The following is a 115,343-nucleotide window of genomic DNA, read 5'->3' on the forward strand; positions in this document are numbered from 1 at the left end:
AAAAGAGCCTCTACCCTACCCAAATCCCAACATCGGTCATCCGTCATCGGTCAAAAACACCAGTATTTACTCTGATTCAAACTTCCTTCCTTCCTACTTCAAACTTCCAACCTCCCCTCACTTCCCCCTCGAATGCACCTGTTTTCTCAACAAGTCCATTTCCTTTGAAAAATCAAAATCCCGGCTGTATCGTTCCAATTTCTTCTGAAGATTGTCTAAAAATTTGATATGGGCCGGGCTGTCCGGATTGAATGGACGGTGGGCAAGGTCTCTTTTGATCCCTTCAAATTCCAAAATCAAAGGGAAAGTCTTTGGATCAACCCAAGCGGTTTTGAATCTTTCCCAAATATATTCTTCAGCCTGCGCATTGGGATGGATCATGTCTTCCTTATAAAAACGATAGTCCCGCAAATCATCCATCATGATCTCATAGGCAGGAAAATACTGCACAAAATCATAGGTTTCGGTGAGGTCATGGGCTGCTAATCGCAGGATGGATTTACTCAACCTGTCTTCAGGAATGCCGTCTTTGATATGTCTGACAGGACTGACGGTCAACAATACCTGTACATCGGGATTGATTTGCCTCAGAATATTGAAAAAACCACTAAACGCTTTTTGGATTTCATCAGGGTGAAGCAATCTCTTTTCAAATAGATCTGCAGGCTGCTTGTGACAGTTGGCCACAATCTGACCATCATTTCCATATTCATAAATCCAGGCGGTACCAAAAGTGATCAGGATATGAGATGCATTTTCCAAAACCTGTTTGGTGTGCTGTTGCTTTTTATGGATCAACCTTTCTAAAGAATCCTGACTGTAAGCCACAACATCAGAATGCATCCCAAAATGCAGGTACAATCCATCCCTGACCAAAATCATGTCCGTATTGATCGGCATTTCCAATGCGGCATCTTCCATTACTTGAGCGATGGAGAAGGGGTTGAAAAGCGTTCCGAAGGGATTATTGAGAATGGGAAACTTTCTTTCGGCCAATTTCTCCCCGATCATGGTCGAAAAACAAGAACCGATAGAAAAGATTGGTTTGTGGTGATTAATCTTACTTTCCCCCTCAGGGATATCAAAAGAAGTAGTCCAAAGCATGGGATAAAATTAGAAAGAAAGCCCACAAATCCTTAGGGAAAAGGCGCAAAAATTTTTTGAGTTTCCCGCAAAGGCACAAAGGCGCAAAGAAAAAGTAATTCACAAATTAGTTGCTAAAATCTATATCCCGCAAAGGCGCAAAAACGCAAAGGAAAAAACAACTACTCCTCGAGTCCATTCACTTTTCTGTAAATCCCATCTTTAATCAGGTTTACATTGAAATTGATCAGTAACCCAAGTTTGATATTCTTTAACCTCATATAGGTCAGAATGACTTTATGAAAAACACTTTCAATTTTTTCGCAGGATTTCAATTCGATCAAAAGTTTGTCTTCTAATATTAAATCCGCCCTAAAACCCTTGTCCAAAACAATTTCTTTGTAGTAAATTTTTACTTTCTCCTGTCTGGTAAAAAGAATTCCTCTTTTTGTCAATTCATAAGCAAAAGCTTCCTCGTAAACACTTTCCAAAAGTCCCGGTCCCAAATGTGTATGAATTTGGTAAGCAATGTCGACAGCTTCTTTTGCAAGTTCATTCTCTGACATATTCAAAGTGGTTTAAAATACCACCTAAAATATAAAAAAGACATGCCAAAACTAAATAGGCATGTCTTCTTTACTTTTTCTTGGCGTTTTAGTGCCTTCGCAAAAATCTGGTTGTTTATATAATTCTTACTTTTCCTTTGCGTTTTTGCGCCTTTGCGGGACACTTAATGTTTTCCCACCCATTGATAAGCATTCACAAAAGCCTCTATCCATGGACTGACTTCGTCGCTTGATTTGTCGGAAGGATAATATGGCCAATTCCAGGGTTTCAGTGATCTTTCGATGTGCGGCATAATCGCCAAGTGCCTGCCGTCTTCGGATACAATTCCCGCTACTGCGTGATCCGAACCGTTTGGATTGCCTGGATAGCCTTCATAGCTGTACGTCATGCCGATTTGGTAAGCGTCTTTGGGTTTTGGCAATTGGAATTTTCCTTCTCCATGTGCTACCCAAACACCCAATCTTTTACCGGAAAGGGATTTGAACATCACAGATTCATTCTCAGGAACATTCACATTGACAAAGATCGATTCAAACTTATGGCTTGCATTGTGCAGCATCTTTGGCTTGACATCATGGTCAGGCGTAACGAGCCCAAGCACCACCATCAGTTGACAACCGTTGCAAACACCCAAACTCAGGGTATCTTTTCTTGCATAGAAATTGTCCAAGGCTTGTTTCGCTTTTTCATTATACAGGAATGCGCCGGCCCAACCTTTGGCAGAACCCAATACATCGGAATTAGAAAATCCACCCACAAAAACAATCATCTGTATATCTTCAAGGTTTTCACGTCCTGCAATCAGGTCTGTCATGTGAACATCCTTCACGTCAAAACCTGCCAACCACAGTGAATAAGCCATCTCCCGGTCACCGTTGACCCCCTTTTCACGGATGATGGCGGCACGCTTTCCTGAGGCTTCTTTTCTATATGGGTTTAAACCAAAGGCATCTAAGGTTCCTTTCCAGTTCTCTCCAAAGTTGTATGCCAATGGTTGTTTTTTATAGTTGGTAAACCGCTCCAAAGCGAGTTTATCTCCGCTTTGCTTTTTGTCAAGCAAGTAAGATGACTTAAACCATGTATCTCTCATGCCGGCAACTTCCAATGTCAGATCAATTCCTGACAACTCCACTTTTCCGTCCAAGGTCACTTCCGCCAATGAAATAAATTCCACACCATGGTTTTCCAAAACGGCCCGTGTTCTTTCCGGATTTGCCACTTGAATCAGCACACCCGGATTTTCGGAAAACAAAGCTTTGACAATGTCCTTTTCAGCCAATCTTTCGGTTTTCACTTTCAGACCAACTTGAGTCGATGGGAAGCACATTTCCAACAAAGCAGTAATCATCCCTCCTGAGGAAATATCATGACCGGCAAGAATTTCGCCCTTTTCGATCAGCTTTTGGATCACCGTAAATGCTTTCGCAAAATATTGGTTGTCCTTCACATCCGGTGTATCGTTTCCGATGGTATTCAACACCTGTGAAAAACTGGAACCACCCAATTTGGCAGTGTCTTTTGAAAAATCAATGTAATAAACCTTGCTTCCTGCAATAGGCTTCAAATCCGGAGAAACAGTCATTTTCGGAACTGAACATTCCCCTACTGTGGAGATAATAACTGTTCCAGGCGAATAAACCGTCTTGCCTCCGGGATACTTCTGTGTCATGGAAAGGGAGTCTTTTCCTGTCGGCACATTGATTCCCAAAGCTATGGAAAAGTCTGAAATAGCTTCAACAGCTCGGTAAAGCCTGTCATTCTCTCCGGGATTCTTGGCAGGCCACATCCAGTTTGCACTGAGTGAAACCCCAGCCAAACCGTCTGTAATCGGTGCCCAAACCAAGTTGGTCAAAGATTCGGCGATCGCCAACCTAGATCCTGCTTCAGGATTTGCCAAGGCCGCAACCGGTGCATGACCGATGGAAGTTGCAATTCCTTTTTCTCCTGTAAAGTCCAAAGCCATCACGGCCACATTATTCAAGGGCAATTGGATTTCTCCCGTGGTCTGCTGCTTGGCCACTCGTCCTGTGACAGAACGGTCAACTTTATTGGTCAACCAATCCTTGCAAGCCACAGCTTCCAATTGCAAAACCTGCTCAATATATGTTTTCAGCTCCTTGGCTGAGTATTTTGGTTCTTCGTAATCTGTCGTTGCCGGAGTATCCTCCAAAATGGTTTTTGGTGAACTTCCAAACATATAGGCCAAATCCCAATCGACAGGCTTCTCACCTGTTTCAAAATTTTCGAATTTGAAATGCATGTCTCCTGTCGTTTCTCCAACGACATAAAAAGGGGCTCTTTCTCTCTCTGCAATCCGCTGAAGTGTAGCCACATCCTTTTCATGCACCACCAATCCCATTCGTTCCTGAGATTCGTTTCCGATGATTTCTTTCGCAGAAAGTGTGGGGTCGCCAACCGGCAATTTGTCCAAATGGATCGTTCCTCCGGTGCTTTCCACCAATTCCGAAAGGCAGTTCAAATGGCCACCGGCTCCGTGGTCATGGATGGAAATGATCGGATTCTCATGAGACTCAGCCATCGCGCGGATCACATTGGAAACCCGCTTTTGCATCTCCGGATTGGAACGTTGGATGGCGTTCAACTCTATGGCATTGCTGAATTCCCCTGTATTCACGGAAGAAACCGCTCCTCCTCCCATCCCGATGCGGTAGTTGTCACCGCCCATGACGATGATTTTGTCGCCCTTGCTAGGTTCGTTTTTCTTGGCGTATTCTTTCCTTGTAAATCCCACTCCACCTGCCAGCATGATGACTTTGTCAAACCCGTGCGATTTACCATCTTCCTCATGCTCAAAGGTCAAAACCGATCCACAGATCAAGGGCTGACCAAATTTATTTCCAAAATCTGACGCTCCGTTGGAAGCCTTGATCAGGATATCCATCGGAGTCTGGTAAAGCCATTTCCTTTCGGTTAAGTCTTTTTCCCAACTTCTTCCGGCCTCCGACCTTGGATAAGAAGTCATGTAAACAGCCGTTCCCGCCAAAGGAATGGAGGCTGTTCCACCTGCCAACCTGTCCCTGATTTCTCCCCCGGCGCCGGTAGCTGCACCGTTAAAAGGCTCGACTGTAGTCGGAAAATTATGGGTTTCTGCCTTGAGGGAGATGACAGTTTGGATGGTTTCAGTCTCAAAAAAATCCGCTTTATCCTGTGTTTTTGGCGCAAATTGCTGTGCCTTGGGTCCGTCCACAAAGGCAACATTGTCATTGTAAGCGGATACTATTTTATTGGGATGTCTTTTGGAAGTTTCTTTGATCAATTGAAAAAGCGTCTTGTCTTTTTCAACCCCATCAATCACAAAAGTGCCGTTGAAAATCTTGTGGCGACAATGCTCTGAATTGACCTGACTGAATCCGAATACCTCAGAATCCGTCAGAGGCCTGCCCAATGATTTGCTTACTCCTTCCAGGTAATCCACCTCTTCCTGACTGAGAGCCAACCCTTCTTTTTGGTTGTAGGCTTTGATGTCTGTGACCGGAATGATTTTTTCAGGTTGCAAATGGATATCAAAAATATCCTGATCCAATCCCTCATATACTTTTTGAAGCATCGGGTCGATGCTGTCATTTTCAGTAATCAGGAAGTATTCTTCCATTCTTTGGATTCCCAAAATCCCCATATTGACCGTGATTTCTACCGCATTGGTAGACCAAGGCGTGATCATTTCCTTTCTCGGTCCTGCAAACTTCCCGGAGACTTTGTCAGCCTGGATTTGATTGGCTTCACCAAAGAGCCAATTCAGTTTGTCAATATCTTGTTGAGGGAGAGGGTTTTTGGCCTGAACAGCATAAATCAGGGCTTTGGGAGATTGGAAAAAGAGGATCATGAGCGTTTTTTGGAGCCTTTTTTAAGAAGCCACAAAGGTAAACAATTGGGTCAAAAGATTAAAGGAATGTTTTAAAGGATGAGGGATGAAAGATAAGGGGGTGGAAAGTAAATGGTAGAAGGTGAGAGGTAAAAGGGAAAAGGAAAAGGGCGGAAGGATAAGGGTATAATGAGATTTTACAGGGTATGCTTTTCGTTGTTAGGTCCAATGCTAGGGCTTTGTTACTGCTTTTACTTTAAATGTTTTCTGTCCCCTTTCAATCATAGCAGAGTAAATTTGGCTGGCAAAAAAGTCTTTAATATAATCCCAATCACTTGCATTCATTCCGCCATTTCCATTTTTGTCGAGATTGTCAACAATTTTCAAATTTCCAATATAATCAATGTTGTCTCTAAATTTCATAAAGTCCTTTCTCCAAATGACAAGTCCATATGAACCTAAAAAGTATGGCTTGTTCTCGGGATGGAAAGTCCACATTTGATTAAGCTCATTGTCAGAATATTTAAAATATTCATTTTTTGTATTTGCAATCCCCCAAAACTCACAATTTAAAATATTTTCAATAGTTGGTTTTTCAGTATCGTCATAAGTCAAAGCGGCAAAAGTAAAATTTTTAGGACTTTTTTCCTTATATGTACTCGTGCAAAGCAAAACTTTATAATTCTTATCTGCAGTCCTAAATGTCAACAAGTCCCCTTGATTTACATCGTCAATTTTTTTCATTGAGTTGTCTGTTTTAGCATTGCTGGTAACGATTTCCTCTACTAATTTCTTGCTCCTGCACGCCCTAAGGGATACAAAATGCAACAGTTGCGGATATTTTTCAATTATTTAAACCTAATCTCTTTTAGTTAGATATCCAATCCCTGTAAATATCCTTTGATATTTATTTGGAAAAAGACTTCGAATTCGATCAATTTTTAAAAAAGACTTTTCTCTTTGCGGATTGGCGGGAAACAAGAAAAATCCTGCTTCTGGAGAAGCAGGATAACAGGAAAACTTTTCTTAGTGGCTTCTTGTCTTTGTGGGCTATATTCTTTCTTGTTTTGCGACTTGGCGACTTTGCGTGTGCCGAATAATCCAGCTTCTGGAGAAGCAGGATAACAGGAAAACTTTTCTTAGTGGCTTCGTGTCTTTGTAGGCTATACTCTATCTTGTCTTGCGACTTGGCGACTTTGCGTGAGCTGAATAATCCAGCTTCTGGAGGAGCAGGACAATGTAAAACAGAAATTCTTGCCGATATCGGCAAAAAATGATCTATTTTACAAAAATAAAATATTTCTTTGCCGATAATTGTTTAGATCAACACTTACATGCGATACATTTCAGTCAACGAATTTGCCAAAAAATGGAATATTCCTGAGAGGACTGTCAGGCATTATTGTACTTCAGGTAAAATTAAAGGAGCTTTTCTTACAGGTAAAACATGGAATATCCCTGAAGATGCGGTGTTTTCTAAAAAAATAAATTTCAAAACAATTACCGGAAACCCATTGCTTGATCGCTTAAAGGCTGAAAAATCAATGAAATTAAAGGGTGGGATTTACCATCGAACTCAAATTGACTTGACGTACAATTCCAATAGAATTGAAGGCAGCAAACTATCGCATGATCAGACACGATTTATTTTTGATACGAATACAATAGGAGTTTCTGATCAAAACATCAATGTTGATGACATCATAGAGACTACTAACCATTTTCGAAGCATTGATTTCATCATCGAAAAGGCAAAGTCCAAACTCACTGAATCAATGATTAAGGAATTGCATTTTTTGATAAAATCGGGAACTTCCGACAGTGGTAAAGATTGGTTTAATGTTGGCAAATACAAACTCCTACCTAATGAGGTTGGGGGCAATGAGACCTGCCACCCAAAAGAGGTAGGAAATGAAATGAAGAAATTACTCCATGACTACCATCAATTAGAAAGAAAATCCCTAGAAGACATCTTAAATTTTCACCATAGGTTTGAGGTGATTCATCCCTTTCAGGATGGAAATGGACGGGTAGGAAGATTAATCATGTTTAAAGAATGTCTAGCCAATGGCATTGTACCTTTTATCATATCCGACGAATTGAAACTTTTTTATTACAGAGGTTTACAGGAATGGAATCAGGTAAGGGAATATTTGTTGGACACCTGTCTCACAGCCCAAGATCAGTATAAAAACCTTCTGAAATACTTTGAGATAGATTTTGAATAAATGGCTCAAACCAATAACTCCTGCTTGACCTCCACGACCCCAAAAGTCCTTTCGGGTGCTTTGGTATCCAATTCATAAAACCCGGTTGGGGTCAGATTGGTAAAGTACTTGTAATCCTTAGCCAAATGCTGGTAATCGTAGTACCCACAGGCCAAAGCAATACTCAGCCAATCCAAATGTGGATTGGCGTTTTTCATAAAAAATGCTTTTTCAAAACGGACAACCTTATCGAAAAGCTTTGGGCCGATCCCGGTTCTTTCGGTAAATCTCCGCTGAAACTGCCTGTTGCTCAGAAAGGAATCGGCAGCAAGTTTGTCCATAGAAAGCGACCGGTTTTGGTTCAAAATCACAGCACTCACCTTATCTATTCCCTGCAAACTGTATTTTGGCCGTCTGATAAGTCTTTCCAAAAACAATTCAGCAATTCGGATTACTTCTTCCACACCATCAGTGTTGCACATCTGTTCATGCACCATCCTGATTTCTTTTCCCCAAACATCCTCGGCATCTATAAAAGTATTGGTAAGCTCTTGGGCCGGAATCCCTGTCAGCAAATATAGCGCACTCGGTTGCAGTACGATCTGCAAAACCCAAAAGTCACTTCCTGTAAATCGGTTGGTGACTACTGTGTGCAAACCGCTGATTGTGCACCTGTAGTGGATCGAATAATCCATGCAACCAGGATATTTGACTTGTTGGGTATTTCTAAGGGAAAATATCAAGCAGATTTCAGGGCGGGGACAATATACCTTTGCGGGAATTATCGCCCCTGCCCCGAATTCAAACCTGATGACCTGATGCTTCCTGACATAATCTCTCAAAGAAGGACCGGGCAAAAAATCCCTGAGTATCATTTGTATCTATTTTAACGTTAGTGGCGGCCCTACATTTTTGATTCCATGTGTGAGCGAAATCTTCTGCGCTTCCTCCTCTGTTGGAGGTCGCCCAAGATCCGTCATGGTTTGGAAAAATTCCTCCATTTTGAAAGCAGGCTGCAGGATATAGAACAACTTGCCCTTATCCGAAGTCTGAATCCATGTATGTGGAATATTCCTTGGCAGAAAAATGGTGTCTCCTGCTTTGAGTTGATGCTGACTGTCTCCCAACTGGAAGAGGTATTCTCCTTCTACTACATAAAAAACCTCATCCTGCTCTAAGTGAACATGAAGCGAGGGTCCGGTTTTTTCCACTCCAATATACTCAAATGCTGACATTTGTCCACCTGTGTCTTTGGAGGAAATTTTGAGGTCGTTGGGATTGACACCCCTGAAAGGTGTATGCTTCCCGAATCTCGCCTCACCGGATTTGACCAAAAATCCGTTTTTTACTTCATTTTTTGAAAAAGGGAATGCCATCAGATCGGACCCGAAGGCAGCAAGCGCAGCAGTAGTGACAATAAATTTTCTCCGTTCCATAATTATTGTGGTTAAAGGTTATGGACAAAAATACCCTGAACCAAGATCATGGTGCTGGTAAAAATCGGACGTTTTTACTTTAGAAAAACATCCACCAAAATGTCTTCCAATCTTTTGAATCAATCAAAACCAGAAAGAACACATAAATGAAAATATACGCAGGCAAGTCTTTGCGGTAAGGAATTATTTTTCATTTTTCTCAATAAGTTTTAATGCACTTTCTTTCACTGCATCAATTTTGTTTAAATATTCGTCAGCACTTTGTGTAACATAAATATCAGGTAGAATTCCTGTTTCGTCAGGAAGTGAGGTTGCCATTGATTCGTATGTATCTTCAGCAACTGTGTATACCAACTTGGTATATGAAAGCCTAAGCGTTTTTCCACCTCCTGTACAAAATTGGTTAGATCCCAATTCTTCGCCTATTATAGTTCCAAGTTTAAGCACCTTCACTATCGACATGAAATGTCCGGTTGTAGAATTGCCAACACCATCAATTAAAAAATAGAGGTTTCCGTCAAAACGATTTTCATACGGATCAACAGATTCCTCACCTTCAACTACTTCATTTTTTCCTTTAATTTGAACATCAGAAGAATATGTGAAAGGCTTATCAACCAAATACCTTAACAAATGAATGCTTGCAGATGATGAGCCGCCTCCATTATGTCGAACATCAATTATAAGGTTTTTAGATTTTTTCGAATTGATTTCCAGAAAGCAGCTGTCAATAAAATCTTTAAAATACTGATAACTATTTCTGAATTTATAATAATCGAAAGATCCAATAGTTAACAAGGCGGTTTTGTCATTGTGCAAGAATTCCAAACATAAGTCCTTTTTACAGTTCTGAATTGATTGGTCAGTATGGAGTATTCTTTTTTCCTCTGCTTTGTTCAGAACTATTGGCTTTTCACTTCCTTTTAGAATAATCTTGTAAGAATCAGGAAAATTCATTGCATAAGGAATTAAGCAAGTTGACCACACATTGAATAAATGTCTTTTTGTTGTTTCGATATTTCCTTGTGATGGTAAATGCTTATAAATTTCTTTTACTAAATCACTCACCGGTAATCCATTTATGCTAGTGATTTCCTCTTTAATTTTCACTTGACTTCCATTGTTCATGGGATCTATGACAAATAATTGGTCGTTGATCCAACGAGTCTGCATTGGAAAACTCAATTCTACAGGTAACATTTCCAGTTCCTCATAGAATCCACTTATCGATGTATGCGAACAATTAACGCTGGCGATAATTTCATCACAATGCCATATGAATTCAGCGAAAGTTGTTGTAGGTGTGATTAGACTTTTCTTTTCGTCAATAAGTTTTCTAAAGTCTTTTTCAGAAATAAATTTAAACACATTTGGATGCGTCGTGATTATTTTATGGCCTAGTTCATCTAAGTCCTTCTGATATTCTCCCACTTCATACACCCTTAAAAACTTATCTGCAGGATTTTCTGGTGTTTTGGACGGATCAAGTATTAATGCAATTTGATCTTGGGCATTGAAGTTATCGGGGTTTAGTTCGAGTGATTTTTTATAATTGATCAAAGCCTGATTTTTATCTCCCATTTTAAGATGAATTTCGCCATAACTATCATAAACATTTGATGAATTAGGGAATTCCGAAACCAACATTTTAAAGATCAAAAAGGCATCTTTATCTTCATTATTCCAAAGCAATTGATAGCCATAAAAATTTAATGCCTCTTCATTTTCAAAGTCATAAGCAGTCGGGGTTTCTTTTTTAAGTTTATAGAACAGTTCAATTCTTTCGTTCATTGGCAGGTCTTCATTTTCTTTAAATACTTGAACAATGGACAACTTTTCATTTTGATTAATATTGGTGTCCGAGAGCTCAGTATTCACAGCGCCATTTGTATTCATACCACAGGCAGATATCGCGATGAAAATTGAAATGATGATCGTTGACCGGACGTTAAATTTCATGTTGTATAAAAACTTTTCTTAGTGGCTTCGTGTCTTTGTGGGCTATATTCTTTCTTGCTTTGCGCCTTGGCGCCTTTGCGGGAAATAAAAATCCACTTTTGGGAGAAACCGGATAGACTATAAATCTCTAACAATTATCTCTTGTAGCCACAAGTCTAGAGAAATATTCCTGACTTGACATGGCATTAAAACTATTGACGGTCTTTCCATCAAATCTCTTGACCCCATCCAATGTTCCAAACCAAATACTGCCATCGTTGGCCTCAAGAATTCCAAAAACCATCCCTTCATTTGCTTTAATTATTTCAGGTACAACAGCAATTTTATTTGTCAGAGATTTTTCATTGTATCGGGAAAGCGCCCAACCTTCGGAAGTTTCTGAACTTGTCAGGATGTTTCCTTTTTTATCTTCGTAGATAAACCCAACAAACCCCTTTGCAATATTGGTGAATACATTCCCATCATATCGCCACAAACCATCATTGCCACCCAGCCAAATATTGCCTTTTTGATCTTCGATGACTGAACGGACATTTGTAAATGGTTTGCCTAAATGTGATACTGAGGTAAAGGCCTTTCCGTCAAAAACAAAGGTATTTCCCCTTGTTGCAAACCAAAGTCTGCCTGTTTTGTCCTCAATAATGGAATTGACTTCAAATTCGGGTCTTTCCGAAAATGTTTTGCCCTTTAGGTCTTCGTCCATCTCATTTTCATGGATGATAAAATTCCGAAAAGATTTTCCATCATACCTACTAGCCCCTCCAAAGACACCAAACCAGATATTTCCCGCTTTATCTTCATAAATACTAACAACATTATTATCCAGAAGTCCCTCCTCGGTAGTAAAGTTTCTAAATCTTTTTCCATCATAGTGAAAAACTCCCGAACCGATAGAACCGAACCACATATTCCCCTTGCTATCTTCCAAAACAGAGAAAAAGCGGGCAGAGCTAACTTTATTGGTGAAGTTTGTAAATGACTTTCCATCAGTTCGAAAAATTCCCTCCCAAGAAGCGATCCAAATGCTGCCATTTCTATCCTGCTCAATATTTCGGACGATACTGGAAGGCGAATCCGAATTAATAAAATATTTGGATTCGGTCTTGTCGTTTGTTGCTAACTCGGTCCTATTTTGTGGGTTACAGGAAGTGCAACATACAACCATAATGAACCCTACGAATAATCTGAAGTGTTTTTTCATTTTTATTGGTTTAGAATGCCCAAACATATGGCTATCCAAAGTGGAGACAGTAAATGGTTTGTAAAAAGAATGTAAATCAGGGTAAAATTGATTTTTGGCTCACATTAAACCTTAAATTTGAACAATGAAAAAACTGCTCCAACCTGCGGGAATCGGAATCCTTTCCATGATTTTGATGATGGTCATACTTTGGCCATGGCAGACAGATGAATTTGCCGAAAACCGGGAAATCCGGCTAAGGAATGTCGGGCATCAAATCCTGCTTGCTTCAGGGGATACCACTTCCCGGGTTTTTCCTATCGATAAAATCAGTGCCAGTGAATTCATTATCTTATTTGAAAGTCCCTTCCAATTTGAGCCCGACACTTTGGTCAAGGTGATTCATGCAGGTTTGAGGGAAGGATTGGTCACCAAAAATCCTGAAGACAGCTATCAGGTGAATGTGCTGCAATGCATAGGCAATCAGATTGTATATGGCTACCAAATGTCCGGTCAAAAAGACGAAACCCTTGTTCCGTGCCGGGGACGCATCCAACCGAAAGATTGCTATAGAATCAAAATCAAGTTTGATTCAAACCAAGTAACAGCTTCAAACTTTTCGGTTCCGATCATCATAGGGATTTTGGCCTTTGGGTTTTTGTTCCTTTTCAAAAAGAATCCACCAAAACGACAAACACAAAAGGAAGTTGACGAAAGCCAATCTATGGTTATCGGAAAATTTGAATTCAATTACGGCAGCTACCTTTTGAGAATCGGAAAAGAAGAAATCGAACTTTCCCAAAAAGAAAACAAGCTACTCAAACTTTTTGCTTCCCACCAAAACGAAATCCTGGAGCGGGACCGCTTACTCAAGGAAATATGGGAAGATGAGGGTGTATTTGTCGGCAGAAGTCTAGACATGTTTGTCTCCAAACTCAGGAAGAAACTGCTCCTCGATCCGAATATCCAACTCAAAAACATCCGGGGAAGAGGGTATATTTTGCAGGTGGGTTGAGGGAAGGGGAAGGGAAGATTTACGGTTTTATAAGCAGTTGTCGGTCTTTGAAGTGCTTCACTGTCCCACAACAACAAACGAAATTAAAAAAATTAAAATTTATAACTTCACTTCACCTGCAGCAGGCATAAACTTTTTGGTGGCAGCAGTATTAAAACAAACTCTTCATAAGTTGCATTGATTTTGGAAGTTTAAAGAAGTCGTCTGCTAGTTTTTCTTCCTTTACTTCAGTTGCGGTCATTACCACATAGTGCTTAGCGGGCCCTCCTTTAATAATATATTTCAGAGGTATTGCTTCTGTTTCCCGCAAATATTTTTCCCAGAAATTATCTTCCTTAATTCTTTTCACGTCTACCTTAAATCTTGTACTATAATAAAGTGTCATCTGACTATTACTTGATTCTATTAAAACTGCGCTACAAGGTATTCCCATTATGTCCTCTTTTAAATCTAATTTCATTATTGTAACAATGTTATTTCCTTCGCTCCAAAATGCCATATCTGCACCGTCAGTATAGACATACATTCTATTTGTCACCGGGTCATAAATTTGAATTGACCTAACTTCTTGTCCTTCTGTCACTGATTTGTACTTATTATCTTTGTAGTAATATACTTGTTTCAATTCAAGTCCCCCAGCGTACATCATATTGAAAACACTGTCCGGAAGATTCGGGTCGGTATTTTTTATTTCGGTTTTGTAACTCACTTTACCTTCAAATGTCTGAGCGAGTGCATTAAATGAAAGTATAAGTAGAATAAATGTCGCAAGTCCTTTATTTCGGAGCATGGTTTTGATGTTTAATATTGCTGCTAACAATTGTATATCAACAATACTTGTTGATATTTTTCCATAAACCTAAACATAGGGTCTTTTAGTTAATTATCCAATCGCCTCTAAGAACTTTTGTTACGGACAAGTATTCCATTGAAATACCCTCTTCGCTGAATTAAAAATCAGAAAAATAGAAATTTGGATTTCTTTGCGCCTTGGCTTCCTTGCGGGAAACTATTAAACCCTGCTTTTGGAGAAGCATGATAATCGAAAAACATAAGGACAGATATTTTATCAACTTTGGTTCACCTCCAATTTATTTTAGCAGGAAATTCAATATTTTCTTTAAGTTTTCTCCGTTTAGCATGAAGCTATTTATTTGAAAAAGTCTAACAGATGGAAGCCATCTGGCTTGCGTAACTTGGCGTCTTCTCGAGAAACAAGTAAATGCAGCTTTTGGAGAAGCAGGTTAACTTAAAAAGTCTAACGGCTTGAAGCCTTCTGACTTTGTTGGCGTCTTCGCGTCTTTGCGTGAGTTAAGGTCATAGTGCTTTCCTCCCAAAAAAAGCCTACCTTTGTCCCACTTTGTAAAAAAGCACGGCAAGTTGTAAGCCGCTTTTAATAAATCTCCCCGCTGATACAGAACATACAACATCTCCATCGGCCCAATTACACTCAGCCAACATGGCATTCAAAAATTTAGGAATTATTGATCCTATCCTCAAGGCGCTCGCCAATGAAGGATACACTACCCCCACTCCCATTCAGCAACAAGCGATTCCATTGGTTCTCCAGGGAAGAGATCTGCTCGGATGTGCCCAAACAGGAACAGGCAAGACAGCAGCTTTTGCCATTCCAATTATCCAACACATTGCTGAGAAAAAGCAGATCCGCTCAGGAATCAAGACTTTGATCCTGACGCCAACACGTGAACTCGCCATTCAGATTGACGAGAGTTTTGCCGCTTACGGCAAATTCACCAATATCAAACATACCGTCATCTTTGGAGGTGTATCACAACTCCATCAGGTCAATGCCCTCAAAAGAGGCGTGGACGTGCTAGTCGCAACTCCGGGAAGGTTACTCGACCTAATCAATCAGCGCTTTGTTGATCTGAGACAATTGGAAGTTTTTGTCCTTGATGAAGCGGACAGGATGCTTGACATGGGTTTTATTCATGATGTCAAAAAACTCATATCGATCATTCCGGCCAAAAGACAGACTTTGTTTTTCTCGGCTACCATGCCTCCCGAAATCCAAAAATTGGCAGATTCACTCCTGACCAAACCGGCTTTTGTGGAAGTGACTCCACCTTCATCTACTGTTGACAAGATCGACCAACACTTGTACTATGTCAACAAAGGCAACAAACCTGAGCTTTTACTTCACCTGTTGCAAAAGAAGAAAATCGGTTCTGCTTTGGTATTTACCAAAACCAAACATGGCGCGGATAAAGTGGTAAAACAACTCCAAAAGGAAAATGTAAAAACTGCAGCCATCCACGGAAACAAAAGCCAAAATGCACGTCAGAATGCATTGAGTGATTTTAAAAACGGCAAAATCCAAGTCTTGATCGCAACAGATATCGCAGCGCGTGGTATCGATATCGATGAGCTTGCAAATGTTTTCAATTATGACATGCCCAATATCCCTGAAACTTATGTTCACCGGATCGGTAGAACAGGCAGGGCAGGAAATTCGGGGATTGCGATCTCATTTTGTGATGAAGAAACTGTCAAGGAACTCAAGGACATCGAAAAACTAATCGGTAAAAAAATCCCGGTCGTAGAAGACCATCCATATCCCTTCAAAGGTATCCTATCCGAAAAAGCAGGGGAATTGGCTAAGAAAAAACCGAAGCAAGGGCAGAGGAGAAGGTATTAAAAATTGATATTAATGGATATTAGTTGATATTTTTGGATACTTGAATTACTCAGATAAGATTGAAATATTGTAGAAATACGATAGAAATAAATTGAAATAGTTTAGGGTCATGCTGAACTGGAGCTTGCGGAGGTGAAGCATCTCATATTTTAAATTTGTAAGACCCTTCGCTTCACTCAGGGTGACGATATCGACAATTACGTCATTCTGAACCGGAGCTTGCGGAGGTGAAGAATCTCTAAAAATTATAAGACTCTTCACTACGTTCAGAGTGAGGACAATTCAATCCAAGCTAATTTGAAATCGAAAGAATTATAACTGACATATCACCAAAATCAAAAAGGCAACGGATCGCACCGTTGCCTTTGTTTGTTTTCGGTTACAAGAGACCATTGACTATGGTCTATGGACTTTTTAAAAAACTACCTAAACTCATAATCCACACCATGTACTTGTGTGAGCAATGTGGCAGGTGCGTCCAAAGCTTTGGCTGCTCCGCTTGGAGTCGGGGTTACCGGAGAGTGGGCAGCCAGGTAATTGAGCATCACCTGATGAAGGGTAATATCCAGATCCTTAGTGTTTTTGACATTCCTGATCCTACAGACCATATCCAATGGATCGCCATCTCTTTCACAAGCGCTGACGCTATAGGTTTTTGCTAGGTCAAGAGGCTGACCTTTTACAGTAAAGGACTGAATTCGTTTCCCTTCTTCCCCAAATGCATTGAAGGTCAATTCCATACCTTTGAACTTGGTCACCCAACCTCCAAACCTCTTGGATGCATCTTCCGCAAACACGTTGTTCAACTCCCTTTCCATCCAGGTGTAAAGTTGCTGCCCCGTCACCTGACCTGTTCTTACCTTGCTGTCCACCGGCAACATATCAGAAATAAAGCCTCTTGTGATCGGAATATTCCCGGTATGGTCTCTTGTTGCCCTTGGGGGACAAAATCTGAAGCCGTTGGAAAGTTTGATGTCAATTTCCGGCAATTGGTAATCCAAAGCATCCAAGACCATTTTGTCTATGGGATTCTCGATCACAAAATACCTGTAAAGCGGTATGGTGCTATAGCCTACGATTTTTTCTATTTCGGATTTGAATGGGGCTTCCACCTCGGTTACCAGATTGGCCATTTTGGATTGGCTTTTGGATTTCTGAGGACTGACCTCCAGCAATTCATAATCATCTGCCACCACTTTCCCGTTTTCAATACTCAGTTCCAGTTTACCGACAAATGACCCAAATGCCCCGGGTTCAACGACTTTTGCATATTTACCTTGGATCGGAACCCTTACCCTTTCGTGGGTGTCGGCTCCAAAAATGTAATCCACTCCCTCACATTCGGGAAGGTTTGCAAGATGGATTTCTTGCGAGAGGCCGATATGGGAAAGTATAATCACAAAAGCGCATTTCTCTTGGTTTTTCAATACATCGACATAATGCTTCAGGTTATCTTCAGGCTTGGAAAAATAGATTCCCTTGCTGTAATTGGGCGATTGGCGCATCGGGATCATGGGATCATTGTAACCAAGAAAGCCGATTTTTACCCCATCAATATTCCAGATATAATACGGAGGAAAAATCAATTCACCCTTTTTGCCATCACCAAGATCATGGTACATATTGGCGCAGACTTTGGGTGCATAGAGGGAACCAAGCAGGTTTTGCATCTGAGCTTTGCCATAAATCACCTCCCAATTACCCGGAAGGTATAAGTCGTATTCCAGTTCATTGAGCAATGGAATCATGGCTTGGCCTGTAGTATTGATTGAAAGCATAGATCCCTGGAACATGTCCCCTGTATCGACCAAAAATGAATGTTCACATTTTGCTCTTTGCTTCTTGATAAAGGTATCCAAGTTGGCATAACCCCCGGTTTTTCTAAAAACGGTTTGTCCATTTTCCCAAAAAAGTTCGTCATGTTCATGGATCTGACAGTGTACGTCAGTAGTTTGAAAAATAGTTACTTTGAAATTTTCTTTGGCTTTATGTGATTTTTGCTCGTTTGAAAGTTCTCCCGCCAAAAGTGGGTTGACAGACAATAAACCTGTTCCTGCGCTCATGGCTCCTAGTTTTTTGAGAAAGTCTCTTTTTGATTGCTTCATTTCGGGTTTTGGTTAAGGAAGATCTTCGGTAAACAAATGACGCGAATTTTGGATCCGTTGAAGTCTATTTGGATTTATTGGGAAAGGGATAGATTTTCCCAAGCTAGATTTGATACTCCAAATATGATTTTTTTTAAAAAGTAAATCTGTGACTTTTATTACAACCAATCGACTGCAACTATCCCTCCAAATCTGCATCGCTGTATTTTTGGGATAATTCCTTTAATTTAGAATCTATTTTCGATTAAAAATTAACCTAAGACCACATTAAGAATACTATGCTAAAAATCAGCCTCAAAAATGTTTTGACCACCTTGATGTTGGTCATGTTTGTATTTCAGGCATTTGCCGGTGAAAAAGAAGAAAAATCCCTCCTTTGGAAAATCAGCGGAAACGGACTGAAAGAAAATTCTTACCTCTTTGGTACCATCCACATGATCTGCAAGGATCAATTCTATATGGACGAAAGAATCGAAAACGCACTAGCTTCTTCAAAAGTCTTAGCAATGGAACTGAATATGGCTGACCCAAACCTGATGGCAGAAATGCAGAAGCTATCTGTCAATCCGGGTTTTGCTAATATCAAAGGAGAGTTTTCTGCCGAGCAGGCAAGTGCATTAGACAAATTTTTGACAACATCTTATGGTGCCGGACTTGATCAATTGGGCATTTTGAAGCCATTTGTACTTTCCTCCATGGTTCTCGTCAAAATGCTCCCCTGTACCGAGCAAAGCAGCTATGAGCTTTTTCTCACAGAAAAAGCCAAAGAGAAATCCAAAACTGTAAAAGGCTTGGAAACGGTTGCTTTTCAGATGGGGGTTTTTGACCAGATTCCTCAAAAACTCCAGATTGATGAACTTGGTAAAATGGTGACGAATCCTGAAGGGATGGAGGAATTCGACAAACTTGTCGGAGCTTACCTCGACCAGGACCTTGACAGGCTTTATGACCTCATCACTGAAAATGACATGTTTCGGGAGTATGGAAATTTGCTTTTGGAAGACAGAAACAAAAACTGGATTCCAAAAATCGAAGAAATGGTAAAAGAACAAACGACTTTTATCGCGGTCGGTTCAGGTCATCTAGGATCGGAGACGGGAGTCATCGCGCTCCTAAGGAAAGCCGGTTATACAGTTGAAGCCATCAAATAACCGATCAGGTAAATGTCCGATTTCTGAACAGAATCGGACATTTGATTTTATATCAACTCATCAAAAGTCCCCAAAACCCATTAAATTGGTTTTGGCATCATTCTCGGATACAAAAATAAAGTAATCCCAATCTCACGTCCCAATAAAATCTCCCATCCCCCTTTTATGATACTTACCATTACGAACCTCAACAAACAATACGCCAACGGTGTGCATGCGCTGAAGGATGTCAGTTTCTCTATCGAAAGAGGCATGTTTGGCCTCCTTGGCCCGAATGGCGCCGGCAAATCATCTCTGATGAGAACCCTCGCTACCCTGCAGGAAGCGGACAGCGGTTCTGTTTCATTGGGTGACATCGATGTGTTGGCAGAAAAGGACAAAGTCAGAAAAGTACTCGGTTACCTGCCACAGGAATTCGGAGTTTACCCAAGGACTTCTGCCACAGACTTATTGCACCACCTTGCGATTTTGAAGGGTTTTGACAATAAAAAAGAAAGAACCGAAATGGTGGACTATCTCCTCCAAAAAGTCAATCTATTCGAGCACCGCAAAAAAGCCGTCAGCAGCTACTCAGGCGGTATGCGGCAGCGGTTTGGCATCGCCCAATGCCTGATCGGAAGTCCAAAACTGGTAATCGTCGATGAACCGACAGCGGGTTTGGATCCCGGAGAAAGAAACAGATTCTATAATATCCTGAGTGAAATCGGTGAGCAGACCATTGTCATTCTTTCCACGCACATCGTGCAAGATGTACGCGAACTCTGCACCAATATGGCCATCATGGACAAAGGCATGCTGCTTTACAGTGGAACCACAGACGATGCACTCGCCCAAATCAAAGATAAAGTCTATGAAAAAAGGGTAGATAAAGCCGAACTTCAGGAGTATCAGAATGCCTACAAAATCATCAGCAACAAGCTTGTCGGTGGAAAACCCCAAATCCATGTCTTCTCCGAAACAGCTTTGAACTCCGGTTTTGAAAAGGCAGAAGAAACCTTGGAAGATGTATTTTTTGCCAAATTGAATTCCTTGATCTAAACCTATAACATTCTCATTATGTGGAAATTTATCAAACATGAATGGCAGTATTGGTTTAGGTCTCCGATGCTTTGGATTTTCTTACTAATCGTGTCCTTGATGGTATTTGGGGCGGTGTCCTCAGACCAGATTCAAATCGGAGGTGGAGTAGGAAGTGTCTATAAAAATGCGCCTTCCGTCATTCAGACTTATTATGGGGTGATGTCGCTGATATGTCTGCTGATGACGACAGCATTTATGAACGCCTCTGCCAACCGGGACTTCAGTACAGGCATGTACCAGTTTGTGTTCAGTTCACCCATCAGGAAAAGTGACTATTTCTTCGGAAAGTTTATCGGAGCTTTGCTGATCTCTATTATCCCACTTTTTGGGGTTTCTATCGGGGCTTTGATCGGACCACTGATGCCGTGGGCACAGCCCGAGCGCTATGGCCCCATAATTTGGAGTGGGCATATCCAGGGGATTTTGGCATTTGCCATCCCAAATACCATCATTGCAGGAGCGCTACTCTATAGCCTTGCTGTTGTTTTCAGAAACAACATCATCTCTTTTGTCGGCGCCATGTTGATCTTGGTTTTTTATGTGGTTTCACAAGGATTTACAGCAGATCTTGAAAAAGAATGGTTGGCCAATATCCTCGATCCATTCGGATTTCAGCCTTTGAGCACCCTTTCCAAATACAAAACCATTGAGGAAAAGAACCTCTTCCCTACCCCATTGGAAGGTCAGTTTTTGGTTAACAGGATAATTTGGATCGGATTGAGTCTGGTGCTCTTGATGTTTATGTATTCCAAGTTTTCTTTCAATACCAAAAAAGAAAAGGTCAAAAAATCCAAAGCCAAAATAGAAGTAGAACCTACACTCTTTGATCTTTCCGAAATCAAAACCTTTGAAATTCCTCAAAACAAAGGATTTTCATGGCAGGCCTTTTGGCATATGATTGTGTTTGAAACGAAAGCTATAACAAAAAACCAAACCTTTATCATCATTGTCATTATCGGCTTGATCAACCTGATCGCTAGTCTCACAAGCTTTACCGGTGGGTACGGGACAGACCGCTATCCTGTGACTTATGATGTCATCGATACGATCAGAGGTGCTTTTTATCTCTTTCTAATCGGTATCATCACTTTCTATTCCGGTGTTTTGGTATGGAAAGAGCGGGATGCCAAAATATCAGAAATAGAAGATGCGACGCCTGTCCGAACCGGAATGCTCTTTTCGTCCAAATTGATCGCCATGATGATCAGTATCTTTATTGTATTGTGCAGTACCATCTTGGTCGGAGTCATCGCTCAGACGGCCTTTAGCTATACGAGGTACGAGCTCGGCGTTTATGCCCAATCTCTTCTGGTTTTGGATATGTTTCAGTTTGGATACATGGTTGTGATCGCTTTGCTATTTCATTACCTGATCAACAACCGGTACATCGCCTACTTTGCTTTTGTGGCATTTATCATCCTGAATGAGTTCATTTGGTCGGTTCTCGAGCTCAATTCCAACATGCTGAGTTTCTCGGCTACTCCAAGAGTCACCTACTCTGACATGAATGGATTTGGTCCTTTTATCCCGGGATTGGTTTGGTTCAATATGTATTGGACTTTGTTCTGTCTGATTTTATGTATTGTTATTTATTCCTTCTATGTGAGGGGAAAAGAAAGTGATTTCTCGATCAGAAGGAAATATGCCCTGCAGCGGTTGAAAACCAAATCAGGATTCCTAGCCATTATTGGGATAGCATTTCTGGTTTGTGGAGCATTTGTGTTTTACAATACAGAAATCCTCAATACCTATCTCAATCCAAAAGAACAGGAAACGAGACAAAAAGAATACGAACTGACTTACAAGAAATTTGAAGGAATTGCGCAGCCAAGGTGGATAGATTTGGATTATCAGATTGACATACATCCTTATGACCGGGATTTGTTTGTGACTGTGGAGGCTTTGCTGATGAATAAATCGAAGGTGGCTATTCCTGAAGTCCATTTTAGCATTCCGATGATGCCTGATACTTTGGGCATTGACATCCCGGGAGCAAGTCTTAAGTTGGACGACAAAAGACTCAATTACAGGATTTACAGCCTGTCCCAACCTATGCAACCCGGAGATACCTTACCGATCAAATTGGTGGTTTCCAAAGTTACCAAAGGATTTGAAAATGAGGTCAGCTTTACCGAATTGACCCAAAACGGTACCTTCTTCAACAATTTTGATATCCTGCCGATCATTGGCTATTCCAACAGATACGAGATCTCCGACAAAAACAAGCGGGTAAAACTTGAACTTCCTGTAAGGAAAAGGATGCCTGCCTTGGATGAGTCTGATCTGAAAGCAAGGGAGAATTCCTACATCAACCAAGATGCAGATTGGGTCAATATGCATACCGTGATCAGCACTGCCCCAGATCAGATTGCTGTCGCACCGGGAAGGCTTGTCAAGGAATGGGAAGAGAATGGAAGGAAATATTATGAATATCAATTGGATCACAAATCTCTGAACTTCTATTCTTTCATTTCTGCAAAATATGAAGTCGCAAGAAAGGAATGGAAAGGTGTCGACCTGGAAGTGTATTACATCAAGGGCCATGAATACAATGTGCCCAACATGCTCCAAAGTCTGGAAAAATCCCTCGACTATTATACCGCAAACTTTGGCCCTTATTTCCACAAGCAGTGTAGGATCATAGAATTCCCGAGGTACAGTTCTTTTGCACAGGCATTTCCAGGCACGATGCCTTACAGTGAAGGAATTGGCTTTATCACCGACCTGAGAAATGTAACTGAAGATGACATTGATTTGGTCTATTATGTAGTCGCACATGAGATGGCACACCAATATTGGGCACACCAACTGATCGGCGCCAATATGCGTGGCACAGAGATGATGAGTGAGAGCTTTTCCCAATATGCTGCCTTGATGGTGATGGAAAAAGAATATGGCCGGGACAAAATGAATAAGTTTCTGAAGTATGAAATGAACAGCTACCTGCGTGGAAGAAGTGGTGAATTTGAAGCAGAAAGGCCGATTATGGAAACCGAAAACCAGGGCTATATCCATTACAACAAAGGATCTGTGGTGATGTATTACCTGAAAGAAATGATCGGTGAAGACAAAGTAAACCTTGCACTCCAGAAGCTGATTAAGGATCATGGTTATCAGGAACCTCCCTACCCCACTTCGATTTCTGCTGTGAATGCTTTCCGTGAGGTCACTCCGGATTCATTGCAGTACCTGATCGATGATATGTTTGAGAATATCACTGTATTTTCAAACCGGGTCACAGATGTCAATTATGTCAAATCCGGAGAGGAATATGAAGTCACCTTGACGACTTTCTCGGAGAAATTCAGGGCAGATTCACTCGGAAAGCAAACGGCTGTGCCTTTGGTGGACTTTATTGATATCGGGATTTTTGGGGAGACTGAGTCAAAACAAACCTATGGCAAACCATTGGTATATAAAAGACTCAAAATCACCAAACCAGAAAACACCTTCACCTTCAAAGTCAAAGAAAAGCCGCAGAATGCCGGCATAGACCCTTACAACTACCTTGTCGACAGGATGCCTGAGGATAATGTGAAGAAGGTAACGGAGAAGTAATGTAAAGGGAGGAAGGAAGAAGGAGAAGGGATAAAGATTGAAAAATGATGAATTTTGAATGAATGGGAACCTTTGAGGTCTTTTGGACCTCGGAGGTTCCTTAAATTCTTAAAGATCTAAAACCAAAACCATTGAAACCTATTCAAAATTTTGAAATGAAACTTTTATCCATCTTTTCAGCTATTTTCTTAGCTCTTTTTATACCTTCCAAAGTATATTGTCAGGCTTTAGACTTTAACCTGGGAGGCCCATCTGTTGAAAATTATTTTGAAGAAATCCCCTACGAATTTATCAAAGGGAAAATTATCCTATCCGTAGAGATTGGCGGCAAATCAAGGAAATTTCTGTTGGATACAGGAGCCCCCACTGCCATCAGCCGAAATTTGTTTGATGAGCTTTCCCCCTCCATCACCACCAAAATTCCTGTCACTGATATCGGAGGTAAAAGTGATTCCTTACTTTTTGTCACTTTAGACCAAATCGAATTAGGACAAACAGCATACACGGATATCCCTGCGATCGTCCTTAATGAAAACCTCCTTTTGGATTGCTTTGAAATCGACGGATTTATAGGAAGCAATCTTCTGAGAAACAGCATCATTCAGTTAGATTCCAAAAATAAAATCATGAGGATTGGAAGTGATATTGATTCATTTTCGGAAGGATTGTCAAACAAAGCGGCCATAGAATTAGACCGACAAAGCTCACCGATTCTTACAATCCAAATCGGAAAAAACATCAAAGAAGCTTTGATTTTTGATTCAGGTGCAGATGAATTTTATACGATGTCTGAAAGGAATTTCAAGCAATTCAGAAAAGCAAAAGGCTTTGAAGTCCTAGCGGAAAGTTTTGGTTCTGACACTTTTGGACTCTTTGGTCAGGAAGATGAAAACAAGTCCAAAAGATTGTTGATTCCGGATTTATATGTCAATGGAGTTACTATCCACAAGGTATGGACAGATACTAAAAACGAGGACAATTCCAGAATCGGTTCGGGTTTACTTAGGTACGGCTTGTTTACACTTGATTATAAAAACAAAAACAGTTACTTTGAATTGTTTGAAAAGGATCAAAATTTCGAGGATTCCTTTTGGGATGTAAGTCCAACTTTCAAAGACAACAAGTTTGTAATTGGATACATATGGTCAAAAGAATTGGAAAAGAAAATCGATCTTGGAGATCAGATCATCAAAATCGATGAAATGGATACCGAGAACAGCGATATCTGTGATATTCTTCTAAACTCACCTATGGAAACATCCCAAAAAGTAACGCTCACTGTCAGAACCAAGAATGGGGAAATCATTTTGGTCGAAATATTGAATAGCGTAAATAAAAGCCTATAACTTGTTGAAACCTTAAACCTAATTTAAAAATTGCCATGTCTACCTCCCCACTTCATACCATCCTATTTCAATGTGAAAAAGTATTTGACGGAGAAATATTATTGAAATGTGTAGAATGAATTGGAACCTTTGGGGTTTTTTTAGACCTCCAAGGTTTATTAAATAGAGAAAAGGTTGAAAATAGGTCTTCTTTTTTCAAGCCACATTTACACTCATCCAAATAGCCTCAAAAATCAGTGAACCATCCACATAGGCAACTCCGCTCTGCATTGTAAGGAAAACAAGGATTTAATAGCATAAAGAAAATGCTTCCTTGATGTTTATGTGTCCTTTTTATTCTGTTGTCCATGCTCTACATGTTTTATCCGAAAATGAGATCGTTTTCTTTTTGGGACTTCCAAAATTAGACCTGTGAAAGTTTCTTCTCAATCAATTTCTTTTCTGAGTCCGTTTTGCAAAGTTCCAAAGCTTTTTGAAGGTGGGATTTGACTTTTGCTGGGTTTTGATCCCTGTAAAGTTCTGCGAGCAACATGTGAAAAAAATGGTTATTTGAAAGACCGAGTTTCTCAGCTTCCTGAATGGATGTTTCCTTTCCCCTCACTTTTGCAAGGGCATAAGTGCGGTTGAGCGCTGCAATCGGCGAATAGGCAATGGTCAGCAATTGGTTGTATAGATGAAGTATATTTTCCCACTTTTCTCCGGAGTCTTCCTGAATTGTATGCCAGTATGCAATACTTGCTTCTAAAAAATACACCGAAATCACAGGCCAAGCAGCCGCTTTGGTCAGGTAATAGTTTCCCCGGGAGATCAATTCATTATTCCAAAGTGAGGCATCTTGATCCTGATAAAGCACAATTTCGCCGCTTCCCCCTACCCGCGCTTCCAACCTGGATGCCTGAAAACACATCAGCGCCATCAAGGCATTGGTCAAATGCTGGTTGGTGAGTGGATTTTCAAGCAAAAGAAAGTTAAGCCGCATGGCTTCCAGGCAAAGCTCTTTACGGATTAAAGTCTCTGACCTTTCAGAGTAATAACCTTCATTAAATAGCAGGTAAATTGTTTTCAAAACAGCTTCCATCCGGTTGTTGATCTCTTCATCTGAAGGCAAAATCAACTGGATTTTTTCTGTCCGCAATTTTTCCTTTGCCCTAAAAAGCCGCTTGTTTACTGTTTCATTATTGGTCAAAAAAGCATCTGCGATTTCATCAATCCCAAAGCCACAGAGAACCCGCAAAGCAAGGCTGATTTGGGACTCAGTAGAGATAGATGGATGACAGATGGCAAAAAGCATCTGAAGTTGGCTGTCACGGATATTTTGTTCAGATAAGTCAACCTCTAATTCCTCAATCCAGCTATTGGATTTTTTGAAACCATCAGAAATTTTCTTGTTAAAAAGCTGGTGCTTTTTCAAATGATTAAGTGTCTTGTTTTTTGCAACCCGGTAAAGCCAGGCATTTGGAAGGTCAGGAATTCCTTGATAAGGCCAGGTTTCCATGGCAGCCAAAAAAGTCTCACTTACGATGTCCTCTGCCACTTCAATATGATCCAAGCCAAAGAATTTGGATAGCACGGCAACCAACTTGCTATACTCCGTCCTGAACAAATGGGGGATTAAATCTTGGCTTTGCATATTGTATCAAAACCCTATCAATCAACATATAGATGAAGATTGATAGGATTGTTTGGAAATCAATGTTTGGCAATCTCTCGAACTTCTACGGTATTGCCTTCTCCCTGCAGAATGGGAGTACCTTTTGCAAATTCGGCTGCTTCTTCGGCGTTTTCCGCCTTGACGATGACGTAGCCACCGATAGTCTCTTTGATATCACCAAATGGACCATTGGTTACCATCTTTTGGTGGTCCACAACTTTCGCCCCGTCAAACAAAAGTCCTGTACCGCCTACAAATTTGTTTTGAGCAGCGATGCCTCCCACCCAATCCATTTGTTGCTTCATCCAAGCCTGCATTTGTTCGGGAGAAACTTTGCCGGTGGCATTTTCATGTCTGAAAATCAAAATAAATTCTTTCATAAATGTGTTTTTAAAATTGATGGAATAAAAGATTTTAATGGAAGACAAATGGTTTTTCAAATATGGGACATGGGTTAGAAATTATTTTTTTATTGTCAGGCTTTTTCCAAAATTGAAGTAATGAAATGGAAATACTAAATTGGGTAAATCTTCAAAACATTCAAATATTGGCAATTTCTTAACTCTATTCCATTTTTACCCTAATCGATTTTGGGTTAAATTCAAAGAAAAAATTCTATGCCAACCTCCCCACTCCACACTATCCTTGGGTCCACCGGAAATATCGGAACCGCTCTTGCCAAAGACCTACTTCACTACACTGACAATATCCGCCTTGTCAGCCGAAATCCTTCTAAAATCAATCCCAAAGACCAACCCATGAAAGCTGATCTTTTGAATTCTGAGGAGGTCGATGCTGCAATAGCCGGATCTGATACCGTCTATCTGGTAGTAGGAATTACTTACAAAACAAAACTTTGGCAGGAACAGTGGCCGGTTATCATGAAGAATACCATTGTCGCCTGCAAAAAACATGGGGCCAAGCTGGTTTTCTTTGACAACATGTATTGCTACGATCCCAATCATGTCGGAAATCTCACCGAAAACAGCCCGGTCAATCCCCAAAGTCAAAAAGGGAAAGTCCGTGCCAAAATCGCACAGATGGTTTTGGATGAAATCAAGAGTGGTAAACTCACAGCAATGATTGTCCGAGCAGCAGACTTTTATGGACCAGGAGCGAAATTGAGTTTTCTCAATGAATCAGTTATCAACCGAATGAAAGCCGGAAAAACAGCACAATGGCTCTATGCAGGCGACAAGAAACATTCATTTACATATATCCTTGATGCAGCTTATGCCACGGCATTTCTAGCCCAACAGGAAAATGCTTGGAACCAGGTCTGGCATTTACCTACTTCAAAAGTTTATCCTACCGGACAGGAAACAGTTAAAATCCTGGCCAAGCATCTGGGTGTAGAACCCAAACTCCAGATTCTCGGACCCTTTATGCTCAATCTGGTATCTCTTTTCATCCCGGTTTTGAAAGAAGTCAAGGAGCTGAGGTATCAATTGGATCAGGATTATTGCTTCGATTCTACCAAAATTGAAAAGGCTTATGGGTTGAAGGCAATCAGTATTGAGGAAGGATTGAAAAAATGTCTTGAATAAATAATGGATTTCTCTGACACTACCAGAGGGTTTCAAAATCCGTTCACCCTATTCGGAATGTTGGAAGTATTACTGCCGTGGAAAATATGCGCAAACCATCTTTAAAACCGGATATAGGCCTGACGATAATTTGCAGTAATTCTACCAAAGCTATATATTGAATGATTCAACACGAAACAAATAATCAACCTAAAATCATGGAAAAAATAGAAAGAAGGTCCACCTTAAAAAAAATGATCGCATCCCTAGCAGGTATTGTGGGAATAGGAATGGTAGCAAAAGCTGAAACGGACAACACGCCAGAAAAAGAAGTATTCAATGTCGTTCAAGAACAAGATGTACCCTTGTTTTCAGGCTCAACCAAACTGGGAAATATGATTTTTGTGGCGGGAAAAGGAGCCCATTTTGAGGGGGATATCAAAGCACATACCGATCACGTTCTCAAAGAATTGGAAAAAGAATTGGTCAAAGCAGGTTCTTCCATGGAAAAAGTGTTGAAAGTAAATGTGTACCTCCATGACCTGAATGATTACAAGGGAATGAATGAGGTTTACAAAGGGCGATTTGGAAAAAAACCTCCCGTACGCACCACAGTAGCAACATATGCAGGAGTGCCCGGAGATTCTTTGGTGGAAATGGATTGTATTGCTTATATCTAACCCATCCAACTGATTATCTCAACACTACCGGTTCGCTTCGACCATTGACACTGTAGACAATTACACCGTCTTTGATGGTCATTTCACATTCGAACCTTTTATCGGTTTCCAATTTGTAACCGTTTTTATCCCAAATTCCGAATTGGCCTTGTCTCACCTCTATCAAAGCCAAATCGGCTATTGCACCTTCTGAAAGGTGACCAAGTTCTTCTCTTTTGATTGTTTTGGCAGGATTCCAAGTACTGGCCTTGATGATGTGGGGGATTTCCATTCCCATGGCCATAAATGTACTCATGACATTGAGCATGTCTTTCATGGCCGCATTCATGCTCCCTTTGTGAAGGTCTGTACTGATGGTATTCGGAAAAAATCCCGCTTCCAAAGACGGAATTGCCTGCCTGAAATCAAAACTCGCACCACCATATCCCACATCGAAAATAATTCCTCTTTCCTGGGCTTCCCTGACAAATGGTTTGAATTTCCTGGTTTCATAGTCAACAACAGGCTCTCTGGCACCTCCCAATTCAGCAAAAACGTGCGTATAGATATCTCCGGGACGCAGGTGGTCAAAAAACAATTCCCTCAATCTCAAAGGGGCAAAGGCCATAGATCCGCCAAAATCAATAATGACAGGCATATTGGCAATATTCCCCGCTTCTACTGCCCTATCCACCGGAATCCAATCCCTTTTGGCATAGTGGGCCACCTTAAATCCGACAACGTGTTCTTTGTATTTCAGAGCAGCCTGCCCGGTGAGTTGGGCATTCATATCAGAAGTATCCTGTTCGTAAGCCCCACCGCGCATGCCTTCTCCAACAATGTTCAGGAATGCCAAAACCCTTGTTTTTGAATGGTCGATGATGTTTTCTTTGAATACATGGAAGTTTTTCCAACCAGGTCCACCACAATCCACAATAGTAGTTACTCCAACCCTAAAGGTAAAACTGTCAGGATCAACAGCCACGAGTCCATCACTTAGGTAACTATTGGGTCGGGTACCATAAAAAACATGGCCATGCATATCTATCAAACCGGGAACAACCAATAAACCCTTCGCATCCACTATTTGGGAGGCACCTGTTGTATCTATATTTTTTGCGATTTTGGCTATCCTTCCATCGTGAATGGCCACATCCATCAATTCATCAATGTTGTTCTTTGGATCAATTACATGACCTCCTTTGATCACCATTTGGTAATTTTGAGCAGACAGACTTATTGGACTAATGAATAAAAAACAGAGTAATATGAATCCTATTTTCTTCATCTCTTTGGAATGATTAGGTTAAACTTTGGCTCTACTCAATTCTTCCTGAATTCTTTTGGCTACAATCTTTTCTTCGTTCGGCCTTAGCATCCAAACAGTACAACTGATTTCATGATCTCCAAATCCAATAACCTCAATGGATGGATTTCCCTTCCTGAGTTTTTCCTGCATTTGGGTGCGGTTGAGATTTATCACAGCAGGTTCCCAGGAAATTTTTAGAAAAGGTGTATGATTGGCAATTGGAGGAACGGAAACAGAAGTAGTCACACCATTGACTTTCTTAGCCATTTCTTCAATGTAGCCTATTTTTTCTTCCCAAGATTTCCACTCTTTTACATGGTCTTTTTTTACATACAGTTCCAAGGCCACATACATCCCAAGGATTTCCTCCTTATTGACCTTCATTCCTCTCCCGATGGTATTGCCTCGGGGCGGTGCACTCAGTCTTGCTGCTTCAATGATGTGTTTTCTACCCATCAGGATGCCGGCACTTTGCGGCCCTTTCATGGCTTTTCCCCCTGATATACATACCAGATCAAATCCCATATCATTGAATTTCCATAGGTTTTCAACCGGCGGCACATCAGCTGCTATGTCAATCATGGTAGGAATGTTGTGTTTTTTTCCCAATGCCACCCACTCTTCATGTTGGATTTTTCCATCAGGAGCCTGATAATTCAAAAACCATAACATGGCAGTTTGGTCATTGATCGCTTTTTCCAGATCAGCAGCTGTTTCCACTTCTACCAATTTCACCCCAGTATTGGTCAGGGAATGAACATAAGCCACGTTGTGGCTTTTTTGGACAATCACCTCAGATTTCATTCCTTTCAGGTTTGGAATCTGTGCAATCTTTTCCTTGTCTGTTCCGGTCAGTACTCCGGCAAGCCCCAGCACCATAGCTGACCAACAACCTGAAGTTACCGTTGCTGCTTCTGCACGGCAGATTTCAGCAATTTTTTCTCCCACTTTGTCCTGAACTTCATCCAACATGATAAATTCCTTGGAAGAAGCTTCAATTGTTTCCATCACTTCTTCAGGCATCAGAGAGGCCGTCATGGCTGTATAGGTTCCGGCCGCATTGATAAATGTTCTCAAGCCCAATTCCTTGATCAGGTCCCTTTTTGGAACTGATGGGGAATCGGCAAATACTGATTGGACAGGAATGCTGCTTCCCACAATTGTTCCCACCAACGGAAGTGCAGAAAGTCTTTTCAGTAATGTTCTTCTGTTGATCATATCATTTTTTGTTCGGTTGTCAAAATCAATCAAAGAGGTAATTGAGAGCTGAATTATATTATCTAAATCTAATTTTTTAAAAAACGTACCGCAAACCTTTGCCATTACTATCCATCCATTTATACAATAAATAATTATTCAGCTTAATTTTTATTCTGCTATATTTTATAAAAACAAAATAATTAATGATTCTGTAAGTATGTTCGCAATGATGCAGGTAAAATGATAATTCAATATAATCCTTGGCAAGAGACTGAAAGGCCCGGTGCATCGGTCTTCCGACTTCGGTCTTCCGTCCTGTTTGTAATAGATATTGGTTTATTGTCCAAAAAGCGGATAAACATATAATTCCACCCATGATTTTACTTAAAAACCAAAGTCCCAAAAAACTGCGGAAGGTGAAAGTCCGGTATTGAATTATTCACCTTTGACCAAGTCAAATAATGTGGATTGCTGGTTGTACTTGCCGTTTTATAAAAATTAGCATTCCATTTTACCCCTGGTTTGGGATGGGTGATGGCTGCATATTTTTCAAGAATTTTTAGGGGTAATTTGAATTCAATGGTCCAGACAGTATCTTCTTCAATTTCAGGAAATACCTTTTTTGGCAAAGAATGGGCAATTTCAACTTTGCTTATTTCTCTTTCCTTGAGGAAAAGGTATTCCTTCCTCGGAACTGTGACAAATTGCAGCAAGGGCACTCCACCGCAATTGATCTCTAGGTTGAAGTAAAAAAGCGGGTTGGAATTGTCTGGAGAAAAAAAGAATTCCACACAGGAATCTCCGGAAACATGTCCATTGGTCTCCTGAATCAAACACTGTACATACCGATCTTGTACCTGAAAAATCCCATATATATTTTTCTCATCATACAAAAGCTTAGCAAATGTGGTTGGAAGGAATTTGGGCTTGTCTCCCATATAATTTGTTATTTCTAGAGCAGGCACATTTTTCCAAACTTCCTTTTCCCAATCTCCGTCAATCTTAATTTTACCCTTAAGACGGTTGACGTGATAAACCGATTCTTCCATATTTCTCTTCATGTTATTTGATTCCTTTATTTGCTGGGCATTAGTGGTGATAGCAATCAAGCTTATGCAAATCGCAAAAATCAGATCAATCCTTATTTTACCCGTCATTTCATTGGTTTTCTAGCTGTTTCCTCACATTACCAACTTCAATGGCTGAAATACTCGGTGAATCATTTCCGAAGTTTCTCCTGATATAGGTCAATACTGAGGAAATTTCAGCATCAGAAAGAAATGAATGCGAAGGCATGACGCCATTGTAGGCAACACCATTGACAGTTATGGCACCTTCAAGACCTTTTAAAATCAATTCAATTAAAGGTTGATTTTTTCCATTCACTACACGGGAATTTTTGATTGGTGGAAACCTGCTTCCGTCACCCTCTCCGTCTCTTTGATGGCAGGTCCCGCAATGCAGGTTATAGACCTGAGATCCTGTTTCTATCATTCCGGTTTCCAAATTGTCCAATTCCCTATCAGGATCTTTAATATTCGTTCTTTGGTTTTTCCGCTGTTCAAGTTTGGCTAATGAAGCTTCACCAAAGTCTGATTTCTTTCCTTTGTACATGATTCGCCAGATTTTACCTTTTACACTTTCCGAAATATAAAGTGACCCATCCGGCCCCATGGCGATTCCCATTGGACGTGCCAAAGCATCACCGGTATTCACGATGGTGTCCATTCCGGCAAATCCATCTGCGAAAACTTCCCAAGGACCTGAGGGAATTCCCTTTTCAAAAGGGACAAATGCCACAAAATAACCTCCCTGAGGATAAGGTCCCCGGATAGTAGATCCATGAAATGCGACAAAAGCGCCATTTTTATACCTTTCAGGAAATTGATCGCCTTTATAAAAGTGAAGGTCATTTGGTGCAAAATGCCCTGGAAAGCCCATCAAAGGTTGGGCAACTAAATGGGAATCACCTTGCAATAAACCATCTCCTCCATATTCAGGATTCAGTTTCTTCTTTCCTTCTATATGATCAAAGTAATAATATGGCCAACCTCCATCAGTACCTTCTTCAACCCTAAAAAACTCTTCTGAAGGTAAAACAGCACTTTCCCATGGACCAAAAAGATCAGGCCATGACTTGGTAAAATCATCCCTTCCATGTTGGACTACGTACAATTCATTCTCCTCCTGATTCCAATCCATGGCTACGACAGACCGGATACCTGTGGCATACCTTTTTCCGTCTTTTTGGGTTTGGTTTAATTTGTTGGCATCAAATTGCCAGATGCCGCCATGCCATTCAAGCTGAGGACATGGATACATTCCCGGACTTCCGGGTTTCCTGTTGAATTCCTGACAAACGTCCCCCGGCGAACCAAATGCTACATACATATGACCATCATTGTCAAAAGCAATAGGTTTGGCGATATGTTCATAGCCATATTTTGCATTTTTGTAATCATCAACCAAAATCAGTTCAGGTTCTCCAGTTGGCAATAAACCATCTGGATCCATTTTGTATCTATAAACCTCACCAGCGGTGCTGAAATACAAGTAACCGTTATGTATGCGCATTCCTGTACCATAGTTTCCCTTATCAGGATAGTCTCCAAAGTATTCCACAATATCAGCTTTGCCATCCTGATTGGTATCCCTTATTCCTACTATACCTCTTCCAGCTTTATCAGGTGCGCGAAGTTTGACGTAAATATCCCCCAATTCACTGACGGCCAAATGTCTGGCCCTTCCTATACTGTCAACCACCACCAACGCTTCAAAATCATCAGGTAAAAAAAGTCCACCATTGTCATCGTCTCCTAATGGAAGTTTAACTTTTGGTTCGCAGGAAAAAAACATCCATAACCCTACACAGAAAAAGAATGTCTTGACGGCAGAAGTCATTGGGTGCATCTCAATTCTCATAAAATCGCTCCAGTGTTTGGAATTATTTAAATTTTGGTAAACAAAACTATCTTTTGTAAAAAGGCGCTTTTCTGAAATATAATATATTTATAAAAATAGATTGAGCCATTTATCAAAAACAAAGAACCAGCAAACAGATTTTCAATATTGACTTCTCCTGACCCTCCGAAAAGTATGAAGGATGATAGCCTTTGATCTTGAGGAAGGAATTAAGAAATCAAACAGTTCAAAAGGCAAATTGAAATGAGAAGGTGATTTGGATAGTTTGAGGCAGGAAAAGTAAAAGGTAAAAAAAATCCGAAAACCATTGAATGATTTCCGGATTTTCTGATTTCAATATTATACTTTTTGGGTATGTTCGATTTCTTGCTGCTAACCAAATATAACTCGGAGTGAGGTTCAATAGCCGCAACTATGGACTGTGGTCTGTGGACCGATCACTTTTTCTCCTCCCAAACCAACTTTGGCGACTTGTAATAATTCAATCCCATGGCATCCCAACGAGCTGTATGTTTTTTCAATCTTTCTGAAAATGAATCCCAGTTTCTCAAGTCTTTTTTGGTCCAGGCAACTTCAGCGATTGCCGCCAATCTTGGAAACAACATGAATTCAATCTCTTCTCTGTTGGTGATGGTTTCTGACCAAAGTGGCGCTTCCACACCAAGGATATTTTCTCTTTTGACGGCTGAATCCAATTCTGTCGGATCCCAATTGTAGGCATCGTCCAATTCGATGTATGCTGCCCAATGCAATCCAAGCTGTGTTGTCGAATCATACTGCATATCGAGATAAGTCCTTGTGGCTGGTGAAATCAAGACCTGATTTCCTTGATTGATAGCCAAAACAGCATTTTCAGCCTTTGCCCAATATTGTGCCACAGCTCCGGGTTCAAGTTTTGCATGTGCTATTTCATCCCAACCCAATGATTTTTTGCCGTATTTGGTTACGATGGCCTGCGCTTTTTCCATAAAAGGAATATAATCCTCCAGTTCTGTTACAAGGGATTCATCTCCGCCAATATGGATGTATGGGCCTGGGGTCATTTCAACCAATTCACGGATGACATCGTCCACAAACTGATATGTGATGTCTTTGTCCGTATCCAAAGTACTGAAGCCAACTTCGATGCCGGTATAGAGTGGTGTAGCCATTCCATCTACTCCCAACTCGGTACGGTCAAAAGGAACCGCTCCTTTTTCAGGTACTGTAATTCCTGGATTCAATTGTCCATAAGCAGCCAAAGCAGAATTGGTGTGGCCAGGCATGTCGATTTCAGGCACTACGGTAATGAATTTTGATTGGGCATAAGCGACGATGTCTTTGTATTGCTCTTGGGTGTAAAAACCTCCTTCTCCCCCGCCGACTTCGGTTTTACTTCCGATCTCGGTCAGCAATGGCCAGGATTTGATTTCGATTCTCCAACCCTGATCGTCCGAAAGGTGCAAATGGAGAAAATTGATTTTGTATTTTGAAACCAGGTCAATCACATGCTTGACATCTTCCACAGAAAAGAAATGTCTTGCCACATCAAGCATAAATCCTCTGTATGCATATTCGGGTTTATCCTGGATTTGTCCGGCACCGATTTTGATTTTTTCTGTAGCCAAATCTTTTCCCTCCAAAGATGCAGGCATGAGTTGTCTCAAGGTCTGAAGGCCGTTGAAAAGCCCTTCTCCATTGGAAGCGGTGATTTTGATGCTATTTTCATCGATAGAGATGGCATATTCTCCGGGTGATTTTTGGGAAGCTGATTCAATTTCAAAAACAATTACGTTGGACTCACCGGATTCGGCTTTTTGTAAATCAAAGCCTGTGGAAGGCTTGATCAGACTTTGGAAAATTTCAATGACAGGATTGATTTCTGAAGCATTTCCTAAGCCAACCAATTTGGTTTCATTTGTTAATGTAAATGAACCCCCTGCTTCAATTACTGAAAGTGGCTTTGGAATAATGTTGTTTTCACTCAGCGGAGTGGCTTTGTCTGCACAAGAGATGATTCCCAATCCAAAAATGGTGAGGAGGATCAGGTTAGAGATGATTTTAGTGATTTTCATAGAATAAGGTAGCTTTTTGGGTTTTCAACCAAGCAAACTTAATTAAATTTTTTATTTAAGATTTTACCATTTAGCAAATTCTTTCGTTTCTCCATTTATCAACTCATTTATCCTTTTTTCCAAAATCAAAAAAATATTCTCATTGCAAACCTCATTTTTAATAAATTGAAGGAAAAAAACCGATATCTGACCAATTAAACCATAAACCGCATGAAAAAGGAAGAATTACCAAAGGAAAATAACTCAAGAAGAAATTTTGTCAAAGCCTCAGCCACAGCGTTGGCAGGTTTTTATTTTGTACCGAGACATGTACTAGGCGGTCCGGGCTTTGTGGCTCCTTCGGATAGATTGCGAGTGGCAGGTATCGGTGTTGGCGGCATGGGCAGTGGAGATGTAAGGGGCGTTTTTAACAGCGGGAAGGCTGATTTTATCGCTTTGTGCGATGTCGATGATACAAGAGCAAAAGGAAGTGTACAAGCCCATCCAAAGGCCAAATACTACAGAGATTATAGGGTCCTGCTAGACAAAGAGCACAAGAACATTGATGCGATTACTGTATCTACGCCTGACCACATGCATGCTGTACAGGCGATGGCCGCGATGCAATTGGGGAAACATGTCTATGTACAGAAGCCGCTATCCCATGATATCTATGAAGCAAGGATGCTGACCGAAGCCGCCCAAAAATACAAAGTGGTAACCCAAATGGGCAATCAGGGTTCCTCAGGTGAAGGCGTTAGGAAAATGGTAGAATGGTATAATGCCGGACTTATCGGAGAAGCGACAAGGGTATATTGCTGGACCGACAGGCCTGTGTGGCCTCAAGGAATTCCCTGGCCTACTGCCGCAGCCACCCCGCCGGCAGATTTGGATTGGGACTTATGGTTGGGGACAGCTCCTTACAAAGATTATGTCAGTAACCTGCTCCCGTTCAATTGGAGAGGATGGTGGGATTATGGAACCGGCGCCTTGGGAGACATGGCCTGTCATATCATGGAGCCACCATTCCGGGTATTGGGATTGGGATATCCTGAGTCAGCAGAATGCAGCGTAGGGTCTGTTTATGTCGGAGAATTCAGCCGAGGATATTTCCCTGAAAGTTGCCCTCCTTCCTCCCATATCACACTCCGTTTCAAAAGAGAAGGAAAAAGCGACCTTCAGTTCCATTGGATGGATGGCGGGATCCAACCTGCGCGGCCTGAAGAACTCGGACCAAATGAAGTCATGGGTGACGGAGGCAATGGAGTCATCATCGAAGGGACCAAAGGCAAGATGATGTGCGGCACCTATGGTGCAAACCCACAGTTGCTGCCTACCTCAAAAACGGCTGAAATCAGTGTTCCCCAATCAGAATATCGGGTTCCTCTTGGGGATAGAGGCCATTACAACAACTGGGTGGAAGCATGTATCGGTGGATTTGGAAGTCAGGAATACAAGCAGTTGAGTTCTCCGTTCTCTATAGCCGGACCATTGACAGAATCAGTTTTGATGGGAAATCTTGCGATCAGAAGCTATGACTTCAGAGTGCCGAGAGAATCCGGGACTGGATTCAATTATCCCGGAAGAGGTATCAAGCTTGTCTGGGACGGACCCAATATGAAAGTCACCAACTTTGAACCTGCCAATCAATTTGTGAAAAGAGAATACAGAGAAGGCTGGAAGCTTGGGTGAAAACAGTAAACATTCTCAGTTGGCAGTTTTCAGTCTCAGTATCCAATCCTCACAAAAGAAAATCCCGCAAGTCTACAGATTTGCGGGATTTTCCTTTTTACTGATCCATGGTTTACATTTCCTATCCATAAAATGGGTTGAAATTCAATATATGCAGCCGTGGTCGGTGGTCTATGGACTGAATGACTTTATCCTCAATCATCAAACCCTAAGCCTGCTGCGTTCAACATTTTGGCGTAGGCAGATTTTCTTTTGGCAGCAAGGTCATTGAGTGTCGTCTGCGCACTGATAAGACTGACTTCACGCGCATTGACCAGGAAAAGGGAGCTTTCTCCGACTTCAAACCTCATCATTTCCCCTCTCAAAAGCTTTTGAAGGCCATTGACATTGTTGGTGTAAATCCCCAATTGTTGTTCGACTGTCTCGAAATTATATATCTCACTTTCCAGCTTGGTGGTCAGTTTGAGCAGCTTCAGATCCCTTTCATAGGTTTTGAAGTTGATTTTTGCTTTTGCCAAACCAAGGTCTCCCCGCTCTCCTCTCAAAAATAAAGGCATGGAAAACGTCGCACCAATTTTGTAATTATTTTCCAAAAAAGGAGATAATTCAAAATCATTGAGCTTTTCAACCAAAAAATTATAGTTCACTTTAACTACCGGAAGCAACATGTTGGATTTGTACCTTCGGTCAATCTCGAGAGATTCGATGTCATAATCTGTCAAAAGCAATTCGGGATGCATGAAGATATACTCCCGCATGGATTCCTTATTAAAATCAAAGACTGTTTGGTCTAGGACATTTTCTGGATAAACCGATTCCAAGAGGTCTACCGGTTCATTGTTTTCATCCCAAAGGTACGTATTCAAAAACTGGGTGGATTTGAAGAATTGGATCTGTGCAGACTGAAGTCTGTAAATTCTGTCCATCACTTGGGTATATGCTTCAACCGTATCAATGGCAGGAAAATCTCCCTGAATATAGCTTTCCTTAACCATATCAAACCGCTCTTCGGCAAGTTTAACTCCTCCTTCCAAAACCTTTACATTTTGATAATCAGCAGCCCAAGCCCAATATGCCTCCGTGGATTCCATATAAAGGTCGTTGAGAATCTGTACTCTCTCAGCTTTGGTGGATTCGACATAGACTTGAGCCTGCCTTAAAGCGGCCCTTCTTTTGTCTATCAAAAGACCCTGGGCCAGATTGACAGAGGCGCCCAATGCAGCCAAACCATCCTCCGGTACTTCTAATTCCGGGTTTAGCAATGTACCGGTATTGTATTCCACCATTCCTTTCAATTCTACCCCGGCCATGGTTGGAATTACTAAACCAGCTTCCCTTTTATCAAAATAGTTTGCGTTTTTAAATCTCTTAGCTTCATAATTACCATAAAGTCTAGGATCAAATCCTCCTCTCGAAGCCCTAAGTTCCATTTCTCCAAATTCAACAGTGATATCAGCCTGCTTGGCTACAGGATGAAATCCCCTTACCCAAGTCATGTAATTGTCATAGGAAAGCATTTCCTGCCCTAAGGCAAGATTTGTAAGTCCAAATGTCAACAATAGAAAAATCCTCCGCATGGTTATTTGCTTTTTCTGTTTTCGGCTTTTTCTCTTGCTGTATAGTAATCGGCAGGGAAGCCGTTAAGCTGACGCCATATTTCATACCAAAGCGGAACATCATTGAGTAGGGCGATGCCATCCGCTCCCGAACCGATCCTCAACTGGGTCGGCCAAGGTTTTTCTTCCAAATCTTCCACTACCAAAACCCTATATTTTCCATCAGGCCCGGCAAAGTTATCAATGGCTTTGACTACACCGCCAAAAGTACCATTGGTAATCTGTGGCCATCCGGAGAATACGATCGCGGGCCAACCGTCAAAAATAAACCTAACCTTATTTCCCAATCTCAGCAAAGGAAAATCTACAGGATCTACAAACATCTCCACGGCAAGCTGCGCATTTCCGGGCAGGATACTTATGATTTCTGCACCTTCCTTGATGGTTTCACCGATACCTACTTGTATAGCTTCCGTGATATAACCGTCCTGAGGGGCCAAAACATGCCGGTAACCTGTTCGCACTTCGTAATTTGCGTATTGATTTTCAAGTTTTGTAGCAGTTCCCTCAGCGTCAAACTGGGAAGACATCGCCTCATACATATCGGCGGAGGCTTTGGCCATCTTGTCCCTGAAGTCATTGTCAATGGCATTCAACTCAATCTGGGCTGCTATCAAAGCATTTTTACTTTTGAGCAGGTTATTTTCTGCAGCGACTAATCCTGCCTGGACTTCCTGAAAGCGGAGTTCTCTCTGTTCAAAATCTGTCAGCGACCTGAGGCCTTCCTGGTAGAGTTTGTCTGTTCGCTTGAGTTGTTCGGTTCCAACTTTAAAATTCACCTTAGACTGCTCAAATCTGATACTGTCAGAGATAACATTGAGCTCAGCCATTCTAAGTCTGTTTTCGGCCTGTTCTTTTCTCAGCACATTGTTTTCCTTCAAGGCTTGAATTTGGATCTCCAATGATCTTACTTTCTCGGAATACGATTTGGCAGAAAGCGTCTTTGCATCTACCTGCATCTGTGTTCTCTCCAAGAGCTTGGGGTCAAAATAATCATCCTTGATCTCTGATATCCAAAGTACTGTGTCGCCTTTTTTGACATAATCCCCTTCTGCCACATACCATTTCTCAATCCTACCTGCAATGATAGAATGAACCGTCTGCGGCCTTTGGTCAGGCCTCAGGGCTGTTACAAATCCTTTGGTACTGATATTCTGAGTCCATGGCAAAAACAGAAAAAGAAACATCCCGATCAAAGTCCAAAGAAGAATCTGGATTCTTTTTCTGCTTTCGTCTTTTGGGATGGTCATTCCGAGACTTTTGAAATCCTCGAAAGACACATTTTCTGAAATCTTATTTTTTGAAATTCCTAGCATCGATTTATAGATTAAAGGTCATTGGATTTTGCAAATACCTCAGTACTTCCGTCAAAAACCAGTTTGCCGTGGTCAAGTTGTATCACTCTCGGAAATTTCTTGATGGTCTCGGCATTCTCAGAAATCATCAAGACCGTCCATGGACCATTCAAGATGTAATCGACAATCCTTTGTTTTTCCTCCGGTTCAAAGTGTATAATCATATCCTCTAATAGCATCGCTTTTGGATTGTTGACCAGACACCTAGCCAGCACTATCTTGCTGATAGTTGACTTACTCAGACCCTGCCCTTCCGGCATCAGGACTGTATCCCAATCTTCAGGAAGTTTGTAGATATAATCTTTAAGGCCTACAATTCTTAAGATTTCCTTGACATGGGCTTCATCCACTTCCTTTTTGAGGGTTACATTTTCATAAATTGAACCATGGAAAATAGACTGGTGTGAAAGACTATCTCCGATGTAACCCCTGAGTCTTTCAAGATTCATCGTGTCTATAGGAAGTCCATTGATGATAATCCGCCCCCGGTAATCGCTAAACAATCCGGAAATAAGGTACATCAATGTACTCTTCCCACTTCCGCTCCTTCCTGTAAGGATAACTTTTTCTCCTGCATTCAAATCGAAAGTCAGGTTGTCGATAACTTCGAAAGAGGTATCTTTTGACTTGTAGCTAAGGTTTCTCACCTGAAACTCCAAACTAGCACCGTTTGTAGTCAAAGACTTCTCGGTACCCTCTTGACGTTCGATGGGCATATCCATGATCTGACCGATTTTTTCGGTAGCAGTCAGGGTGTCATATACCACATCCAATGATAAAATCAGCTTTTCAACCGAACTCACAATCAATATGATGATCACTTCCGCTGCCACAAACTGACCGATACTTATCTGATTATCAATCAACAACAAACTTCCCACGATCAACAATGTCGTCACGATCAAAGCTTTGAATGCAATCATGACTTTGTATTGAAACACCAATACGGCAAAGTGTTTGTTACGGAATTCGACGTAAGCCGTCAACAATTTATCAATTGTGTAAAAAGGAAGTTTGGAACTGCCGGCCAATTTGAAAGTTGCCATAGTCCGACCTATTTCTTCCAACCAATAGGCTGTTTTGTACTTGAGTGTTGATACTTTCAGGTTGGTTTCCATCCCTTTTGGACTGGTGAAATAGAAAATCAAAACCACCAAAGCGATCAAAATCAAACTGAAAATCAGGAAGAACACGTTATACAAAGCCAAAAGAATCATCCCAAAGAAAATCTGTACCATGGAGAATGAAAAGTCTATCAGGATCTTGGACATGCCCTTCTGCAGGTTTACTGCATCAAAAAACCTATTGACCAACTCTGGAGGATATTGACCGTGAAGTTCGTCCATCTTGAGCCTCGGCAACCTGTAGGCAAACCCGAATCCTGTTTTGGTAAAAATCCGCTGTTCCAGTTTTTCTGTCAGATACAGTTGGGAAATCTGGAGAAATCCTCCAAATGCAATCCCCAAAGCCACTACCAAAACCATAATCAGCCACGCTGTACTGACCCTTCCTCCCAAAACGAAATTGACGATGGCCTGAATCCCCAAAGGATAAATCAAAGAAACAGCACCGTTCAATACCGAATAAAAGTAGATCGAATAGACTTCTTTCTTCTCTTCATTGAGTAGTTTAAAGAACCTTTTTAAAGGAGTTATTGCGTATTCAATTTTCATTTTGGATGGTTTTGAAAACTAAGTTATTGAAAAAATCAATCCTCCTTTCATCTCCGGGCACTTGCTCGGTCAATCCCGGCAAATGCTTTGAGTAATAAGACTGAATCAGGCTTGATTCCATTACGGTGGACACTAATGTTTTTGGAAATTCAAAATCGGGATTGATTTCCAAAATAATATCGGCAATTCTTTCACTCAATTTATTGAAATGGTTGAAAAATCCCTTTTGGTATTCTTCATCCACTTCTTTGGTCATAAAAGCTTTATTAGCTTCGTCTGTTAGCAAATTTCTCAAGGAAACAGGGTCAATAAAATCGTTTTGGGTAAAAATAGGACCATTTACCAAAATCCTGATGGCAATTTCAAGTTTCTGATAGGGGTTTGTCAGGTTGGCTGTCCCAAAGACAAAATTTTGTTCCAGATATCCCCAATACCAAGAATTCAAAAACAAAAGCAACTTATGCTTGTTTTCGAAATAACGGTAAATAGCCGACTCTGTGCAATCAATACCCACTGAAAGTTTCTTGAAGGTAAATTGCTCAAACCCTAATTCCTGCATCATCAAGACACTCTTTAAAATAATGTCTTTTCCGAGTTCCGAGCTGAAAGGATCCTTTAGGAAAATATCAGGATTGATTTCAACTCGTATTTTTTTGAGAATGTTTTCCATTTTTCCTTGTTGAACAATCAGAAAACGTGTAATTCTCACAAATGGTTTAAAACACTAAAAAAAAGTTTGTATTACTAACAAAAAGAAGACCTGCTTCAAAAAAGCAGGTCTTCTTTTTATCTCTTCATGTAGGAATCCCTTACAGCCTTAAACTCAGAGCCTTCCTTCCATCCGGGCCAAGCTGTGCTGTTGGATAATTTTTTACCGACTTCATAAAGCAACTGAACATCACCCAACATGGCTTCATAATCCCATTTTGCCGGATCATAATTGTCTCCAGGTTTGTGGTAAATCTGAGAATTATAGGTTGATTCAAGCTGTTTTCCATATTCCTTGCCTTTTTCCACATGATCGATACCGGTACCAATATAAAGTGCTGGAATTCCGATTTTTGCAAAATTGAAATGGTCAGACCTGTAGTAAGATCCGGCTGACGGAGTAGATTCGGGACTGCTATATCTTCCTACCTTTTCTAATTCGACATTGAGGATATCTTCCAATTCTGACTGCCCCATTCCGATAAGGGCCACGTCTTTCATTTTTCCATAAGGATTCATTCCGTCAAGGTTGATATTGGCAACAGTTTTTTCCTTCGGATAAACTGGGTTTTGGGAATAATAGGCGGATCCCAACAATCCCTGTTCCTCGGCTGTCACCGTCAAAAACACTACGGATCTTTCCGGTTTTGCATCTTCTTTAAAAGCCTTCGCCATACCAAGGAGCGCGGCGGTTCCGCTTGCATTGTCCCAAGCGCCATTGTAGATACTGTCTCCTTTTTCATCAGGGGCTCCGATTCCCAAATGGTCCCAATGGGCAGTATAGATGATATATTCATCGGGGTACTTGCTTCCTGTGATTTTTGCGATTACGTTTTTGGACACATCATATTTAGCCGCTACAGTCATGGAGGTACTTGCTGTCAGGTTCATGGGTATAGCTTGAAAATCTGATTTTTTAGCTTTTTCCAAAAGCTCAGTTTCATTTAATCCCGCCAAAGTAAATAACTGACTTGCAACTGGTTGCGTGATCCAACCTTCAAACATGGACTGATAGATGGGATTATTTCTGATGTCAAGAGAAAGTCTTGAGGTATTCCAATTGTTTTGGATGACATTGAAGCCGTACCCCGCAGGGCCAGTATTGTGGATGATCAAAGTTCCCAAGGCACCTTGCTTTGCGGCTTGCTCCATTTTGTAGGTCCATCTCCCATAGTAGGTCATGGTATTTCCACGAAAAAAGGAAACATCCTCAGTTCCATAACCCGGGTCGTTGACTATTAAAACGACGATTTTTCCTTTGACATCAATGTTTTTGTAATCATTCCATCCGTACTCCGGAGCGACGATTCCGTATCCTGCAAAAACCAATTCAGCATCATTAATAGTCAATAAAGAATCGGTACGTTTGGTCCAGATGACATAATCCTCTAATCCCTTCAATTCAATGGCATTGTCTTTGGATTTGAAAGTCATTGAAGGAGCCGGTTGGGACAATATAGATACTAAAGGAACATCCTGAAAGTAACTTTCACCATTCCCGGGCTCAATATCGAGTGTTTGGTATGCTTGTGCCAGGTATTGGACAGTTTTTGTTTCCCCTTCGGTAAATGGTAATCTTCCCATAAAATCATCCGAAGCTAATTGGATGATGTGGGGCTCGACATCTTCTTTGGGGATTTGGTAGGGCTTTACTTCTGGGGATTGGCATGAAGTAGCTACAAATGAAATTAAGAAGGGAATAAAAAGCAGATCTGTTTTTTTCATATTAAATTGGTCTTAGCCAAAATTAACAAAAATACCCCAAACCTGCATAGGAAGTAAAAATCAATACCAAATGTATCTGAATTCCTACAAAGCGATTGGTTAAATGAGAGCAAGGTTATAGATTTATGAAGTATTCAACTACCTCGGCCCATGAAAAAAGCATTACAGTTTTTACTCGGATTTGCGATGATCCTAGCTATCGTCTACATCCTGGGTCCAAAATCCAAAGTAGAAGACTTATCAGGAACCTACCCTGAAGTTCCCACAAGGATGGGCGAACTTCAAGCTTTTATCAAAGCCAAAAGTGATACTGTGGTTGGATTGAAACCAGGAAATGAAGCAAAAATAGTTTGGGCAGACAGCACCAACAAAAGCAAAACTCCCTATTCCATCGTCTATATCCATGGATTCGGGGCAAGCAATATGGAAGGGAATCCTGTTCACAGGGAACTTGCAGCTTACTTTGGTGCCAATTTATACCTCGTCCGACTTCCCGAACATGGAATCAGCCGTCCAGATGGGTTCAGGCATTTGACTGCCCAAAAATTGGTGGATGAAGCGAGAGAGGCATATATGATTGGAAAAAGCCTCGGTGATTCGGTCATTATTGTCGGAACATCCATGGGTGGGGCACTTTCTTTGGTGCTTGCTTCCGAAAGGCCTGACATGAAGGCATTGGTACTTTATAGTCCCGCAGTAAGGGAATATGGGGAGGCCTTGGATATTTTTTTCAAACCATGGCTTTCTTATCTGGCTGAGAAATTCCAATATGAAAACGGAACTGTCATCAATAACAGAGAGGGTGAAAAAGCGAAATATTGGTCCAGAGAATACCACCTGAACAGCTATCGCAGCCTTGGAATTTTGATCAGAAGCAAAATGAATGCGGAGACTTTCCAAAGAATCCAACAGCCTTTGTTTTTGGGATATTATTACAAAAATGAAGACGAGCAGGACAAAGTTGTCTCCGTTCCAAAAATGCTGGAAATGTACGGTCAGGTTCAGACGCCGGAAAATAAAAAGGTAAAGATGGCTTTTCCCGAAACCGGTGACCATGTCATTGCTTCAAGCATTACATCCAAAGATTGGGAAGGGGTGCTGAGAGAAACAAAGAAATTTTTGGAAGAGGTGGCAAGGGTGAAAAAAAAGGGAGAAGTTGAGATTGTGGAATTGAATTAAAACATAAAGGTGTTTTTCAGGAATTGAAATAATTATCTTAAATTGATGGTAAATCTTAAGAAATATGAAAGAATTAAGAATAAAATATAAAGACCAAAAAAGTCTTGAGGTTTTGCTTAAAATGTTAGATACACTTGGGATATCCTATGATTTTTCAGAGTCTCAAATAAAATCTTCTGAAAACAGTAACAACGTTGAAATCATAGAGGGTAAAGGAAAACTTGATTTTCAAGAAATGGTAGAGGTTTTCTCAAAATTAGATTTAGATCCAGTCAAACTCCGAGAGAATGTATGGCAAAGGAATTTGTGATTTGCGATTCTGACGTTTTGATTGATTTTTTTGATGCAAATAAACCCAGACATTCTTCCACAAAATCAATTTTAGAAAACCAAGTGGAATTAGATTTTATCGCAATATCAATAATATCTAAAATGGAATTGGTGGCAGGAACTTTGAATAAGGAAATGGAAAGTAAAGTATTGAAGAATCTTAACAGCTTTGGTTTAATTTTGATTAACGAAGCAATTTCAAGAACAGCCCTAGAATTGTTTGAAAAATATCGTTTAAGTCATGGATTAAAGATTCCCGATTGTTTTATTGCTGCAACAGCCATTGAATCAGGTTTAGAATTATTTACCTACAATTCCAAAGATTTTAGATTTATTCAAGGACTTAGTCTAAAGAATTTTTAACATAAAAAAAGCACCCCAATTTCAAGATTAGGGTGCTTTTTTTTATTCATTCTAATTTTTTCTCAAAGCTTCAAAGCCACCTTTTTACCTGTCTTGGCTGCTTCAAAGATCGCATCAATAATCTTCATGTCTTTGACTCCTTCCTCGCCATCTACAGGTATAATCGGTTTCTTTCCATCGAAAATAATCATAGCCATCTGATCCATCTGTGTGGTTTGATGGGTGACATGGGGCAAATCAAGGCGACCCTTGTTGGTCCAGCTTTTGATAGGTCCATATCCGGTGGAGGGCTGCATTTCGGCAAATCCTTTTTCTCCCACTAGGAAGAATTTATCCAGATAGCTTACTGCATAAGTGGACAGGCAGGAGGCCAATGCTCCGCTTGGGAAACCCATTTGAAAAGTAATTGTCTCATCTACCCCTTCCTTAAATTTGACCGGATCTGTTTTCTCTTCTTGGGCTGTTACCCAGACAGGTTCCTCCCCAATCATATACCTAGAACCATTGATAGCATAAATACCGATATCCATCATAGCACCGCCTCCTGCTAAAGCTTTGTTAAGCCTCCATTGTGTCGGGTCACCTATTTTGAATCCACTCAATCCCTGAAAAAATTTGATGGTACCAAACTCACCTTCACCCCGCAACTTGACAACTTCAAGCGTGTTGGCTTCAAAATGCATCCTATAACCAATCAAAAGTTTTACCCCTGCTTTCTTGCAGGCATCGACCATTTCCTGACCATCTTTGGCATTGATGGCCATGGGTTTTTCACAGATAACATGCTTGCCTGCCGCAGCTACACGAAGGCACTGTCCATGATGGAGGCCATTTGGAGTAATGATATAAACGGCATCAATGTCGGGGTTATTCTTGATCGCATCGAAGTTTTCGTAATTGTAACAATTCTTGTCAGGAATGTTGTACTTGGATTGCCACTCCTTTATTTTGGAAGGTGTCCCGCTGATGACTCCTGTGATTTTGGCGCGCTTGCAGTCCTTCATCGCTTCGGCAACACGGTTACCGTAGCTTCCAAGTCCCATTATCGCCACTTTGAGTACAGGTCCATCTTGTACCTCGTCCAAGAAATTTTGTGGTTCAAATTTGGGTGTGAAACTAAAAGCGAGAGGCAACATCCCCGCGCCTACGGTCAATTTTTGTAAAAAGTCTCTTCTTGATTTCATGGTTATTTAAGTTTTTTGGTTTGTGAGTACGAATGAGGAATCATCGGAAAATTAATATACTTCAGTAAAAACCACTGACTATACCTTTTCTATCAATTTCAATTTAGAGTAAAAAACAGTAAATTGAAAATCACAAGGTATTTTAAAAGGAAAAGGTCAAATCCATCAAATTTGGGCAAACATGGTGTTACCCCTCCAAAAAAATAGCAGGGATAGTCAATGATTGAGAATTACATTTCCAATTAACCTCAATTTTTTTCAAATAAATTTGGATTATTAAACACTGTTCAATTACATTTGTATGTAGATAATTTCATCATGGGCATAGCCGAAAGAAAAATACGCGAGAAAGAAGAGCTCAAGGAGCAAATCCTCAAAGCAGCAAAGAGGCTCTTTATTGAAAGGGGATTTGAAAAAACTTCTATCCGCAATATCGCTGATGAAATTGAATACAGCCCCGGTATTATCTATCATTATTTTCAGGACAAAAATGAAATCTTCCATTCCTTGCATCAGGAAGGTTTCCAAGAACTGCGGAAAAGAATGGAAATCCTTGGCGCAGTAGAGGACCCGATGAGCCGATTAAAAGCAATGGGGAAGATATATATCCAATTTGCATTGGAAAATACAGACATGTATGACCTGATGTTCATCATTGAAGCCCCGATAGACCACGTCGAAAACAGGGACGATTTGTGTTGGATTGAGGGAGACTCCACATTCAATTTGTTGAGATCCACGGTTCACGAATGTATGCAGAAAGGTCATTTTGAGGGACATCATCTTGAACCATTGTCATTTTTGATCTGGTCAACAGTGCATGGTATGGTTTCCTTAAAAATCAGAAAAAGGGTCAATGTACTTGATGTTGCTGCGGTGGATCAGATCATTGAAAACAGTTATCATTCTTTTTTATTGATTTTAGACAGGGCCTGATATTTTTTTATCTTATCATTAAACAGTGTTCATAATATTAACATCAAAATAAAAATGGAAAATTGCCACAAAAAATTCTTTATCGGGTTACTCCTTTTCTTTGGAGTCTTGGGGGAAGCCCAGTCCCAATCAGTACTTACCGGTTACCTTGAAGAAGGGATGAAAAACAATTTGGTCTTGAAGGAAAAAAATATATCCTTGGATCAGAGCATTTTGGCTTTGAGGGATGCCAAAAGTTTTTTTCTACCCTCGGTTGATTTTGGTGCCACTTATACTTTGGCAGATGGTGGACGGGCTATCGTATTGCCTATTGGAGATCTTTTGAATGGTGTTTATTCTTCCCTCAATACCCTGATGGACAGACAGACGTTTCCACAGATTGAAAATGTAGAAGAACAGTTTCTTGCCAACAACTTCTATGACGCAAGAATGAGGGTCTCTTACCCTATCCTCAATCCGGACCTGCAATACAACAAGCAGATTCGTGATCAAGGCGTAAAATTGGAGGAGTATGAAATAGAGATTTACAAGGCTGAACTTAGCCGGAACATCAAACAGGCTTATTACAAATTTTGTCTTGCTTTTACAGCAAAACAGATTCTAGATGAATCAAAAATCCTGGTAGAACAAAATCTCAAAGACAACAAATCACTCCTTGCCAATGGAAAAGGTCTACCTGCCCAGGTTTTGAGGGCGGAAAGTGAGGTCGAAAACATCAATTCCCAACTGATTGAAGCCGAAAACAGGATGAAAAATGCGGCCTATTATGTCAATTTCCTCATCAATAGACCCATTGAAAGTGAAGTGATTTTTGAAAACCAGGCCATTCTTGATGGGGAAATAGAACAACTGATGCAGGAGGAAGATTTTTCAGACCGTGCAGAAATACACAAAATCAACACTGCCAAAAATATCCAGGAAACTGCATTGAAAATGAACCAAAAATATGCGGTTCCAAGGATCAACACCTTTGCAGACTTTGGGATGCAGGGCTTTGAATTTGATGTCAGTGACCAAAGCAGGTATTTTATGCTTGGGGTCAATATGTCCTTTCCGATATTCCAGGGAGGTAGAAACAAAAATGCAATCACCCGAACCAAAAACGAAATCAATTCCCTCTCCTACCAGACTGAACTTTTGGATGATTCCATTGAAATGGCCATCAGGGCTGCAAAAAACAACATCAAGGCTGCAAAAGCCGCAAAATACTCCGCAGAACATAACCTTAGGTCCGCTTCGGCTTACTTGAGGCTGATAGACCGGGGGTACAAAGAAGGTACCAACTCGCTCATCGAATTCATTGATGCACGCAACCAGTACACGATGTCAGAATTGAAGCTGACCATATCCAATTATGGCCTATTGGCAGCTGTGGCAGATTTAGAAAGAGAACTACAAACATTGAACTGATACTACCATGAAATCCACATTCTTCTACCTACTCCTCCCCGTCCTTGGGATCACCTTCCTCCAAAGCTGCGGCACTAAGGGAAATTCCATGAATACCGAAATCCCAAAAGGTCAGATCCCTGTCAAAGTCCAGGAAATACTCCAGTCTGACGGAAATCAGGATATTGAAGCCACAGGCCAATTTACAACTGATGATGAGACCATACTTTCTTTCAAAACAGGCGGCATTGTGGCGCAGGTTTTGGTTTCCGAAGGTGATTTTATCAAAAAAGGACAACTCTTGGCCACTTTGGATCTGACCGAAATCAACACCTCAGTGAATCAGGCCCAATTGGGTTATGAAAAAGCCAAAAGAGATTATGATAGGGTCCAAAGACTTTTGGCGGATTCGGTAGCCACGGTCGAGCAGGCCCAAAACAGTAAAACAGCTTTGGACATCTCGGCCCAGAGTCTTGAAGCCGCCAAATTCAACAAAGACTATTCCCAGATCAGAGCAGTGAGAGACGGTAATGTTTTGAAAAAATTCATCAATGCAGGACAACAGATTGCTCCAGGATCTCCGGTGTTTCAGACCAACGGTTCCGGGCAGGGCAGTTGGAAACTGAAAGTATACCTCAGTGACAGGGAATGGGCTTTGGTAAAAGAGGGCGACAAAGTGGCTATCATCACGCCTGTTGAACCAGAGAAAACTTTTGAGGCAAAAATCAAAAGAAAATCAAAAGTCGCTGACCCGATGACCGGAACCTACCAAGTAGAAGTGGAATTCACAGAAAAAACACCGGATAATCTCGCTTCAGGAATGTTTGGCTCTGCAAAAATCCTTGCTTCGTCGGCACAGAAAACATGGTTTATACCCTACGAAGCCATTTTGGATGCAAATGCCGGACAGGGATTTGTTTTTGTAACAAAGGATGGTGCAACCGCCCAAAAGGTCTCCATCAAAATAGGAAAAATCTATCCTGACAAAGTTCAGGTAACGGAAGGATTGGAAGGATATTCCAAGCTGATCGTATCCGGAAGCGCTTACTTGACAGACCAATCTCCCATTTCAATCCAGAACTGACATGAGAATTTCAAATTTTGCTGTAAAAAACTACCAGTTCACTTTGGTGATTTTTCTGATGACCATCGTCTTGGGATTGACCACTTTTCTGAACATGCCTCGAAGTGAAGATCCGGCTACCAATGCTCCCCAATTTCCGGTAGTCATCGTCTATCCAGGCACAAGTCCTGCGGACATGGAGGAGTTGGTAGTAGATCCTCTAGAAAAAAGAATTTATGCTCTGGAAGACATCAAGCGGATCAAAACCAAAATTTCGGACGGAGTGGCGGTCCTGAATGTGGAATATAAGTATGAATCCAATGTCAATGACAAGTACCAGGAACTCGTCCGCGAAATCAACAGCATGCGAGACGAATTGCCTGAGGACATCTACAGTATTGACATCAATAAAGTCACACCTTCAGGAGTCAACATCCTCCAGATAGGCCTCGTAAGTGAAAACAGTTCACGCGAAAACCTTAAAAAATATGCCGAAAGACTTCAGGAAGAACTTGAAAAAGTCAATGCCCTGAAAGAAGTAGAGATTTTTGGACTTCCCCAAGAGATCGTGCGTGTGGATCTTCATTTGGATAAAATGTCCGGAATGCATATCCCTTTGCAAGCCGTTTTGGGAAGTATCCAGAGTGAAATCAGCAATATTCCCGGAGGAACTGTAGAAGCCGGCAACAAAGCATTCAATGTAAAAACTTCCGGTGATTATATGGACCTGGAAGAAATCGCCAATACCCAGGTATTTTCCTTTCAGGGAAAAAGTATTGCCCTGAAAGATATCGCCAATGTCCATTATGACTACGAAGAAAACAAACACATCACCAGACTAAACGGGTACAGGACGGTTTTCGTAACTGCTGCTTTGAAAGAAGGCGGCAATATTTCCAAGGTTCAGGAACAATATTTACCGATTTTGGAAAAATTCAAGACAGAATTACCTGCAAATATTGACATGGTTTTGGCCTTTGACCAAGCAGAATTTGTGAATCAAAGATTGGGGGGACTGGGCTTCGATTTTGTGATTGCCATCCTTTTGGTTTCCATTACCTTACTTCCATTGGGAAGCCGGGCTGCTGCCATAGTCATGATTTCAATTCCGCTTTCACTTGCCATTGGATTGGTGATGCTCAATGCGCTTGGTTACAGTCTCAACCAGCTGAGTATTGTGGGACTTGTAGTAGCGCTAGGATTATTGGTGGATGACAGCATTGTGGTGGTAGAGAATATCGAAAGATGGATCAGAGAAGGGCATTCGAGAATGGAGGCAACATTATTGGGTACCAAACAAATCGGTCTTTCAGTCGTCGGCTGTACTGTAACTCTGATTATCGCATTTATGCCATTGGTATTCCTTCCGGAAGGATCGGGGGATTTTATCAGAAGTCTTCCTATGGCTGTCATCACGAGCGTTCTGGCATCCATGCTTGTCTCTCTGACTATCATTCCTTTTCTGTCAAGCAGGTTATTGAAAGAACATGTTGAAGGACACCAAGGAAATTTATCCTTGAGGTCATTACAAAAAGCCATTTCTGTCAGTTATGCACCGTTATTGGAAAGATCACTGAGAAAACCGGTGCAAACCTTGGTCATCGCCCTAGTAGTATTCGGTTCCTCCATGGCATTGTTTCCCGTCATTGGCTTCAGCCTTTTTCCTCCATCAGAAAAACCTCAATTCCTTGTCAACATCATCACTCCAATCCAAACCAACATTGGAGAAACTGACGCTGTCACCAAAAAAGTGGAAGCTGTTTTGAGAGGGATACCTGAGATTCAGTTTTTTTCTACCAATGTGGGCAAAGGAAACCCACGGATTTATTACAATGTCATCCCTGAAAATGAAAGGACGGATTTTGCACAGATTTTTGTCCAGCTAGATCCAAACTCTTCAGCAAAAGAAAAAATCCGAATCACAGAGGAACTTAGAAACCACTTCCAAAATTTTGTCGGAGCAAAAATCGAAGTTAAAAATTTTGAACAGGGTCCTCCTGTTACCGCACCTGTTGAGGTAAGGCTATCCGGAGAAAACCTGGACAGTCTAAGGTCCATTGCTGCCAAAGTTGAAAAATTGATAAAGGAAACGCCCGGAACGATTTATACCAACAATCCCGTCAGCAACCTAAAAACTGACATCAAAGTCGCCATTCACAAGGAGAAATCCAGGTCATTGGGCATCAATATCCTCGAGGTAGACAGGACAGTGAGACTGGCAGTTGCAGGATTGAAAATGGGTTCATATTCGGATGCCAATGGAGAGCAAAAAGAGATTATCGTCACAAGTCCCAAAGAGGAAAGAGCCTCTTTAATAAGTTTTAACAAACTTTTTGTAAACAACAATCAAGGCGCAGCCATTCCCATTGAGCAGATCGCGGATTTGGAATTGGAAAGTTCGCCCTTATATATAGACCACTTCAACAAAACGCGAACAGTATCGGTCACGGCTTTTGTACAGGAGGGATTTTTGGCAGACAGGATTATCAATGAAGTTGGCTCGAAAGTTGAAAACCTCGCATTGCCTGAGGGATATGATTTCAAGATGGCCGGTGAGGCAGAGACTCGGGAAGAATCCTTTGGTGGATTTCAAACCGTCATAATCGTAACCGTTTTCCTCTTTATAGCTGTTTTAATTTTGTTATTTAAAACCTTTAAGAGTACAATCATCGTATTATCCGTGATTCCATTGGGAATGGTAGGTGCCTTGGCAGCTTTATGGATTACAGGTAACTCGTTGTCCTTCGTTGCTATTATTGGGTTGATCGCTTTGGCCGGAATCGAAGTTAAAAATTCAATCTTGCTCGTGGACTTCACCAACCAACTCAGGGCTGAAGGAAAGCCACTCGACGCAGCCATAAGGGAAGCAGGAGAAATCAGGTTCTTACCCATTGTATTGACTACGCTGACAGCCATCGGAGGCCTGATGCCAATCGCTTGGTCAACAAACCCATTGATATCACCCCTTGCGATTGTGTTGATCGGAGGTTTGATCAGCTCGACCATCCTGTCAAGAATCGTCACTCCGGTCGTTTATAAGTTATTGCCGCCTAGGATTCAGTAAGCAGTATTTCAGTGAAAAGTTTTCAGTAAAGAGGGATTAAGGTTCGATGAATCAAATAGTATTCACATTCAAAACCTTGAACAATTTAGGAGACTTTCAATTGATTAAAATTTAAAAAATTAAACCAATTATTATTTAAACCTACTACTTGTTATGAACAGAATTACAAATATGAAAAAAGCAATCGGCGTATTCCGTAGCTATGGCATTCCTTTATCAGGAAAGCAAAAATCCGCCAATTTTTACAAAGAACTTCACATGGACAAAGTGTATGTGGATGGTCTTATCTTTGAACTTGAACTTGAGCTCAACAAAATTCTTGAAGAAGAAAAAATCGCCTTACTGGAAACCCCTTCAGAACTTCTTCAGGAATTACTGGCTGCATAAACTTTCTTTCTGAATGGTGGTTAGGATTAGGTAAAAATGAGAAAGAAACCCTATTTCCTTGTTTTGTTAGTACCCCTTCTTTTCATTTTATTCCAAAATGAAAAGGTTGATCCCATGAAATCAAAGTTCACTTCCAATCCACAACTTACTACCATCCTTCCCAATGAAAATTGGAAAGGCAATCCTGTGGATGAAAAAGGCAGATTCGTCAACTTGTACCACCCTTTCGAGTCAAGTTTTGGGGATTTGATCAAATGGCAAACCAGCAAAAACCCACAGGCAGAGGAAAAGAAATCTGAAACGAGATATCTTACTGTTGATTTCGATTCTACGGTTTTTCATGGACAGGATGATTACCTGATATGGCTCGGGCATGCCACTTATCTCATGAGGATCCAAGGAACAGTATTCTTGACTGATCCGCTGCTGATAGACAATACATTTCTGAAAAGAGAAAGTCCATTGCCTTTTCCTCTGGAAAAAATGCCTAAACTGGACTTCCTCCTTTTGTCCCACAACCACAGGGACCATTGCGATGAGAATTCACTGAAATACCTATCCAAAGCCCATCCCAATATGAAAATCCTAACCGGGTTGGGATTGGAAAGTGTCATCAAGAAGTGGACAAATGGACATACCATCCAAGAAGCAGGTTGGTATCAGCAATATTCGCTTTTGGATAGTGGAATTACCATCACCTATGTTCCAAGCAGACATTGGTCAAAACGTTGGCTAACTGATGATAATAAAAGCCTTTGGGGTGGTTTTTTCATTCAAAATGGTGATCAATCCATCTATTTCATGGGAGACAGCGGAAAAGGTGAACATTTCGCAGACATCAAAAACACACTCGGAACACCGGATTATTGCCTGATGGGAGTTGGCGCCTACAAACCTGAATGGTTTATGCACCAAGCCCACATCAGTCCCAAGGATGCCATTGATGCATTCAATACTTTGGAAGGAAAATATTTTATCCCAATGCATTTCGGAACTTTTAACCTTTCGGACGAACCGCGGATGGAACCTTGGGATATCTTGGTTGAAAACAAAGGAATCATAAAGGGAAATTTGGTAGAACCGGTGATAGGAAAGAATCTCCTGATTTTTTAACAAGCAGGATTCCAAATAGGATTTTAAAAAAAAGCAATCAAAACCGTGGAATTCCTATGGTTAATCCTTTAAATTAAAGGATTGAATTTTTCATCTAGCCAAAAAACCATGAAAGAAGGAACAAAAGAGAATCCTTGGAAATTGAAAACCCCGCCACTAACCTCAGACTACGAGATGTACAGGGATACCAAAGAGGGCAAAGAAGTTATTGTTTGTGTCGTGGGAAAAACAATCCTGCTTTATGATTACCGATGCTTGAATGACCTTCATCAAATGTTGAAAAACCATGGCGACTGGATGGAACTGGGAAGTGCGGATGAGCAAAAACCTGCAAAAGAGGGAACTGTTGAAGCCTGGGGCCGATCTGAATCCAATCCGATTGGCGGTTGGTATGGATTAAAAAAAGGACTCAGGGGAAGGTTTGGGATGTATGTTCCACCATTGATGGAAGAACTCGGCTTGGCCGAAGTTACCCACGAACCAAAAGGAAATAAAATGAAAGCCAAATAATTTTAAGGAGTTCTTCATTTTTTAACAAAATAATCTGCCTTATATTTTTTATTGCAAAATTAAATATTGTAAATTTTTGAAGGAAGTGTTTTAAAACCGAACATTGATCCAATACTCTGCCTCAAAAAATTATGAAAAACATCAAAATTGAAATCAAATGGGCAATAATATTTGCCTTGATGACATTGCTGTGGATGGTACTTGAAAGATCCGTCGGGCTACATGATACCCATATTGACAAACACGCAGTATACACCAATTTCATTGCGATACCGGCCATTTCCGTCTACGTTTTTGCATTATTGGACAAGAGAAAAAGCTTTTACCATGGCAAAATGACCTACTTACAAGGATTTATTTGTGGTTTGATAATCACTTTATTCGTGACCGTTCTGAGCCCTTTGACACAGTATATCACCTCAACTATTATAACCCCGGATTACTTTGAAAACGCCATTGCCTATGGTGTTTCGATAGGAAAAATCACACCGGAAGCCGCTGAGGATTATTTTAACCTTGAAAATTATATCATTCAGGGTTTGATCGGAGCACCATTCATGGGTCTGATTACGACAGCTTTGGTAGCAATTTTCACCAGGAAAAATTAAAACATAAAACCAAAAATCATGGACAAAGCAGAACAAACCATGCAGGACAACTTGTTGAAAAACACAGGAAAAAGTCTATCGGAGTGGACTGAAGCAGTGAAAGTTTTGAAATTTGAAAAACATGGTCAGATCATGAAATTCCTGAAGGAAGAAAAAGGGCTTACCCATGGCTTCGCCAATTTCATTGCACTGAAAACCCTTGCTACTGATGCGGGTTCTTTTGAAAATAAAGATGAACTGATCGACAGCCAATACAAAGGGAAAGAGCACTTTAGACCCATTTATGACCAATTGATTGCCGATATCTCAAAATTCGGAAATGACATCGAAATAGCACCAAAAATGGCCAACGTCAGCTTGAGAAGAAAAAAACAATTCGCATTGCTTTCCCCGGTTACAAAAACCCGTTTTGAAATCGGCATCAACCTCAAAGGACAAGAACCAAGCGGAAAGTTGCTGCCAAGCGGCAATGCCATGTGTACCCACAAAATCAATTTGACGGCCATCGGGGATATCGACCAGGAAGTCATGGATTGGATTCACAAAGCATATCAAAACGCAGGTTGAATTTTTAAAAAAATCATTATTTAAATGCAAGCATTGATCCAAACTCCTACCCCATATTTAGATGCAAGTATAGATTTTTATTCCAAACTTGGATTCAAACAGATTTCAGAAAACCCTATCATTTTCTCAGATGGAAAAGCCAACATTGAAATCAATCCAAATAGGTATGCAAGGGCAGGTTTGAGATTCTTTAAGGACTCTTGGTCTGTTGAAATCTCCAAATTGAAAGCAATAGCAGAGATCCATCCCACAAAAGATGGCCACCTCCTAGCAGATCCAAGCGGAGTATGGATTTATTTGGTGGATGGAAAACCTGGTTTTGATCTAAAGGAAGAAGAACTTTCTTTCAGTACTTTGGGCAATTATATGGGAATCAGCCTAGAATCCACCGATGCAAAAAAGTCCTTTGAAATCTACCAAATCCTGGGATTTCAACTTGCTTTCGGTTCCATAGACAGTGGCTTTTTCGCCTTGACTGCTAATGGCTTTTCAATTTCAATCATGAAGCCCAATTCATGTCCGCATTTATTTTTCAACCCCTCCCTTACCTTTTTCAATGGCAAAAACAACCTAGAGGTCATTGCCAAAATCCGATCTTTAGAAATTCAAATGGCAGAAGAAATCACCTATTTTAACAAAGAAGGTATCGTTGACAATATCATCATCAGAGATCCGGGTGGATTGGGTTTCTTTATTTTTAACGACTAAAAAGGTAAAATTAATGGGATAAGAAAAACAGCAATAATCATCACGATGATAGTGAATGGGACGCCGATTTTGACGAAATCACCAAACTTATAATTCCCCGGGCCTACGACTAATGTATTGACCGGAGAGGATACGGGCGTCATAAAAGCAGAAGAAGCAGCCAAAATAACCGCCATCGCAAAGGGATAAGGGGAAAGTTCCAAATCATAGGCCATGGCAATCGCAATAGGTGCCATAAGGACAGCGGTGGCGGTATTGGATATGAATAAACCCAACACAGCTGTAATGAAAAACAGGGAAGCAACAGCTACCCATGGAGCACTCTCCCCGACCAAGTTAATCAGGCCATCAGCGGCCAATTCAACACCTCCGGTACGTTGAAGCGCAATCGAAAATGGCATCATTCCCACGATCAAAACAAGGCTTTTCCAAGAAATGGAATTGTAGGCACTGTTCATATCAATAATCCTGAAAAATCCCATGGCAAGGCAACCCAGGATTACAGCATGGACATTGGGCAAAACCCCTGTAACCATCGTCAACACGACCAAACCTAAAATCACAATGGCTTGTCTTGCTTTGTCAGCGGCAGGCAAGACTTCCTCGAATTCTACTGGAAGGTTCAATAAGACCAATTCATCGGTAACCTTACCCATTCTTTTGATATCTTCCCAAAAACCTGCTATCAAAATTGTATCTCCGACTTTGAATTGCTTATTTAAAAAATCTTCCAAAATAACCTTGTTTCCTCTCCAAAGCCCGATAACCGTAAGCCCGGATTCAGACCTCAGCCTGGCGTCTTTTATTGTTCTTCCAACCAAACCTGATTCAGCAGGAATGATGGCCTCTACCATTCCTAATTCTTGGGAAAGTGAGGTAAGGTAGCCTTTGCCCCCGGAAAGACTGATTTTTTCGACACCGTATTTTTCAGATAGACTTTTGAGATCAATTTCATGTTCCCGGACATCCAAAAACAAAATGTCATCCACCTGAAAATCCATGATTTTGGAAGGCCTTATAAAAACCTGTTTATTGCCGTCTTTCCTTTCTACTGCCAATAATTTTAAACCATCATATTTGAGATCCAGCTCGTTGATCTTTAGACCAAGTAAGCTGGAATCCTGCAAAATTTTTACCCGATACTCTCTGCCCGTAAGTTCATATTTTTTAATCCAATCCTTAAAAGTCGGCTTTCTTTTCTTCCTCACCGACTTGTCTGAATTACTGGGAAGCCATTTTCTGGCAAATAGCATATAAATCACACCCAAAGACAAAATGGCAAGCCCAAAGGGAGTGATTGTAAAAAAACCAAGTCCCTTTTCTCCTTGCCGGATAAGTTCCGAATTCACTACCAAGTTGGGAGCTGTGGATATCAATGTAAGCATCCCGCTGATCAGTGCAGCAAAACTCATCGGCATCATCAGATGACTGGGAGGTATGCCGGTATTACTGCAGATCCTAAAAACCACCGGAATAAATATGGCAACAATGGCCGTAGAACTCATCACCGAACCCAATCCTGCCACTGACAGCATCAACAAAACAAGAAGCTTGGTTTCATTTCCCCCCGCTTTTTCATTTATCCAATCTCCTACATTTCTCGCCACCCCGGTCCGTACCAATCCTTCTCCCATCACAAAAAGTACCGCAATGAGCACAATATTTGGGTCACTAAACCCTATCAATGTTTCCTCCACAGAAATTATTCCGGTAAAGGGTAAAGCGGCAATCATAACCACTCCCACTGCATCCATTCTAGGCTTGTTCTTCACAAACATCACTATAGCTGCGGCCAATAATCCCAATACCCATAACAACCTGAAATCAAAATCGGAGTCTGAAATATCACTGCTCAAAACGAATAACTCCACTTGTCCGAGAAAAATAAGTTGGATTCCTAACAGCAGATCAAAAAATAAATTCGGGGAAACAAAAATCATCATGGCACAAAAAATTCTGGAAGAAAGATTTTAATAGCCAAAGGTATGGTGTTATTTAAAAAAATTCACCCTATTCTCTCTCCCAAATTTCTTAAAGGCTATTTAATTATATCAAATTCTTCGAATAATTATACTTTTTGACCTCTAACTTGATGTATTTATATAAAAAAAGAGCCAATGCCTAAAATCAAAAATCATTTGATTCACAATCAGCCTATTGATCTTTGCAGTCAAAAGTCTAACAAGAAATAATTGCTTAATAAAACTAAGGCAATTTATTATTTAACTCAAAGTATCTGAAATAGAAATACTTAAATTGAAATCTTCCAAAATTTAAATCTTTGAAAGTAAATCTGTGTTCAGCCAAAACATATTTCTTTCGGCAAAAAATATGACTGGAAAATAAAAAATTTGAGAGAGAAAGTTTTCCAAAGACAAAAATCGTCTTTAGATAATTCTCTCTTTTTCTAAAATTCTTGTTTTAACTTGAAAATTTTCAATTTTTCTTGGAATAATAGAAGAAAGGTGGTCCAAAAAGTGCGAACAAAATTTGATAAACGTTTTTATTATCATGAAAAGCAAAAAAAAATGTTGGCACGAGTTTAAATCCATTATTTTATTTTATTAGAAATCAACCACTTATAAAAAAATTGTACTTTTATCATATAAATGTCAAAGCAAAATTTCATTTTTTAAAAAGTATTTTATTAGATTTAAAAATCAAAATAATAAATGCAAAACAGGTCACCCGCATTTCAATAGTTCACCCTACTATGAATTACACAAACAAATGGAACAAAATCATTTTGGTCGATGATGATGTTGTCACAAATCATGTTCACAAAAAACTTATTAACCATCTAGGTTTTGAAGGTGAGGTTGTATCCTTGCCCGACGGAAGTCAGGCAATGAACTATATCAGTTCTAGTATAGAAAAGCCTCAACCAAGAAAACGAGGAGAAAAAGAACTCGTTTTGCTTGACCTTCACATGCCCAAGACCAATGGTTGGAATTTCCTTCAGCAATTCATGAAGTTTGATAAGCGAACCAAAAACAAATTCAGGATTGTTATGATCAGCAGCTCAATCCACCCTGACGATATTGATCCGATTACAAAAATACCTGAAATTCAAGAATATATCATTAAACCGATTTCAGTTGACCACATGAAAAAACTGATTTACGGATAAAAACACCAAATCAATCTTACCATTTTTCTAATAAATAGCCTCCAAAAATGAAAATCCTTGATCACTGCCTAGGCGGTTGTGGTCAAGGATTTTTGATTTAAAAGCACTTGTCTTGGCTTATAATTTATAAGCTTGTCTCGCCAAAAGTTTCCACCCTGATTTTTCCTTTTCCCAAACCATCATATTGCCGATTTTGAGATTTACTGGATCTCCGGCGGGATTCTTGCCCTTGATCACCAATATATGGCTGACTGTAGCGGTCTTTTTTGAAAGATGAACCACCTCTTTTTCCCTCTCAATGGACTGATACACGAGTGGTGCTTTATTTACAACTTCATTGACAAATCCGGCTTTATCCTGGATCAGGCCGCTGGAATGCCCATAATGAAGGGCATCCGAAAGAAGGGAATTAAGCATATCTTTATCAGCTGCGATCATGGCCACAACCAATCTGTCAATGGCTTTGGAAACATTCTGTTCCTCAGAAGATTGTGCGAATACTTCCATCCTTGCACCAAGGAGAAGTAGAAAGAAATAAAGTAAGATCTGTTTTTTCATAATCCTAAAGTAAATGATTATCCATTCGGAATCAATCCTGACACAGGTCTCATTTTGAAGGAATTATTTAATCGGTTATTTCTAAATTTGGTGGACCCAAAAAGATTTTTCTCTCTCTATTAAAATTTTTGATATCTAAAAAATACTCTTCATTTATGAAAAAAATAAATGATGGCTTTTTAGATCAAGACCTAGGCCAAACCATAAAAAAAGCATTTGAAAGCTGATTATTAAACCATCTTCCAAATGCCCCAAAAATCCATTTAACGACTTATATCCTAGCCTGATAGGTATATAGCTGGTAATACCTTCCTTGCTTGGCAATCAACTCCTCGTGTTGACCCCTTTCTACGATTTTTCCCTGCTCAATCACTAAAATCTGATCTGCCTGCCGGATGGTGCTCAGCCTATGGGCAATGACAAAAGTTGTCCTGCCTTGCATCAATTCCTTCAAACTCGCCTGTATCAGTGATTCACTTTCGGTATCCAGGTTGGAAGTGGCTTCATCCAAAATCAATACCCGTGGATCCGCCAAAATCGCCCTGGCGATAGCGATTCTCTGCCTTTGTCCGCCGGAAAGTTTGACACCCCGCTCTCCTATCAAAGTGTCCAAACCATCTTCAAACCTGTCAGTAAACTCGTGCACATGGGCAGCCTTGACTGCCTGCATTAATTTTTCTACTGTTGCATCTGGTCTTGGGAAAAGAATATTTTCCTTGATGGTTCCTTCAAAAAGAAAATCATCCTGTAAAACAACACCCAACTGAGACCTGAAACTTTCCAAAGTGATTTTTTGCATATCGACGCCATCCACAGTAATCAACCCAGATTCCGGATTGAGAAATGATGCCGCCAAGCCTGCTATGGTGGTTTTTCCAGAACCTGAAGTTCCCACCAGAGCCGTAACTGAGCCGGCGGGTGCATTGAATGAAATGCCTTTCAAAACTTCTTTCCCCTCATCGTAAGCAAATGAAACATCCTCAAACCTGATATCTCCCTTGATATGTGGAATCGCAATGATTCTTTGACCGCCTGCACTTTCCAATGGCCTGTTCATGATTTCTTCCGTTCTATCCAATCCAGCAAAGGCCTCAGTAAACTGACTTCCAATATTGCTCATCTGCACAATCGGGGCTATCATAAAACCCAAATACAAGGTGAAGGCCAAGAAATCACCAAAGGTCATCTGTCCATCCATGATCATATAACCACCTATCCCCATTATACCAGCAGAGGCCAAACCAAGCAAAAAAGTAGCTGCAGAGGTTACAAAACTTGTTGCAGTCAAACTCGCCTTCACATTCAAAAACAAGCGCTCTACTCCTGCTTCAAAACTTCTGATTTCTTGGGCTTCTGCATTGAAACCTTTGATTACCCGGATTCCTCCCAAGGTTTCGGTCAACCTTCCGGTGACTTCAGCGTTGATTTTTCCCCGTTCTCTGAAAATCGGTCTGATTTTACTGAAGGCTTTCAGTGAAATAAACCCGAAAATAATCACCGGAACCAAGACATATAAAGTCATCAAAGGACTGATATAAATCAACAATCCCAAAGAAATCGCAGCGGTCAAAACCCCTCCGATCATCTGTGCAAACCCTGTACCCACAAGGTTTCGTACCCCTTCCACATCTGTCATAATCCTCGATACCAACTCTCCTGTTTTTGTATTGTCAAAAAAGCGGATCGGCAGTTGGATGATGTGTCTTTGAACTTTGGATCTCAGTTGTGAAATCAAGTGCTGCGCTTCCACGCTCAGAATTTGGGTGAGGGCATAAGAGGTAACTGCCTGAATTGTTATTGCTCCGACGACAATCAAAACCAGCCATTTCAGCATATCAAGGTCATTGGACGGGATGACATCATCAATCAGGTATTTGCTCGCACCCGGTAAAATCAATCCGGAAAGCCTGCTGATAATGATCAGAAAAAGCCCTAGGAAAAGTTGATTCTTGCGGGGCCAAATGATGGTTTTGAACACATGGGCCATGGTTACCCTGTTTTCTTTTGGTTTGGTTTTAGTCATAGCAAAGGGTTAAAAACTGGTTACAACAACCATAATACCTTGATTAGTTCTTTTTTTGGTAGAATCGAATTTATTCTCAATTCAGTATATTTGTTTTCATTGGAGGATGGACCTTAAAAAAGATCTTTGGTGTCAATGGTCACGCTTATTTTTTTATGAATTATTGATTTTAATTCCAAAATGGTTTGAGTTTTCAATACCTTAAGTCAATAAATTTGAAATTGAAGAAAAGAGAAAATTTACGAAACCCAACAATTAATGAATAAAATTATCATCCTTATATTGATATCATGGTTGACCTTTTCTTGTTCATCACCGAAGCTTCAACCATTTCATCAACTTAAGATAGGGGTATCAAAGGCAGTCATCAACCCTCCTATTGGTTCCTTCATTGCCGGAGACAAACAAAACAGAACCTTTACCGGCGTTTTGGATAGCCTTTATGCCAAAGCTGTTGTGCTTCATGACGGTGAAAAATCAATGGCATTGGTCACCTTGGATTGCATCGGGTTGCTGTATCAGGACTTACAAAAAATCAGAGAACGAACTGCCCAAATGGAATTCGACATTCCTTTTTCTCCTGAAAATATTGTCATCAGTTCCACACATACACATTCAGGGCCTGATGTCGTCGGGCTTTGGGGAAAAGATTTCTCAGAAAGCGGTGTAAACAAGCAATACATGGATTTTTTGGTACAGACAGTTGCCGAACAGATTCAAAAAGCTTCCAAAAACCTACAGGAAAGCACCATCAGGTATGGCAAAAATGAATCAGGAGAAGATTGGGTTGCTAATATCTGTCAGGAGGAAATCGACAGGTCAGTCACGGTGTTACAGTTTCTGGACAAGAACCAAAAGAACATAGTCACCCTGACCAATTTTGCCTGTCACCCAACTTATATGGACGCTGTTTATTCAGAGGTTTCGGCTGATTACTTAGCAGGATTTTACAAAGAAATGGAAAAAGAATGGGGTGGAGAACATCTTTTTCTCCAAGGTGCGATCGGAGGATGGATACAGCCTACTGACAAAGATGGTGGTTATCAAAAAGCCTTGCAAAGAGGGCAAGAATTGGCATTATCAGCGACTGCTTCCCTATTGAAACCAAAAACTTTATCCAAATCCAAACTCAATTTCCAAAGAAAAACCGTGTTTTTTCCTGTTTTGAATGAAGCTTGGCAGCAACTTTCTGCAGCAGGAATCATCGTCGATAGAAAAGTCACTGATGTGATCGAATCCGAAGTTGTTTGGTTTTCTATTGGAGAGGCCACTTTTGCAAGTCATCCGGGAGAAACCGCTCCGATCTATGGGATGAAAACCAAAGAACTTATGCCTGAGGGCCCAAAATTTATCCTTGGATTAAGTCAGGATGCTTTGGGATATATCGTCAAACCAAGCTATTTTGAAAATCCAAACCTTCCGCATGCCCCCTATTTGACAAGAATGTCTTTAGGAAAGGAAACAGGTAATGTATTGATGGAAGAACTTACCAAACTTTCCAAGCAAAATAACAACACCCAACTAACCAATTGACATGACAACGCAGATTGATAAATGGATTGATTCAATAGATAACATAACCCGCGAGGCAATTGAAGTCTTCATTACACTTTCGGTAGAGAAAATGCACCTCAAACCCAATGCAGAAACCTGGAGCATAGCCGAAAACTTTGAACACCTCATTACCATTAATCGAACCTATTTTCCAATTTTTGAAAAACTTAAACACGGGAGTTTTCAAGGCGCTTTCATTTCAAAATTTCCCTATTTTTCTAATCTCTTTGGCAACTTGATTTTTAAATCAGTTTCTGACGGAGGAAAGAAAAAAGCCAAAACTTTCCCGCTTTGGGAACCAAAAGTGACAGAGGGCGATGCCACCGTATTGGAAAGGTTTCAAAACCACCAAGAAGAACTCAAAAAATGGATAATTGAATTGGAACCGTTTTTTGAAAAAAAGACTATCATCCATTCTCCTGCCAACAAATTAATAGTCTATTCGCTCGAAAAGGCAATTGACATCATCGTGGCCCATGAACATAGGCATCTTGATCAGGCAAAAAATTTAATATAAGGAGGGATATATGGTAGAAATAGGCTTTGCGAAATACGCTTTCAGCTTATTAAAAAGATAGATATATAGTTGAAATATGCTTTGCGAAATACGCTTTCAGCGATATAATTTAACAGATTCAATCGCTCAATTCTAAGGTCAAACCAGAATATATTTCAATCTATTTCCACTTTATATCTACCTTATTTCATCTCTAATCTCACTTCTCATATCTCAAGTCTAATTTATGAAATCCGAAAAAGAAAAAATGCTTGCCGGCGAATTGTATTTTGCTTCAGATCCGAAATTGGTTGCGGAAAGACTACAAGCAAGGCAATTGACCAAGCAACTCAACGATTCGAATCCTGACGAAACGGAATTGCGGGAAAGTATCCTCGCCAAACTGATCGGTAAGAAAGGCAAGAATTTTTGGATTGAACCTCCCTTCTTTTGTGACTACGGCTATAATATCACGGCAGGCGATGACGTGTTTTTCAATTTCAACTGTGTGGTTTTGGATGTGACGCCGGTAACTCTTGGAAGCAGGGTGCTTATCGCTCCAAATGTCCAATTTTATGCTGCTACCCATCCTACGGATTATAAAGTCAGGGGAAGTCTGGCCGAATTTGGCAAACCCATCACGATCGGAGATGATGTCTGGATCGGTGGTTCTACTATAATTTGTCCGGGAGTCAGCATCGGATCGAGGTCAATCATAGGCGCAGGATCTGTAGTCACCAAAGATATCCCAGATGATGTTATCGCCGCAGGAAATCCCTGCAAAGTGATCCGGAGTTTGGTTTAAAAAGTTATTTACTTCGTGTTGTCAAGTTATCCTAAAAAGCTGTTGTCGGCTAAAGCTGTTGTCAAGTCCTTCCCTAAAGCTGATGTCAAGATTTAAAGGGATTTTCAAAAACTTGAAAACCTGACAAACTGGATCGTCACACTTCTCCGCCGCGGCGGAGAAGTATCTCAGCAATGAGAGATTCTTCATCTTCGCAGGCTGCGGTTCAGAATGACGGGGAAGCCGACAACAATGACAACTCGAAAACTTGACAACCCTACAACAATGACAACCCGACAACATTTTCAACCATTATAACAACACCAACCCTTCTAACCATGCCCTTCTACTCCAAACGTGACCTTCAATTCCAGCTTTTCGAAAACCTAAAGGTACTAGACCTGACCCGGTTCAAATACTTCGAAGACCACAGTCAGGAAACCTTCCTAATGGTTCTGGAGGCAGCCGATCAAATTGCGGTGACTTCACTTTTTCCGTTGCTGACCGACATGGACAGGAATGAACCTCAGCTTATCGGAGGGAAAATCCAAGTGCATGAAGGCATGAAAAAGATTGTCCGGAAGTTTGGGCAAGACGGTTGGATCAATGCCACTTTTAGCTATGAAGAAGGTGGACAACAATTGCCGAATACCATCCATCTTGCAGCAGGTTTTATTTTTCAGGCGGCGAACTATTCCAGTTCCGTTTATCCTTTTTTGACTACAGGTGCTGCCAAACTGATCAGGACTTTTGGCAGTCAGCAACTGATCGACACATTCACCCCAAACATGTACAATGGAAAATGGCAGGGAACCATGGCACTAACCGAACCAGATGCAGGTTCTTCGCTCACTGACCTCAGTACAATTGCAATTCCAACTGAGAAGGAAGGGGTTTATAAAATACAAGGCCAAAAAATATACATTTCCTGTGGAGACCATGATGCCTGTGAAAATGTCATTCACCTCATGCTCGCCCGTATAAAAGGCGCCCCGGCAGGAGTGAAAGGAATTTCTTTGTTTGTTGTTCCCCAAAAACGAGTTCCGGACAATGAACCCAATGATGTGCTTACCGAAGGAATTTACCACAAGATGGGCTACAAAGGAGCACCGATAGCCCACCTGATGATCGGATCAAATGACGGTACCGAAGGCTACCTTGTCGGGGAGGCCAATAAGGGATTGTCCTACATGTTTCAGATGATGAATGAAGCTCGGGTCGGAGTCGGGATGAATGCTGCTGCCATTGGCACTGCCGCTTTCCAATCTTCCCTTGCTTATGCCAAGGAGAGACCTCAGGGACGTAAAATCACCGAAAAAGACCCCTCAAAACCCCAAATTCCGATCATCGGACATGCAGATGTGAAACGCATGCTACTGTTCCAAAAATCAGTGACGGAAGGTGCACTTTCCCTTTTATTTTTTTGTGCAAAACTGGGGGACATGGTCCATGTAGCTGATGGAAAAGAAAAAGAAGAAGCATCATTATTGCTTGACCTGCTTACACCTATTGCAAAGTCCTACCCTTCAGAAATGTGCTGTTTGACAACATCTGCCGCGGTACAGATTTTAGGAGGAGCTGGTTATACGACGGACTTTCCGGTAGAGCAATATTACCGCGAGGCACGCATTCATCCCATCCATGAAGGGACGACGGGGATTCATGGATTGGATCTTTTGGGAAGAAAAGTATTGATGCAGGAAGGAAAAGCCCTTCAGCTTTTTGCTGGTGAAATCATGAAAACCATAAGCTCAGCAAAAAAACTCACCCACCTGATCCCATTTGCTGAAAAACTAGAAAAATACCTCCAGCGAGCCCAACAGACAAGTTTCCATTTATTTGGCAAAGCTTCCCAAAATCCGGAAGAATTTCTTGCAGATGCCTCGCTTTACCTGGAATACATCGGCATCCTGACTATTTCTTGGCAATGGCTGAGGCAGGGAATCTCTGTCCAAGAAGCTTTGGATGGAGGAAGCTCTGAAAATGATTTCTACAAGGGAAAACTGATGGCCATGCGCTATTTCTTCGAATACGAACTTGTCAAAATGGATGGTCTTGGCAAAAGACTTGTTTCAGATGATATGGTGACAGTGGAGATGAAAGGGGAATGGTTCTAAAAATTATCCAATATACAATCTGGGTACTTTAACAAAAAAGCCATGAAGGAAGTTAGAAATCCTTCATGGCTAAAATTTGAATTAAATACCTGGAATTCTTTACTAGAAGCAATTTCAAACAGGTTGGGATTTCTTAGAAATTAAATCCTAAACCAAGTGAAACTGAGTTCATATAGCCATCTCGATAAAAACTGTTGGCGAGGTAGGCAAACTCATAATCAAGATTCAAAGATATTTTCTCACTCACCACATATCGGGCACCGGCACCGAGACCTGCAATGATACCTGAATCCTTTGCAGTCAGGGTAGTAGCTGAGCCCGCTCTTTCAATGTCTGAGAACTGGACACCAATTACCCCTTTGAGAAAAGGCTGCAAATTTCCATCTCCAAAATAGAATTTTGGTACAAAGGCAATAGGCAAAGTAGAAATGGTATAATCCGTTTGGCTGGTCGATCCGGTTACATTGATGTATCCAAAGTGAAGACCATAAGAAACGGCACTTCCGATAGGCTGGTAGTCATACTGGAGGTTGATCCTGTATCCTGATGCATCTGCATCCGCTTCTTCGATATTGGTAAATACATATCCACCTCCAACAGTAAGACTATTTACTTGTGCATACAATGAAATAGGCAACAAAAACATTAAACTAAGTAGTAATTTTTTCATGACAGGTTGGGTTTAAAATTTTGGTTAAAATAATGTACAAATATAACAATAACTGTATTAGCGTTGTTGCACGGAACCGTCTATCAACACTCCCAGTCTATAGCAAATTCTAGAGTTAAAATTGATGTGTTATGTACAAGCTTCAGGGGGCTCTTAAACACCTAAAAAAGAATAAAAAAATCAAAAAATATACACTCCTTTTTATCTCAAAAATAATACACTAAGAATCTCAAAAGCTACTAAAAATAGCTTTTTTTAGATTTTTTCGGGCTTTTATTTCAAATCCGCTTTCTCCAAAATCCAATTCCGGCAATAGGATTACCTGATCAAAATCTGACTCTTTTCCTACATCTCCCGAGGTGATCAGAGTTGTTTTTTTTCCGTGTTTTCTTGCCAACTGCAACAGTTCAAAACTTCCTTTTCCTGACGCTGATTGGGAGTCATACTTGCCTTCTCCTGTGATGATGATATCTGATGACTTGATCTTGGATTCTATACTGATTTTTTCAAAAAACCATTTTGCACCCATCTCTATTTCCACCGGAAAAAAGAAAGTTAGCCCAAAGGCAATTCCTCCCGCAGCACCGAAACTTTCTCTGTCTGCTAACTGCTTTCCTGATTTATTGGCCATTAATTCCAATGCTTTGGAACAATCATTTTCAAACTTTTCCAGATCCTCCTTTTTCAATCCCTTTTGGGGACCAAAAACGGGAATGGCTCCGGAGGGACCAAAAAAATAATTGTTCACATCGCAGAGGCATGTGAATTTTAAGTTTGGTTTTGGTATCGGGCTTTGTATAAATCGGATTTTGGAAATAAAACCTTCTGAAAAAACCGGAATTTCCCTTCCTTTTTCATCCAAAAACAAAAATCCCAAACCTCTCAAAATCCCGATCCCTAGATCCACTGTTGCACTTCCTCCCAATCCCAAAATAATATGTTCGGTTCCGGCGTCAGCAGCCTTTTTGATCAGTTCCCCAGTTCCAAATGTGCTTGTAATCCAAGGATTCTTTTCGTAAGGCATCAATGACTTGATTCCGGAAACTGTGGATACATCCAGGTAAGCTGTCTTTTGCCCAGGATCCAAAAAGTAAAATCCCTGTATCGGCCTTCCCAAAGGATCTAAGGCAATTTCAAAAACCTGCTCTAATTTCAATGCCTTTCCAAGCAAAAAGCAGGTTCCATCCCCACCATCCGCGATCGGGCAAACCGTCAGAATCGCATCCGGCATTTTTTCCAATATCGCACTCCCGATAATCTCCGCCGCTTCATCAGCATCAATCGTTCCTTTGAAAGCATTTGGGGCGATGAGGAGGTTCATTTGGAGGGGGTGGAAGGGTTGTAGTGGTTGTAATGGTTGTAGTGGTTTTAGTGGTTGTAATTGTTGTAGTTGTTGTAGTTGTTGTCGGGTTTTCAAGTTGTCAAGTTGTCAAGTTTTTGTTGATCCCATTTCATCTCGACATCAGCTTTTACAGACAACCTGAAATCAACTTTTACGGACAACCTGACAACCCTATATCCTCTCAACAATTACAACACGAAGGTTACAACAATTACAACCATTTTTAGATAACCTGACAACAGCTTTAGCGGACAACTCGACAACCCTGTAATAAGACTACTTCCCCTTCATCCTGGCAAAATAATCCTTGGTGGCGGCTTTAACTTTTGGGGCCAAATAAAGGGTCGATATCATTGTCGGAATCGCCATAATGGCATACATCGCATCAATAAAACTCACCACAACATTCAGAGATACTACCGCACCAGCTACGATGGTGATGAGGTAGAAGTAATTGTAATAATCGGCTTTATCCGCTCCAAAAAGGTAATTGAAGCATTTATGTCCATAAAAAGAGTAGGTGAACATCGTCGAAAGTGCAAAAATAAGAACAGCCAACATGAGCAGGTATTTTCCAATTCCGGGAAGTCCCATTTCAAAAGCCTCAAGGGTAAGTTTGACCCCATCATTTTCTGCATTTTCCCATACACCCGTAAGCATAATCACCAAAGCAGTCAGCGTACATACCACAATGGTGTCGATAAAAGGTCCGAGCATTGCAATCATTCCTTCCCGTACAGGCTCATTGTTTTTGGAAGCACCGTGAACCATTGGTGCGGTACCGATTCCAGCCTCATTGGAAAATGCTGCCCTTCTTGCCCCAATCACCATAACAGCACCAACTGCTCCACCCATTACCGCATTACCTGTAAATGCATCCTCTACGATCAACCATAACATTTCAGGAATCCGACCAAAGTATTTGATCACAATCAACATTACCGTGCCAAAATAAAGAAGCACCATAAACGGCACCAACTTAGACGCGACAGCAGCTATTCTTTGGATACCGCCCAAAATCACAATGGCAACAAGAACCATCATGGCTATTCCAATAATCCATTTGGTAGGCTCTCCATTGTCAAGTCCGTACGGTTGGAGCATTACTGACCGAAATACTTCAGTCAATTGATTGGCCTGAAAAATTGATAGTAGTCCCAAAACCCCAGCAACGGAAAACAAAATTGCCAAAGGCTTCCATTTTTTGCCCATTCCATGTTCGATCACATACATGGGACCACCCTGAACTACCCCGGCAGTATCGGTGCCACGGTACATGAGGGCGAGACTACATGTAAAATACTTGGTCGCCATACCAACAAATGCTGACATCCACATCCAAAAAATGGCACCCGGACCACCCATATTGATTGCAATGGCGACACCGCTGATATTTCCCATCCCGACTGTAGCAGCAATTGCTGCTGAAAGTGCCTGTTGGGACGAAATCTGTCCGGGAACGTTCTCTGTATCATATTTCCCTCTGACGACCTTCAAAGCATGGCCAAAATACCTGAATGGCAAAAACCCGGAATAAATGAAGAGAATCAAGCCTCCTCCCATCAGCAAAGCGAGCATCGGTATATCCCAAATCCAGTTACTGAAGTCAATTATAAAATCTCCCATGTGTTGTGGTATAAATGAACGGGCATATTAAAAGCATTTTTTGGGAAATACAAATAGATATGGCTTCAATGGGTTTTCAATTGAAGCATTAATGCCGAATAATTTTTCATTTGTCCAAAGTCACAACAAAATTACCTTACCTAAATATCATCGGTTCTTTCAAATTGTATTAAAAAAAACATGAGCTACCCAAATAAGGCATTAGATTATGCCTTATTTGGATAGCTCAGTTTGCAAGGTTTATTTGGATAATATCCAAAATTATAAATCAAAAAAAGCTGATTTTCCCATCTCCAATTGTGGCTTGACAACACTTTAAGTATGAGTAAAGTATTCTCACGGCCGGATGAATTTTACTCCAGCCAATCCTCAGGGACCACTACATATCCCAATTGCCTCAAGACATCCGCTTCATTATAAAACGTAATGCTTTTTTTAATCTTGCCGTTTTCTATCAGGTAATTTGTATTCGCCCAAATGGTGGCTGACCCTATGCTGTCTTTATACACAATTTCCAGTTCGGCCCAGTTGGCTACCCAATCACCTTTGCCGTCACCATCCGGGATGGTCACAGAGGCAAACCTTGATCGGTTGTATTTGATGGTTTCATATAGGTTTTCAACATTGTATTTCCAGTTTTCGATGGCTTCCATTTTTCCAATAGAATCTCCAAAAGAGGGTCCAATACCGAGATAGTTCGTATCCAGATAGTTTCCCATAGATTCAAAATTGAGGGATTCAACTGCATGGATATAATTTTTAACCAATTCTATATTTTCCTGATGCTGTTTTTCATTGTTGGGTGAACAAGAAAACAAACCAATTGTCAATGCTGTGAGTATGATTAGATTTTTCATTTTTCTCGATTTAATTATTTGACAGTGTATCCTCTACCTTCAATGCAGACCGAAAAAGCCTTCTTAAATTTATCTTTTGCTGCTTGTTCTGTTGCAGATGCATTAGCCTGTGCCTGTTGATTTTGTTGAGCTTGAGCCTTTTGCCCTTGCTGCCTTCCCCTCATAGCACCAGCCGCGGCACCAATAGCAGCTCCCTTACCCGTATCTCCTGCAATGGCACCTATGGCAGCACCTGCCGCTGCGCCTTTGGCCGCTCCCACCACAGCTCCTCCTGTCGGACCTGATGATTGTTGGGCTTCTACTTTTGGAAGGTTCAATGGATCTACACCCGATTGCTCCATGGCCCATTGGTAGCATTCATATTCATCTTGCTTTTGCTTATTCTGACTTTGTCCTTTGGATGGATAAATAAACAGACCCAAGCCCTGCGAAATCTGATTATAGGTCATCTTGGTCGTATCGGGAACCGATTGAGTCATGGGAACCTGCGCATACAGGTTTTGACTATAAGAAAGCAAAACCATCAGGAATACGGTCCCTACAAATGATTTCAACTTATTGCTCTTTTTCATTTTTTTAGTTTTTTAGGTCAATTTAAATTCATGAAATCATCATAATCCTTTGGCTGTGGAATAGATATTCAAGCAACCAAAGGGTTTTCTTCATCTTTTTTCTTTTCCGTTTCAGCCCAAGTTTTAAAAAAAATACCCAACTAGAATCATGATTGCTATCACCTAGCTCTGTTCTTTTTGGGTATTTCTTTTTTTTTAGAAATCGTATACCAATCTATTTCACTTCCACGATCAGTTTGGAGATACGTCCATTGAATTTAGACTTGGCTTCAGCACCAATCGTTTCTACCACAGGAGTAGCCAAATCAATGCCCACATCTGCTGTTTCATCGGCTGAGAATATAGCAGATTGAGTTCGTTCAATGCGTCCTTCTCCCACTTTTTTATCATCTATATATAGTGTTGCCAAACCTCCTTTTCCAATACCTCCGCCATCGTAGACAAAATCAAACTTGATGGTATGGGTTCCGGGTGTCAGCTTTTGAGTGGCCTTGACAGTAAAGCGTTGCATTCCAAGGAAATTATAATCATAAGCCACAATACCGTCTTTAACATACAATGCCCAGCCCCCAAATCTCCCGCCTTGTGCTATGAGAATACCATTGGCAACTTTGCCTGATGGTATTTCCACATCAGCAGTAAGGGTTTTTGACCTATTCTTTATATTGATGAATACGTTTTCAGACATTCCTACCATGCCTTCGGCTAGAGAAAGCGACTTACGGTCTCCCATGACGTCCGGTCGACCCACATTGGCAGCAATCATTCTCTCAAAAAGACGGTCATCAATAGGCAGCGCATGATTCTTTTCAGCTTCTTTCATAAACAATGCCTGCATTTCTTTCAGTTTATCAGGGTTTTGTGCGGCCAGGTCATTTGTTAAGCTGAAATCATTGGCAACATCGTAAAGCTCCCAAATGTCTTCGGCCAAAGGTCTTCTTACTGTCCTTTCCCATGGTGCTCTATGGATAGTCCGAGCATACCAACCTTCATGATAAATGGCACGGTTACCGGCAATCTCAAAATACTGCGTAGTATGTCTTTCCTTTGCTTTGGCATCATTGAAGGCATACGTCAAGCTGATTCCATCCATAGGACGTTGTTCCACACCGTTTACGATTTTAGGCTCGGGTAAGCCTGCAGCTTCAAGAATAGTGGGTGCTACATCAATCACATGACTAAACTGAGTGCGCAATCCACCGTTGGCTTTTATTCCTTTTGGCCAGCGGATGGACATTCCCACTTTGGTTCCACCGAAATCTGAACCCACCTGTTTGGTCCATTGATAAGGAGCATCCAACATAACTGCCCAACCTGCTGCCATGTGCGGATAAGTCTCAGGTCCACCCCATTTATCGTATTTTTTCAGCATGTCTTCCACCGTTTCCTGTACCCCGTTGAAATAGGTCATTTCACTGAACATGCCATTCGCACCGCCTTCAGCACTGGTGCCATTATCGCCATATACAAAAATGATCATAGTGTTGTCAGCCTGCCCGGTTGCATCAACCGCATCGAGTAAGCGGCCAATTTCATGGTCAGTCATATCCAGAAATCCCGCAAATACTTCGGCTTGCTTGGTAAATAATTTTTTCTGGTCAGCAGTCAAACTCTCCCAAGCTGGAATTGCCTCAGGTTTTGGAGCAAGTTTAGTTCCTTTTGGTACAATACCAATTTCTATCTGACGGGCAAGAATCTGTTCTCTCATCACATCCCAACCTTCATCAAATTTGCCTTTCCACTTTTTGATATAGCTTTCCGGTACATGGTGAGGTGCGTGTGTTGCTCCAGGAGCAAAGTACATAAAGTAAGGTTTATCGGGGGTGAGTGCCTTTTGATATTTAATCCATGCCACTGCCTGGTTGGTCATGTCATTCATGAAATGGTAGTCGGGATCTTCAGGCAGTTCTACAGGATGGGTTCCGTCATATACAAATGGAGCCCATTGGTTTGTTTCCCCACCAAAAAAACCATAGAATTTGTCAAATCCCTGACGGTGAGGCCAACGGTCAAAAGGACCGGAAACACTTGTTTCCCAAGTGGCTGTTTCGTGCCATTTGCCAAATGCACTGGTACTATAACCGTTTAGCCGAAGCATCTCTGCCACCGGGGTCACGTTTTGTGGGATTTCACCTGTGGCTCCCGGAAATCCTGTTGCCATTTCGGTAATGAAAGCCATATTATTCACGTGGTGATTGCGCCCGCTTTTGATGGCTGCTCGTGTGGGTGAACATACTGCAGTGGTGTGAAAATTATTAAAGTAAATTCCCTCACTTGCCAGCCTGTCAAAAGTAGGCGTTGCAACCGGACCACCAAATGCACTGGTACCTGCAAAACCGAGATCGTCGACCAGCACCAAGATCACATTTGGAGCTCCTTCCGGGGCTTTTACCTCAAAGCGCTCCGGCAGGGTAGCATTGCGTACGTCCAATTCCGTAAGGGTAGGACGGGTCGGTGCTTTGATGGGAAGGACGGTACGGTCTATTTCACCTGATTCTGCAACTGTAGAAATGTCGGTAGAAGTTTCTTGATTATCGGTTTTACAAGACATGAAAACCATAAATCCCAGGAGGACAAAAACTTTGATTAAATTTTTCTTCATAGAAAAGGGGAGCTTGATTGGAAGAATAAATGTGGGAAATATTTAATGGTAAAAACATGATAATTATCATGCTGTATATCAAATTTCATAATACGACGATCAAATTAATGCTTAAATCAGAATATAATCTAGACTTAACCGTCTAAAATTGAATGTAGAAATTTTGCAAAGTAGCGTCTCCTCTTTCAGCAAAAGGAAAGGTGAATGAGAACCAAAAAACGAAAAAGAGAGATTACACTTTTTTCTTTTCTGAACCAAGTTCAAGGGCACGCTGGATCATATCCTTGGCCTCATATATAAAATTGCGTAAAAAAGGATAGTTCATCCGTTTGAGTGTAATCTGACTATAAAAAGTATCCCGGACTTGGTGATAATATCGGGAAGAAAATTCATAGTTGTCTTTTAAACCTATAAATTCACCAAATACTTCTGAGACAATCGGATCAATCATTTTATTTACTTCCTGATATATTATTTCCAGGAATTCTTCGTGACGGTTTCTGACCAATTGATTATGAAACATCAATTTTGGGGTGTGCTTGATAAGCACCTCCATAAACTCAGGATCAAATTTTTGGATTTTCCGGAAATCCTCCGGCATGCTCGATACTTCCAATAGATGGTAGTCCATTAATTTTTCAAGGAAGGTTTCCTTATCTCCAAAATAATGATAATACCCGGATTTATTTAGACCTGTTATTCGGGCAAGGCGCTCCACTTGCAATCCCTCTAAGCCTTCGGCAGCAAATTGGGAATACCCCGCTTCAATCCAGGTATGTATGGAATTTATTTTACTCATGGTGGTCTATGGTATTGTATTTTTAAACCAATTGTCGGGGGAATATTGCTAAATGTAGGTAGTCAATTCATCTTTCTCCACTTTAAATTAAAGAATATTAGATGAATTGCCAATGATCTTCGCTTAATCAAAAAGAAAAAAAAACATTATCCCATAGGATTCGACTGTAAACGTATCCGTCTAACAATTGGAGCCAAAAGATTTTAAGTTTGAAAGGATGAACAATTATTTTTCAAGTCAATAATTGCCGACTTCGATGTTAAAAAAATGGTATAATATTTAGACTTTTAAGTAGAGTAAAGTGGGATTTAAGGTTTACTTTGGAGTTTGTGATGGGGAACATAGTATTGTTCTTTACTTTGGCATAAGAGAATACTTGGATAAAGAGCAAGGCATGAAATGGATTAGGTAGTTTATTTTGATTTGAGTCAATTCGGATTTAAAAGCAACAGACCATGAAAATTTATCTGAATTACCATAGGTTAAGTTTGATTGGGCTATTCCAATGGTTGACACTACTTCCTCTCCTGGCACAGGATCTCGATCCCCGCGCCTATCTTTGGCTACCAATCAAAACCACCACAATTGTTACCGGTTACGCTTATTCCACAGGAGCAGTATTGACTGATCCCACATTGCCCATCACGGACTTGGATGCAACTGTACAGTCTGCATCTTTTGGAATTGTTCACAATTTTAATCTTTTCGGACTCACCTCTCAGGCAATGGTTGCATTGCCTTATTCCTGGGCTCAAGTATCGGGGAAGGTTTCCGGCCAACCTCGACAAGAATACCGCTCGGGATTAGCCGATTCCAGGATGCGTCTCACCGTTCTTGTCAAAGGGGGGCCATCATCTGGTTTGGCTGAAGTAATGAAAGCGCCACGAAGGACTGTGATCGGTGTGAGCATGAACCTTATTGCGCCAACAGGACAATTCTTTTCGGATAAACTGATCAACCTTGGTACTAACCGTTGGTCATTCAGGCCCGAATTGGCCATATCCAAACCTCTCGGTAAGCGATGGCTTATGGATATCTATTCGGGCTGTTGGTTTTTTACAGCAAATAACACGTTTTTCCCCGGTTCATCTTTGCGCACCCAAGAACCGATGGGCGCTTTTCAGACACATTTCAGCTATAACATCACACCCAGGTTTTGGGTGGCAATTAATTGGACATATTATGTAGGAGGAACATCTTCATTGAATGGCAAATACAATGACGACAGGGTGAACAATACCCGGATTGGGCTTACCGCTGTCATGCCAGTTGGGAAAGCCAATTCGATCAAATTGGCCATGAGTACAGGAGCGATCGTCCGGGTTGGTCAGGATTTTACAACCTTTTCCTTTGGATGGCAACGTTCATGGATCGGTAAGTCCAAGTTTGACTTAAAGGATTAAACAATCATTGATTAATTGGGCAAAGTTTCGAATTCTGCTAAAGCGTACAAACATTTCATTTTGAAAGGGGAATAAACTTTTTAGTGTAGCCTCTCCCCTATTATTCCATCTTATTTCAACTTTATATCAATCCTATTTCTACCTTATTTCTATCGTATTTCTACCTTATTTCTATCGTATTTCTACCTTATTTCAATTAATCTCTTTTTGAAAATTTAACTAGATAAAACTTCCAAAACCTTCTCAGGAGTAAATGGCATATGTCTCAACCGCTTCCCTGTCAAGGCCGCGAATGCATTGGAAATGATTGCACCCATAAACGGCAAACCTGCTTCTCCGATTCCGGTTGGTTTTTCGGTAGAAGAAATGATTTCCAACATGATTTCTTCAGGAGCATCTTCCATCCTTAAGATCGGATAATCGTAGAAATTGGATTGCTCCACCTGCCCCTCTTTGAAAGTAATGCTCTCAAAAAGTACGCTGCTTAGACCCATTACCAATGAACCTTCCATTTGGTATTTGGCATTTGCAGGATGCACGACCACTCCGCCGTCCAATGAACCCCAAATTTTGTGCACCTTGATTTTTCCGGTGGATCTGTCCACGGAGATTTCGCAGATTCCGGCAGCCAATGAACCGCTTCGCTCCGCAAAGGCAATTCCCCTGGCACGTCCTTCCGGTACCGGAGAACCCCATTGAGCCATGTCAGCCACTTTATCCAAAACTGCAAGTTCCCGTGGATGGTTTTTCATCAGTTCCCTTCGTAGTTGGTATGGGTCTTTCTTTTGTTCCAAAGCTATTTCATCTACAAAAGTCTCAATCGCAAACTTATTCGGTCCATGTCCCACCGCCCGCCAATGTTTGGTCCGGACTCCGTGGTCAATGTTTCTGACTTCGATCAATTTGTTTGGGATGTCATAAAAAGGAATGTCAGCACCCGAACCCAACAGTCCGCCTCCTGTCCCAATTACCACATGTTTCCAGGAATTGATGTTTCCGTTTTGGTCAATTCCTGCCTCCAATTTTTGCAAAGAAATCGGTCTGAAAGCGCCGTATTGGAGATCATCCTCCCGTGTCCATTGTAATTTGACAGGCAAGTTTACTGCCTTGGAAATGTCCACAGCCTCTATCACAAAATCTGTCATGGACCTTCGCCCAAATCCTCCACCCAAATAGCAGGTGTGCAGGTTGACAGATTTGAAATCCAATCCCAAATGGTTGGCTACATCATTTCGGGTTCCATCGGTTGCCTGCGTACCGACCCAAACTTCTGCCGAATCGGCTTTCACATGGGCGACCGCATTAAGTGGTTCCATCTGGGCATGGTAGATATAATCGTTTTTGTAATCTGCCCGAATTGTCTTTTGTGCCTTCGGAAGTTCTCTGTTCAAATCACCCGATTGGGCTACAATGCTGCCTGTTTTGGATGATTTGGAAAGTGCCTCATACTCTTCATAAGCGTCTTGGCTGTTGTGGGATTTGGCTTTTGGGTCACCATTCCAGGTGATTTCCATAATGGCTTTGGCTTTCAAGGCGGTTTCCATATTGCCGGCAACTACCCCAATGCCATGCTTCAAACTGACTAAATTCAAAACTCCTTTTATACCTCTGATCGATGATTCATTTTTGAGTTCAGGTTGGGTTCCATTCACCGGCGATCGGACGATGGCCGCGTAAACCATTCCCGGTAAATGGATATCACCGGAGTAAATAGCCGAACCGTCCACTTTGAATGGCACATCATACCGTTGATAATCCCTGCCGATTAATTTGAAATCTTTCGGGTTTTTCAGATCAGAATCCGGAATTTCAGGAACTGATTCAGGAATTTTTACGAACTCAACTATTTCTCCATAGGTGATTTTTTTGTTGCTTTTTGGATGAAAAACCACACCTGAGTCGGTTTTCAATTCCTTTCTGTCCACTCCCCATTTTTCTGCTACGGCAGAGAGCAGGACATATCTTGCTTGTGCCCCCGATTGACGGAGATTATTATAATGACCACTTACCGAGCGGCTTCCCACAGTCAACATGCTTCCACCTCGTTCACCGCCCCAACCAATCCCGTAAATATCAGGCTCCACCGGTGCGTCTTCGATTTTCACTTTGGACCAATCTGCGTCCATTTCTTCTGCAAAAATGGCTGCCAATGCAGTCATTGTCCCTTGCCCCATTTCCGAAGCGGGATTATAGATGGTCACTGTACCATCGGATGATAAATGAACCCAAGCGGAAATCTGCTTGCTCTCAGCTAATTCTCCCCTCTTAAAAACCAATGCCGGCAATCCGACAGCGGTCACCAAAAAGGTAATGCCTCCCCCCACTTTTAGGAATTTTCTCCTACTCAATCCCTGTGATTCAATTTGCTTTTCCATGGTTAGACTTTTTGGGTGGATTTTTCGATTGCTTTCAGGATTCTCAAGTAAGTACCACAGCGGCAAAGCACTCCGTTCATGTGCTTGATGATTTCTTCCCGGTTTGGATTGGGGTTCTCTGCGAGTAAAGCTGCAGCTTGCATGATCTGTCCCGACTGGCAATACCCACATTGGGGAACCTGTTCCTCTATCCAAGCCACTTGAAGCGGATGGCTCCTGTCATCTGAAAGTCCTTCAATGGTGGTGACTTTCTTACCTTCGGCTTGGGAAAGCGACGTGATACAGGATTTAACAGGTTTGCCATCTATATGAACTGTGCAGGATCCGCAGAGGGAAACCCCACAACCGAACTTGGTTCCGGTCAGTTTCAACCTTTCCCTTAAAGTCCAAAGCAGGTTGGCATCCTCCTCGGCGGTGACTTGAACAGGTTTTCCATTGAGTATAAATGAGTATTGCATGGCGCGGTTTGGTTATTGATTATTTGGTTAATGGTTAGGGGTAAAAGGTAAGAGGTAAGAGGTTGAAGGTAAAAGGTAAGAGGTTTAAGGGATTGGTTATTGGTTTTAGGTCCCTGAGCTTGTCGAAGGGTTGGTTATTGAAAACAGGGATTTGCTGGAAACATTTATTAAACCGATTGGAAATCATTAAGTTAAAAAAAATACTTTAAAAAATAAATGAATTTTAGAGGGATGGTGAGAAGCAATGGATCTCTCATTTCATTTAATCATCCAAATTGGAGGTATATTTTGAATTTCTATTTTGTCCAACTATTGATTCTTTCAAAACCAATTTCTCAAATTATGTCTAAATTAAAGTCTCCAAAAAACTTCCTTTACTTTGCTAAATCATTTATCGGCTTCTGACAAAGAACTTCTTTACTCGAGGTTAAAGCCTGTTGTCTTCAAAAAAGGAGAATACATAACCCTACCTGGGCAAGTGCAGGAAAATCTTTATTTGATTCAATCCGGTATCCAAATGTCATTTTTTGAAAATGAAAAGAAAATGCATGTTGTGGCTTTTACTTTTGCCGGTGATATGTGTGCTGTTCCGGAGTCTTTCTTTTTTCAAAAACCTTCCAAATATGCCATTCAATGCCTTTCAGATTCTGAGATGAAGGCAATTTCTTTTTCCGAGCTGAATGCACTTTTTGACGAATCCAATTCTTTGGAAAGGTTCTTTCGAAAAGCCACCGAATCCGTTCTAGCAGGAATTATCAATCGGCACCTTGAATTGCATACTTTGTCAATTGAAGAGAGGTTTCGTGCTTTTGGAGCAAGAAGTTCACAACTTTTCCAGCTTGTTCCACACAAGTACATAGCTTCATATCTTGGCATCGATCCGACCAACTTCTCAAAACTTTTCAACTCGGTGAAAATTTGATTCTTCTAATTGATCTTGGTATAGACCAAGATTCAATTCCTCTTTATGGTGGAAATTTGGAGCATGTTTCATTTCAAAATTTCTATCAAATGATCTCCAATTCACCTTTAACAATGACAAATTCCATTGTCAGACCTCAACCATTCTGGCTTGACAAATATGAATACCCATTTTCATCAAAATACTTTGAGGTGGGTCCTCATAAACTTCATTACATCGATGAAGGAAAAGGAGAAATTTTGCTGTTTGTTCACGGTACCCCTTCATGGAGTTTTGATTTCAGGAATGTCATCAAGTCCATGTGCAAAACCCACCGATGTATCGCCATTGACCATATCGGTTTTGGATTATCAGATAAACCTAAAGTCTATGATTATAGCACCCAAACCCACAGCAAAACTTTGGAGAAATTTATCCTCGAAATGGATCTTTCAAACATTACCATGTTTGTCCACGATTTTGGAGGTCCGATTGGATTGGATGTGGCGATCCGGCATCCGGAGAGGTTCAAGGGATTTGTCATTCTCAACTCATGGCTTTGGAGTAGTGAAATCGAGCCTGATTACATCAAATTGAAGAAAATCCTTAACAGTCCTTTGCTGCCATTTTTATACAGGCAATTAAATTTCTCTCCCAAATTCATTTTGCCCGGCTCATTTGGAGAAAAGAAACTAAACAGCAAACTCAAAACCCAATACACTAAACCTTTTGCCAACAGTAGCGAAAGATACGGTGCATTGGCTTTTGCACATTCTCTGAGAGATGACCAAGATTGGTTTGAGGAACTTTGGCAAAAGCGGTCCATTATTCAAGATAAACCGGTATTGTTTATTTGGGGAATGAAAGATCCGGTGATCAAAGCCCACTATTTGAAGAAATTTGAAAGCGGATTTCCCAATCACCAAACAGTCAAAATCGCCTCAGCAGGCCATTTCCCTCAGGAAGAGGAACCGGAACAGGTTATCCATGGAATAAATGAATGGCTGAAAAGGAATAAATAAAGCCCAAGCTTTAAAACGAGAGCTTTTTTTTCCTCAGAATTATTAATGGTATGAATATCTATTCATTTGCCTCTGCCAATATCCTTTCAGTTGCCTTCAATTTTCTGTTGTAATATTTGAAAACCCAATAAGAAAAGCCCAAAAAGAACATTACACCCAATGGAAAGTACAACATCCAAAAAAGTGGAGTCGGGTTCAAACTTACACCCTGTATGGACAATAACACCGGAACACCGATCACCATCAGAAACAATCCTAAGGAAACATTCAGCTTTTGAAGTTTCTGAAATCTGAGTTTTTGTTCTCCAAAGACCTGAATTGTCTCCAAATAGGTTTGAGCTGCAAGATTTACTTTTCGCATAGCCCTGACCGATTGAAGGGAAATGATAGGAAGAATCAGGAGCAAAGCGATCGAAATCACCCCAAAAAACTGAATCAGAGGCTCTTCCAATTTTGGGACATTTACTGAAAGATACGCTGCTCCCAAATAGCAGATGAAGGTTCCGATATATTCCGGAAGGGCTATTTTTTTCAAGTTGTTATGGTATTGGTCTTTTGTCATTTTTTCTATCATTTGTTGGTTTAGTATTTCTTGTTTTTCTACTCTTTTGCTCAGGTCATTCCAGGCGAGCTTCATTTCTTCAAGTTCCATAATCAGCGTTTTTTTTGATTTGAGATTTAAGTTTTTCTTTGATTCGGGAGATTTTCGTTCCCACATTACTTATTGAGATTCCTACAATTTCCGCTATCTCCTCGTGGGATTTACCTTCTAGGAAAAGCAGGATAATTCCTTTTTCTAGCAGATTCAATTGTTGGATATGTTCGTAAAGAAGCTTGATTCTATCTTCCTCCGCCTTGTCGCTTTCGTCTGTCAGCCTGTCCATTTCCAATTCAAAAGGAATTGTGACAGGCCTTTTTTTGGATTGCTTGAGATGAAAGATGGCAGTATTGAGCGCTACCCTGTACATCCAGGTGCTTACTTTTGATTGTTCATGAAAGCTGCCAAAGGATTTCCAAAGCTGGTAAACGATCTCCTGATAAAGGTCTTTTCTGTCCTGCTTTTCATCCGTATAAAGTGTCGTGATTTTGTATATCAGACCTTCATTGGCTTTAATAACTTTGGTAAAATGCTCTTTTATATCCATCAAGAATCAATCTTCACTGCATTAGTATGTCAAGTTTCAAAAAAATCACAGATGAGAAGCAAAATTTTTTTTCATATGCCAACATATGATTGATATTGGTCATTATCGGGTATCACAGCTATTTTCCAATCTTTTATTTTTGGTTGTAGGAAAAACCCAAAACCTGCTAACTTTAAAACTTTGTAACCTTAACAACCTAATAACCTCAAATACATGAAACTTATTCGCTTTGGAGAAACAGGAAAAGAAAAACCGGGAATCGTCGCACCTGATGGAAAATGGCTGGACTGCAGCGGTTTTGGTGAAGATTGGTCAGAAGAATTTTTAGAAAAAAATGGTCTGGAAAGACTGAAATCATGGCTTGACTCAAACATTCATAACATTCAGGAAATCAGTGATAAAACACGCCTTGGTTCACCCATCAAAAGACCATCTAAAATACTCTGCGTGGGATTGAATTATTCCCTGCATGCCAAAGAAAGCGGCATGCCTGTTCCCGAAGTTCCTATACTTTTTATGAAAGCAACCTCGTCACTTTGCGGTCCTTTTGATCCGATTTTGATTCCGATAAATTCCACCAAAACCGATTGGGAAGTGGAGTTGGCGGTGGTAATCGGCAAGAAAGCAACCTATGTATCCAAAGAAGAAGCGATGGATTATGTGGCCGGTTATGTACTTCACAACGATGTCAGCGAAAGGGATTTTCAATTGCACCACGGTGGTCAGTGGGTCAAAGGAAAAAGTGCAGACCACTTTGCTCCTCTTGGACCATATTTGGTTACCAAAGATGAAATCTCCGATCCACACAACCTGCGACTTTGGCTTAAAGTCAACGGCGAAACCATGCAGGACAGCAATACCTCAGACTTGGTTTTTGGCATTCCGACATTGGTTTCATACATCAGCCAATACATGACATTGTTACCTGGAGATGTGATTTCGACTGGAACACCTTCAGGCGTAGGTTTGGGATTGAAACCACCACGCTACCTCAATCCGGGAGATGTGGTCGAATTGGGAATTGATGGATTGGGAACGGCGAGGCAGGTTGCGAAGCAAGCTTAAATAATTCAGAATTCTGAATTAACTCCCATCCTTAAATTTTGGTGCAAATAGAATGGTAATTCACCATAAATCTGGTTAAATGATATAGTTGTCCGATACATCGGTCTTCCGACTTCCGTCTTCTGTCCCATTTGAAGTGAAAATTGGGTTACTGTCAAAGAAGCTGATATCCTCTAAATTTAGTATTCAATGAACCTCAACATCAACCAAAAAGTATATCTCGTTTCCGGTGGGGCAAAAGGAATTGGCGGTGCCATCAGCAAAGTTTTGGCTGAGGAAGGTGCATATCCTGTCATCATCGATCCGTCTGTGAAAGAAGGCCAAAACCTTGTTTTTGAATTTGAGTCAAATGGAGGAAGAGCCCTTCACATACCAAGAAGGCTGACAGACTCCAATGCGGCAAAAGAAGCAGTAGAAATGGCTTTTCAGAAGTTTGGAAGAATAGATGGCGTGGTCAATAATGCCGGTGTCAATGACGGTATCGGACTGGAAAATGGCTCTCCCGAAGCTTTCAGGGCATCTGTTGAAAAAAACTTGGGCCATTATTACGATTTGGTGCACTATGCACTTCCGCACCTCAAAGCATCAAAAGGAAGTATTGTCAATATCAGCAGCAAAACCGCAGTCACCGGACAGGGAAATACCAGTGGTTATACAGCGGCAAAAGGCGGCCAATTGTCCCTGACAAGAGAATGGGCAGTAGAACTGCTCAAATACGGCATCCGGGTCAATGCGGTAATTCCTGCTGAAGTCATAACACCATTGTATGAAAGTTGGCTGAAGACATTTGACAATCCGGAAGGTAAATTGAACGAGATTCAAAAGAGAATTCCTTTAGAAAAAAGAATGACCACACCCCGTGAAATCGCTGATATGGTGGTTTTCTTATTATCGGACCGCTCTTCCCATACCACCGGACAGTTGATTTATGTAGATGGTGGGTATACGCATTTGGATAGGGCATTGTAAGTGGGAAGTAAGAAGTGGGAAGTATGAAGTATGAAGTATCGAGTTATAAAGTAACAATGATCAAGATTTCATTTCAAGAAAAAGGCCTAAATTCCTATCCAAGCAATGTATTGAAAATCAGTTAACCAATTAACCTTTAACCAAATAACCTTTGACCAGATAACCTTTAACCCACTAACAAATAACCCATTAACCAAATAACCAATTAACCTTTAACCACAAAATGCCCAGAACCTCCCTTCTCCCAAAAGCCCTCCTCCTCCCCTTTATCTTGATTACTTCATTGTTTGCGTTGTGGGGATTTGCCAACGACATTACCAATCCTATGGTGGCGGCATTTAAGCGGGTTTTGGAGTTGAATAACGTTCAAGCGTCCTTGGTGCAGATGGCTTTTTATGGAGGCTACTTTACTATGGCACTTCCTGCGGCGCTTTTTATCAAGAAATACAGTTACAAAACAGGGGTTTTGATCGGGATGGGATTGTACGCATTTGGTGCTTTGCTTTTCTACCCTGCCGCTGCTTGGGAAAGCTATTTCTTCTTTCTAATTGCTCTTTATGTACTGACTTTCGGATTGGCTTTTTTGGAAACTACCGCCAACCCTTATGTGCTGTCCATGGGTTCAGAGGAAACTGCAACCCAAAGACTGAACCTTGCGCAGGCTTTTAACCCAATGGGCGCTTTGGCAGGTCTTTTTGTTGCCAAAGAATTTATCCTCAATGCCCTTCAATCCAACAATAAAGATGCTGCGGGAAATATTATCTATGAAACTTTGGATGAATCTGCCAAAGCCATTGTCCGTACCAATGACCTGATGGTAATCCGAAACCCTTATGTGATGTTGGGATTGGTGGTCATCGTTTTGGGATTGGTCATTGCCTTTGCCAAAATGCCTGAAAACAAAACCAACAACGGCAAACTTGACTTTTGGCCTTCCATGAAACGGCTTTCCAAGCAAAAGCAATTCGTGGAAGGGGTCTTGGCACAGATGTTTTATGTCGGGGCACAGATTATGGTCTGGACGTACATCTATCAATATGCCGAAGCCATCGGTATTGACAATGCTTCCGCCGTGAATTATGCGTATGCGGCTTTGATCCTGTTTTTGGTGGGAAGGTGGATCTGTACATTTTTGTTCAGGTACTTCCCTCCTGCCAAATTGCTGTTCTATTTCTCCGTTTTGGCGGGAGCTTTCACACTTGGTGCCATGTTTATTGAGGGGATTTATGGGCTTTATTCTTTGGTGGGAATCTCCTTTGCCATGTCGCTGATGTTTCCAACAATTTATGGAATTGCATTGGAAGGGTTGGGAGAAGATGGGAAGTACGGCGCAGCCTTTCTGGTAATGGCGATTGTGGGAGGCGCGATCATGCCGACACTTCAGGGAGTTATTCTTGATTTTGGAGGCCCTGCCTATGATGACATCCTGATCATGGGAGTAACGGAAGTTAATTTCTCTTTTGTACTGCCTTTGCTATGTTTTGTGGTGGTTGGGGTTTTTGGATTTAGGAGAAAGTAAAAGTAAAGTCTCACGCAAAGACGCGAAGGCGCAAAGGAAGAGGAAAAGGAATATCTCACGAAGACACAAAGGAGGATTTATGCTATCCTGCTTCTCCAAGAGGAGAATTTGTCCCACGCAAAGACGCCAAAACGCAAAAGAAGAGAAAAAGGAATATCCCACGAAGGCACGAAGACACAAAGAAAAAAATTGAGGAAATATCCAAAAACACAATCTTTGGCACTGAAAGACCATGAAGTGGTCAAATATTAATAACCCCGGGTAAGGAATGTAACACAGCGAAAAAAGAAACTAATAATCTTTGGTTTTTGGCCGAAACAAAGTCGACTGAGAAAGATGCTTTTCTCCAAAAACAGGGAAGTATGAAATGCGTGGCGAACTGTTGCCTAAACATGCTTATTCTGACATAATAACCCTCTACTACGAAATAAAATAGAAAGCTGTGACTTGACTACCGGTGTCAAAGATTATGGTTTTCCTTTTTCTCATTTTTTTCAATATTTTGAGCAATTAATTTCATGCTCATGCAAGAAACAACCACAACTTGGTCCCTCTTTGGAAGAATATCCTTCCGTTTCGCTTTCATTTATTACCTGATCTATTTCAATCCCCTCGGATTAATAAGTGGAATTCCGGGAATGTATTATTTGACCGAAGCGATCAATTACCCCTTCGATATTTTTATCCATTGGTTTAATGACAATTTCCTCCATATCAGAAAAGAATTGGTTCCAATGGGTGGAAGCGGTGATACAAGCTATGGTTGGGCACAGTTGTTTTCCTATTTCTTTTTGGCTGCCGTAGGTGCATTGATCTGGTCAATTCTGGATTATAAAAAAACAGCCTACCCCAAGCTCCACTATTGGCTATGCATATTGCTTCGTTACAGTCTTGCGGGAATTGCATTTACTTATGGGATTTTGAAAGTCTTTGCCATGCAGATGTATTTTCCAAACATGAGTCAATTGGCAACACCATTAGGAGATTATCTGCCGATGCGGTTTTCATGGCTGTTTATTGGTTACAGTACGCCTTATCAGATGTTTTCAGGCTTCGCTGAAGTAATGGTTGCATTGCTTTTGGTGTGGAGAAGGACAGCGCTTTTGGGGGCTTTGTTGGCTATCGGAGTATTTGCCAATGTAGCCATGCTAAACCTAGCCTATGACATTCCTGTCAAGATTTATTCCCTGAATCTTTTGGTAGCTTCTATATTTTTGGTTTGGCAAGAAAGGTCCAGGCTCTTGGGATTTTTTCTCCAAAACCAAACGGTGGCACCCTCCACTCTTTATGAAATGCATTGGTCCAAAAAATGGCAACGCATTGGCCGGATTGTTTTAAAATCAGTCTTTATTGTTTTGAGTTTTGGTTTAGGCACCTACAATTATTATCAATATTATGTCCAATTCCACGAAGAAAATACCAAAATCCTTGAACCTATCCAGCCCGGTATGTACCATGTTGAGTTGTTTGTAAAAAACGGCGATACCATTCCCGAAAGTCTCGCTGATTCACTGAGATGGCGGGATATTATCTTTGATTACAATGGTTCAGGCAGTCTTTCTGCTCAGGATTCCAGTCTGAGGATGAGATATGGAAGGGCTTATTTCAGCTATTTGCCGGACAGTTTAGGAACTCAATTGGAATGGAGGTTGTCAAGTTGGGACAGTTTGCCAGTTGCAACTTTTAAAATGGATTTACCTTCTGAGGGCAAAATGATTTTGACCGGTGCAAAGAAAGACGATTCACTTTATGTGGTTTTGCAAAAACTCAATCGCCATTTTCCATTGACAGAAAGGCAATTCCATTGGATCAGCGAAGCAAACAGATAATCAAGCGATATATATTTTTATTATGCATAGGGGTAAACAGGTTTTCAGGTTTCTTTTTATATAAAGACCCAATATCTTAACTTGCACGAAAGCATTGGATTTTTCATGCAGGCGACAGACCAACAGGTTTTTTCTAACATTCAATCCGGAGATACTGCCTCATTTGAGATGCTGTTCAAAACCCATTATAACTCCCTTTGCCGCTTTGCATTGTCCTTTCTCAAGGATCCGGATGATGCTGAAGAAACAGTGCAGGCTGTTTTTATTGGCTTTTGGGAAAAGAAAAAAACCATTCAGGTAGATACTTCGCTGAAATCTTACTTATACAGAAGTGTCCGAAATGCCTGTCTCAATGAGATCAAAAGACAGAAAGTCCGAAAATTGCACGCTGATTCACTTCAAGCTGAAGGTGAACCGCAGAGTCAGCCTTCTGACCATTTGGCAATCCGAAAAGAGTTAGAGACCAAAATCCATGAAGCTTTGGAAACCCTACCCGAGCAATGCAGGTTGATCTTCAAGATGAGCAGGTTTGAAGAACTCAAATACCATGAAATCGCCGACCAATTGCAATTGTCAGTCAAAACAGTTGAAAATCAAATGGGCAAAGCATTGAAGCTTATGCGCGTCCAATTGAAAGACTATATTCCATTGATCACCATCTTGATAGGAAGGCTGTTAGAACCATGAACGAGAATATAGAACATATCGAAGACCTGATCGGCAAAATCATTGTCGGTGAAGCTTCCGAGGCTGAAATCCGGGAGCTGGGGGAATGGTGTGCTCTATCGGCTGAAAACCAAAAATACCTCGATGATGCCAAGCTGATTTATGAAAAAGCACAGTTGCCGGGCAAGGAGGAATTTGATGCAGATGCTGCTTGGGAAAAGGTTCAAAATCAGATTCATGGGAAAGACAAGAAACCATGGTTCATTTTTCCGACATGGGGAATTGCCGCCGGGTTGATTCTGATATTTGCTTTGACTTTCATTTTTTATTCCATCCGACAATCTTCCCAAACTCAGGAATTCCAATTCACTGCTGACTTAACGGTGGTTTCTCAAAAGATGCCTGACCTTACCGAAATTTCGCTGAACAAAAATTCGGATGTCAGGGTCGATTACAATGAAAGAAAAAAAACCGGAACCATCCATTTGTCCGGTGAAGCTTTGATCAATATCCCTGATTCCAAAAAAGTCAATTGGACTGTTCAGGCAGGAGAACTGCATATTGATGATATCGGTACTGTATTTCATGTCAAAGCTTTCCCTGACAGTGCCATTGTGGAAGTTACTGTTCAGGAAGGAATGGTCAGGTTTTACAAGGATGATGTAGAAGGAATTACTCTCTCAGCCGGGGAAAAAGGAATCTATGACAAAGACCTGAATACTTTTGCCAAGTTGGAGGCAGATCCGAATGTAGCTGCATTTGTAACCAAATCTTTTGATTTTCAGGAAGAAGAACTCGGTCAGGTTTTGGCCAGTCTTTCTCAAGTATATGGAAGGAAAATTGTAATGGATGGCGATATTTCCGGTTGTAGGTTGACAGTTAATTTTGAAAATGAAGACCTGAATACCATTCTTGAAATAATCGGAGAGACACTCGGTCTTAAAGTCATCGATGAAGGTTCCCAAATCAAAATTTCCGGGGATGGCTGCTTTTAAATTTCCTCTTTTCCCCAAAGAAAAGGACTTCCGTTTTGTACTTTTCTTGCTTTTCCTTCTATTCATTTCCCCTACATCTTTTGGACAGCAGATTCCTGTTTTAGAAAAAAAGGTTTCCATTTCGGCCAAAAACGAACCCCTGGAAACTTTCCTCCGTCGCTTATCCCATGAGTCAGGAACGGTCTTTTCCTACAGTTCTTCTGCAATCAATGTAAACAGAAATGTGACTGCCGATTTTTCAAACAAACCTTTGCGGGAAGTTTTGGAAACAGTGTTGGAAGGGAAAGTGGATATCAAACAAAAAGGTGTTTATGTCATATTGACTCCAAAACCAGATTCCCCTAAGGACTTGGTCATCAGTGGCTATGTGGTCGATGAAGGCACCGGAAAGCCAGTCCGTGATGCGACTGTCTATGACCCGATCACGCTGAAATCTTCCTTGACGGACGAATTCGGGTATTTTCAGCTTTCGGTAAAAAACCCCGCCGAGGATCTCAAATTGGTAATCAATAGTCAGTCCTACACCGACACACTTTTGATAGACGAAAAACAATCCACTTTCCAAAAGATTCTCCTCAAATCAAAGGAAATTGACTTTGAAGAAGTAGGTAAAAGCATCGCAGAACCGATGAAGGACTTTTGGGTTTGGACCAAAAAATCTGTGGCTTTTACCAATATGGACAACATGAGCGATACTCTGCACCGGGGATTTCAGCTTTCCTTGGTGCCTTTTGTCAGCACCAACAGGAAGTTGGCGGGAAGTGTAGTCAATGATTTTTCCTTCAATATTTTGGGCGGTTTTTCGGGAGGAACAAACAAGGTAGAATTTGGGGGTTTGTTTAACCTCAACCGGGGAAATGTCAAGTCAGTACAGGTTGCGGGGCTATTGAATCAGGTCAGTGGAACTGTGAAAGGTGTCCAATTGGCAGGATTAGTAAATGCGGTTTTGGATTCAGTGAATGCTGCACAAATTTCGGGATTGGTCAATTTCAGTACCGGAAATGTCAAGGGCTTTCAGTTGGCAGGACTGATGAACGTGGGGACCTCAAACTTTCAGGGATTTCAATTGGCCGGGCTAGCCAATTATGCCAACAGGGATGTTGATGGTGTGCAGATGGCAGGTTTATTGAATGTGGGACGCAATGTCAAAGGAACCCAAATCGGGCTTTTCAATTATGCAGACAGCTTACGGGGTGCGCAAATCGGACTGATCAGTTTCGTGAGAAAAGGATACCATCAGGTCGAGATCGGGGCGGATGAAATGCTTCCCTTGAATATGTCTCTCCGATCAGGAACAAGGGCATTTTACAACATGCTTTTTGCAGGAATCAGGACTGACAATGCGGACTCTACGACATGGGCCTTTGGCTATGGGATCGGCACCTCCCCTGCTTTGGGTAAGAAAACCCATCTGAATATCGAACTGAGTTCCCAACAAATGAACAAAGGCTATGTCTCCGCTTTGAACCTTGTCAACAGACTCTACATCGGAATGGAAATTCGCCTGGCAAATAAAATCCACTTCTTTGCCGGACCAAGTCTGAATCTACGGGTTTACGACAGTACTTATGCTGACCATCCTCCACTTTTTACTTACACCAATCCAAGAATCATTTCTGAAAGCTCCTATCCGACAGAAAACATAGCCACCCAGCTTTGGTTTGGCGGAAGAGGGGGATTCAGGTTTTTTTAATGGGTTACAGAAGCCATTGGCTTGTCTCCACTGCCAATTTATCCATGAGAAAAAAGCCCTGAAAGGGCGAGATAACAAAGGGATGGGTTAAGCCCATCCAAAATTCATTCCATAATTTCCCAAAGCCCTGAAAGGGCGAGACCATTTTCTCATTTACAAATATTTCGCCCTTTCAGGGCTTGTGCCAAAAGATTCCGATAATTGCGATGGGCTCCACCCATCGCTAGTATATTCCGCCCTTTCAGGGCTACAATTTCTAAAGGGTTTTTATTGGATCGAAATTCACGCCATTGGCTTGTCTCCACTGCCAATTTATTCATGAGAGAAAAGCCCTGAAAGGGCGAGATAACAAAGGGATGGGTGAAGCCCATCCATAATTCATTCCATAATTTCCCAAAGCCCTGAAAGGGCGAGACCATTTTCTCATTTACGAATATTTCGCCCTTGCAGGGCTTGTGCCAGGGGATTCCGATAACTACGATGGGCTGCACCCATCGCTTGTATTTTCCGCACCTTCAGTGCTTCCATTTCTAAATAATATTTATTGTATCGAAATTCACGCCATTGGCTTGTCTTCACTGCCAATAAATCCAAGAAATAAAAGCACTGAAAGGGAGAGATTATTTTCTCTTCTACGAATATTCCGCCCTTTCAGGGCTGAAATTTTTAAACAGATATATTTAATTTTCCCGATCGAATTTTCAAAATTTTTTCCCGTCTTCCGTCTTCTGTCTTCTTTTAAAAATTTTTTCATTTCGCATAGGGGTGTCTTTGGTTTCGCTTGTCATAGGATTGAAACTAATCCAAACAAATGAATACCATAAGCAAAATCTTAGCAACAGCGGCTTTCTTCTCCCTTTCTCCCGTAGAAACCAAAGCCCTTTCCGGCCATGAAGAAAACCCGACCGATAGCCTCGAAAAGGTTGAATCGAAGTTTTCATTTCACCGCTTCGGTGAAAAAATCGGCACATTAAAATTCCAGCCTTTTAGCGTAAATCCTGAGGATACCACCATCGTATCTGTACAGTTTGCATTTGTTCCTTTTGTCGGGACGAATGGCACCCAATCCGGAAACATGATCAATGATGTTTCCTTCAACCTGCTCGGAGGATATTCTGCGGGAACCCGTGCTTTTGAAATGGCAGGACTTTTCAATATCAACCGTGGCGACATGACAGGCGTGCAGTTGGCAGGCCTATTCAATCAGGTAGGTGGAAAAGTCGACGGGGTACAGTTGGCCGGTCTGTTCAACTCCAATCTACAATCTGTCAAAGGTGTTCAATTGGCAGGATTGACCAATTTTACCACAGGTGAAGTAGAAGGTGTGCAGCTCGCCGGATTGGCAAACTTTACCCCCAAATCAGTCAAAGGAGTTCAAATCGCAGGCCTAGCCAATTTCTCCGGAAAAAACACCGAAGGATCCCAAATTGCAGGTTTGGCGAATTTCACTCCCCATGAAGTCAAAGGCTCTCAGGTAGGAACATTTAATTATGGAGGTAAAGTCAATGGCTTTCAGCTTGGTGTGATCAACTATGCCGACAGCATGAGCGGGGTTCCGGTTGGTCTGATCAGCTTCGTGCGATCAGGTTATCATACGGTCGAGTTCGGAGTCAATGAAGTCCTTCCTTTCAATATTGCCTTGCGAACCGGAAAGAGGGAATTCTATAACATCCTTTTTGCAGGAACCAGACCTGAAATCAACGAAGATGTCACTTGGTCATTTGGCTACGGCGTAGGAACTTCTCCAAGATTGGGAAAAAAGACTTTTCTCAACGTTGAAGTCAGTTCCGAACAACTGAACAAAGGTGAAGTCCAAGCACTCAATCTGATCAACAAACTCTATGTCGGCGGGGATTATCAGGTTGCGAAGAAGTTGGCCTTATTTGCCGGACCGACGATTAATTTCAGGGTATTTGACGATTCCTTTGATGGCCATCCTGAACTTTTTACCTATACCAAAACACAGGTCCGAAATGAAAGGGCCCATCCTGAAAACATCTCCAGTCAATGGTGGTGGGGATTCAGAGCCGGATTTAGATTCTTCTAATAAGGTTATCAGCTTCTTTGCTAGTAACCCTAAATTATTCTTCAAGCGGGACGGATCCCGATAGCTATCGGGACGAAGTCGGAAGACCCCCGCCTGTCGCCGGGCAGGGATGTACCGTGCAATTAAGTCCTCAGAGCATAATTTGAATAGATGACTTATCTAATGGCATCATTCTATACATATTTTCTAAACAGGTTTTAAATTTTTTTCCATAAAAAGCAAAAATCTAATAGGGGTAAAATCCTCTTGAATTGTCATTACTATAGAAGCTAAACCAACAGCAGATCCTGCCCGGCTCAAAATGAGCTTGGGCAGGGTATCTGCCAAAAAATCAAAAACACTTAAAAAAATGAAAAAGCTACTCACAATTATTGCCGTATTGCTAGCCGTACAAACAGCCTTTAGCCAAGAAGCTGATAGATTTAGATTTCAAATGGACCTAGGTGCCGCTGCTCCAAAAGGAGGTGGAATCGGTGCTTTGGTCAATTTGGAACCACAGGTACTTGTCAGAAGAAACCTTGCTTTAGGTCTGAGAATGGGCGTTGCAGGACTTGCCAAAGACATTGTCTATTATGAAATCCCGGATGATTACACCGGAGAATTAGGCGCAAATGCCTCTATAACCGGAACTGCAAATTACTATTTCAACTACGAAAAAGGAAAAGCGGCACCCTATATCGGTGGCGGTTTTGGCTACTATACCATGAGTAATGTCAACATTGAGAGCACCGATATCGATGAAGATGATCTAGGAGATTTAAAAGCAAACTTTGCCTGGGCACCAATGTTGAGGGCGGGCGTGGAACTGGGAAAATTCAGAATAGGCGCTGAATATAACTTTGTCCCTAAAAGTGATCTCCAAAACATCAACGGAGAAGTAATCGGTCAAGCCACCAATGAATACTTCGGGTTTACGATTGGCTACTTCGTCGGTGGTGGAAAATGGGGAAGGTAATCTGAATCAGTTCAGCTTCTTCTCCAGAAGCAGGGTTCTGATTTCTCCTGCTTGATATCCTCGATCTTCGGCATCTCCAATAGCAGAACTCAATGTATCCATTTAACCTGCTTCTTCGGAATCAGGACAGCTACCAGTAAACTAAACCAACGTTATGAAATCATTTACCAAAATATTTGCCCTGATTTTTTTACTTGGGCTCCATTCGCTGCAAGCACAGACTTTGACCCAAACCATCCGAGGAAAAGTCGTGGACCAAGTAACTAAGTTTCCCATGCCCGGCGCAACAGTCATGATTTTGGGGACTGACCCTTTGATCGGTACAGTGACGGATTCTGATGGCTATTTCAAAATGACACAGATTCCAGTTGGAACACATTCCCTAAGGGTCAGTTTCGTTGGATACCAGGATTTGATTTTGCCTCAGGTGGCCGTAAATTCCGGAAAAGAGGTTGTCCTTGATCTGAATCTGGAAGAAGAATTCAATCAGATTGAGGAAGTGGTAGTCCTTGCCAATGAAAAAGACAGGACCATCAATGACATGATTGCAGTGAGTGGCAGGACATTTTCGGTAGAGGAAACTAGGAAATTTGCGGCAGCGGTCAATGACCCTGCAAGGATGGCGGCTTCTTTTTCCGGAGTTGTGAGTGCTGATGATGGCAACAACAACATCTCCATCCGGGGCAACAGCCCAAATGGCTTGCTCTGGAGAATGGAAGGAATCGACATTCCAAACCCAAACCACTTCGTCAATCCAGGAACTGCAGGAGGCGGTGTGTCCATTTTAAGTGCACAGTTATTGGCCAACTCTGATTTCATCACAGGAGCATTTCCTGCGGAATATGGAAATGCACTTTCAGGAGCATTTGACCTGAACCTCCGGAAAGGAAACAATGAAAAACGGGAATTCACCATTCAGGCTGGCTTTTTGGGAACCGACATTTCGGCTGAAGGACCCATTGCCAAAGATTACAAAGGATCTTACCTGATCAATTACCGCTACTCTACCCTTTCCTTACTTTCCAAAATCGGGGTTCCGTTGGGAGACTTTGTGACTGACTTTCAGGATCTGTCTTTCAACTTTTATCTTCCGACAGGAGAAAAAAGTGCAATTTCAATATTTGGTTTTGGGGGATTGAGTAATCAAAAAAGTGAAGCCGAAAAGGATTCCCTGACTTGGACGGGAGAATTTGACAGGATGAATTCTACTTTTTTTTCCAACACAGGCGCGGTAGGGATCAAGCACGCCTACATGATCAATAAATCAAATTTCCTGCAAACCACGGTCCTCGCATCTGGAAATGGAATTGGGGACAAAGCTGAACGGCTTAATGGAGAATACCAGACCGAAGAAAGATATTATGAGAATTTCTCCCAGTCCAAAATCACTTTCAGCTCGGTGTTGAACACCAAACTATCGCCGAAAAGCAACCTGCGAAGCGGCTTTTTTCTCAACCACCTCCAATATAACCTCTTCGAAAAAGGCTATGATGAAAGCCAGGGGCAATTGGTCACAAATATTGATGCCCAAGGGAGTACCCAAAGTATTCAGGCATTTTCCCAGCTTAATCTCAGGGCTACCGAGCGGCTTAGCTTCAATGTCGGCGTCCATTACCTCCAACTCTTGCTCAACAATTCCAATTCCCTTGAACCGAGGCTGAGCGCATCTTATGAAATCGATGAAAAGCAACGGATCAGCTTGGGCTACGGTCTCCACAGTCAGGTTCAGCCTTTGGGAACGTACTTTGCCAAACAGGAAGAAAACGGGATCATGACACTTCCCAATAAAAATCTTGGCCTGAGCAAATCCCATCATCTGGTTTTGGGCTATGACCGGTCTCTGAATCCATACCTCCGCATGAAAATCGAAACCTATTACCAGCATTTGTTTGATATTCCTGTCAAACCGGGCGAAGATCAGACCTATTCCATCATCAACCAACAGTGGTCATTTATGACTGATCCATTGGTAAATAGCGGATTTGGTAAAAACTATGGGGCAGAATTCACGCTGGAGCAGTTTACACACAAAGGCCTGTACTTCTTGGTCTCAGGTTCCGTGTATAACTCTCTTTATAAAACTGAGGAAAATAAATGGAGAAATACCAGATTCAACGGCAAAGCAAACCTCGCCATCACCGCCGGAAAAGAATACAACTGGAAAAAGAACCGGGTTTTTGGCATGAACCTACGGACCATATATGGAGGCGGATTGTGGAATACCCCGATTGACTTGGATGCTTCTATTTCAAGCGGAGAGACCATATTGAAGGAGCAATATGCTTTTACTGAACAAAACCCGGCGTATTTCCGAACAGACATCAGGCTCAGCCTCAAGCGAAACAGACCAAAATCCACAAGGACCCTCGCCCTAGACATCCAAAATGTAACCAATCGGGCCAATGTCTTTGGCAGTTACTTTGAACCCATGGAAGGTGTTATCAAAACAGCCTATCAGACACCCCTGATTCCCATATTGAGTTATAGGGTGGAGTTTTGAGTATGTGCAAGGATAAATTGATTCAATTTAATTTGAAATCATCTATCTGGATGGTTATTTACCTAGCATGGAAATCTTTGATTTGGGATTTGAACCCTTAAACCAATGAATGCTAAGGTTTCAAATTCCAATCTGTAATTTGAATTTATGGTTTTAACATTAGGGTTTTAAAAGTGCTGAAATCGGTTAAAAAAATGGACTACGCTTTAATGCAATATCAAGGATTACGTTAGTGTCAAAAAGTATTTTTTCCATTATTTATATTTTTCAGACAAATAATCAAATTTCTGCTTTTTAGTGTCACTGTCATTGAAAAAACCAGCCCATTTATTTACAAATTCAGTGGCCTTCATTGATTTTTTACCTTTAGTAGCCTTCGGAAAAACAATTACTTCAACTTCTTGGTCAAAAAGAGTTGGGCTATTTGGGATCTGGATTGTTCCTGTTTCAGATACTTTTGTTACAAATCTAACCGCTTTCATTTTTCCGTTTTGCTTTTCGACGATAGAAGAACCTAATTTTTTAAATCATAACAAGCTAAAGATCAGAATGATTTCAATGAAATTTTGTCAAAAACGCTATTTGGTAATTGAATGTCATCGGATACCCTATTCCTCACTGATCGCTTCTTTATAGGCCGCTGATATCTCTTTTACCCATCCAGCAATCTTATCAGCTAAATCTTTGCTTTTAAATTTTTCCCAAGAATCAAATGTAAGTTGTGGTTGGTTTTTCAATTCTTCAATTTCCGAAAACCAAGCCCAATTGAGACGGTTAGTATAAGTTACCGACTTCAAATTAGAAAGTTTAATTTTCATTGCCTTTCTGATTTTTTCATCGGGATGATCATGTCCAAGATGCATTCCTATTGCCACTACTCCATTTCCCAACCAATAAAGCATCACTTTTTGTGTAGTGCTTTCTTTAAGATAAAAACTAACCTCTGCATCCGAATTTGGTATTATTTTTTTTGACAATTCAATGTTAAATTTGGTTTCTAAATCTGTATACATTTTAATCGCCTTGATAAGATTCTCACCAAATTTTTGGAATAATTTATTATGTGCCGAATTGATCGCATTAAAAGCTTTGAAGCTAAATTCGTCTCTAGTGATGATGTCTATTATTTCTTCGCTCATTTGATTGTCGGGGTTTTGGTTAGTCAATGTTTTTATTCCTGCTAAATACTGGGTTAGGGTTTCACGAATTACAGGTTGATCGATACAGCCCAACCTGCATTTTTCAATCCAAGAGAGAATGTGGTTGGAAAATGAAATTGGAACATAATCTTTAAATTTTCCATGAACACCACTATTATTCCCTTCAAGAGTTAGGAAAATTACTTTGCTATTCTCACTACCGGATATTTTTCGTAAATAATTCTTATAGCGCTCAAGTTGTTGAATCTGTTCTCCAGCAAAAATCTTTACCTCAATAGCATAAGCTACTTTACTACTTTCAATTAAAATATCAATTCTTCCGCCCTCAACCTGATCCCAATCTACTTTGCCAATTGATTTTTCAACAGTAACCTGAAAATCAGATGTTGATTCACTCTCAAGATCCAATTCTTTCAAAAAAAGCTTTAGAAATTTATCTTTTTGGAAATGGCCTGCCTTGGGATTTAATAGATACCCAATAAATTTATTGTGCAAAACAGTTTCATAATAAAGTAGATTGCAAGCATGAATAAAGCTAAATGCCTGTCCTGTAGAAGCATATGATTTTTCATGGTTTTTAACAATCAAACCTGCTTGGGTTATTAAATTTCGGACATTATCCATATCAAATAATTTTTAGGAATTTGTGGAATTTAAATTAAGAATGCAAGAGATGTAAAAATCTACCCCAATCCCGGATCTTTAGCCAGAGTTTCCAAAATCCATTCATCTGCTTTAGCAAAAGCACTCCTGATGGATAAATTCCCATGAATATATCTGAGTCTGTCCAAATTAAGAATTTTTTGAAAAGTCTTTCCTTCTACATTTCGAATGGCCTTGAAAGCATTATTTTTCCTTCTTTTTCCTTCAAACCTAAATGGAACGGTGACCAGCATTTGAAGGCCCCCTTGATTTCTTTCCAATTGGTTTCCAATTGCCTCATAAAGCATTGTACCAGAAATATTACCCAAACATGCAACAACAGTTACAATTCCGGTTTTTTGTTCTAATGCTGATTTTAAATCCGGACTAATTTTAAAATCAGGTAGGATATCCGGTTTTTGTACCCTCAAATCCCCAATATTCATAAATGTGGAATTGGGAGGAGAAAAATGAAAATAATCATAATTAAAGGCACATTCCATCGGTCTCAAGTCATTGACAATAGTAAAGCTTTCAAAGTCCAGTTTACTTCCATGCTTTAAGATTAAATTTGTTGCTGAACTCCCCAAAGCAACTAAATGGCGCTTTTCAGGTTCTTTTTGAATAGGAATTAGGATGGCAGGAGTTGCTACCAAAATCGGCAACGCTTTGACAAAGTCTCTTCTTTTCATAATTAATTAGGTTAATCAATCAGGAAATTATACTTCCATCCTCCTTTGAAATCAACTTCAATTGGTGTAGGATTAGTTTTGTTTTTTTTAGCTATTCTTGGAATGTTGTTGATTATTGGCCGAAAAAAATCTTTCATCTCCTGAATGAGATTTGAAAAATTGCTTTTCTTGTTAAAAATGTAGCAGGCAAAGTAATCTATTGCCCTAAAATTTATTGACAACAGAACTCCGGTTTGAAGTAAAGCAAATTCTTCTAAACTGGTTTTTGCCCGAATTAGATCAAAGGCCAATGTAATATGATAAGGTTTATCTTTTGAAAAGAAAATAAGCTCCTTCTTTAAAATATATTTCAATTGGAGAATTGGGATGAGTTCTTCGGGAATAAATTTTTTCTTCAAAGCTTCAATATCCCCAATCTGATTAAACCACAAATATTTAAGAACCAAGCGTGTCCTATTAAAATCGCAGTCACTGAAAACATCCAAAAAACTGATCACCAAACTACCCCTTGCATCCGAGGGAGCAAATTCAAACAAAGAAATATCAAGACTTTTCCGATCTCTTAAAAATTCCTCAATTCTTTCAAAACCTTTACACTTATCATATTGGCAATCTACCTCTAAGAAAAAATCATAGAGAAAATTTGTGAGGACAATTTTTGGAAACACATGATAAGATGTTTGAAAGCCCAAAATTTGGCTTTCCCGTGATAGTGCATTGATATCCCTGTTTTCCCATAGAATAACCAACTCGCTCTCCCAACCCAATAATTCCATCAAATCAATCAGGATAGCTTTCGCTTTCTGTTCCTTTCCATACCCAATAAGCTGGATGAAACTTGCTTTGTCTTTAGAATGAGTGCCAAGCCAAACTGGCTTGAGTTTTCCTAAAATCTCATCTAAAAAGCAACTCCACTTGGGATGTAATTTCCGAATGGCCAAAGAAATGATTTCAAAATGATCTTGTTTGTTCATGCCCCAATATTCTTCCTAGCCTCAGCCAAAACATGTCTTTTCATAAAAAATTTATCTAAATTCATCCTCAGCCATAATTTGTCTTAAGCTAATTCTAACTTTAACCAATGAGCAAACTGGAATCTCTTTTTCGTCAAACTGAAATCATCAAAATTGCCCAAAAAGGGAATTTTGGTTGGGAGCATTTGGATCAACACCTGAAGCGAAAGGAAGAAGACATGGAATATAAGCTATGTATCTCCAAACGGACACTAACCAGAGACCTAAAAGAAATTGAGAGGTTCTTTGGGATTTGTATCGAGTTTAATCAGAAGACAGGCCAATATGGAATCAATAATGAAGAAAGCTTTGCCCAGAACCTTCCTCTTTTGGAGACCTTTGATTGGCTACAGATTTTTGGTAAGAAGGGAAAAGTTCCACCTTACCTAATCTTTGAAAATAGAGTAGCAAAAGGAATCGACAATCTACTTCCATTAGCCAAGGCCATAGAAAACAAGCAATTGATCAGAATCCAATATGCTAAATTCTGGCTTTGGGAAGAAGAAATGAGAGTCCTTAAGCCACTTGCCCTTAAGGAATTCAAAAACCGGTGGTATCTGCTGGCAGCGGATGAAAAAGATATTTTTAAAGTTTTTGGATTGGATCGAATAAAAAGTTTTGAAGCAATGCCCAACTACTTTAAAGCCATGTCAGTGGATTTTGAAGGTCATTTTAGGGATGTTTTTGGTATAATCAATACACAAATCAAACAAGTTGAGGAGGTCATTTTAACTTTTACTGAATTCAAAGGCCGTTATATCAAATCCCTCCCTTTGCATCACAGTCAGGAAATCCTCGTTGATAACGGCAATATTCTAACCATCCGTCTAAAAGTCAAAATTGAGTACGAATTAGTAGCAGAAATCCTTTCCCATGGAGACGAAGTGCGGGTGGATGCTCCTAATGGATTGAAAGATTTGGTAAAAGAAAAGGCTGCGAGAATGATTAATGGAATTCTACCGTAATCCCCAATGGGTTTTCCATTACATCCTGTTAAATTGTTTTTGTATGTATTGATACTTAAAAAATGCCCAAACCCATCTACCCTTCCTATCTCCTATTTCTTGCAATTCTTCCGGCACTCTTTCTTGGAACCTACACCATGGCTTTTTCTGAGGTTCCGAGAACTTTTTGGATGATGAATTTTGGTTTCGGCATTATGGGCATCGCTTTGCAATGGGTGTTCTTCAGGATTAGACCGGTTTTCAAAAAGGTGAACCCCTACCCCATTATCCTGATATCGATACTATTATTGCTGCTGACTTTTTGGGATGATGGCTACCAGGATGTCCACAGATGGGTCATAATTGGGAACTTTAAGGTCAATATTGGTTTGATCGTAAGTCCCTTGATTCTGATCCAGATTCATAAAATGGAAAATCAAATCATGGCCCTTTTGGTTTCCTTACTTTCAGTTTTGATTTTCCTTTTTCAACCCGATGCTTCATTGGTAACCGCTTTTTCAGCAGCTGCAGTTATGTTACTAATCAGGAAAAATAGCTCCAACATCACCAAAGGCTTGATTTTGATCGCCGCTATTGGTTCTTCCGCCATGGCTTGGTACAGATTGGAAAGTTTGCCTGCTGTCAGTTACGTGGAAGATATCTTATCACTAGCCTGGAAAATCAGCGGGGTTTTTGGCATTTGTTCAGTGCTTTCTTTAGTGTTGTTACCCCTTCCGTTTTTTGTATTGGCCAGCAAAGAAAACAGAACAATGGCTTACAGTTTAGGTTTGTATTTCTCCATGATTCTGTTGGCTACCCTTTTTGGAAACTTCCCAGTGATGGTGATGGGTTATGGAATTTCTCCGATTATCGGATATTTCCTTGGATTGATTTGGTTGGGGGATGGGGTTTCGAATTGGGATAAAGATTAGGAAATTAAATTTTCCATTCATTAACCTATTGATGATTCGAACGTCTGGATTTAAATTCGGATATTAGAAAATAAAAAAATAAACAAATGGCAACAGTTGATAAAATCAGGAATGGATTGATTGATAAGATCCTTTCCATCAATGACAAAGACTTTCTTGAAGCTCTTGACAAATTGATTTCTTCAAGTACCTCACAATCGGAAATTGTTTCATTAACTAAAGATCAAAAGGAAATGCTACAAATGAGTGAAGGAGATATTGAAAATGGAAGATTGATTTCACAGGAGGCAATGGTCAAACGAAATCTTGAATGGCTAAACGAATTGTAATCTGGACGAGAACAGCAGATGTTCAATTTGTTGGGGTTCTAGAATATTGGGTGAAAAGAAATAAATCAAATTCATATTCAAAGAAACTACTGACATTGGTTGATAAAAAAACCAAAGAAATTGCCACATCGCCTTTCATTTATAAGTCAACAGATTTTAAGGACATAAGAGTAGCAACTTTGGGTAACTTCAGCATTTTTTACAAAGTTTCTGACGATCAAATTATCATCACCGCATTTTGGGACAACAGACAAGACCCGAAAAAACTATTGGAAATTTTAAAAGAAAATACATAATAAATCACATTATACTGTGATATTGACGGTAATGATCTATCTTTTTTTTCCTTCTCACCAGAAATCACATTATACTTTGAATTTATTATTGATAGAATCCCCACTTTTTAATTTCCCACCAATTCTCCCCTCTCCCTTAGACCCTTTGTGGGAAATACCTATCTTTGCACCTCGAAATAATTTAGCCAAAAATGATTACTGTAGATAACCTCTCCCTCAAGTTCGGCAAGAGAACCTTATTTGATGAAGTAAGCCTTAAATTCACACCCGGCAACTGCTACGGTGTCATCGGTGCCAACGGTGCCGGAAAATCCACTTTTTTGAAAATCCTCTCCGGAGATCAGGACAGCACTTCCGGTTCGGTACATATCACCCCGGGCCAAAGGATGGCCGTTTTGAAGCAAAACCACTTTGAATTTGATGAGGTAGAAGTGCTGAAAGCTGTCATCATGGGCCACAAAAAACTCTATGCCATCATGGCCGAAAAGGACGCCATCTACCTGAAGGAGGATTTTTCTGAGGCTGACGGGATCAAAGCTTCCGAACTTGAGTCGGAGTTTGCGGAAATGGACGGTTGGAATGCCGAATCCGATGCCGCTTCCCTACTTTCAGGTCTTGGCATCAGTGAAGACTTGCATTACATGAAGATGAAGGAACTTGCCGGTAACCAAAAGGTAAGGGTCCTCTTGGCACAGGCGCTTTTTGGCAATCCTGATATCCTGATCCTCGATGAACCTACCAACGACCTTGATGCCCAGACCATCAATTGGCTGGAGGATTTCTTGGTGAATTTCAAAAACCTCGTGATCGTCGTTTCCCACGACCGTCACTTCCTCGATGCGGTTTCTACGCATATCGTGGACATCGACTTCAGCAAAATCAGAATTTATTCCGGTAACTATACCTTCTGGTACGAATCTTCCCAATTGGCCGCCAAGCAGAAGTCGGATCAAAACAAGAAGGTCGAAGAAAAGAGAAAAGAATTGCAGGAGTTTATCTTGCGTTTCTCTGCCAACGTTTCCAAATCCAAGCAGGCAACTTCCAGGAAGAAAATGCTCGAAAAACTCAATGTGGACGACATTCAGCCTTCAACAAGGAAATATCCGGGCATCATCTTCAAACCAGAAAGAGAAGCAGGAGATCAGATTTTTATGACCGAAAGTCTGGAATTGAGAGATGCCAACGCAATCTATTTCACGGATGTGAACCTGATGATTGACAAAGGAGACAAAATCGCGTTTATCTCCAAGACCAAGCAGGCCGTCACCAAGTTTTTCCAGACCATCATGGAAGAAATTCCTACCCAAAAGGGAAGCTTCAAATGGGGCGTGACGATCAACAAAGCCTATTTGCCAAATGACAACTCCAAGTTTTTTCAGACAGACCTCAACCTGATCGATTGGCTCAAGCAATATTCGGCCAATCAGGAGGAGGCGTATGTGAGGACTTTCTTGGGAAGGATGTTGTTCACAGGGGAAGAATCCCTCAAGAAATGTGCAGTGCTTTCCGGTGGGGAAAAAGTGCGCTGCATGATCTCCAGGATGATGCTCCAAAATCCAAATCTCCTCGTCATGGACGAACCTACCAACCACTTGGACTTGGAATCCATCACGGCATTCAACAACGCTATTATTGATTACAACGGAACGGTGTTGATGACCTCCTATGACCACGCCTTTGTGCAGTCCACTGCCAACAGGATCATCGAGTTTACCCCAAAAGGTACTATCGACAGAAGGATGCCTTATGATGATTACCTTGAATCAGAGGAAATAAAGGCGCTTCAGGCGAAGATGTATAAATAGATTTGAGACGCAAGACGTGAGACGAGAGACTTTGATGGTCCAAATTACAGGAGTATTTCTAAAGTAAGATATTTGATGGATATTGGATATTAATTGATATTTTGTTCTGGCTAATCCCAATATCCTATATCAATCAGTATCCATTTATATCCTAATTTAGTAAACCACCATTAATTTATAGCCAAAGTTGCTAGTAATTGCTATCATCATCTACCTCTTAGCCACTGTAGCGATAGGTGCCTGGTCATCGAAGCTGGTCAAAAACTCAAATGACTTTGTGTTGGCAGGGAGGCAGTTGCCTCTTTTTTTGTCGGCCTCGGCTTTGTTTGCGACATGGTTTGGATCGGAGACCATCTTTGGTGCTTCTTCCGAATACCTCGAATCCGGTTTGCAGGGCGTAATTGAAGATCCTTTTGGAGGGGCACTTTGTCTGATTTTGTTTGGAGCTTTCTTTTTGAGACCGATGTACAGGATGAATGTCCTGACTTTGGGTGATGTTTATAAAAAAATCTTTGGTAAAAGGGTCGAGTTTTTCGCCTCCGTCTTTATGGTCCCGGTTTACTTCGGGTACGTGGCTGCACAATTGGTAGCTATGGCCTTGATTTTTACAACTGTTACCGACTTGACCATTCAGCAGGGAATTATCATCAGTGCGGTAGTCGTGGTCTTTTATACTTTCCTTGGAGGAATGTGGGCGATATCGATTACTGATTTCATTCAGACGACGCTGATCGTGGTGGGCTTGGTTTGGGTAGCTGTTTTGGTAGCCCAAAAAGCCGGAGGGGTGATGCCGATTTTAGAATCTGCTCCTAATGGAAGTTTCCAGTTTTTACCGAATCCCGACCCGATTTCATGGCTCAATTATCTAGGCGCCTGGATGGTTTTGGGTTTGGGAAGTATTCCGAGTCAAGACATTTACCAAAGGGTCATGTCTTCCAAATCTGAAAAAGTCGCCGTCCAATCCACCTACCTTGCCGGGGGATTTTATGTAACGATTGGTCTTTTGCCCTTATTCATTGCGCTTGGTGCCAAATTTCTTTATCCCGAAATCTACCTCGAAAACAAACAGCTTCTCCTCCCTGAAATGGTCCTCCGGCACAGTGGGATGCATGTTCAGATCCTGTTTTTTGGAGCATTGATCTCTGCGATTATGAGTACGACGAGTTCGGGATTGTTGGCCCCTTCCGCCATTTTATCAGAAAACATCATCAAACCCTATTTTGGATCAAGGTTAAAAGAGAAATATTTTCTTTGGATCCTGCGGGGCAATATTGTGGCCGTTGCCCTGATCGCAACTGTCATGGCACAATGGAAAACCAATATTTATGAGCTTGTGGCAGGAGCATCGATCCTGTTGTTGGTCTCCTTGTTTGTACCACTTACTGCAGGATTATATTGGAAAAAAGCCTCAGAAATGGGCGCTTTGATGTCAATTGTCTTTGGGATGATTGCTTACCTTGTGTTGGAAATGTTCGAATCACCGATTTATACCCACATTCCGGCTTTGGGCGTCAGCGCTGTCGCCATGATTGTGGGAACTTTGATTTTCCCTAAAAACAAATACCATGCTCCCCTATCCCATCATCAAACTCCTTAAAGGAAAAGAGATTTCAAGTCTCAGGAAACACCATTGGATTTTTTCGGGGGCGATTGCAGCCAAAGATGAGGCCCTAAAAAACGGAGAATTGGTACAGGTTCACAGCCATAAGGACCAACTTCTCGGTGTAGGCCATTTCCAATACGGCTCGATCATGGTCAGGATGGTGAGTTTCGAGGAGGAAATAATCGACCTGGAGTTTTGGAAAAAGAGACTTGCCCAATCCTATCGTCTGCGTGAAGCGATCGGGCTGACAGACAATCCGGAAACCAATGTCTATCGGTTGGTTCATGGTGAAAGTGACGGGCTGCCAGGGTTGATCATTGATTTTTACAACGGCACCGCTGTCATCCAAACCCATCATATCGGCATGTATAGGCACGTGAAGGAAATCAGTCAGGCTCTTCAGGTTGTATTGGGATCAAAACTGCAATGTGTCTATGACAAAAGCGCGGAGACTTTACCAAGGGATTTGGGGGTTGAAAACAGGGTGGTCTTTGGTCAACCCGATACCAATATGGTGGTGGAATATGGCTGTCAGTATGAAATCGATTGGGAAAAAGGACAGAAAACAGGCTTTTTTGTTGACCAAAGAGAAAACAGGTTCTTGCTTGGCAAATACAGCAAAGGGAAGAAAGTACTCAACACCTTTTGTTATTCCGGTGGGTTCTCGGTTTCGGCCCTGAAAGCCGGAGCATCGGAAGTCCATTCGGTGGACATTTCGGCCAAAGCCATAGAACTGACAGACCGAAATGTGGCCTTGAACGCAGGATTTGAAGGAAAACACCAATCCATCGTCGCTGATGTGGTGAAGTACATCCGCGAAATCGAACCCGACTTTGACATCATCGTCCTTGATCCTCCTGCTTTTGCCAAAAACCTAAAAGCCAAACACAATGCCGTACAGGCTTACAAAAGGCTGAATCTCGAAGCGCTCAAGCATATCAAAAAGGGAGGAATCCTTTTTACATTTTCCTGTTCGCAGGTAGTGGACAAACAGCTTTTCGCCAATACCATTACAGCAGCAGCCATGGAAGCAGGTAGGAATGTCAAAATCCTCCATTACCTTTCCCAACCTGCCGACCACCCGATCAATATTTTCCATATGGAAACGGAGTATTTGAAGGGGTTGGTGGTTTATGTGGATTGAGGGGGAAGTACGAAGTAGGAAGTACGAAGTAAAAAAAGACCGATGACGAATGACGGATGTTTTGGATGAGAGAAAGAAAAAGAATTCTTTGATATTTGAATGTATCGCTTGTAAAAATGTCAAGAATAAAGAAATCTTATCCTTGTCACTTCGACCAGAGGGAGAAGTCTTTAGGAAGTAGGAAGTTTGGAAGTTGGAAGTTGGAATAAAAGACCGATGACGGATGACGGATGTTTTGGATGAGAGAAAGAAAAAGAATTCGTTGATATTTGAATGTATAGCTTGTAAAAATATCAAGAATAAAGAAAACCTATCCTTGTCAATTCGACCAGAGGGAGAAGTCTTTGGGAAGTATGGAAGTTGGAAGAATGGAAGAATGGAAGTTATGGATAAAAAGACATTCCGATTGTGATAACATAAGCATATAAAAAACTATCCTTGTCACTTCGACCATAGGGAGAAGTCTTTTGAATCGTGTAAATATTTTAGAAAGTATCCTTATTTATTCCCTGCATTTGCCGGATTATAGGAATTAGGCTTAATTTGAAACAAAAATAAAAAACGAAATATGTACACAGGATTACAACATCTACATTCCGGTCTGGCTTACCTGGCCTTGGCTGCTTTGGTCATCGTGATGATTTACGCATTAATCGGCTCATTGGGCGGCAGGGAATTTACCGAAAAGGACAGAAAAATTGCCATGATCGGCTTCATCTTGGCCCATATCCAATTATTGGTTGGCTTGATCCTCTACTTTGTAAGTCCTCTTGGATTTTCATTGTTGACAAGTGGTAATGCCATGGCCGATAAAGTTGCAAGACTGACTGCCTTGGAACATCCGGTAATCAATATCCTTGCGATTATCATCATCTCCGTTGGATATATCCGTGCCAAGAAAATGACTGAAAGCCGTGCCCGCTTCCGCTCCATTTACATGATGTATGCGATCGGATTGGTTTTGATTCTGTCAAGAATCCCTTGGTCAAGCTGGTTGGGTTGATCAGTAATCAGTATCCAGTGGGCAGTTTTCAGTAAACAGTATTCAGTACCCAGTATTCAGTGGGCAGTTTTCAGTAACAGTATTCAGTGGGCAGTTTTCAGTAGGCAGTTTTCAGTAAACAGTATTCAGTGGTCAGTTGGCACTAGGCTGACCACTGAGGACTGATATTTTGGTCTTGAAAACTATGTACTATGGACTTTGGTCTGTGAACTATTTCAAAACATACATTTCCACCAATTTTTCAGCGCATCGCTCTCCATCCATAGCCGCGGATACGATTCCTCCGGCATATCCTGCGCCCTCCCCACAGGGAAACAATCCTTTGATGATTGGATGCTCAAAACTCTCTTTGTCCCTCGGAATACGTACAGGCGAGGAAGTACGGCTTTCCACCCCAATAATCTGCGCGTCGTTGGTCAGGTAACCTTTCATTTTTTTACCAAAATCAATAAATCCCTGTCTCAATCTTTCTGAAATAAAATCCGGTAAAACTTCATACATATCCGCAGATTCCAAACCCGGCTGGTAGGAAGTGGCCAATAAACTTTTGCTGACCTTTTTCTCCGTAAAATCAACCAATCGTTGTGCAGGAGCCGTTTGCGTTTCACCGCATGCTTTCCAGGCTTTTTGCTCCACTTCGGCCTGAAACATCATCGCAGCCAATGGTCCGTACTTCTGGTATTGGGGCAAATCCTCCAATTCGACGGCCACGACTATTCCTGAATTGGCAAACTTGCTGTCCCTCCTACTCGGACTCATGCCGTTGACGACTATCTCGCCAGGAGAAGTGGCCGCAGGCACGATAAATCCACCCGGACACATACAAAAAGAAAAAACGCCCCGCTGCCTTCCTTTGAAAATGGTCTGATTGACCAAAGCGTAGGATGATGCGGGCAGGTATGGACCGCGGTCAACTTCACAGTGGTATTGGATACGGTCGATCAGGTTTTGGCTGTGCTCGACCCTGACCCCTAAGGCAAATGGCTTGGCCTCGATCAAAATTTTTTTGGAATGGAGCAAATGAAAAATATCCCTGGCAGAATGTCCCGTGGCAAGAATTACCCCTTTTCCTAAAATCCTTTCTCCGGTATGTGTGGTGATTCCCTTGATTTCATTGCTGTCCAAAATCAGGTCAGTCACTTTCGTTTCGAACAGAATCTCCCCTCCTGCGTCAAGGATGCTCTTTCGCAGTTCGGCCACTAAAATGGGTAATTTATTGGTACCGATATGGGGATGTGCATCGACCAGGATATCTTCCGTGGCACCATGGGCAACCAATATTTCCATGATCCTTCGGATGTCCCCTCGCTTTTTGGAACGGGTGTAAAGCTTGCCGTCAGAGTAAGTGCCTGCCCCACCTTCTCCAAAACAATAATTGGATTCAGGGTTGACGATATGGTCTTTGTTGATGGCGGCGATATCCCTTCTCCGGGCTCTGACATCCTTGCCCCGTTCGATGAGGATAGGTTTCACACCCAATTCAATTGCTCTCAAAGCTGCAAAAAGTCCTGCCGGTCCTGCCCCGACTATGATAACAGGTTTTGCATTGCTCACATTTTGGTAAGCTTTGGGAGTTGTTAGGAGTGGCGTTGGGGCTTCATTGACAAATACCTCGGCTGTCACATTCACCCTGACTTGCCTTCCCCGTGCATCTATGGAGCGCTTGACCTGACGGGCATAAGCATTAGGCTGTTCTGCAGAAATTCCCGCTCTCTTTAGCGCCGTTTCCCTAAAAACCTCCTCGTCATAAGCTTCCTGTGGGGACAATTGAAGTAAAATTTCTTTTTTCATTTTGTAAGGTATTTATCCTTAAATAGATATGAGATATGAGACGTGAGATATGAGATTTGGGATTTGAGATTTGAGACGTGAGATGCGAGACTTGAGACGAGTCCTTCGACTTCGCTCATGGTCCAAAAGAATCAAGAAGCCAGAGCCAAAATTCGAGAAACAAGAATCGGGTGGGAGATTTACCTCTTACCTTTCACCTCTTACCAAACCGTCCAACTTCCAAACTTCCACCCTCGTACTTCGTACTTCGTTTTATTCTTCTCCAAAAACCTCCTTGACCACCCATCCTTTGCCCCACTCCTCTTTTTCTTTTTCTGTCCAAAGCTCCGGGTAGAAAATGACTTTCTGAAAGCGTGGCGGTAAGTATTTCTGCCAATTGGTACCACCTGTAGCGGCGATATCGACAGGGTCGCGATGGAGGTATCTCACCGCCGATTTGTAATGCGCCAATGGCCAAAAGAAATTTGCCTTCAGGTCAAAATCTTTCATCAGCTTGGTCAATTCCTCGTCTTTGTCTGTACAGGCAAGGTATTTTCTCCAGATATTATTGTTCTTGTAATTTGCAATGAATTCCTTCAACCTTTTTCCGTATTTGGCTTCAAAGGTTTTTAAGGTCAATGTTTTTTCGCCCGTGGCCAACTCCACAGCACCATGTTGCCAATAGAGATTTTCGAACAAAACATCGGCATTTTGCTCGACCTGCATCTTTTCCCTAATATCCACAAACAGCAATTGTTGGGCATCACAGGCCAGGATTTCAATCACCCGATATTGTGCACTTTGAAAACCGCTGGAAGGCAACAAAGACATCCTGAACTTGAGAAACTGCTCCTTTTCCATCCCTTTCCACATCACCGCAAAAGAAGAAATCAACTGGTCAAAATACATATTGACCCGCTCCAATCTCTCTTTGAAAAACTTCCCCTCCAAAGGTTCTTTTTCGGCAATCTGTTCAAGTTCCCAAATGATCAGCTTGAAATAAAGCTCCGTGATCTGATGGTACATAATGAAGATTTTCTCATCCTTGAAGGAAGTTCTGGGTTGCTGCAGAGACAACAGAATATCAAGATTAATGTAATCCCAATATGTCAAATAATCCGCGTACAACAAGCCCTCAAGGTAGTGGGACAGGTCCTGACCCGAAGCTTTGAATTTTTGCTGAAGCAGCTCTATTTTATCTAAAATGTCTTTTTGGGTCTGGGCTGGGCTCATGTGCTAATTTTTTGTTCAATTAGGTAGTTTTTTATCGGCCTTCTTATTTATTTCAGGCAGGATTTGAGCAATACGCTGCAAAAATCCGTTTTAAATAGCAATAAACCAAAAGAGTCATGGAGCATACCGCCACCGCACACAAATCTTTGAAACAGGACCTTTATGAAGGTGCTGATTTTTATCAGGTCGATGACTTGTTGACCGAAGAGCATCTTCTCATCCGTTCATCCATCAGGGATTTTGTCAAAAAAGAAATCAGTCCATATATAGAAGATTGGGCACAAAGAGCCCATTTTCCTTATGAAATCGTCAGGAAATTCGGAGATGTGGGTGCTTTTGGCCCACAGATTCCCGAGGCATACGGCGGCGGCGGGCTTGATTATATCTCTTACGGCATCATCATGCAGGAGATCGAGAGAGGTGACTCAGGCATGCGGTCTACGGCTTCTGTTCAGGGTTCTTTGGTGATGTACCCGATCTATAAATTCGGTTCTGAAGCCCAAAGAATGAAATATCTTCCCAAACTTGCTTCAGGCGAGATGCTTGGCTGTTTTGGACTGACAGAGCCAGATCACGGTTCTAACCCGAGTGGAATGAAGACCAACTTCAAGGATATGGGAGACCATTACCTCCTCAACGGTGCCAAAATGTGGATTTCCAATTCACCAAAAGCAGACATCGCGGTCGTTTGGGCAAAAGATGAATCCGGAAGAATCCACGGCCTGATTGTAGAAAGAGGGATGGAAGGATTCACTACACCGGAGACCCATAACAAATGGTCATTGCGGGCTTCCTGCACCGGAGAATTGGTTTTTGACAATGTGAAAGTTCCGAAAGAAAATATCCTGCCAAACAAATCCGGATTGGGTGCGCCATTGATGTGCCTGGATTCGGCAAGGTATGGCATCGCTTGGGGAGCATTGGGTGCAGCGATGGATTGCTACGATTCGGCTAGAAGGTATGCGATGGAAAGGATACAGTTTGACAAGCCGATTGCTTCCTTCCAATTGATCCAAAAGAAACTTGCAGAGATGTTGACCGAAATCACCAAGGCGCAGTTATTGGTCTGGAAACTCGGCAAAATGATGAATGAGGGCAAAGCCACGACCGCACATATTTCATTGGCAAAAAGAAACAATGTTGCCATGGCATTGGAGATCGCACGCGAAGCCCGTCAGATCCACGGCGGCATGGGCATCACCGGAGAATACCCGATCATGCGCCACATGATGAATCTTGAGTCGGTGGTCACTTACGAAGGGACACACGATATTCATTTGCTGATCTTGGGGCATGAGATTACGGGGATAGCGGCGTTTAAATAGGGTTTATTTCCCGCAAAGGCGCTAAAACGCAAAGAAATAGGTTTCCGGATATTGTTTCCCACGAAGTCACGAAGGCACAAAGGAAAAGGTTTTTCAAGGTTTGTAAAAATTGTTTCCCGCACAGGTGCTGAAACGCAAAGA

General features: G+C 41.2%; 95 protein-coding genes. 50 read left to right on the forward strand and 45 right to left on the reverse strand.

All coding sequences use genetic code 11. The features are described from left to right. Window positions 1–117: 117 nt before the first annotated feature. The 4 genes from DQW11_RS03060 to DQW11_RS03075 form a co-directional block, all read right to left on the reverse strand. On the reverse strand, window positions 118–1,104 hold the full coding sequence (locus DQW11_RS03060; protein WP_113922523.1) for a GSCFA domain-containing protein: 987 nt from the start codon (window positions 1,102–1,104) through the stop codon (window positions 118–120). 161 nt (window positions 1,105–1,265) lie between these two features. Next, complete coding sequence (locus DQW11_RS03065) at window positions 1,266–1,649, reverse strand: GxxExxY protein (protein ID WP_113922524.1); 384 nt, start codon at window positions 1,647–1,649, stop codon at window positions 1,266–1,268. A gap of 164 nt (window positions 1,650–1,813) precedes the next feature. Next, a complete protein-coding gene (purL, locus tag DQW11_RS03070) occupies window positions 1,814–5,494 on the reverse strand; it encodes a phosphoribosylformylglycinamidine synthase (protein WP_113922525.1) in 3,681 nt (1,226 codons plus the stop codon). A gap of 210 nt (window positions 5,495–5,704) precedes the next feature. After that, window positions 5,705–6,217 (reverse strand): hypothetical protein, encoded by a 513-nt coding sequence (locus tag DQW11_RS03075; RefSeq protein ID WP_157966016.1) that lies wholly within the window; start codon window positions 6,215–6,217, stop codon window positions 5,705–5,707. A 590-nt stretch (window positions 6,218–6,807) separates the two neighbouring features. Here DQW11_RS03075 and DQW11_RS03085 point away from each other — a divergent pair. Further along, entirely contained in the window at window positions 6,808–7,701 is an 894-nt protein-coding gene (locus DQW11_RS03085; protein WP_113922528.1) for a Fic family protein, read from the forward strand. 5 nt (window positions 7,702–7,706) lie between these two features. On the opposite strand, the gene DQW11_RS03090 is transcribed toward DQW11_RS03085, so the two are convergent. The 4 genes from DQW11_RS03090 to DQW11_RS03105 form a co-directional block, all read right to left on the reverse strand. After that, window positions 7,707–8,555 carry a helix-turn-helix domain-containing protein gene (locus DQW11_RS03090; protein WP_113922529.1) on the reverse strand — a complete coding sequence of 283 codons (849 nt, stop codon included), beginning with the start codon at window positions 8,553–8,555 and terminating at the stop codon, window positions 7,707–7,709. Window positions 8,556–8,561: 6 nt separating this feature from the next. Continuing rightward, complete coding sequence (locus tag DQW11_RS03095) at window positions 8,562–9,116, reverse strand: cupin domain-containing protein (RefSeq protein WP_113922530.1); 555 nt, start codon at window positions 9,114–9,116, stop codon at window positions 8,562–8,564. A 183-nt stretch (window positions 9,117–9,299) separates the two neighbouring features. Then, on the reverse strand, window positions 9,300–11,075 hold the full coding sequence (locus DQW11_RS03100; RefSeq protein ID WP_113922531.1) for a S41 family peptidase: 1,776 nt from the start codon (window positions 11,073–11,075) through the stop codon (window positions 9,300–9,302). Between the two features lie 127 nt (window positions 11,076–11,202). Continuing rightward, a complete protein-coding gene (locus DQW11_RS03105; protein WP_113922532.1) occupies window positions 11,203–12,276 on the reverse strand; it encodes a ligand-binding sensor domain-containing protein in 1,074 nt (357 codons plus the stop codon). A gap of 124 nt (window positions 12,277–12,400) precedes the next feature. On the opposite strand from DQW11_RS03105, the gene DQW11_RS03110 reads away from it, so the two are divergent. Next, entirely contained in the window at window positions 12,401–13,270 is an 870-nt protein-coding gene (locus tag DQW11_RS03110) for a winged helix-turn-helix domain-containing protein (RefSeq protein WP_113922533.1), read from the forward strand. A gap of 151 nt (window positions 13,271–13,421) precedes the next feature. Here DQW11_RS03110 and DQW11_RS03115 read toward each other — a convergent pair whose 3' ends face one another. Next, window positions 13,422–14,060 (reverse strand): hypothetical protein, encoded by a 639-nt coding sequence (locus DQW11_RS03115; RefSeq protein ID WP_113922534.1) that lies wholly within the window; start codon window positions 14,058–14,060, stop codon window positions 13,422–13,424. Between the two features lie 669 nt (window positions 14,061–14,729). Between DQW11_RS03115 and DQW11_RS03125 the strand changes: the two genes are divergently transcribed. Further along, on the forward strand, window positions 14,730–15,929 hold the full coding sequence (locus DQW11_RS03125; protein ID WP_113922536.1) for a DEAD/DEAH box helicase: 1,200 nt from the start codon (window positions 14,730–14,732) through the stop codon (window positions 15,927–15,929). A 422-nt stretch (window positions 15,930–16,351) separates the two neighbouring features. Here the strand turns inward: DQW11_RS03125 and DQW11_RS03130 are convergent, their stop codons facing one another. Further along, complete coding sequence (locus DQW11_RS03130; protein ID WP_113922537.1) at window positions 16,352–18,034, reverse strand: bifunctional metallophosphatase/5'-nucleotidase; 1,683 nt, start codon at window positions 18,032–18,034, stop codon at window positions 16,352–16,354. Between the two features lie 278 nt (window positions 18,035–18,312). On the opposite strand from DQW11_RS03130, the gene DQW11_RS03135 reads away from it, so the two are divergent. The 4 genes from DQW11_RS03135 to DQW11_RS03150 all read left to right on the forward strand — a co-directional run bounded on the left by DQW11_RS03135 (window position 18,313) and on the right by DQW11_RS03150 (window position 25,169). Further along, a complete protein-coding gene (locus DQW11_RS03135) occupies window positions 18,313–19,185 on the forward strand; it encodes a TraB/GumN family protein (protein WP_113922538.1) in 873 nt (290 codons plus the stop codon). 165 nt (window positions 19,186–19,350) lie between these two features. Beyond that, entirely contained in the window at window positions 19,351–20,223 is an 873-nt protein-coding gene (locus DQW11_RS03140) for an ABC transporter ATP-binding protein (RefSeq protein WP_113922539.1), read from the forward strand. Between the two features lie 18 nt (window positions 20,224–20,241). Then, window positions 20,242–23,823: an ABC transporter permease/M1 family aminopeptidase gene (locus DQW11_RS03145; RefSeq protein WP_113922540.1), complete on the forward strand. Its 3,582-nt coding sequence runs from the start codon at window positions 20,242–20,244 to the stop codon at window positions 23,821–23,823. A gap of 155 nt (window positions 23,824–23,978) precedes the next feature. Further along, a complete protein-coding gene (locus tag DQW11_RS03150) occupies window positions 23,979–25,169 on the forward strand; it encodes a retropepsin-like aspartic protease (protein WP_113922541.1) in 1,191 nt (396 codons plus the stop codon). 403 nt (window positions 25,170–25,572) lie between these two features. Here DQW11_RS03150 and DQW11_RS03155 read toward each other — a convergent pair whose 3' ends face one another. Continuing rightward, the gene (locus tag DQW11_RS03155) at window positions 25,573–26,799 is read right to left on the reverse strand and encodes an RNA polymerase sigma factor (RefSeq protein WP_113922542.1); all 1,227 of its coding nucleotides are present in this window, start codon (window positions 26,797–26,799) and stop codon (window positions 25,573–25,575) included. 59 nt (window positions 26,800–26,858) lie between these two features. Beyond that, window positions 26,859–27,200, reverse strand: a complete 342-nt coding sequence (locus DQW11_RS03160; protein ID WP_113923187.1) for a YciI family protein — start codon at window positions 27,198–27,200, stop codon at window positions 26,859–26,861. Between the two features lie 237 nt (window positions 27,201–27,437). Here DQW11_RS03160 and DQW11_RS03165 point away from each other — a divergent pair, with 237 nt between their 5' ends. Beyond that, window positions 27,438–28,367: an NAD-dependent epimerase/dehydratase family protein gene (locus tag DQW11_RS03165; RefSeq protein ID WP_113922543.1), complete on the forward strand. Its 930-nt coding sequence runs from the start codon at window positions 27,438–27,440 to the stop codon at window positions 28,365–28,367. A 197-nt stretch (window positions 28,368–28,564) separates the two neighbouring features. Continuing rightward, window positions 28,565–29,026: a RidA family protein gene (locus DQW11_RS03170; protein WP_113923188.1), complete on the forward strand. Its 462-nt coding sequence runs from the start codon at window positions 28,565–28,567 to the stop codon at window positions 29,024–29,026. Between the two features lie 13 nt (window positions 29,027–29,039). Here DQW11_RS03170 and DQW11_RS03175 read toward each other — a convergent pair whose 3' ends face one another. The 5 genes from DQW11_RS03175 to DQW11_RS03200 all read right to left on the reverse strand — a co-directional run bounded on the left by DQW11_RS03175 (window position 29,040) and on the right by DQW11_RS03200 (window position 36,490). Continuing rightward, complete coding sequence (locus tag DQW11_RS03175) at window positions 29,040–30,293, reverse strand: amidohydrolase/deacetylase family metallohydrolase (RefSeq protein ID WP_113922544.1); 1,254 nt, start codon at window positions 30,291–30,293, stop codon at window positions 29,040–29,042. Window positions 30,294–30,311: 18 nt separating this feature from the next. Continuing rightward, complete coding sequence (locus DQW11_RS03180) at window positions 30,312–31,532, reverse strand: aminotransferase class V-fold PLP-dependent enzyme (RefSeq protein WP_113923189.1); 1,221 nt, start codon at window positions 31,530–31,532, stop codon at window positions 30,312–30,314. 362 nt (window positions 31,533–31,894) lie between these two features. Continuing rightward, entirely contained in the window at window positions 31,895–32,575 is a 681-nt protein-coding gene (locus DQW11_RS03190; protein ID WP_113923190.1) for a carbohydrate-binding family 9-like protein, read from the reverse strand. A gap of 97 nt (window positions 32,576–32,672) precedes the next feature. Beyond that, entirely contained in the window at window positions 32,673–34,436 is a 1,764-nt protein-coding gene (locus tag DQW11_RS03195) for a c-type cytochrome (RefSeq protein WP_198669834.1), read from the reverse strand. A gap of 437 nt (window positions 34,437–34,873) precedes the next feature. Further along, window positions 34,874–36,490: a beta-N-acetylhexosaminidase gene (locus DQW11_RS03200; RefSeq protein ID WP_113922546.1), complete on the reverse strand. Its 1,617-nt coding sequence runs from the start codon at window positions 36,488–36,490 to the stop codon at window positions 34,874–34,876. A gap of 210 nt (window positions 36,491–36,700) precedes the next feature. On the opposite strand from DQW11_RS03200, the gene DQW11_RS03205 reads away from it, so the two are divergent. Beyond that, complete coding sequence (locus DQW11_RS03205; protein ID WP_113922547.1) at window positions 36,701–38,161, forward strand: Gfo/Idh/MocA family protein; 1,461 nt, start codon at window positions 36,701–36,703, stop codon at window positions 38,159–38,161. Window positions 38,162–38,355: 194 nt separating this feature from the next. Here the strand turns inward: DQW11_RS03205 and DQW11_RS03210 are convergent, their stop codons facing one another. The 5 genes from DQW11_RS03210 to DQW11_RS03230 all read right to left on the reverse strand — a co-directional run bounded on the left by DQW11_RS03210 (window position 38,356) and on the right by DQW11_RS03230 (window position 45,238). Next, entirely contained in the window at window positions 38,356–39,738 is a 1,383-nt protein-coding gene (locus DQW11_RS03210) for a TolC family protein (RefSeq protein ID WP_113922548.1), read from the reverse strand. 2 nt (window positions 39,739–39,740) lie between these two features. Then, window positions 39,741–41,093 carry an HlyD family secretion protein gene (locus DQW11_RS03215; RefSeq protein ID WP_113922549.1) on the reverse strand — a complete coding sequence of 451 codons (1,353 nt, stop codon included), beginning with the start codon at window positions 41,091–41,093 and terminating at the stop codon, window positions 39,741–39,743. An 11-nt stretch (window positions 41,094–41,104) separates the two neighbouring features. Next, a complete protein-coding gene (locus tag DQW11_RS03220; protein WP_113922550.1) occupies window positions 41,105–42,805 on the reverse strand; it encodes a peptidase domain-containing ABC transporter in 1,701 nt (566 codons plus the stop codon). Next, entirely contained in the window at window positions 42,795–43,475 is a 681-nt protein-coding gene (locus tag DQW11_RS03225) for a TetR/AcrR family transcriptional regulator (protein WP_113922551.1), read from the reverse strand. The genes DQW11_RS03220 and DQW11_RS03225 overlap by 11 nt, the downstream gene beginning before the upstream one ends. A 116-nt stretch (window positions 43,476–43,591) precedes the next feature. Continuing rightward, complete coding sequence (locus tag DQW11_RS03230; protein ID WP_113922552.1) at window positions 43,592–45,238, reverse strand: M28 family metallopeptidase; 1,647 nt, start codon at window positions 45,236–45,238, stop codon at window positions 43,592–43,594. 150 nt (window positions 45,239–45,388) lie between these two features. On the opposite strand from DQW11_RS03230, the gene DQW11_RS03235 reads away from it, so the two are divergent. From DQW11_RS03235 to DQW11_RS03245, 3 genes are all read left to right on the forward strand, one after another. Further along, a complete protein-coding gene (locus DQW11_RS03235) occupies window positions 45,389–46,417 on the forward strand; it encodes an alpha/beta hydrolase (RefSeq protein WP_113922553.1) in 1,029 nt (342 codons plus the stop codon). A gap of 64 nt (window positions 46,418–46,481) precedes the next feature. Then, a complete protein-coding gene (locus DQW11_RS03240) occupies window positions 46,482–46,727 on the forward strand; it encodes a hypothetical protein (protein ID WP_113922554.1) in 246 nt (81 codons plus the stop codon). After that, a complete protein-coding gene (locus tag DQW11_RS03245) occupies window positions 46,709–47,110 on the forward strand; it encodes a type II toxin-antitoxin system VapC family toxin (protein ID WP_113922555.1) in 402 nt (133 codons plus the stop codon). The genes DQW11_RS03240 and DQW11_RS03245 overlap by 19 nt, the downstream gene beginning before the upstream one ends. Window positions 47,111–47,172: 62 nt before the next feature. Here the strand turns inward: DQW11_RS03245 and DQW11_RS03250 are convergent, their stop codons facing one another. Next, window positions 47,173–48,294 carry a Gfo/Idh/MocA family protein gene (locus DQW11_RS03250; protein ID WP_113922556.1) on the reverse strand — a complete coding sequence of 374 codons (1,122 nt, stop codon included), beginning with the start codon at window positions 48,292–48,294 and terminating at the stop codon, window positions 47,173–47,175. 318 nt (window positions 48,295–48,612) lie between these two features. On the opposite strand from DQW11_RS03250, the gene DQW11_RS03255 reads away from it, so the two are divergent. The 10 genes from DQW11_RS03255 to DQW11_RS03300 all read left to right on the forward strand — a co-directional run bounded on the left by DQW11_RS03255 (window position 48,613) and on the right by DQW11_RS03300 (window position 58,639). Beyond that, a complete protein-coding gene (locus DQW11_RS03255; RefSeq protein ID WP_113922557.1) occupies window positions 48,613–49,230 on the forward strand; it encodes a TetR/AcrR family transcriptional regulator in 618 nt (205 codons plus the stop codon). 54 nt (window positions 49,231–49,284) lie between these two features. Continuing rightward, window positions 49,285–50,640, forward strand: a complete 1,356-nt coding sequence (locus DQW11_RS03260) for a TolC family protein (protein WP_113922558.1) — start codon at window positions 49,285–49,287, stop codon at window positions 50,638–50,640. A 7-nt stretch (window positions 50,641–50,647) separates the two neighbouring features. After that, window positions 50,648–51,703: an efflux RND transporter periplasmic adaptor subunit gene (locus DQW11_RS03265; RefSeq protein ID WP_113922559.1), complete on the forward strand. Its 1,056-nt coding sequence runs from the start codon at window positions 50,648–50,650 to the stop codon at window positions 51,701–51,703. A gap of 1 nt (window position 51,704) precedes the next feature. Continuing rightward, window positions 51,705–54,746 carry an efflux RND transporter permease subunit gene (locus tag DQW11_RS03270; RefSeq protein ID WP_113922560.1) on the forward strand — a complete coding sequence of 1,014 codons (3,042 nt, stop codon included), beginning with the start codon at window positions 51,705–51,707 and terminating at the stop codon, window positions 54,744–54,746. Between the two features lie 153 nt (window positions 54,747–54,899). Further along, window positions 54,900–55,133 (forward strand): acyl carrier protein, encoded by a 234-nt coding sequence (locus DQW11_RS03275; RefSeq protein ID WP_113922561.1) that lies wholly within the window; start codon window positions 54,900–54,902, stop codon window positions 55,131–55,133. Window positions 55,134–55,247: 114 nt separating this feature from the next. After that, complete coding sequence (locus DQW11_RS03280; protein ID WP_232826662.1) at window positions 55,248–56,246, forward strand: MBL fold metallo-hydrolase; 999 nt, start codon at window positions 55,248–55,250, stop codon at window positions 56,244–56,246. Between the two features lie 108 nt (window positions 56,247–56,354). Next, on the forward strand, window positions 56,355–56,756 hold the full coding sequence (locus tag DQW11_RS03285; protein ID WP_113922563.1) for a DUF6855 family protein: 402 nt from the start codon (window positions 56,355–56,357) through the stop codon (window positions 56,754–56,756). Window positions 56,757–56,887: 131 nt separating this feature from the next. Continuing rightward, window positions 56,888–57,364, forward strand: coding sequence for a DUF4199 domain-containing protein (locus DQW11_RS03290; protein ID WP_113922564.1), 477 nt, complete (start codon window positions 56,888–56,890; stop codon window positions 57,362–57,364). Window positions 57,365–57,382: 18 nt separating this feature from the next. Beyond that, on the forward strand, window positions 57,383–57,931 hold the full coding sequence (locus tag DQW11_RS03295) for a DUF5655 domain-containing protein (protein WP_113922565.1): 549 nt from the start codon (window positions 57,383–57,385) through the stop codon (window positions 57,929–57,931). A 24-nt stretch (window positions 57,932–57,955) separates the two neighbouring features. Next, complete coding sequence (locus DQW11_RS03300) at window positions 57,956–58,639, forward strand: hypothetical protein (RefSeq protein ID WP_113922566.1); 684 nt, start codon at window positions 57,956–57,958, stop codon at window positions 58,637–58,639. On the opposite strand, the gene DQW11_RS03305 is transcribed toward DQW11_RS03300, so the two are convergent. Further along, a complete protein-coding gene (locus DQW11_RS03305; protein ID WP_198669835.1) occupies window positions 58,636–60,582 on the reverse strand; it encodes an SLC13 family permease in 1,947 nt (648 codons plus the stop codon). The two genes, DQW11_RS03300 and DQW11_RS03305, sit on opposite strands and share 4 nt — an antisense overlap. Window positions 60,583–61,352: 770 nt before the next feature. On the opposite strand from DQW11_RS03305, the gene DQW11_RS03310 reads away from it, so the two are divergent. Beyond that, on the forward strand, window positions 61,353–61,769 hold the full coding sequence (locus DQW11_RS03310) for a response regulator (RefSeq protein ID WP_113922567.1): 417 nt from the start codon (window positions 61,353–61,355) through the stop codon (window positions 61,767–61,769). Window positions 61,770–61,886: 117 nt separating this feature from the next. Here the strand turns inward: DQW11_RS03310 and DQW11_RS03315 are convergent, their stop codons facing one another. Beyond that, window positions 61,887–62,327 carry a nuclear transport factor 2 family protein gene (locus DQW11_RS03315; RefSeq protein WP_113922568.1) on the reverse strand — a complete coding sequence of 147 codons (441 nt, stop codon included), beginning with the start codon at window positions 62,325–62,327 and terminating at the stop codon, window positions 61,887–61,889. 271 nt (window positions 62,328–62,598) lie between these two features. After that, window positions 62,599–64,350, reverse strand: a complete 1,752-nt coding sequence (locus tag DQW11_RS03320; protein WP_113922569.1) for an ABC transporter ATP-binding protein — start codon at window positions 64,348–64,350, stop codon at window positions 62,599–62,601. Window positions 64,351–64,608: 258 nt separating this feature from the next. Here DQW11_RS03320 and DQW11_RS03325 point away from each other — a divergent pair, with 258 nt between their 5' ends. The 3 genes from DQW11_RS03325 to DQW11_RS03335 all read left to right on the forward strand — a co-directional run bounded on the left by DQW11_RS03325 (window position 64,609) and on the right by DQW11_RS03335 (window position 67,205). Further along, complete coding sequence (locus DQW11_RS03325) at window positions 64,609–65,883, forward strand: neutral/alkaline non-lysosomal ceramidase N-terminal domain-containing protein (RefSeq protein WP_113922570.1); 1,275 nt, start codon at window positions 64,609–64,611, stop codon at window positions 65,881–65,883. Window position 65,884: 1 nt separating this feature from the next. Further along, window positions 65,885–66,421, forward strand: a complete 537-nt coding sequence (locus DQW11_RS03330; RefSeq protein ID WP_113922571.1) for a DinB family protein — start codon at window positions 65,885–65,887, stop codon at window positions 66,419–66,421. A 226-nt stretch (window positions 66,422–66,647) separates the two neighbouring features. Further along, entirely contained in the window at window positions 66,648–67,205 is a 558-nt protein-coding gene (locus DQW11_RS03335; protein ID WP_113922572.1) for a sugar O-acetyltransferase, read from the forward strand. Window positions 67,206–67,226: 21 nt separating this feature from the next. Here the strand turns inward: DQW11_RS03335 and DQW11_RS22190 are convergent, their stop codons facing one another. Then, on the reverse strand, window positions 67,227–67,394 hold the full coding sequence (locus DQW11_RS22190; RefSeq protein WP_157966017.1) for a hypothetical protein: 168 nt from the start codon (window positions 67,392–67,394) through the stop codon (window positions 67,227–67,229). 128 nt (window positions 67,395–67,522) lie between these two features. Here DQW11_RS22190 and DQW11_RS03340 point away from each other — a divergent pair, with 128 nt between their 5' ends. Next, window positions 67,523–69,301, forward strand: a complete 1,779-nt coding sequence (locus DQW11_RS03340) for an acyl-CoA dehydrogenase (protein ID WP_113922573.1) — start codon at window positions 67,523–67,525, stop codon at window positions 69,299–69,301. A 133-nt stretch (window positions 69,302–69,434) separates the two neighbouring features. Here DQW11_RS03340 and DQW11_RS03345 read toward each other — a convergent pair whose 3' ends face one another. The 7 genes from DQW11_RS03345 to DQW11_RS03380 all read right to left on the reverse strand — a co-directional run bounded on the left by DQW11_RS03345 (window position 69,435) and on the right by DQW11_RS03380 (window position 77,769). Beyond that, on the reverse strand, window positions 69,435–69,971 hold the full coding sequence (locus tag DQW11_RS03345) for an outer membrane beta-barrel protein (protein WP_113922574.1): 537 nt from the start codon (window positions 69,969–69,971) through the stop codon (window positions 69,435–69,437). Between the two features lie 229 nt (window positions 69,972–70,200). Next, window positions 70,201–71,292 (reverse strand): glycerate kinase family protein, encoded by a 1,092-nt coding sequence (locus DQW11_RS03350; protein WP_113922575.1) that lies wholly within the window; start codon window positions 71,290–71,292, stop codon window positions 70,201–70,203. Window positions 71,293–71,589: 297 nt separating this feature from the next. After that, a complete protein-coding gene (locus DQW11_RS03360) occupies window positions 71,590–72,939 on the reverse strand; it encodes an alanine/glycine:cation symporter family protein (protein WP_113922577.1) in 1,350 nt (449 codons plus the stop codon). A 353-nt stretch (window positions 72,940–73,292) separates the two neighbouring features. Continuing rightward, window positions 73,293–73,796, reverse strand: a complete 504-nt coding sequence (locus DQW11_RS03365) for a nuclear transport factor 2-like protein (protein ID WP_113922578.1) — start codon at window positions 73,794–73,796, stop codon at window positions 73,293–73,295. A 14-nt stretch (window positions 73,797–73,810) separates the two neighbouring features. Further along, window positions 73,811–74,368 carry a glycine zipper family protein gene (locus DQW11_RS03370; RefSeq protein WP_232826663.1) on the reverse strand — a complete coding sequence of 186 codons (558 nt, stop codon included), beginning with the start codon at window positions 74,366–74,368 and terminating at the stop codon, window positions 73,811–73,813. Between the two features lie 214 nt (window positions 74,369–74,582). Then, a complete protein-coding gene (locus DQW11_RS03375; RefSeq protein WP_113922579.1) occupies window positions 74,583–76,970 on the reverse strand; it encodes an arylsulfatase in 2,388 nt (795 codons plus the stop codon). A 232-nt stretch (window positions 76,971–77,202) separates the two neighbouring features. Next, entirely contained in the window at window positions 77,203–77,769 is a 567-nt protein-coding gene (locus tag DQW11_RS03380; RefSeq protein WP_113922580.1) for a TetR/AcrR family transcriptional regulator, read from the reverse strand. Window positions 77,770–78,224: 455 nt separating this feature from the next. Between DQW11_RS03380 and DQW11_RS03385 the strand changes: the two genes are divergently transcribed. Further along, a complete protein-coding gene (locus DQW11_RS03385; protein ID WP_113922581.1) occupies window positions 78,225–79,172 on the forward strand; it encodes a transporter in 948 nt (315 codons plus the stop codon). Between the two features lie 215 nt (window positions 79,173–79,387). On the opposite strand, the gene DQW11_RS03390 is transcribed toward DQW11_RS03385, so the two are convergent. Together DQW11_RS03390 and DQW11_RS03395 are read right to left on the reverse strand one after the other, a co-directional pair. Beyond that, the gene (locus DQW11_RS03390; RefSeq protein ID WP_113922582.1) at window positions 79,388–81,547 is read right to left on the reverse strand and encodes a xanthine dehydrogenase family protein molybdopterin-binding subunit; all 2,160 of its coding nucleotides are present in this window, start codon (window positions 81,545–81,547) and stop codon (window positions 79,388–79,390) included. Between the two features lie 2 nt (window positions 81,548–81,549). Further along, window positions 81,550–82,005 (reverse strand): (2Fe-2S)-binding protein, encoded by a 456-nt coding sequence (locus tag DQW11_RS03395; protein ID WP_113922583.1) that lies wholly within the window; start codon window positions 82,003–82,005, stop codon window positions 81,550–81,552. Between the two features lie 379 nt (window positions 82,006–82,384). On the opposite strand from DQW11_RS03395, the gene DQW11_RS03400 reads away from it, so the two are divergent. Both DQW11_RS03400 and DQW11_RS03405 read left to right on the forward strand, forming a co-directional pair. Continuing rightward, on the forward strand, window positions 82,385–82,927 hold the full coding sequence (locus DQW11_RS03400; protein WP_113922584.1) for a Crp/Fnr family transcriptional regulator: 543 nt from the start codon (window positions 82,385–82,387) through the stop codon (window positions 82,925–82,927). Window positions 82,928–83,040: 113 nt separating this feature from the next. Further along, window positions 83,041–83,928 carry an alpha/beta fold hydrolase gene (locus DQW11_RS03405; protein WP_157966018.1) on the forward strand — a complete coding sequence of 296 codons (888 nt, stop codon included), beginning with the start codon at window positions 83,041–83,043 and terminating at the stop codon, window positions 83,926–83,928. 58 nt (window positions 83,929–83,986) lie between these two features. On the opposite strand, the gene DQW11_RS03410 is transcribed toward DQW11_RS03405, so the two are convergent. Further along, on the reverse strand, window positions 83,987–84,580 hold the full coding sequence (locus DQW11_RS03410; protein ID WP_113922586.1) for a hypothetical protein: 594 nt from the start codon (window positions 84,578–84,580) through the stop codon (window positions 83,987–83,989). Then, window positions 84,570–85,073 (reverse strand): RNA polymerase sigma factor, encoded by a 504-nt coding sequence (locus DQW11_RS03415; protein ID WP_113923194.1) that lies wholly within the window; start codon window positions 85,071–85,073, stop codon window positions 84,570–84,572. Before DQW11_RS03415 ends, DQW11_RS03410 begins: the two co-directional genes overlap by 11 nt. Before the next feature lie 213 nt (window positions 85,074–85,286). Between DQW11_RS03415 and DQW11_RS03420 the strand changes: the two genes are divergently transcribed. The 7 genes from DQW11_RS03420 to DQW11_RS03450 all read left to right on the forward strand — a co-directional run bounded on the left by DQW11_RS03420 (window position 85,287) and on the right by DQW11_RS03450 (window position 93,809). After that, window positions 85,287–86,138 carry a fumarylacetoacetate hydrolase family protein gene (locus DQW11_RS03420; RefSeq protein ID WP_113922587.1) on the forward strand — a complete coding sequence of 284 codons (852 nt, stop codon included), beginning with the start codon at window positions 85,287–85,289 and terminating at the stop codon, window positions 86,136–86,138. Between the two features lie 189 nt (window positions 86,139–86,327). Next, complete coding sequence (locus DQW11_RS03425) at window positions 86,328–87,107, forward strand: L-fucose dehydrogenase (protein ID WP_113922588.1); 780 nt, start codon at window positions 86,328–86,330, stop codon at window positions 87,105–87,107. Between the two features lie 223 nt (window positions 87,108–87,330). Beyond that, window positions 87,331–88,626: an L-fucose:H+ symporter permease gene (fucP, locus tag DQW11_RS03430; protein ID WP_113922589.1), complete on the forward strand. Its 1,296-nt coding sequence runs from the start codon at window positions 87,331–87,333 to the stop codon at window positions 88,624–88,626. A 524-nt stretch (window positions 88,627–89,150) separates the two neighbouring features. Continuing rightward, window positions 89,151–90,455: a hypothetical protein gene (locus DQW11_RS03435; RefSeq protein WP_157966019.1), complete on the forward strand. Its 1,305-nt coding sequence runs from the start codon at window positions 89,151–89,153 to the stop codon at window positions 90,453–90,455. Window positions 90,456–90,536: 81 nt separating this feature from the next. Next, on the forward strand, window positions 90,537–91,142 hold the full coding sequence (locus DQW11_RS03440; RefSeq protein ID WP_317047863.1) for an RNA polymerase sigma-70 factor: 606 nt from the start codon (window positions 90,537–90,539) through the stop codon (window positions 91,140–91,142). Then, the gene (locus DQW11_RS03445) at window positions 91,139–92,116 is read left to right on the forward strand and encodes a FecR family protein (protein ID WP_113922591.1); all 978 of its coding nucleotides are present in this window, start codon (window positions 91,139–91,141) and stop codon (window positions 92,114–92,116) included. The genes DQW11_RS03440 and DQW11_RS03445 overlap by 4 nt, the downstream gene beginning before the upstream one ends. After that, complete coding sequence (locus DQW11_RS03450; RefSeq protein WP_113923196.1) at window positions 92,103–93,809, forward strand: carboxypeptidase-like regulatory domain-containing protein; 1,707 nt, start codon at window positions 92,103–92,105, stop codon at window positions 93,807–93,809. Before DQW11_RS03445 ends, DQW11_RS03450 begins: the two co-directional genes overlap by 14 nt. Before the next feature lie 556 nt (window positions 93,810–94,365). On the opposite strand, the gene DQW11_RS22195 is transcribed toward DQW11_RS03450, so the two are convergent. Next, entirely contained in the window at window positions 94,366–94,563 is a 198-nt protein-coding gene (locus DQW11_RS22195) for a hypothetical protein (protein WP_157966021.1), read from the reverse strand. 57 nt (window positions 94,564–94,620) lie between these two features. Between DQW11_RS22195 and DQW11_RS03460 the strand changes: the two genes are divergently transcribed. The 3 genes from DQW11_RS03460 to DQW11_RS03475 all read left to right on the forward strand — a co-directional run bounded on the left by DQW11_RS03460 (window position 94,621) and on the right by DQW11_RS03475 (window position 99,311). Next, a complete protein-coding gene (locus tag DQW11_RS03460) occupies window positions 94,621–95,856 on the forward strand; it encodes a hypothetical protein (RefSeq protein WP_113922593.1) in 1,236 nt (411 codons plus the stop codon). Between the two features lie 349 nt (window positions 95,857–96,205). Further along, window positions 96,206–96,811, forward strand: a complete 606-nt coding sequence (locus tag DQW11_RS03470; protein ID WP_113922595.1) for a hypothetical protein — start codon at window positions 96,206–96,208, stop codon at window positions 96,809–96,811. A gap of 154 nt (window positions 96,812–96,965) precedes the next feature. Then, window positions 96,966–99,311: a TonB-dependent receptor gene (locus DQW11_RS03475; protein WP_113922596.1), complete on the forward strand. Its 2,346-nt coding sequence runs from the start codon at window positions 96,966–96,968 to the stop codon at window positions 99,309–99,311. Between the two features lie 254 nt (window positions 99,312–99,565). Here the strand turns inward: DQW11_RS03475 and DQW11_RS03480 are convergent, their stop codons facing one another. From DQW11_RS03480 to DQW11_RS03495, 4 genes are all read right to left on the reverse strand, one after another. After that, the gene (locus tag DQW11_RS03480; RefSeq protein WP_113922597.1) at window positions 99,566–99,793 is read right to left on the reverse strand and encodes a hypothetical protein; all 228 of its coding nucleotides are present in this window, start codon (window positions 99,791–99,793) and stop codon (window positions 99,566–99,568) included. Window positions 99,794–99,919: 126 nt separating this feature from the next. Continuing rightward, a complete protein-coding gene (locus DQW11_RS03485) occupies window positions 99,920–101,095 on the reverse strand; it encodes a PDDEXK-like family protein (protein ID WP_113922598.1) in 1,176 nt (391 codons plus the stop codon). A gap of 59 nt (window positions 101,096–101,154) precedes the next feature. After that, window positions 101,155–101,805 carry a hypothetical protein gene (locus tag DQW11_RS03490; RefSeq protein WP_113922599.1) on the reverse strand — a complete coding sequence of 217 codons (651 nt, stop codon included), beginning with the start codon at window positions 101,803–101,805 and terminating at the stop codon, window positions 101,155–101,157. 11 nt (window positions 101,806–101,816) lie between these two features. Further along, on the reverse strand, window positions 101,817–102,581 hold the full coding sequence (locus DQW11_RS03495) for a hypothetical protein (RefSeq protein WP_198669836.1): 765 nt from the start codon (window positions 102,579–102,581) through the stop codon (window positions 101,817–101,819). Window positions 102,582–102,886: 305 nt separating this feature from the next. On the opposite strand from DQW11_RS03495, the gene DQW11_RS03500 reads away from it, so the two are divergent. The 8 genes from DQW11_RS03500 to DQW11_RS03540 all read left to right on the forward strand — a co-directional run bounded on the left by DQW11_RS03500 (window position 102,887) and on the right by DQW11_RS03540 (window position 110,874). Next, window positions 102,887–103,783: a helix-turn-helix transcriptional regulator gene (locus DQW11_RS03500; RefSeq protein WP_113922601.1), complete on the forward strand. Its 897-nt coding sequence runs from the start codon at window positions 102,887–102,889 to the stop codon at window positions 103,781–103,783. Between the two features lie 62 nt (window positions 103,784–103,845). Next, complete coding sequence (locus tag DQW11_RS03505; RefSeq protein WP_113922602.1) at window positions 103,846–104,694, forward strand: hypothetical protein; 849 nt, start codon at window positions 103,846–103,848, stop codon at window positions 104,692–104,694. Window positions 104,695–104,780: 86 nt separating this feature from the next. Continuing rightward, a complete protein-coding gene (locus DQW11_RS03510; protein ID WP_113922603.1) occupies window positions 104,781–105,023 on the forward strand; it encodes a hypothetical protein in 243 nt (80 codons plus the stop codon). After that, entirely contained in the window at window positions 105,005–105,319 is a 315-nt protein-coding gene (locus DQW11_RS03515; RefSeq protein WP_113922604.1) for a type II toxin-antitoxin system RelE/ParE family toxin, read from the forward strand. The genes DQW11_RS03510 and DQW11_RS03515 overlap by 19 nt, the downstream gene beginning before the upstream one ends. A gap of 191 nt (window positions 105,320–105,510) precedes the next feature. Next, entirely contained in the window at window positions 105,511–107,124 is a 1,614-nt protein-coding gene (locus tag DQW11_RS03520) for an ABC-F family ATP-binding cassette domain-containing protein (RefSeq protein ID WP_113922605.1), read from the forward strand. A 187-nt stretch (window positions 107,125–107,311) separates the two neighbouring features. After that, entirely contained in the window at window positions 107,312–108,721 is a 1,410-nt protein-coding gene (locus DQW11_RS03525; RefSeq protein ID WP_113922606.1) for a sodium:solute symporter family protein, read from the forward strand. Continuing rightward, on the forward strand, window positions 108,690–109,871 hold the full coding sequence (locus DQW11_RS03530; protein WP_113922607.1) for a class I SAM-dependent rRNA methyltransferase: 1,182 nt from the start codon (window positions 108,690–108,692) through the stop codon (window positions 109,869–109,871). The genes DQW11_RS03525 and DQW11_RS03530 overlap by 32 nt, the downstream gene beginning before the upstream one ends. Before the next feature lie 568 nt (window positions 109,872–110,439). Next, window positions 110,440–110,874 (forward strand): hypothetical protein, encoded by a 435-nt coding sequence (locus tag DQW11_RS03540; protein ID WP_113922609.1) that lies wholly within the window; start codon window positions 110,440–110,442, stop codon window positions 110,872–110,874. 210 nt (window positions 110,875–111,084) lie between these two features. On the opposite strand, the gene DQW11_RS03545 is transcribed toward DQW11_RS03540, so the two are convergent. Both DQW11_RS03545 and DQW11_RS03550 read right to left on the reverse strand, forming a co-directional pair. After that, window positions 111,085–112,665, reverse strand: coding sequence for an NAD(P)/FAD-dependent oxidoreductase (locus tag DQW11_RS03545; RefSeq protein ID WP_113922610.1), 1,581 nt, complete (start codon window positions 112,663–112,665; stop codon window positions 111,085–111,087). A 252-nt stretch (window positions 112,666–112,917) separates the two neighbouring features. Beyond that, window positions 112,918–113,877, reverse strand: a complete 960-nt coding sequence (locus DQW11_RS03550; RefSeq protein WP_113922611.1) for a tryptophan 2,3-dioxygenase family protein — start codon at window positions 113,875–113,877, stop codon at window positions 112,918–112,920. A 116-nt stretch (window positions 113,878–113,993) separates the two neighbouring features. Between DQW11_RS03550 and DQW11_RS03555 the strand changes: the two genes are divergently transcribed. Next, on the forward strand, window positions 113,994–115,202 hold the full coding sequence (locus DQW11_RS03555) for an acyl-CoA dehydrogenase family protein (RefSeq protein ID WP_113922612.1): 1,209 nt from the start codon (window positions 113,994–113,996) through the stop codon (window positions 115,200–115,202). Window positions 115,203–115,343: the final 141 nt, after the last annotated feature.

This window comes from Cognataquiflexum aquatile (assembly GCF_003316845.1).
Lineage (GTDB): Bacteria > Bacteroidota > Bacteroidia > Cytophagales > Cyclobacteriaceae > Cognataquiflexum > Cognataquiflexum aquatile.

What these genes read in the sequence shown, in the direction of transcription:
- DQW11_RS03060 (WP_113922523.1), bottom strand. Translation starts at nt 1,104, where the DNA reads ATGCTTTGGACTACTTCTTTTGATATCCCTGAGGGGGAAAGTAAGATT.
- DQW11_RS03065 (WP_113922524.1), bottom strand. Translation starts at nt 1,649, where the DNA reads ATGTCAGAGAATGAACTTGCAAAAGAAGCTGTCGACATTGCTTACCAA.
- purL (WP_113922525.1), bottom strand. Translation starts at nt 5,494, where the DNA reads ATGATCCTCTTTTTCCAATCTCCCAAAGCCCTGATTTATGCTGTTCAG.
- DQW11_RS03075 (WP_157966016.1), bottom strand. Translation starts at nt 6,217, where the DNA reads ATGAAAAAAATTGACGATGTAAATCAAGGGGACTTGTTGACATTTAGG.
- DQW11_RS03085 (WP_113922528.1), top strand. Translation starts at nt 6,808, where the DNA reads ATGCGATACATTTCAGTCAACGAATTTGCCAAAAAATGGAATATTCCT.
- DQW11_RS03090 (WP_113922529.1), bottom strand. Translation starts at nt 8,555, where the DNA reads ATGATACTCAGGGATTTTTTGCCCGGTCCTTCTTTGAGAGATTATGTC.
- DQW11_RS03095 (WP_113922530.1), bottom strand. Translation starts at nt 9,116, where the DNA reads ATGGAACGGAGAAAATTTATTGTCACTACTGCTGCGCTTGCTGCCTTC.
- DQW11_RS03100 (WP_113922531.1), bottom strand. Translation starts at nt 11,075, where the DNA reads ATGAAATTTAACGTCCGGTCAACGATCATCATTTCAATTTTCATCGCG.
- DQW11_RS03105 (WP_113922532.1), bottom strand. Translation starts at nt 12,276, where the DNA reads ATGAAAAAACACTTCAGATTATTCGTAGGGTTCATTATGGTTGTATGT.
- DQW11_RS03110 (WP_113922533.1), top strand. Translation starts at nt 12,401, where the DNA reads ATGAAAAAACTGCTCCAACCTGCGGGAATCGGAATCCTTTCCATGATT.
- DQW11_RS03115 (WP_113922534.1), bottom strand. Translation starts at nt 14,060, where the DNA reads ATGCTCCGAAATAAAGGACTTGCGACATTTATTCTACTTATACTTTCA.
- DQW11_RS03125 (WP_113922536.1), top strand. Translation starts at nt 14,730, where the DNA reads ATGGCATTCAAAAATTTAGGAATTATTGATCCTATCCTCAAGGCGCTC.
- DQW11_RS03130 (WP_113922537.1), bottom strand. Translation starts at nt 18,034, where the DNA reads ATGAAGCAATCAAAAAGAGACTTTCTCAAAAAACTAGGAGCCATGAGC.
- DQW11_RS03135 (WP_113922538.1), top strand. Translation starts at nt 18,313, where the DNA reads ATGCTAAAAATCAGCCTCAAAAATGTTTTGACCACCTTGATGTTGGTC.
- DQW11_RS03140 (WP_113922539.1), top strand. Translation starts at nt 19,351, where the DNA reads ATGATACTTACCATTACGAACCTCAACAAACAATACGCCAACGGTGTG.
- DQW11_RS03145 (WP_113922540.1), top strand. Translation starts at nt 20,242, where the DNA reads ATGTGGAAATTTATCAAACATGAATGGCAGTATTGGTTTAGGTCTCCG.
- DQW11_RS03150 (WP_113922541.1), top strand. Translation starts at nt 23,979, where the DNA reads ATGAAACTTTTATCCATCTTTTCAGCTATTTTCTTAGCTCTTTTTATA.
- DQW11_RS03155 (WP_113922542.1), bottom strand. Translation starts at nt 26,799, where the DNA reads ATGCAAAGCCAAGATTTAATCCCCCATTTGTTCAGGACGGAGTATAGC.
- DQW11_RS03160 (WP_113923187.1), bottom strand. Translation starts at nt 27,200, where the DNA reads ATGAAAGAATTTATTTTGATTTTCAGACATGAAAATGCCACCGGCAAA.
- DQW11_RS03165 (WP_113922543.1), top strand. Translation starts at nt 27,438, where the DNA reads ATGCCAACCTCCCCACTCCACACTATCCTTGGGTCCACCGGAAATATC.
- DQW11_RS03170 (WP_113923188.1), top strand. Translation starts at nt 28,565, where the DNA reads ATGGAAAAAATAGAAAGAAGGTCCACCTTAAAAAAAATGATCGCATCC.
- DQW11_RS03175 (WP_113922544.1), bottom strand. Translation starts at nt 30,293, where the DNA reads ATGAAGAAAATAGGATTCATATTACTCTGTTTTTTATTCATTAGTCCA.
- DQW11_RS03180 (WP_113923189.1), bottom strand. Translation starts at nt 31,532, where the DNA reads ATGATCAACAGAAGAACATTACTGAAAAGACTTTCTGCACTTCCGTTG.
- DQW11_RS03190 (WP_113923190.1), bottom strand. Translation starts at nt 32,575, where the DNA reads ATGAAGAGAAATATGGAAGAATCGGTTTATCACGTCAACCGTCTTAAG.
- DQW11_RS03195 (WP_198669834.1), bottom strand. Translation starts at nt 34,436, where the DNA reads ATGAGAATTGAGATGCACCCAATGACTTCTGCCGTCAAGACATTCTTT.
- DQW11_RS03200 (WP_113922546.1), bottom strand. Translation starts at nt 36,490, where the DNA reads ATGAAAATCACTAAAATCATCTCTAACCTGATCCTCCTCACCATTTTT.
- DQW11_RS03205 (WP_113922547.1), top strand. Translation starts at nt 36,701, where the DNA reads ATGAAAAAGGAAGAATTACCAAAGGAAAATAACTCAAGAAGAAATTTT.
- DQW11_RS03210 (WP_113922548.1), bottom strand. Translation starts at nt 39,738, where the DNA reads ATGCGGAGGATTTTTCTATTGTTGACATTTGGACTTACAAATCTTGCC.
- DQW11_RS03215 (WP_113922549.1), bottom strand. Translation starts at nt 41,093, where the DNA reads ATGCTAGGAATTTCAAAAAATAAGATTTCAGAAAATGTGTCTTTCGAG.
- DQW11_RS03220 (WP_113922550.1), bottom strand. Translation starts at nt 42,805, where the DNA reads ATGAAAATTGAATACGCAATAACTCCTTTAAAAAGGTTCTTTAAACTA.
- DQW11_RS03225 (WP_113922551.1), bottom strand. Translation starts at nt 43,475, where the DNA reads ATGGAAAACATTCTCAAAAAAATACGAGTTGAAATCAATCCTGATATT.
- DQW11_RS03230 (WP_113922552.1), bottom strand. Translation starts at nt 45,238, where the DNA reads ATGAAAAAAACAGATCTGCTTTTTATTCCCTTCTTAATTTCATTTGTA.
- DQW11_RS03235 (WP_113922553.1), top strand. Translation starts at nt 45,389, where the DNA reads ATGAAAAAAGCATTACAGTTTTTACTCGGATTTGCGATGATCCTAGCT.
- DQW11_RS03240 (WP_113922554.1), top strand. Translation starts at nt 46,482, where the DNA reads ATGAAAGAATTAAGAATAAAATATAAAGACCAAAAAAGTCTTGAGGTT.
- DQW11_RS03245 (WP_113922555.1), top strand. Translation starts at nt 46,709, where the DNA reads ATGGCAAAGGAATTTGTGATTTGCGATTCTGACGTTTTGATTGATTTT.
- DQW11_RS03250 (WP_113922556.1), bottom strand. Translation starts at nt 48,294, where the DNA reads ATGAAATCAAGAAGAGACTTTTTACAAAAATTGACCGTAGGCGCGGGG.
- DQW11_RS03255 (WP_113922557.1), top strand. Translation starts at nt 48,613, where the DNA reads ATGGGCATAGCCGAAAGAAAAATACGCGAGAAAGAAGAGCTCAAGGAG.
- DQW11_RS03260 (WP_113922558.1), top strand. Translation starts at nt 49,285, where the DNA reads ATGGAAAATTGCCACAAAAAATTCTTTATCGGGTTACTCCTTTTCTTT.
- DQW11_RS03265 (WP_113922559.1), top strand. Translation starts at nt 50,648, where the DNA reads ATGAAATCCACATTCTTCTACCTACTCCTCCCCGTCCTTGGGATCACC.
- DQW11_RS03270 (WP_113922560.1), top strand. Translation starts at nt 51,705, where the DNA reads ATGAGAATTTCAAATTTTGCTGTAAAAAACTACCAGTTCACTTTGGTG.
- DQW11_RS03275 (WP_113922561.1), top strand. Translation starts at nt 54,900, where the DNA reads ATGAACAGAATTACAAATATGAAAAAAGCAATCGGCGTATTCCGTAGC.
- DQW11_RS03280 (WP_232826662.1), top strand. Translation starts at nt 55,248, where the DNA reads ATGAAATCAAAGTTCACTTCCAATCCACAACTTACTACCATCCTTCCC.
- DQW11_RS03285 (WP_113922563.1), top strand. Translation starts at nt 56,355, where the DNA reads ATGAAAGAAGGAACAAAAGAGAATCCTTGGAAATTGAAAACCCCGCCA.
- DQW11_RS03290 (WP_113922564.1), top strand. Translation starts at nt 56,888, where the DNA reads ATGAAAAACATCAAAATTGAAATCAAATGGGCAATAATATTTGCCTTG.
- DQW11_RS03295 (WP_113922565.1), top strand. Translation starts at nt 57,383, where the DNA reads ATGGACAAAGCAGAACAAACCATGCAGGACAACTTGTTGAAAAACACA.
- DQW11_RS03300 (WP_113922566.1), top strand. Translation starts at nt 57,956, where the DNA reads ATGCAAGCATTGATCCAAACTCCTACCCCATATTTAGATGCAAGTATA.
- DQW11_RS03305 (WP_198669835.1), bottom strand. Translation starts at nt 60,582, where the DNA reads ATGATGATTTTTGTTTCCCCGAATTTATTTTTTGATCTGCTGTTAGGA.
- DQW11_RS03310 (WP_113922567.1), top strand. Translation starts at nt 61,353, where the DNA reads ATGAATTACACAAACAAATGGAACAAAATCATTTTGGTCGATGATGAT.
- DQW11_RS03315 (WP_113922568.1), bottom strand. Translation starts at nt 62,327, where the DNA reads ATGAAAAAACAGATCTTACTTTATTTCTTTCTACTTCTCCTTGGTGCA.
- DQW11_RS03320 (WP_113922569.1), bottom strand. Translation starts at nt 64,350, where the DNA reads ATGACTAAAACCAAACCAAAAGAAAACAGGGTAACCATGGCCCATGTG.
- DQW11_RS03325 (WP_113922570.1), top strand. Translation starts at nt 64,609, where the DNA reads ATGAATAAAATTATCATCCTTATATTGATATCATGGTTGACCTTTTCT.
- DQW11_RS03330 (WP_113922571.1), top strand. Translation starts at nt 65,885, where the DNA reads ATGACAACGCAGATTGATAAATGGATTGATTCAATAGATAACATAACC.
- DQW11_RS03335 (WP_113922572.1), top strand. Translation starts at nt 66,648, where the DNA reads ATGAAATCCGAAAAAGAAAAAATGCTTGCCGGCGAATTGTATTTTGCT.
- DQW11_RS22190 (WP_157966017.1), bottom strand. Translation starts at nt 67,394, where the DNA reads ATGAAGAATCTCTCATTGCTGAGATACTTCTCCGCCGCGGCGGAGAAG.
- DQW11_RS03340 (WP_113922573.1), top strand. Translation starts at nt 67,523, where the DNA reads ATGCCCTTCTACTCCAAACGTGACCTTCAATTCCAGCTTTTCGAAAAC.
- DQW11_RS03345 (WP_113922574.1), bottom strand. Translation starts at nt 69,971, where the DNA reads ATGAAAAAATTACTACTTAGTTTAATGTTTTTGTTGCCTATTTCATTG.
- DQW11_RS03350 (WP_113922575.1), bottom strand. Translation starts at nt 71,292, where the DNA reads ATGAACCTCCTCATCGCCCCAAATGCTTTCAAAGGAACGATTGATGCT.
- DQW11_RS03360 (WP_113922577.1), bottom strand. Translation starts at nt 72,939, where the DNA reads ATGGGAGATTTTATAATTGACTTCAGTAACTGGATTTGGGATATACCG.
- DQW11_RS03365 (WP_113922578.1), bottom strand. Translation starts at nt 73,796, where the DNA reads ATGAAAAATCTAATCATACTCACAGCATTGACAATTGGTTTGTTTTCT.
- DQW11_RS03370 (WP_232826663.1), bottom strand. Translation starts at nt 74,368, where the DNA reads ATGAAAAAGAGCAATAAGTTGAAATCATTTGTAGGGACCGTATTCCTG.
- DQW11_RS03375 (WP_113922579.1), bottom strand. Translation starts at nt 76,970, where the DNA reads ATGAAGAAAAATTTAATCAAAGTTTTTGTCCTCCTGGGATTTATGGTT.
- DQW11_RS03380 (WP_113922580.1), bottom strand. Translation starts at nt 77,769, where the DNA reads ATGAGTAAAATAAATTCCATACATACCTGGATTGAAGCGGGGTATTCC.
- DQW11_RS03385 (WP_113922581.1), top strand. Translation starts at nt 78,225, where the DNA reads ATGAAAATTTATCTGAATTACCATAGGTTAAGTTTGATTGGGCTATTC.
- DQW11_RS03390 (WP_113922582.1), bottom strand. Translation starts at nt 81,547, where the DNA reads ATGGAAAAGCAAATTGAATCACAGGGATTGAGTAGGAGAAAATTCCTA.
- DQW11_RS03395 (WP_113922583.1), bottom strand. Translation starts at nt 82,005, where the DNA reads ATGCAATACTCATTTATACTCAATGGAAAACCTGTTCAAGTCACCGCC.
- DQW11_RS03405 (WP_157966018.1), top strand. Translation starts at nt 83,041, where the DNA reads ATGACAAATTCCATTGTCAGACCTCAACCATTCTGGCTTGACAAATAT.
- DQW11_RS03410 (WP_113922586.1), bottom strand. Translation starts at nt 84,580, where the DNA reads ATGGAACTTGAAGAAATGAAGCTCGCCTGGAATGACCTGAGCAAAAGA.
- DQW11_RS03415 (WP_113923194.1), bottom strand. Translation starts at nt 85,073, where the DNA reads ATGGATATAAAAGAGCATTTTACCAAAGTTATTAAAGCCAATGAAGGT.
- DQW11_RS03420 (WP_113922587.1), top strand. Translation starts at nt 85,287, where the DNA reads ATGAAACTTATTCGCTTTGGAGAAACAGGAAAAGAAAAACCGGGAATC.
- DQW11_RS03425 (WP_113922588.1), top strand. Translation starts at nt 86,328, where the DNA reads ATGAACCTCAACATCAACCAAAAAGTATATCTCGTTTCCGGTGGGGCA.
- fucP (WP_113922589.1), top strand. Translation starts at nt 87,331, where the DNA reads ATGCCCAGAACCTCCCTTCTCCCAAAAGCCCTCCTCCTCCCCTTTATC.
- DQW11_RS03435 (WP_157966019.1), top strand. Translation starts at nt 89,151, where the DNA reads ATGCAAGAAACAACCACAACTTGGTCCCTCTTTGGAAGAATATCCTTC.
- DQW11_RS03445 (WP_113922591.1), top strand. Translation starts at nt 91,139, where the DNA reads ATGAACGAGAATATAGAACATATCGAAGACCTGATCGGCAAAATCATT.
- DQW11_RS03450 (WP_113923196.1), top strand. Translation starts at nt 92,103, where the DNA reads ATGGCTGCTTTTAAATTTCCTCTTTTCCCCAAAGAAAAGGACTTCCGT.
- DQW11_RS22195 (WP_157966021.1), bottom strand. Translation starts at nt 94,563, where the DNA reads ATGAAAAAATTTTTAAAAGAAGACAGAAGACGGAAGACGGGAAAAAAT.
- DQW11_RS03460 (WP_113922593.1), top strand. Translation starts at nt 94,621, where the DNA reads ATGAATACCATAAGCAAAATCTTAGCAACAGCGGCTTTCTTCTCCCTT.
- DQW11_RS03470 (WP_113922595.1), top strand. Translation starts at nt 96,206, where the DNA reads ATGAAAAAGCTACTCACAATTATTGCCGTATTGCTAGCCGTACAAACA.
- DQW11_RS03475 (WP_113922596.1), top strand. Translation starts at nt 96,966, where the DNA reads ATGAAATCATTTACCAAAATATTTGCCCTGATTTTTTTACTTGGGCTC.
- DQW11_RS03480 (WP_113922597.1), bottom strand. Translation starts at nt 99,793, where the DNA reads ATGAAAGCGGTTAGATTTGTAACAAAAGTATCTGAAACAGGAACAATC.
- DQW11_RS03485 (WP_113922598.1), bottom strand. Translation starts at nt 101,095, where the DNA reads ATGGATAATGTCCGAAATTTAATAACCCAAGCAGGTTTGATTGTTAAA.
- DQW11_RS03490 (WP_113922599.1), bottom strand. Translation starts at nt 101,805, where the DNA reads ATGAAAAGAAGAGACTTTGTCAAAGCGTTGCCGATTTTGGTAGCAACT.
- DQW11_RS03495 (WP_198669836.1), bottom strand. Translation starts at nt 102,581, where the DNA reads ATGGAATTATTGGGTTGGGAGAGCGAGTTGGTTATTCTATGGGAAAAC.
- DQW11_RS03500 (WP_113922601.1), top strand. Translation starts at nt 102,887, where the DNA reads ATGAGCAAACTGGAATCTCTTTTTCGTCAAACTGAAATCATCAAAATT.
- DQW11_RS03505 (WP_113922602.1), top strand. Translation starts at nt 103,846, where the DNA reads ATGCCCAAACCCATCTACCCTTCCTATCTCCTATTTCTTGCAATTCTT.
- DQW11_RS03510 (WP_113922603.1), top strand. Translation starts at nt 104,781, where the DNA reads ATGGCAACAGTTGATAAAATCAGGAATGGATTGATTGATAAGATCCTT.
- DQW11_RS03515 (WP_113922604.1), top strand. Translation starts at nt 105,005, where the DNA reads ATGGCTAAACGAATTGTAATCTGGACGAGAACAGCAGATGTTCAATTT.
- DQW11_RS03520 (WP_113922605.1), top strand. Translation starts at nt 105,511, where the DNA reads ATGATTACTGTAGATAACCTCTCCCTCAAGTTCGGCAAGAGAACCTTA.
- DQW11_RS03530 (WP_113922607.1), top strand. Translation starts at nt 108,690, where the DNA reads ATGCTCCCCTATCCCATCATCAAACTCCTTAAAGGAAAAGAGATTTCA.
- DQW11_RS03540 (WP_113922609.1), top strand. Translation starts at nt 110,440, where the DNA reads ATGTACACAGGATTACAACATCTACATTCCGGTCTGGCTTACCTGGCC.
- DQW11_RS03545 (WP_113922610.1), bottom strand. Translation starts at nt 112,665, where the DNA reads ATGAAAAAAGAAATTTTACTTCAATTGTCCCCACAGGAAGCTTATGAC.
- DQW11_RS03550 (WP_113922611.1), bottom strand. Translation starts at nt 113,877, where the DNA reads ATGAGCCCAGCCCAGACCCAAAAAGACATTTTAGATAAAATAGAGCTG.
- DQW11_RS03555 (WP_113922612.1), top strand. Translation starts at nt 113,994, where the DNA reads ATGGAGCATACCGCCACCGCACACAAATCTTTGAAACAGGACCTTTAT.